Annotated in this window: 117 protein-coding genes, 1 other RNA gene and 1 pseudogene; 23 read left to right on the top strand and 96 right to left on the bottom strand. The window is 44.1% G+C overall.

Going from position 1 to position 115343, the window contains the following annotated elements; translation table 11 throughout:
• Positions 1-82: 82 nt before the first annotated feature.
• On the bottom strand, positions 83-1357 hold the full coding sequence (locus AC6RGY_RS01570) for an NCS2 family permease (protein ID WP_499859167.1): 1275 nt from the start codon (positions 1355-1357) through the stop codon (positions 83-85).
• 215 nt (positions 1358-1572) lie between these two features.
• Between AC6RGY_RS01570 and AC6RGY_RS01565 the strand changes: the two genes are divergently transcribed.
• Positions 1573-2394 carry a sulfotransferase family 2 domain-containing protein gene (locus tag AC6RGY_RS01565; RefSeq protein WP_499859165.1) on the top strand — a complete coding sequence of 274 codons (822 nt, stop codon included), beginning with the start codon at positions 1573-1575 and terminating at the stop codon, positions 2392-2394.
• Positions 2395-2591: 197 nt separating this feature from the next.
• Positions 2592-4058: an amidase domain-containing protein gene (locus tag AC6RGY_RS01560; protein ID WP_499859163.1), complete on the top strand. Its 1467-nt coding sequence runs from the start codon at positions 2592-2594 to the stop codon at positions 4056-4058.
• Between the two features lie 59 nt (positions 4059-4117).
• On the opposite strand, the gene mltG is transcribed toward AC6RGY_RS01560, so the two are convergent.
• The 13 genes from mltG to cymR all read right to left on the bottom strand — a co-directional run bounded on the left by mltG (position 4118) and on the right by cymR (position 16046).
• A complete protein-coding gene (mltG, locus tag AC6RGY_RS01555; protein ID WP_499859159.1) occupies positions 4118-5155 on the bottom strand; it encodes an endolytic transglycosylase MltG in 1038 nt (345 codons plus the stop codon).
• A 105-nt stretch (positions 5156-5260) separates the two neighbouring features.
• Positions 5261-5563 carry a DUF1292 domain-containing protein gene (locus AC6RGY_RS01550; RefSeq protein WP_499859157.1) on the bottom strand — a complete coding sequence of 101 codons (303 nt, stop codon included), beginning with the start codon at positions 5561-5563 and terminating at the stop codon, positions 5261-5263.
• Positions 5556-5849 carry a DUF1292 domain-containing protein gene (locus tag AC6RGY_RS01545; protein ID WP_499859156.1) on the bottom strand — a complete coding sequence of 98 codons (294 nt, stop codon included), beginning with the start codon at positions 5847-5849 and terminating at the stop codon, positions 5556-5558. Before AC6RGY_RS01545 ends, AC6RGY_RS01550 begins: the two co-directional genes overlap by 8 nt.
• Position 5850: 1 nt before the next feature.
• Positions 5851-6267: a Holliday junction resolvase RuvX gene (ruvX, locus tag AC6RGY_RS01540; RefSeq protein WP_499861406.1), complete on the bottom strand. Its 417-nt coding sequence runs from the start codon at positions 6265-6267 to the stop codon at positions 5851-5853.
• 62 nt (positions 6268-6329) lie between these two features.
• Positions 6330-6581, bottom strand: a complete 252-nt coding sequence (locus tag AC6RGY_RS01535; protein WP_499859154.1) for an IreB family regulatory phosphoprotein — start codon at positions 6579-6581, stop codon at positions 6330-6332.
• A gap of 62 nt (positions 6582-6643) precedes the next feature.
• Positions 6644-9271 carry an alanine--tRNA ligase gene (gene alaS / locus AC6RGY_RS01530; RefSeq protein ID WP_499859152.1) on the bottom strand — a complete coding sequence of 876 codons (2628 nt, stop codon included), beginning with the start codon at positions 9269-9271 and terminating at the stop codon, positions 6644-6646.
• Positions 9272-9631: 360 nt separating this feature from the next.
• The gene (locus AC6RGY_RS01525; RefSeq protein WP_499859150.1) at positions 9632-10699 is read right to left on the bottom strand and encodes an AI-2E family transporter; all 1068 of its coding nucleotides are present in this window, start codon (positions 10697-10699) and stop codon (positions 9632-9634) included.
• A gap of 133 nt (positions 10700-10832) precedes the next feature.
• Positions 10833-11015, bottom strand: coding sequence for a hypothetical protein (locus AC6RGY_RS01520; protein ID WP_499859147.1), 183 nt, complete (start codon positions 11013-11015; stop codon positions 10833-10835).
• A 42-nt stretch (positions 11016-11057) separates the two neighbouring features.
• Positions 11058-11228: a YrzR-like zinc ribbon domain gene (locus AC6RGY_RS01515; RefSeq protein WP_499859146.1), complete on the bottom strand. Its 171-nt coding sequence runs from the start codon at positions 11226-11228 to the stop codon at positions 11058-11060.
• A gap of 10 nt (positions 11229-11238) precedes the next feature.
• Positions 11239-11748 carry a PRC-barrel domain-containing protein gene (locus tag AC6RGY_RS01510; RefSeq protein WP_499859144.1) on the bottom strand — a complete coding sequence of 170 codons (510 nt, stop codon included), beginning with the start codon at positions 11746-11748 and terminating at the stop codon, positions 11239-11241.
• A gap of 63 nt (positions 11749-11811) precedes the next feature.
• The gene (gene recD2, locus AC6RGY_RS01505; protein WP_499859143.1) at positions 11812-14055 is read right to left on the bottom strand and encodes an SF1B family DNA helicase RecD2; all 2244 of its coding nucleotides are present in this window, start codon (positions 14053-14055) and stop codon (positions 11812-11814) included.
• Between the two features lie 409 nt (positions 14056-14464).
• A complete protein-coding gene (locus AC6RGY_RS01500) occupies positions 14465-15610 on the bottom strand; it encodes a cysteine desulfurase family protein (protein WP_499859140.1) in 1146 nt (381 codons plus the stop codon).
• A 16-nt stretch (positions 15611-15626) separates the two neighbouring features.
• Positions 15627-16046 carry a cysteine metabolism transcriptional regulator CymR gene (cymR, locus tag AC6RGY_RS01495; RefSeq protein ID WP_499859137.1) on the bottom strand — a complete coding sequence of 140 codons (420 nt, stop codon included), beginning with the start codon at positions 16044-16046 and terminating at the stop codon, positions 15627-15629.
• A gap of 91 nt (positions 16047-16137) precedes the next feature.
• Between cymR and AC6RGY_RS01490 the strand changes: the two genes are divergently transcribed.
• On the top strand, positions 16138-17475 hold the full coding sequence (locus AC6RGY_RS01490) for an AAA family ATPase (RefSeq protein WP_499859135.1): 1338 nt from the start codon (positions 16138-16140) through the stop codon (positions 17473-17475).
• 77 nt (positions 17476-17552) lie between these two features.
• Here AC6RGY_RS01490 and AC6RGY_RS01485 read toward each other — a convergent pair whose 3' ends face one another.
• Entirely contained in the window at positions 17553-17810 is a 258-nt protein-coding gene (locus AC6RGY_RS01485) for a hypothetical protein (RefSeq protein WP_499859133.1), read from the bottom strand.
• Between the two features lie 122 nt (positions 17811-17932).
• Entirely contained in the window at positions 17933-18187 is a 255-nt protein-coding gene (locus AC6RGY_RS01480; RefSeq protein ID WP_499859132.1) for a hypothetical protein, read from the bottom strand.
• Between the two features lie 304 nt (positions 18188-18491).
• Here AC6RGY_RS01480 and AC6RGY_RS01475 point away from each other — a divergent pair, with 304 nt between their 5' ends.
• Positions 18492-18803: a hypothetical protein gene (locus tag AC6RGY_RS01475; RefSeq protein WP_499859131.1), complete on the top strand. Its 312-nt coding sequence runs from the start codon at positions 18492-18494 to the stop codon at positions 18801-18803.
• A 92-nt stretch (positions 18804-18895) separates the two neighbouring features.
• On the opposite strand, the gene AC6RGY_RS01470 is transcribed toward AC6RGY_RS01475, so the two are convergent.
• From AC6RGY_RS01470 to hisS, 4 genes are all read right to left on the bottom strand, one after another.
• Entirely contained in the window at positions 18896-19486 is a 591-nt protein-coding gene (locus tag AC6RGY_RS01470; protein WP_499859129.1) for a 5' nucleotidase, NT5C type, read from the bottom strand.
• A gap of 71 nt (positions 19487-19557) precedes the next feature.
• Positions 19558-19737: non-coding RNA, 6S RNA (ssrS, locus tag AC6RGY_RS01465), on the bottom strand.
• Positions 19738-19831: 94 nt separating this feature from the next.
• Positions 19832-21610 carry an aspartate--tRNA ligase gene (aspS, locus tag AC6RGY_RS01460; RefSeq protein WP_499859127.1) on the bottom strand — a complete coding sequence of 593 codons (1779 nt, stop codon included), beginning with the start codon at positions 21608-21610 and terminating at the stop codon, positions 19832-19834.
• 11 nt (positions 21611-21621) lie between these two features.
• On the bottom strand, positions 21622-22896 hold the full coding sequence (gene hisS / locus AC6RGY_RS01455) for a histidine--tRNA ligase (RefSeq protein ID WP_499859125.1): 1275 nt from the start codon (positions 22894-22896) through the stop codon (positions 21622-21624).
• A gap of 557 nt (positions 22897-23453) precedes the next feature.
• On the opposite strand from hisS, the gene AC6RGY_RS01450 reads away from it, so the two are divergent.
• Complete coding sequence (locus tag AC6RGY_RS01450; RefSeq protein WP_499859124.1) at positions 23454-24965, top strand: carboxypeptidase M32; 1512 nt, start codon at positions 23454-23456, stop codon at positions 24963-24965.
• Positions 24966-25101: 136 nt separating this feature from the next.
• Here the strand turns inward: AC6RGY_RS01450 and tkt are convergent, their stop codons facing one another.
• The 10 genes from tkt to AC6RGY_RS01400 form a co-directional block, all read right to left on the bottom strand.
• Entirely contained in the window at positions 25102-27114 is a 2013-nt protein-coding gene (gene tkt, locus AC6RGY_RS01445) for a transketolase (protein ID WP_499859123.1), read from the bottom strand.
• Positions 27115-27225: 111 nt separating this feature from the next.
• Positions 27226-27681, bottom strand: a complete 456-nt coding sequence (gene dtd / locus AC6RGY_RS01440; RefSeq protein WP_499861404.1) for a D-aminoacyl-tRNA deacylase — start codon at positions 27679-27681, stop codon at positions 27226-27228.
• 121 nt (positions 27682-27802) lie between these two features.
• Entirely contained in the window at positions 27803-29956 is a 2154-nt protein-coding gene (locus tag AC6RGY_RS01435) for a RelA/SpoT family protein (RefSeq protein ID WP_499859121.1), read from the bottom strand.
• A gap of 145 nt (positions 29957-30101) precedes the next feature.
• Complete coding sequence (locus AC6RGY_RS01430; protein WP_499859120.1) at positions 30102-30626, bottom strand: cysteine hydrolase family protein; 525 nt, start codon at positions 30624-30626, stop codon at positions 30102-30104.
• Positions 30627-30640: 14 nt separating this feature from the next.
• Complete coding sequence (locus AC6RGY_RS01425) at positions 30641-31888, bottom strand: M20/M25/M40 family metallo-hydrolase (RefSeq protein WP_499859118.1); 1248 nt, start codon at positions 31886-31888, stop codon at positions 30641-30643.
• A gap of 76 nt (positions 31889-31964) precedes the next feature.
• Complete coding sequence (locus AC6RGY_RS01420; protein ID WP_499859115.1) at positions 31965-33884, bottom strand: GNAT family N-acetyltransferase; 1920 nt, start codon at positions 33882-33884, stop codon at positions 31965-31967.
• Between the two features lie 344 nt (positions 33885-34228).
• Positions 34229-34570, bottom strand: coding sequence for a hypothetical protein (locus AC6RGY_RS01415; protein ID WP_499859113.1), 342 nt, complete (start codon positions 34568-34570; stop codon positions 34229-34231).
• Between the two features lie 47 nt (positions 34571-34617).
• Positions 34618-36678 carry a transglycosylase domain-containing protein gene (locus AC6RGY_RS01410; protein ID WP_499859112.1) on the bottom strand — a complete coding sequence of 687 codons (2061 nt, stop codon included), beginning with the start codon at positions 36676-36678 and terminating at the stop codon, positions 34618-34620.
• 127 nt (positions 36679-36805) lie between these two features.
• The gene (locus tag AC6RGY_RS01405; protein ID WP_499859110.1) at positions 36806-40504 is read right to left on the bottom strand and encodes a UvrD-helicase domain-containing protein; all 3699 of its coding nucleotides are present in this window, start codon (positions 40502-40504) and stop codon (positions 36806-36808) included.
• Positions 40497-43790 (bottom strand): PD-(D/E)XK nuclease family protein, encoded by a 3294-nt coding sequence (locus tag AC6RGY_RS01400; protein ID WP_499859108.1) that lies wholly within the window; start codon positions 43788-43790, stop codon positions 40497-40499. Before AC6RGY_RS01400 ends, AC6RGY_RS01405 begins: the two co-directional genes overlap by 8 nt.
• Before the next feature lie 112 nt (positions 43791-43902).
• Here AC6RGY_RS01400 and AC6RGY_RS01395 point away from each other — a divergent pair, with 112 nt between their 5' ends.
• Positions 43903-44067: a hypothetical protein gene (locus AC6RGY_RS01395; protein WP_499859106.1), complete on the top strand. Its 165-nt coding sequence runs from the start codon at positions 43903-43905 to the stop codon at positions 44065-44067.
• Between the two features lie 591 nt (positions 44068-44658).
• Here AC6RGY_RS01395 and AC6RGY_RS01390 read toward each other — a convergent pair.
• The 12 genes from AC6RGY_RS01390 to AC6RGY_RS01335 all read right to left on the bottom strand — a co-directional run bounded on the left by AC6RGY_RS01390 (position 44659) and on the right by AC6RGY_RS01335 (position 54818).
• Positions 44659-45402, bottom strand: coding sequence for an N-acetylglucosaminidase (locus tag AC6RGY_RS01390; protein ID WP_499859103.1), 744 nt, complete (start codon positions 45400-45402; stop codon positions 44659-44661).
• A gap of 193 nt (positions 45403-45595) precedes the next feature.
• Positions 45596-46453, bottom strand: a complete 858-nt coding sequence (locus tag AC6RGY_RS01385; RefSeq protein ID WP_499859098.1) for a DUF6612 family protein — start codon at positions 46451-46453, stop codon at positions 45596-45598.
• Positions 46454-46859: 406 nt separating this feature from the next.
• Positions 46860-47027 (bottom strand): hypothetical protein, encoded by a 168-nt coding sequence (locus tag AC6RGY_RS01380; RefSeq protein ID WP_499859095.1) that lies wholly within the window; start codon positions 47025-47027, stop codon positions 46860-46862.
• A 681-nt stretch (positions 47028-47708) separates the two neighbouring features.
• On the bottom strand, positions 47709-48209 hold the full coding sequence (gene comJ, locus AC6RGY_RS01375) for a competence protein ComJ (RefSeq protein WP_499859093.1): 501 nt from the start codon (positions 48207-48209) through the stop codon (positions 47709-47711).
• Positions 48210-48483: 274 nt separating this feature from the next.
• Positions 48484-49053, bottom strand: a complete 570-nt coding sequence (locus AC6RGY_RS01370; RefSeq protein WP_499859091.1) for a suppressor of fused domain protein — start codon at positions 49051-49053, stop codon at positions 48484-48486.
• A 138-nt stretch (positions 49054-49191) separates the two neighbouring features.
• Positions 49192-49794 carry a suppressor of fused domain protein gene (locus AC6RGY_RS01365; RefSeq protein WP_499859090.1) on the bottom strand — a complete coding sequence of 201 codons (603 nt, stop codon included), beginning with the start codon at positions 49792-49794 and terminating at the stop codon, positions 49192-49194.
• Between the two features lie 553 nt (positions 49795-50347).
• Positions 50348-50860 carry a hypothetical protein gene (locus AC6RGY_RS01360; protein ID WP_499859087.1) on the bottom strand — a complete coding sequence of 171 codons (513 nt, stop codon included), beginning with the start codon at positions 50858-50860 and terminating at the stop codon, positions 50348-50350.
• 418 nt (positions 50861-51278) lie between these two features.
• Positions 51279-52004 carry a DUF4261 domain-containing protein gene (locus tag AC6RGY_RS01355; protein WP_499859085.1) on the bottom strand — a complete coding sequence of 242 codons (726 nt, stop codon included), beginning with the start codon at positions 52002-52004 and terminating at the stop codon, positions 51279-51281.
• A 60-nt stretch (positions 52005-52064) separates the two neighbouring features.
• Positions 52065-52508, bottom strand: a complete 444-nt coding sequence (locus tag AC6RGY_RS01350) for an SMI1/KNR4 family protein (protein ID WP_499859081.1) — start codon at positions 52506-52508, stop codon at positions 52065-52067.
• Positions 52509-52536: 28 nt separating this feature from the next.
• Positions 52537-53007, bottom strand: a complete 471-nt coding sequence (locus AC6RGY_RS01345; protein WP_499859078.1) for a hypothetical protein — start codon at positions 53005-53007, stop codon at positions 52537-52539.
• A 512-nt stretch (positions 53008-53519) separates the two neighbouring features.
• Positions 53520-53993 (bottom strand): hypothetical protein, encoded by a 474-nt coding sequence (locus tag AC6RGY_RS01340; protein WP_499859077.1) that lies wholly within the window; start codon positions 53991-53993, stop codon positions 53520-53522.
• Between the two features lie 420 nt (positions 53994-54413).
• On the bottom strand, positions 54414-54818 hold the full coding sequence (locus AC6RGY_RS01335; protein WP_499859076.1) for a CDI toxin immunity protein: 405 nt from the start codon (positions 54816-54818) through the stop codon (positions 54414-54416).
• A gap of 147 nt (positions 54819-54965) precedes the next feature.
• On the opposite strand from AC6RGY_RS01335, the gene AC6RGY_RS01330 reads away from it, so the two are divergent.
• On the top strand, positions 54966-55256 hold the full coding sequence (locus AC6RGY_RS01330) for a transposase (RefSeq protein ID WP_499859073.1): 291 nt from the start codon (positions 54966-54968) through the stop codon (positions 55254-55256).
• Here AC6RGY_RS01330 and AC6RGY_RS01325 read toward each other — a convergent pair.
• From AC6RGY_RS01325 to nagZ, 17 genes are all read right to left on the bottom strand, one after another.
• Complete coding sequence (locus AC6RGY_RS01325) at positions 55253-55582, bottom strand: hypothetical protein (protein WP_499859070.1); 330 nt, start codon at positions 55580-55582, stop codon at positions 55253-55255. The genes AC6RGY_RS01330 and AC6RGY_RS01325 overlap by 4 nt on opposite strands.
• Before the next feature lie 211 nt (positions 55583-55793).
• Positions 55794-56177 carry a DUF2750 domain-containing protein gene (locus tag AC6RGY_RS01320; RefSeq protein WP_499859068.1) on the bottom strand — a complete coding sequence of 128 codons (384 nt, stop codon included), beginning with the start codon at positions 56175-56177 and terminating at the stop codon, positions 55794-55796.
• A 654-nt stretch (positions 56178-56831) separates the two neighbouring features.
• Complete coding sequence (locus AC6RGY_RS01315; protein ID WP_499859066.1) at positions 56832-57215, bottom strand: hypothetical protein; 384 nt, start codon at positions 57213-57215, stop codon at positions 56832-56834.
• 1103 nt (positions 57216-58318) lie between these two features.
• The gene (locus AC6RGY_RS01310) at positions 58319-58690 is read right to left on the bottom strand and encodes an Imm50 family immunity protein (protein ID WP_499859065.1); all 372 of its coding nucleotides are present in this window, start codon (positions 58688-58690) and stop codon (positions 58319-58321) included.
• A 126-nt stretch (positions 58691-58816) separates the two neighbouring features.
• Positions 58817-59176, bottom strand: coding sequence for an Imm50 family immunity protein (locus tag AC6RGY_RS01305; RefSeq protein WP_499861402.1), 360 nt, complete (start codon positions 59174-59176; stop codon positions 58817-58819).
• 367 nt (positions 59177-59543) lie between these two features.
• On the bottom strand, positions 59544-59906 hold the full coding sequence (locus AC6RGY_RS01300) for a DUF7674 family protein (RefSeq protein ID WP_499859064.1): 363 nt from the start codon (positions 59904-59906) through the stop codon (positions 59544-59546).
• A 414-nt stretch (positions 59907-60320) separates the two neighbouring features.
• Positions 60321-60722, bottom strand: a complete 402-nt coding sequence (locus AC6RGY_RS01295; protein WP_499859063.1) for a PIM8 family immunity protein — start codon at positions 60720-60722, stop codon at positions 60321-60323.
• A 71-nt stretch (positions 60723-60793) separates the two neighbouring features.
• The gene (locus AC6RGY_RS01290) at positions 60794-61228 is read right to left on the bottom strand and encodes a hypothetical protein (RefSeq protein WP_499859061.1); all 435 of its coding nucleotides are present in this window, start codon (positions 61226-61228) and stop codon (positions 60794-60796) included.
• Between the two features lie 322 nt (positions 61229-61550).
• Entirely contained in the window at positions 61551-62657 is a 1107-nt protein-coding gene (locus AC6RGY_RS01285; RefSeq protein ID WP_499859060.1) for an acyltransferase, read from the bottom strand.
• A 403-nt stretch (positions 62658-63060) separates the two neighbouring features.
• Positions 63061-63327: a metal-sensitive transcriptional regulator gene (locus tag AC6RGY_RS01280; protein WP_499859058.1), complete on the bottom strand. Its 267-nt coding sequence runs from the start codon at positions 63325-63327 to the stop codon at positions 63061-63063.
• A 357-nt stretch (positions 63328-63684) separates the two neighbouring features.
• Complete coding sequence (locus tag AC6RGY_RS01275; protein WP_499859056.1) at positions 63685-65094, bottom strand: DHA2 family efflux MFS transporter permease subunit; 1410 nt, start codon at positions 65092-65094, stop codon at positions 63685-63687.
• A 112-nt stretch (positions 65095-65206) separates the two neighbouring features.
• Entirely contained in the window at positions 65207-65983 is a 777-nt protein-coding gene (locus tag AC6RGY_RS01270) for a sulfite exporter TauE/SafE family protein (protein WP_499859054.1), read from the bottom strand.
• 17 nt (positions 65984-66000) lie between these two features.
• Positions 66001-66477, bottom strand: coding sequence for a DsrE/DsrF/DrsH-like family protein (locus AC6RGY_RS01265; protein ID WP_499859053.1), 477 nt, complete (start codon positions 66475-66477; stop codon positions 66001-66003).
• Positions 66477-66710 (bottom strand): sulfurtransferase TusA family protein, encoded by a 234-nt coding sequence (locus tag AC6RGY_RS01260; RefSeq protein ID WP_499859051.1) that lies wholly within the window; start codon positions 66708-66710, stop codon positions 66477-66479. The genes AC6RGY_RS01265 and AC6RGY_RS01260 overlap by 1 nt, the downstream gene beginning before the upstream one ends.
• A 24-nt stretch (positions 66711-66734) precedes the next feature.
• Positions 66735-67862 carry an MBL fold metallo-hydrolase gene (locus AC6RGY_RS01255; RefSeq protein ID WP_499859050.1) on the bottom strand — a complete coding sequence of 376 codons (1128 nt, stop codon included), beginning with the start codon at positions 67860-67862 and terminating at the stop codon, positions 66735-66737.
• Positions 67863-67889: 27 nt separating this feature from the next.
• The gene (locus tag AC6RGY_RS01250) at positions 67890-68468 is read right to left on the bottom strand and encodes a sulfurtransferase TusA family protein (protein ID WP_499859047.1); all 579 of its coding nucleotides are present in this window, start codon (positions 68466-68468) and stop codon (positions 67890-67892) included.
• A 223-nt stretch (positions 68469-68691) separates the two neighbouring features.
• The gene (nagZ, locus tag AC6RGY_RS01245; protein ID WP_499859045.1) at positions 68692-70428 is read right to left on the bottom strand and encodes a beta-N-acetylhexosaminidase; all 1737 of its coding nucleotides are present in this window, start codon (positions 70426-70428) and stop codon (positions 68692-68694) included.
• Between the two features lie 224 nt (positions 70429-70652).
• Between nagZ and AC6RGY_RS01240 the strand changes: the two genes are divergently transcribed.
• Positions 70653-72635 carry a poly-gamma-glutamate hydrolase family protein gene (locus AC6RGY_RS01240; protein ID WP_499859044.1) on the top strand — a complete coding sequence of 661 codons (1983 nt, stop codon included), beginning with the start codon at positions 70653-70655 and terminating at the stop codon, positions 72633-72635.
• A 193-nt stretch (positions 72636-72828) separates the two neighbouring features.
• Positions 72829-74868 (top strand): golvesin C-terminal-like domain-containing protein, encoded by a 2040-nt coding sequence (locus AC6RGY_RS01235; RefSeq protein WP_499859042.1) that lies wholly within the window; start codon positions 72829-72831, stop codon positions 74866-74868.
• 333 nt (positions 74869-75201) lie between these two features.
• Here AC6RGY_RS01235 and AC6RGY_RS01230 read toward each other — a convergent pair whose 3' ends face one another.
• The 7 genes from AC6RGY_RS01230 to greA form a co-directional block, all read right to left on the bottom strand.
• Positions 75202-75639 (bottom strand): DUF350 domain-containing protein, encoded by a 438-nt coding sequence (locus AC6RGY_RS01230; protein ID WP_499859040.1) that lies wholly within the window; start codon positions 75637-75639, stop codon positions 75202-75204.
• Positions 75640-75726: 87 nt separating this feature from the next.
• Positions 75727-76974 carry a glutathionylspermidine synthase family protein gene (locus AC6RGY_RS01225; RefSeq protein ID WP_499859039.1) on the bottom strand — a complete coding sequence of 416 codons (1248 nt, stop codon included), beginning with the start codon at positions 76972-76974 and terminating at the stop codon, positions 75727-75729.
• Positions 76974-77318, bottom strand: a complete 345-nt coding sequence (locus AC6RGY_RS01220) for a hypothetical protein (RefSeq protein WP_499859037.1) — start codon at positions 77316-77318, stop codon at positions 76974-76976. The genes AC6RGY_RS01225 and AC6RGY_RS01220 overlap by 1 nt, the downstream gene beginning before the upstream one ends.
• Positions 77296-77781: a hypothetical protein gene (locus tag AC6RGY_RS01215; RefSeq protein ID WP_499859035.1), complete on the bottom strand. Its 486-nt coding sequence runs from the start codon at positions 77779-77781 to the stop codon at positions 77296-77298. Before AC6RGY_RS01215 ends, AC6RGY_RS01220 begins: the two co-directional genes overlap by 23 nt.
• Before the next feature lie 6 nt (positions 77782-77787).
• A complete protein-coding gene (locus tag AC6RGY_RS01210) occupies positions 77788-78564 on the bottom strand; it encodes a nucleotidyltransferase domain-containing protein (protein WP_499859033.1) in 777 nt (258 codons plus the stop codon).
• A 19-nt stretch (positions 78565-78583) separates the two neighbouring features.
• Positions 78584-78979: a hypothetical protein gene (locus AC6RGY_RS01205; protein WP_499859032.1), complete on the bottom strand. Its 396-nt coding sequence runs from the start codon at positions 78977-78979 to the stop codon at positions 78584-78586.
• Between the two features lie 120 nt (positions 78980-79099).
• Positions 79100-79576, bottom strand: a complete 477-nt coding sequence (gene greA / locus AC6RGY_RS01200) for a transcription elongation factor GreA (protein WP_499859031.1) — start codon at positions 79574-79576, stop codon at positions 79100-79102.
• 259 nt (positions 79577-79835) lie between these two features.
• On the opposite strand from greA, the gene AC6RGY_RS01195 reads away from it, so the two are divergent.
• Entirely contained in the window at positions 79836-80648 is an 813-nt protein-coding gene (locus AC6RGY_RS01195; RefSeq protein WP_499859029.1) for a CPBP family intramembrane glutamic endopeptidase, read from the top strand.
• Here AC6RGY_RS01195 and AC6RGY_RS01190 read toward each other — a convergent pair.
• On the bottom strand, positions 80629-81600 hold the full coding sequence (locus AC6RGY_RS01190; protein WP_499859028.1) for a 2-hydroxyacid dehydrogenase: 972 nt from the start codon (positions 81598-81600) through the stop codon (positions 80629-80631). The two genes, AC6RGY_RS01195 and AC6RGY_RS01190, sit on opposite strands and share 20 nt — an antisense overlap.
• A gap of 451 nt (positions 81601-82051) precedes the next feature.
• On the opposite strand from AC6RGY_RS01190, the pseudogene AC6RGY_RS01185 reads away from it, so the two are divergent.
• The 5 genes and pseudogenes from AC6RGY_RS01185 to AC6RGY_RS01165 all read left to right on the top strand — a co-directional run.
• Positions 82052-82720, top strand: a pseudogene (locus AC6RGY_RS01185) (ABC transporter ATP-binding protein); the annotation flags it as partial.
• 230 nt (positions 82721-82950) lie between these two features.
• Positions 82951-83778 (top strand): DUF2705 family protein, encoded by an 828-nt coding sequence (locus AC6RGY_RS01180; protein WP_499859026.1) that lies wholly within the window; start codon positions 82951-82953, stop codon positions 83776-83778.
• 16 nt (positions 83779-83794) lie between these two features.
• Positions 83795-84565, top strand: coding sequence for an ABC transporter permease (locus tag AC6RGY_RS01175; protein ID WP_499859025.1), 771 nt, complete (start codon positions 83795-83797; stop codon positions 84563-84565).
• A gap of 57 nt (positions 84566-84622) precedes the next feature.
• Positions 84623-84784 carry a hypothetical protein gene (locus tag AC6RGY_RS01170; RefSeq protein ID WP_499859024.1) on the top strand — a complete coding sequence of 54 codons (162 nt, stop codon included), beginning with the start codon at positions 84623-84625 and terminating at the stop codon, positions 84782-84784.
• A gap of 289 nt (positions 84785-85073) precedes the next feature.
• Positions 85074-85340 (top strand): serine hydrolase, encoded by a 267-nt coding sequence (locus tag AC6RGY_RS01165; protein WP_499861400.1) that lies wholly within the window; start codon positions 85074-85076, stop codon positions 85338-85340.
• On the opposite strand, the gene AC6RGY_RS01160 is transcribed toward AC6RGY_RS01165, so the two are convergent.
• From AC6RGY_RS01160 to asd, 4 genes are all read right to left on the bottom strand, one after another.
• Positions 85265-85753, bottom strand: coding sequence for a gamma-glutamylcyclotransferase family protein (locus AC6RGY_RS01160; protein ID WP_499859022.1), 489 nt, complete (start codon positions 85751-85753; stop codon positions 85265-85267). The two genes, AC6RGY_RS01165 and AC6RGY_RS01160, sit on opposite strands and share 76 nt — an antisense overlap.
• 273 nt (positions 85754-86026) lie before the next feature.
• Entirely contained in the window at positions 86027-87262 is a 1236-nt protein-coding gene (locus AC6RGY_RS01155; protein WP_499859020.1) for an MFS transporter, read from the bottom strand.
• Positions 87263-87328: 66 nt separating this feature from the next.
• A complete protein-coding gene (locus AC6RGY_RS01150) occupies positions 87329-87919 on the bottom strand; it encodes a rhomboid family intramembrane serine protease (RefSeq protein ID WP_499859019.1) in 591 nt (196 codons plus the stop codon).
• 30 nt (positions 87920-87949) lie between these two features.
• Entirely contained in the window at positions 87950-88756 is an 807-nt protein-coding gene (asd, locus tag AC6RGY_RS01145) for an archaetidylserine decarboxylase (RefSeq protein ID WP_499859017.1), read from the bottom strand.
• 92 nt (positions 88757-88848) lie between these two features.
• Between asd and AC6RGY_RS01140 the strand changes: the two genes are divergently transcribed.
• Together AC6RGY_RS01140 and AC6RGY_RS01135 are read left to right on the top strand one after the other, a co-directional pair.
• Complete coding sequence (locus tag AC6RGY_RS01140) at positions 88849-89055, top strand: gamma-type small acid-soluble spore protein (protein WP_499859016.1); 207 nt, start codon at positions 88849-88851, stop codon at positions 89053-89055.
• A 207-nt stretch (positions 89056-89262) separates the two neighbouring features.
• Complete coding sequence (locus AC6RGY_RS01135) at positions 89263-90573, top strand: S8 family peptidase (protein WP_499859015.1); 1311 nt, start codon at positions 89263-89265, stop codon at positions 90571-90573.
• Here AC6RGY_RS01135 and AC6RGY_RS01130 read toward each other — a convergent pair.
• Positions 90570-91721: a S8 family peptidase gene (locus AC6RGY_RS01130; RefSeq protein ID WP_499859013.1), complete on the bottom strand. Its 1152-nt coding sequence runs from the start codon at positions 91719-91721 to the stop codon at positions 90570-90572. The two genes, AC6RGY_RS01135 and AC6RGY_RS01130, sit on opposite strands and share 4 nt — an antisense overlap.
• Before the next feature lie 92 nt (positions 91722-91813).
• Here AC6RGY_RS01130 and AC6RGY_RS01125 point away from each other — a divergent pair, with 92 nt between their 5' ends.
• The gene (locus AC6RGY_RS01125) at positions 91814-92191 is read left to right on the top strand and encodes a hypothetical protein (RefSeq protein ID WP_499859012.1); all 378 of its coding nucleotides are present in this window, start codon (positions 91814-91816) and stop codon (positions 92189-92191) included.
• Positions 92192-92198: 7 nt separating this feature from the next.
• On the opposite strand, the gene AC6RGY_RS01120 is transcribed toward AC6RGY_RS01125, so the two are convergent.
• The 3 genes from AC6RGY_RS01120 to AC6RGY_RS01110 all read right to left on the bottom strand — a co-directional run bounded on the left by AC6RGY_RS01120 (position 92199) and on the right by AC6RGY_RS01110 (position 93556).
• On the bottom strand, positions 92199-92507 hold the full coding sequence (locus AC6RGY_RS01120) for a hypothetical protein (RefSeq protein WP_499859011.1): 309 nt from the start codon (positions 92505-92507) through the stop codon (positions 92199-92201).
• A 127-nt stretch (positions 92508-92634) separates the two neighbouring features.
• A complete protein-coding gene (locus AC6RGY_RS01115; protein WP_499859009.1) occupies positions 92635-93156 on the bottom strand; it encodes a hypothetical protein in 522 nt (173 codons plus the stop codon).
• A 178-nt stretch (positions 93157-93334) separates the two neighbouring features.
• Positions 93335-93556 (bottom strand): alpha/beta-type small acid-soluble spore protein, encoded by a 222-nt coding sequence (locus tag AC6RGY_RS01110; RefSeq protein WP_499859008.1) that lies wholly within the window; start codon positions 93554-93556, stop codon positions 93335-93337.
• Positions 93557-93708: 152 nt separating this feature from the next.
• Between AC6RGY_RS01110 and AC6RGY_RS01105 the strand changes: the two genes are divergently transcribed.
• The 4 genes from AC6RGY_RS01105 (at position 93709) to AC6RGY_RS01090 (ending at position 95164) form a co-directional block, all read left to right on the top strand.
• The gene (locus tag AC6RGY_RS01105) at positions 93709-93972 is read left to right on the top strand and encodes a spore coat associated protein CotJA (protein ID WP_499859007.1); all 264 of its coding nucleotides are present in this window, start codon (positions 93709-93711) and stop codon (positions 93970-93972) included.
• The gene (locus tag AC6RGY_RS01100; protein ID WP_499859005.1) at positions 93959-94243 is read left to right on the top strand and encodes a spore coat protein CotJB; all 285 of its coding nucleotides are present in this window, start codon (positions 93959-93961) and stop codon (positions 94241-94243) included. The genes AC6RGY_RS01105 and AC6RGY_RS01100 overlap by 14 nt, the downstream gene beginning before the upstream one ends.
• A gap of 21 nt (positions 94244-94264) precedes the next feature.
• Positions 94265-94834 (top strand): manganese catalase family protein, encoded by a 570-nt coding sequence (locus tag AC6RGY_RS01095; protein ID WP_499859003.1) that lies wholly within the window; start codon positions 94265-94267, stop codon positions 94832-94834.
• Positions 94835-94972: 138 nt separating this feature from the next.
• Positions 94973-95164, top strand: coding sequence for a hypothetical protein (locus tag AC6RGY_RS01090; RefSeq protein WP_499859001.1), 192 nt, complete (start codon positions 94973-94975; stop codon positions 95162-95164).
• Here AC6RGY_RS01090 and AC6RGY_RS01085 read toward each other — a convergent pair.
• The 14 genes from AC6RGY_RS01085 to AC6RGY_RS01020 all read right to left on the bottom strand — a co-directional run bounded on the left by AC6RGY_RS01085 (position 95159) and on the right by AC6RGY_RS01020 (position 108258).
• Positions 95159-95386, bottom strand: a complete 228-nt coding sequence (locus tag AC6RGY_RS01085; protein WP_499859000.1) for a hypothetical protein — start codon at positions 95384-95386, stop codon at positions 95159-95161. The genes AC6RGY_RS01090 and AC6RGY_RS01085 overlap by 6 nt on opposite strands.
• A gap of 319 nt (positions 95387-95705) precedes the next feature.
• Complete coding sequence (locus AC6RGY_RS01080) at positions 95706-95972, bottom strand: hypothetical protein (protein ID WP_499858998.1); 267 nt, start codon at positions 95970-95972, stop codon at positions 95706-95708.
• Between the two features lie 44 nt (positions 95973-96016).
• Positions 96017-96184 (bottom strand): BC1881 family protein, encoded by a 168-nt coding sequence (locus AC6RGY_RS01075; RefSeq protein ID WP_499858996.1) that lies wholly within the window; start codon positions 96182-96184, stop codon positions 96017-96019.
• A gap of 99 nt (positions 96185-96283) precedes the next feature.
• Positions 96284-96463 carry a hypothetical protein gene (locus tag AC6RGY_RS01070; RefSeq protein WP_499858995.1) on the bottom strand — a complete coding sequence of 60 codons (180 nt, stop codon included), beginning with the start codon at positions 96461-96463 and terminating at the stop codon, positions 96284-96286.
• A 499-nt stretch (positions 96464-96962) separates the two neighbouring features.
• Positions 96963-97688, bottom strand: coding sequence for a membrane lipoprotein lipid attachment site-containing protein (locus AC6RGY_RS01065; RefSeq protein ID WP_499858993.1), 726 nt, complete (start codon positions 97686-97688; stop codon positions 96963-96965).
• Entirely contained in the window at positions 97688-98344 is a 657-nt protein-coding gene (locus AC6RGY_RS01060) for a hypothetical protein (protein ID WP_499858992.1), read from the bottom strand. The genes AC6RGY_RS01065 and AC6RGY_RS01060 overlap by 1 nt, the downstream gene beginning before the upstream one ends.
• A 723-nt stretch (positions 98345-99067) precedes the next feature.
• Positions 99068-99361, bottom strand: coding sequence for a hypothetical protein (locus tag AC6RGY_RS01055; RefSeq protein ID WP_499858990.1), 294 nt, complete (start codon positions 99359-99361; stop codon positions 99068-99070).
• Positions 99362-100321: 960 nt separating this feature from the next.
• On the bottom strand, positions 100322-100501 hold the full coding sequence (locus AC6RGY_RS01050) for a hypothetical protein (RefSeq protein ID WP_499858988.1): 180 nt from the start codon (positions 100499-100501) through the stop codon (positions 100322-100324).
• A gap of 374 nt (positions 100502-100875) precedes the next feature.
• Complete coding sequence (locus tag AC6RGY_RS01045) at positions 100876-101175, bottom strand: hypothetical protein (protein ID WP_499858986.1); 300 nt, start codon at positions 101173-101175, stop codon at positions 100876-100878.
• Positions 101176-101340: 165 nt separating this feature from the next.
• Positions 101341-101565, bottom strand: coding sequence for a hypothetical protein (locus tag AC6RGY_RS01040; RefSeq protein WP_499858983.1), 225 nt, complete (start codon positions 101563-101565; stop codon positions 101341-101343).
• A gap of 157 nt (positions 101566-101722) precedes the next feature.
• Positions 101723-103783, bottom strand: a complete 2061-nt coding sequence (locus tag AC6RGY_RS01035) for an SBBP repeat-containing protein (protein ID WP_499858982.1) — start codon at positions 103781-103783, stop codon at positions 101723-101725.
• 440 nt (positions 103784-104223) lie between these two features.
• On the bottom strand, positions 104224-104646 hold the full coding sequence (locus AC6RGY_RS01030) for a VOC family protein (RefSeq protein ID WP_499858981.1): 423 nt from the start codon (positions 104644-104646) through the stop codon (positions 104224-104226).
• Between the two features lie 906 nt (positions 104647-105552).
• A complete protein-coding gene (locus AC6RGY_RS01025; RefSeq protein ID WP_499858980.1) occupies positions 105553-107613 on the bottom strand; it encodes an SBBP repeat-containing protein in 2061 nt (686 codons plus the stop codon).
• Positions 107614-107862: 249 nt separating this feature from the next.
• Entirely contained in the window at positions 107863-108258 is a 396-nt protein-coding gene (locus tag AC6RGY_RS01020) for a hypothetical protein (RefSeq protein WP_499858979.1), read from the bottom strand.
• Positions 108259-108606: 348 nt separating this feature from the next.
• Here AC6RGY_RS01020 and AC6RGY_RS01015 point away from each other — a divergent pair, with 348 nt between their 5' ends.
• On the top strand, positions 108607-109401 hold the full coding sequence (locus AC6RGY_RS01015; protein ID WP_499858977.1) for a hypothetical protein: 795 nt from the start codon (positions 108607-108609) through the stop codon (positions 109399-109401).
• Positions 109402-109733: 332 nt separating this feature from the next.
• Here the strand turns inward: AC6RGY_RS01015 and AC6RGY_RS01010 are convergent, their stop codons facing one another.
• The 7 genes from AC6RGY_RS01010 to AC6RGY_RS00980 form a co-directional block, all read right to left on the bottom strand.
• Positions 109734-110009: a cell division topological specificity factor MinE gene (locus AC6RGY_RS01010; protein WP_499858975.1), complete on the bottom strand. Its 276-nt coding sequence runs from the start codon at positions 110007-110009 to the stop codon at positions 109734-109736.
• Positions 110010-110033: 24 nt separating this feature from the next.
• Positions 110034-110834: a septum site-determining protein MinD gene (gene minD / locus AC6RGY_RS01005; protein WP_499858973.1), complete on the bottom strand. Its 801-nt coding sequence runs from the start codon at positions 110832-110834 to the stop codon at positions 110034-110036.
• 128 nt (positions 110835-110962) lie between these two features.
• The gene (locus AC6RGY_RS01000) at positions 110963-111331 is read right to left on the bottom strand and encodes a YkvA family protein (protein WP_499858971.1); all 369 of its coding nucleotides are present in this window, start codon (positions 111329-111331) and stop codon (positions 110963-110965) included.
• A gap of 25 nt (positions 111332-111356) precedes the next feature.
• On the bottom strand, positions 111357-112151 hold the full coding sequence (locus tag AC6RGY_RS00995; RefSeq protein ID WP_499858969.1) for a hypothetical protein: 795 nt from the start codon (positions 112149-112151) through the stop codon (positions 111357-111359).
• Between the two features lie 459 nt (positions 112152-112610).
• Positions 112611-113519, bottom strand: a complete 909-nt coding sequence (locus AC6RGY_RS00990) for a hypothetical protein (RefSeq protein WP_499858967.1) — start codon at positions 113517-113519, stop codon at positions 112611-112613.
• 134 nt (positions 113520-113653) lie between these two features.
• On the bottom strand, positions 113654-114880 hold the full coding sequence (locus AC6RGY_RS00985) for an MFS transporter (RefSeq protein ID WP_499858965.1): 1227 nt from the start codon (positions 114878-114880) through the stop codon (positions 113654-113656).
• 81 nt (positions 114881-114961) lie between these two features.
• Positions 114962-115216, bottom strand: coding sequence for a YlbG family protein (locus tag AC6RGY_RS00980; protein ID WP_499858964.1), 255 nt, complete (start codon positions 115214-115216; stop codon positions 114962-114964).
• Positions 115217-115343 lie beyond the last annotated feature (127 nt).

Below are 115343 nucleotides of genomic sequence, written 5' to 3'. Positions count from 1 at the left end.
ATAAATTGAAATACATTATCATCCTGCTACTTTTGTCTGGGAGTGAAGTTTAAAAGAAAGAAGAGAGGGATTCCCCTCTCTTCTAGATGACATGCATAAGGAAATATGCCATGAACAGCCCCGCGATGATATATAGTGCAAGAGACACTTCTTTCGCCTTCCCCATTGCTACTTTTATCAATGGGTACGCGATAAAGCCAAATGCGAGCCCATCCGTAATGCTATACGTAAATGGAATCAACACAATGATGAGAAACGCAGGGAATCCTTCCGAAAGATCATCAAACTTAATATGGCGCACGTTTTGCATCATAAGTCCACCAATGATAATTAAAATAGGCGCGATGGCCGCATTGGGAATCAAGTGCATATAGGAGACAAAAGGAAACACCAATAGAAACAGCAAAGCCGTCGTCAGTGCCGTTAGCCCGGTCCGTCCACCCGATGCAATCCCTGCAGCGCTTTCCACTGTCGAAACGGTTGGACTCGTACCAAAGAATCCTGACGTCATAGCGGAAATGGCATTGGCTTGATAGGCTCTTTCAAACTTTTCTCCTTGGTCTCCTAGCAAACCATGAATCAAGCCCATATTTTCAAATACCAGCACCATGGTTAATGAAAATGTCGCGACCCAAAAAGGGACGGTCTGGATCGCAGAAAATGAAAACCCTGCAAAAACCTCCCCATAATCGCTCCAAGAAAGAGTAGCCACATTGGCTTCTTCTCCCGATTGAATACCAAACAACAGCGCGACCACCGTCGTAATCAGCATCGCGATCAAGAAATGCCCCGTAATGCCACGTACAAATAGAAAGAGCGTCAACACGAGACTAAATACTGTTAGCAGAGTCGCCGGTGTGCTTAAATCACCCAACATCACAAAAGTGGATGAACTCGGTGCAATGAGCCCTCCCTTTTGCAAGCCAATAAAGGTGAGGAATAACCCAATCCCTACCGTGATTCCATCTTTTAGTGACAGGGGAACCGCATCCGACAGGATCTTCCCTAGCCTAGTAAAAGCGGCCACCATAAATAAGAGTCCAGATAAGAAGACTGCCCCTAGTGCCGATTGCCAAGAGAGGCCTAGCGAATGCACAATGGTATACGTAAAGAGGGCATTCACCCCCATTCCCGGGACCAAAATAATGGGTGCATTGGCCCAAAGTGCCATTAAGAGGCAACCAACAAACGAAGTGATGATGGTTGCGATTACTCCCGCAGTAAGTGGAATCCCTGCATCAGCCAAGATAGCCGCATTAACTACCACAATATATACAATCGTAAAGTAAGAGGTAACCCCAGCCAACACTTCTGTTTTCGCTGTCGTCTGATGATTTCCTAACTGAAAAAACTTCACATTCTTCCCTTCTTTACTTTTTATCCCTCGCCCGCCCGTGTACTTAGCGTACACCAAATAGGCATTATATCATAAGTAGGACCTTGATTCCTCTCCTATTATTCCCTCGAAGGCGGAGACTAGCAAAAATTAATAACCGTCCATTTTCTGTTTGGAAGGAACCCCATGAGGGTCGTACCATACACTATTAACAAAATGCTCTTCAGGAGGAAAAAATGAAGACAAATCTAAAACCCTTGTTGATTTTTTCCCACATCCCCAAAACGGGTGGGTCCACACTAACCAACATCTTAAAGAAAAGGTTTAAACCTTCTCACATGCTCCATTATCCTGCTCATGAAAAAGCTCATCTCTTAAAGAAGATATCCCCTTCTCGAAAGCGCCAGATTCATCTGGTTTATGGCCATTGCCGCTATGGCTGTCATCGCTACTTTCGCACCCCCTTCATCTATATCACACTCCTACGCGATCCCATTGAACGTGTTCTTTCTACCTACTACTTCATTCGTAATCAGCCACAAAATCCACATTACTCTGTTGTCAAAAAGATGAGTCTAGAGGAATACATTTATTGTAAGAACCCCAATATTAATCTTCAGTTAATTAATCATCAAACGAGGTTTCTCAGTGGACAGCCAGACCCCGACCTCAAGTTAGCCATGAAGCATATGAAGCAGAAATATCTGTTGGTTGGTCTGATGGAGCAGTACCCTGAATCCGTTTTTCTTTTACACAGGAAGCTAGGCTGGAAGCTTCCCCTTTATCAAAAAGAAAATGTTAACCAAAATCGTCCGAAAAAAGAAAGCATCCCATCTACGCTTATCCATAAAATCATCTCCATGAATCGTTTGGATCTCCAACTGTACGAATACGGAAAGAGACAATTCCAAGAACAGATCGATCAGCTCAGCCCGTACTTCGCCGAGCGCTTGCAACGTTATAAAAACAAGTTACAAGTACCCAAATCGATAGAGTCCCTCTCATGCCCTCCCCAACAGACTTCTTTACGTCAACCACAAGAAGATCATATTTTGTAGTATGGAGAGGCTCGTTCACCTTTCTTCTTCGGATGAAATCACTCCCTTTTCACAGGATGGATATATGTAAAAGATAAACATTAATTTCAATCCCTTTATATATATACCTGCCGCTATCTTCTATGTTGACGAAATTCCTGCACCGAATGTATGATAGGGAAGAGTAATTATATCATCCTTATAGGGGAGGCAATCGAGTGAATAAGAAAATTCTGCTATATGCTCTTGCAGGAATTTTGGTACTTAGTGCAGGCTTTTTCGGCACTTCTCAAATGCTTGCAGGAAAGAGCTCTGATAAAGAGCAGGTGGAAGCGGAATCTAAAAAATCAGAAGTAGCTTCTACCTCGTCTGATGAGTCACTGGATCTCGTAGAGCTTAATGAGACTCCGGACGAACTCGTCAATGAGATTGATACGTATCAAGAGATGAAGCAGAGTAAGGAAGAAGTTCAAACCAAGCACGAAACAGCTATCGAAACGGTAAAGAACATTGCAAAAGATCAATCTGTTAATGTAAAAGCCGATATCGACGATGAAAAGTTTCGTGACTTTATCTATGGTCAAGCAACGAACCCAGAACTACCCGAGAAAGACAAGAAATTGGTTCATAAGCTAGCCGTTGCAATGGATCTGTATGAGAATAAGTTCAAAAACGAAAAGATTCTGGAGTTTAAAAAGAAACTAGAATCTGGAAAAAAATTGACAAAAGAAGAGTTAGACGAACTTACCGCTCTCCTTCCGAATCACATCGGATTGGAAACGAAGAAAGATGGTATCCCAACCGGTGATCCAAAAGATTATGCAGAAGAAAACACCGATCCCGTTAAAGGTGAGCAAGGCAAGAAAGGCGATACCGATCCTGTTAAAGGCGACCTAGATGGTAACGACGATGTCGATCCAGGCAACCAAGACGGTAACAGCGACGCCGATCCAGGCAACCAAGACGGTAACAGCGACGCCGATCCAGGCAACCAAGACGGTAACAGCGATACCGATCCGGGCAACCAAGACGGTAACAGCGATACCGATCCGGGCAACCAAGACGGTAACGACAATGCCGATCCGGGCAACCAAGACGGTAACGACAATGCCGACCCAGGCGATCAAGACGGTAACGACAGTGGAACAAACTCACCTAATTCTCCTGATGAAGACAATTATGATGAGATCGCTGCCCGTGACTATGCCTACGAATGGTGGAATAAACGTAATAACGAAGATTATGGATACCTCAACCGACTTTATGGTTGTACTCCAGATGATCCGAAGTGCTGGTATGATTGCACCAACTTCGTCTCGCAAGTAATCCATGAAGGTGGCATTTCGTTTGTTCAAAACGATGCCAACATTCCAGATTGGTACTATGCCGATAATGGTCCATCTACATCATGGTATTACGTGGATCATCTCTATCGCCACCTTATCAAACGAGCAGAAGCAAAAGATTATCAAGACCTGAAAGTGGGAGATGTTGTCATCGGTGACTTGTCTGACGATGGCGACTATGAACACGCTGCCTTTGTTTCCAAGGTAAATAAATCCTGGGGACAAAAGTGGGTCTATGTCACTCAACATACGACTGACAAAAAAGATGCACCTCTCTGGTATTGGAATAGCTGGGGATATGAAATGCACGGCTTTGATGTTCACTCCATGGCAGACTAACAACAAAAGAAGCCCTCGCGCCAATCCACATTGGCGGGGGCTTCTTTTGTTACCTTGCTTTAATTGCTACTTGTATTGGTTGCGTTCTTCTCACTTTTGTGTTTGTATTCCACGTGTTCCTCATGCGTACGAGCAAAGTAATGTTCACCTGTTCCGTCTTTTTTTGTCACATAGTAAAAGTATTCATGGTCTTCTGGATGGGCGGCCGCTTGTAAAGCCACCTTTCCAGGATTAGAAATCGGTCCTGGTGGCAATCCTTCGATTAAGTAAGTATTATAAGCATTTTTCACTTCAGTATCCTCTATGCTTAAATGTTCTTTCGTATTATTCAAGGCATACTGAACCGTAGCGTCTACTTGCAACTTCTGCTTCCTCTCAATACGATTAAAGATGACTCCAGTTACAATAGGGAATTCTTTCTCCACTCTTGTTTCCTTCTCAGCAAGTGATGCAATTCGTACCCACTCATCCACCGTAATTCCTTGTTTCGTCACAGTGGCTTCATATTCCAATAAGTGTTTATCAAATTGTTCCAGCATCATGTTGATTAATTCTCTCGCTGTCGTCTCTTTTTGTGGGAGGTAATACGTACTCGGATAGAGGTATCCTTCCAGTAAGTAATCTCTTTCTTTCGAAGCGGGGATTGCTTTCACAAACTCATAATCATAATCCTGTTTGTTTGCCTCCAGTAAGAATTCCTCACGATCAATCCCAAGACTTTCTACTTCCTTCGCAATGTCCTCTACTGTAAAACCTTCAGGCACAGTAAATTTCTGTGTACTCTCTTTTCCTAAGGTTATAATCTTTAGCACATCGTCTAAAGTTGCCTCTGGAGGAATTTTATATGTTCCTGCTTTGAGGCTTTTCGCTTCTCCGTCTTTCCAAACATAGAAACGAAAAAACCAGTCCTCGCGAATCAGCTGATGCTCTTCTAAGATCTGACCAATATCTTTGACAGAAGAACCTGCTGGTATTTCCAGTGAGAGAGTTTCACTGCGCGGTGGAGCCCCCAAAGTATGATCCATATAGTAGTAGAGCAAAACAGACCAGGATGCCAGTAATACTAGTGTCAATAGAAGTCGGATCACCCACTTCATACCCTTACTCCCTTCGTACTGTTTAAAACAAATAGAAAGACTATTCAAGTCTATGTTATCATATGTGAGAAAAAAAATAACGGGGAAATTCCCCGTTATTTTTCATCAGATTTGCTCATCCAAGTAAAGCATCTCATCAACCGCATCCGCGACAATTTCCCACTCCACTATATCTTTAATATGATTCAACCGCGGACCAGACATTTGATGATCGAGACGAAAAATATAACCGTCCGCTTCTTCGGCAGGCTGAAGAAGCGCATAATGGTGTCCTCTCACCTCGATTTCATCCAGTAGGTGCATTTCTTGATCTTGCTCCTTCCCCTGATCATCCGTTAACCAAAAAGGAGAGTCGACCATTTCTCTAAACCGATTGCACCTTTTTCCTAAGCGTTCGCCTTTATCCATCCAATTCTTCTTCTTCTTCTTCTTCCATTAAGGTAGTAAAAACTTCTTCTACCATGTCCCACTCTTTGTCATCCTCAATCAAAAACAGCTCCAGGTTGTCTCCCTCTTCCTCATAGCGAAACGCAAATACATCCTGGGTATCTTCTTCGCTCTCTTCTGCAGGTGCCACGACCATATAGGAATTTCCATTTTCTTCATGATCGAAGGTGACTAAAATCTCAAAGCGTTCTTCTTCTCCATCCTCTTTTGGGATGACTACATACTCTTTCTCTTGTTGATTATCCATGTTAACTCCCCCTCTGAGCATCTAAGTATCCTTGTAATATCCAAGAAGCGGCTAGCTGATCCACAACCTTTTTGCGCTTCTTTCGACTCATATCCGCCGAAATCAAGGTGCGTTCCACTGCCATCGTAGAGAGCCGTTCGTCCCACATCTTAATAGGCAGTTCAAAGCGAGCACCGATAACATCCGCTAGTTCCATACAAGCTTCTCCACGTGGACCAAGCGTACCATTCATATTCCGCGGAAGTCCAATCACGATTCGTTCTACCTGATATTCTTCGATCAGCTCTTGTAATCGATTCATCCACTGATCATTCGATCCACGATGGATCACTTCTAATCCTTGTGCTGTCCAGCCCATCGGGTCACTAACGGCAACACCGATCCGCTTCTCTCCTACATCCAAGGCCAATATTCTCACTTGTTCCATTCGCTTTAAATCCTTTCCCTCATCGTGCCTTTCTCCTGTGATGATGTTATCACCTATGAAGAGCGATGGAGGTAATGCTTCACTATTTCTTCGATCAGTTCATCCCGTTCCAATTGACGAATGGTTGCACGTGCATTGTTATGACGCGGAATGTAGGCCGGATCTCCCGATAATAAGTAACCAACAATCTGATCGATGGGATCGTATCCTTTTTCAATCAGTGCTTCATAAACAGTGAATAAGACATCTTTTGGACTTCCTGCGGGCTCTTCGCCACGGAAATGAAATTTCATGGTCTTATCCATGGATTTATGCACCTCTTTCGTAAAATGACCTATTCGCCGTTAAAACATTCGCCCTACATCCCTTAACTTCCTTGTTGGCGTACCAAATCAGGCACTATATCTAAGGCAGCATTCAACTTAGCAGGATCTTTCCCACCTGCTTGCGCCATATCAGGGCGACCGCCTCCGCCTCCGCCACAGAACGAAGCAACCTCTTTAATCATCTTGCCAGCGTGATATCCTTTCTTCACATATTCTGGCGAGACCGTAGCCACAAGCTGAACTTTCCCTTCACTTTCACTTCCGAGAACAAGAATGCCTGCTTTCATTTCGGATTTCAACTGATCACTCAAAGAACGCAAATCCTCCATGTTGGAAGCCGCCACTTTGGTTGCTAAAACAGGAACCCCATCTACAACTTGTATATGGCTGATCAAGTCTTTTGATTCCAGTCGATGCAGACGCGTCGCCAAAGATTCGTTTTCTCGCTCTAGTTGTTTGATTTGAGTCTGCAATCCTGTCACCCGTTCGACTGTTTCTTCCGGGCGCGTTTTTAATAATTGGGCTATCTCTTGTAAACGTTCTTGTTGCTCTTCGAAATAAGCCACAGCCTGTCTCCCTGTCGCTGCTTCCACCCGACGAATACCCGAGCCAATTCCTGCTTCACTGATGATTTTAAACAACCCAATCTCCGCAGTGCTTTTCACATGGGTTCCACCGCATAGCTCCAAACTGTAATCTCCTACTTGTACAACACGCACTTTCTCACCATACTTCTCCCCAAACAAGGCCATCGCGCCCATGGCTTTTGCTTCCGTTATCGACTTTATAAAGGTTTCTACCGGCGTATTTAGCCACACCTGTTCATTCACACGGTTTTCTACGGCCTGCAATTCTTCCTGTGTCATTGCCCCAAAGTGTGAGAAGTCAAAGCGTAACCGCCCTGGTGCGACCAACGAACCTGCCTGATTCACATGCTCGCCCAGTACTTCTTTCAGTGCTTGGTGTAATAAATGCGTGGCAGTGTGATTTTTCACCGTATCTAGACGGGCTGGCGTATCCACACGCACTTGAACCCGGTCTCCTTGACGAATCACTCCTGACTCTACCACAACGGTATGAACATGTTCGCCACGCGGGCCTTTTTGTACATCTTCCACCCGTAAGCGAGCATCGGACGTCTGGATGATTCCTTGATCCGCCACTTGACCACCACTCTCTGCATAGAAAGGGGTTTCGCGCAAGAGGAGGAGACAACGATTGGGACTACCGATCAACTCTACCTTTTGTTCATCACTGATCAAGAGTACCACTTCGGTGTCTACTTCTAGATTATCATAACCGATGAAGGAAGTCTCAACACTTGTTTCTGCCAAGACGCCACCTTGCACTTGCATACTCCCTCCATCCTGTCGTGCCTGACGAGCACGTTCTCGCTGCACTTCCATCTCTTGTTCAAATCCCTTGCGATCGACTGTCATCTCAACCTCGCGCGCAAAGTCTTCCGTCAAATCAACAGGGAAGCCATACGTATCATACAGTTTAAACGCTTCTTCTCCCGTAATTTCCGTCCGATTCTCTTCTTTGGCAAGGGCAATCCATTGTTCCAAAATAGCCGTTCCTTCACTTAAAGTTTCAAGGAAGCGCTCCTCTTCCTGTTTGATCACACGACTGATAAATGCTTTTTTCTCCTGTGGTTCAGGATAAAACTCTTTGGTGATCTCTGCTGTGATGTCAGTCAGTTGATACAAAAACGGACGACCAATTCCGATCTTGCGCCCATACCGCACCGCACGCCGCAACAAGCGCCGCAAGACATAGCCACGTCCTTCATTGGAAGGAAGCACGCCATCACTAATGGCAAACACAATTGTGCGAACGTGATCGGCAATCACTTTAAGCGCGACATCCGTCTCTCCCTGCTTCCCATAGGAAACGCCTGCCTCCTTTGCAGTCGCTTGAATAATGGGTTGGAAGGCATCTGTATCGTAATTAGATGGCACATCTTGCATAACGGATGCCATCCGTTCTAAACCCATTCCAGTATCAATGTTCTTCTTGGGTAGCGGGGTATAACTCCCATCTGGATTATGGTTAAACTGAGAGAACACCAAATTCCAGACCTCTAGGTAGCGTTCATTCTCTCCACCTGGATAACATTCCGGGTCGGATTCGTCACCAAACTCTTTCCCACGATCATAGAAGATTTCCGTATTGGGTCCACTGGGTCCCTCTCCGATATCCCAGAAGTTCTCTTCTAAACGAATGATTCGCTCCTTAGGCACTCCTACTTGCTCATGCCAAATCTTTTCTGCTTCATCATCCTCAGGATGAATGGTAACCGATAACCGTGCAGGGTCCATCCCCATCCACTTCTTATCCGTAAGAAATTCCCACGCCCACAAGATCGCTTCTTCCTTAAAATAATCCCCGATCGAAAAATTGCCCAACATCTCAAAGAAGGTGTGATGACGTTTGGTATAACCCACATTCTCAATATCATTGGTACGAATCGATTTCTGTGCATTAACGATCCGTGGATTCTCCGGTGTAACTCGTCCATCAAAATATTTTTTGAGTGTCGCCACCCCACTATTGATCCATAATAGCGTAGGATCATCTACAGGAACGAGGGAAGCACTTCGTTCGATTTGATGTCCTTTTTCCTGAAAAAAGTCAAGGTATTTTTTCCTAATCTCCTGCGTTTTCATGATTGGTCACCATCCTTTTTTTCTGTGCAAATAAAAAAAACCCTTCATCCTAGTAGGGACGAGAGGTTCCCGCGGTACCACCCTGCTTATCACCTGCTACATCGTAGTAGCGGATGATCGCTTGATTTCATAACGACATCACTGCCGGCAGGGATTAACCTGCACTCGAAGACTGGCTTTCAATGGGCTTCACCAAAAGGTCTTCCAGCCATGTTTCTTCCACGTTCGCGGGAAAAGGAAACAAGGACCTTTCTCTCTGAAGGTAGCTAGCATCTACTTCGGTCTCGTCAACGCATTATTTATGGATTGTAAGGGTATTATACCATGCTTTCCGCTAGCGTCAAACTCCTCACTCTTCGATTATCTCTCATTTAACGAGTGGGTAATCAAATGATCCACTACCACTTTACAGGAAGCAAAGAAAGGAACCGCTAGAATTAAGCCAATGATTCCAGCTACTTCCCCTCCCACCAACAGAGCAAATATAATCAACAGAGGGTGCATGCGAAGCGTTCGCCCCACAATCTGGGGAGAAAGTACATTTCCCTCCAAGACTTGAACGATCAAATTTATCGTGATCACAAATAAAACCATTTTAAAGGAAATGGTCAGCCCAACGAGTACAGCGGGAATTGCTCCAATAAAGGGGCCAAGGAACGGAATCACATTAAAGGTTCCCACAACAAGAGCTAACAACAAGGCATAAGGCAAACCAATCACTAAGTACCCGATATAGGAAAGAAGACCGACGACAAAACAGACAAGCAATTGACCACGGACATAATTACCAAGTGCATGATCGATCTCCTTCACGACCTGGATAATTTCACGACGCCGTGTCCCTGGTAGTAAAGCTACCAACGACTTTTCAAAAATCGCTACATCCTTCAGCATATAGAACGCCAGAAACGGAATGATAAAAGCGATAAATAGCTGGTTGAGGGTACTACCAATACCATTTGTCGTCTGCCCGATGGAATCGGTGATCATTCCTTCAATCTGATCGAATGACTTCTCAATTCCCTTACGAACGCTTTCAGGGAGAAGTTCTTTATTATGATTGAATTGGTCCATCCACTGGTGCATCTCCTCATGCCAATGCGGTAGATGTTCCATCAGTTCAGCCATCTGACGATTTAAAAGCGGAGCCGTATTCATAAAGACCACGGTCAGCGAACCGATAAAAATCGCATAGATTAAAAGCACCGCCATCGACCGTGGAACGGCCCGATTGCTTAGCAATGTAACCACAGGATTAAGTAAATACGAAATAATCATGGCGAACAGAAAGGGTGTAAAAATGGTTTTAATAAATGCCCAAATTCCAGCCAGAAAGGAGCCTAATTGCACAATAAGAAAGAGAATCGCAATCATCAGTAGCACAAAGAGCGCTACCTGAATATGCGATTCTTTCGGAAGCCACTTCATCCATCCACTCCCCCCTGCTTGTCAATCCATACCCTAGTATATGTACAACCCTTTCAGATTAAGCCAAAAAAAAATCCGGGCAGTCTAAGCCCGGAAAAAATAAGTTCGCAGGAAGGATTGGTTCCTTTATTGGTTAGCGCGCGAAACGGCGCATCATGCCTCGTTTCATGATCCAAGACAACATCACATTGCGGATGGGCCGACGTTTAAAGTTCCCCTTAAACTGCTCCCAGCGGCTACGACGCGCCATCATTCGGCGCACCATCCACGTTGCCAATGAGCCGATTACCAGGGTGGAGAGCCATTTGTTTTTCACGAATGCATTTCCCCCTTCGTGGATGTGGATGCTAAGTCCAGTTTACAAGAACAAATCATCAAGGGAAGACAGGCTTCCATCTTCCTCAACTTGAAACACCGCAGATATTTGTTCATCTTTCACTGCGAGCTCGATAAAACAGCTCCAGCAATAATACTGATGGGAACCCACTTTTCCCAGATCGTGTGAATTGCAGTTGGGACAGCGTAGCATGGTCTTCCCCCTACTTTTTCATCTTCTCCATGAGCTCTGTCCCGACGGTGGGTGCAATCAGAACATCTTCTCCCCAGGTCAAGGGCTGTTCAGAACGCAAAACTTTCCTTCCCTCTCTTAAGTCGCTTATCAATCCGTCGGAAAGCTCATACCCTACTAGCGTCCCCACTTCTTCCAAAAAATAGACGTTTTCGAGTATGCCTAATTCTTGACCTGTCGCTTGCACGACGGTCTGCCCTTTAAGCTGTTTGTCACCGGAGAAAAGGCCCATGCACTTTTCTGTTTTTTCATCGAGTGGAAGAACCGCCTGCTGGCTACTCACCATCACCGCATCGCTACCCATCACTTCGATCTGGGAAGCCGGGACAAATTGACCCCGCTTCACCCATCGACCACTTTCCAACAAGAGTCCATGAAATTGTTGTTGATCACTAAACAACACGTCACGAACGACGCCTAACTTTTTTCCATCTTTCAGATGGATCACGGGTAAACCGATGATGTCTTGGGATCGGCGCAAGGATCTCCCCCTCCTCCCGCTCCCATTAGTATGGGTTGCCGGTCGAGGTTTGATGTTGGAAGATCATAGCCACTCCCGAATCAAGTCGGCTAGATGACTATTTCGCTCCTGCCCATCATCGTGCTTGATACCGGACTCCATAGCTTCCACCTCTCCACACAAAATGAGGTACGACTGACTTCGTGTCACACCTGTATAAATAAGGTTGCGCTTTAGCATCCGCCGATACGCTTTCAGTATAGGCATAATGACAATAGCAAACTCAGAGCCCTGTGCTTTATGAATAGAACACGCATAAGCTAAGCTAAGTTGATTCAGTTGATTGCGCTTGTAGGGAACTTCTCGCCCATCAAAATTCACCCATAATACAGGATCCTCTTGTGGCGCATCCTCATCCAATGACATCACTTGTCCCATATCACCGTTAAACACAGGGTGTTCAGGGTGGTTCTTCAATTGCAGGACCTTATCATGTAAGCGGAAAAACGTCTCTCCCCAATGCACCTCTTTTTTTCCTGGATGAGGGGGATTGATCGCTTCTTGAATAGCGGCGTTCATCCGATTGACACCTGCGTCTCCTTTGTACATAGGAGCTAGTACCTGTACGTCAAACAAAGTATATCCCCGATTTAAAGCTTCACGAACCGTTTTCAAAACAACCTCTACCGTTTGTTCACGAGACGTAGGAAAAAAGCGCCGATCGGGTAGAGGCAATCGTAGATCTTTCGGCAACTCTCCTCCCTTAATGGCATGTGCCAACTGAATGATGGAAGATCCTTCTTTCTGTCGAAAAATATCCGTCAATTGTACCCGCGGAATTTGCTCCACATCCAACAAATGATGAAGGACTTTCCCCGGCCCCACAGAAGGCAGTTGATCCGCATCCCCTACTAATAGCACCTGCATTCCTTTGGGAATCGCACGGAACAATTGGTTGGCAAGCCAGATATCCATCATGGAGACTTCATCCACAATCAAGAGCGATCCCTCAATAGGATGATTGCTGTCTCGCTCAAAAAACTCTCCCTTCCAACCCAGTAGCCGGTGAATGGTTGTGGCTGGTAGGCCCGTTGTCTCCGACATTCGTTTGGCCGCACGTCCTGTCGGTGCGGCCAAACGAATCGGATACGGATCTTCAATGCCTTCGTAATCACTCGGCTCGAGCGAGCATTCGTGCAATTGAGCAAACATCTGACAGATTCCACGGATAACAGTCGTTTTCCCGGTCCCAGGTCCTCCCGTTAAAATCATGAGTGGAGATTGAAGAGCGGCCATCATGGCTTCTCGTTGCTTCTCTGCATAAGCAACGCCTAACCCCTCTTCTACTTCTCCCATTGCTTGATAAAGTTCCTGTACAGGGAACTCAACTGCCTCTTCCGCGAGTAATTGCTTCACTCGTGATGCCATTCCATACTCCGCATAGTACAGTGAAGGGAGATAAATCCTTTCTTGGTCATCCAACAACTTTTCTTCCGCAATCAGATCCATAAGAAGACGCTCTCGCTCTTCCGATGAGAAGGCCCGATCAAAGTCCGCCTCCAATAATAATCTCACTCTTTCTTCCACTTGCGATTGCGTTAAAAAAACATGTCCTTCGGAGAGCGATGCCTCAGAGACAGCATACAGTAATGCTGCTTGATACCGCTTAGGCGAGTCACTTGCAACGCCAATGCTAAGCGCTACCTCATCCGCTTTATGAAAACCAATTCCCTCAATATCCTCGATTAATTTATAGGGCTCCTTTTCAACAAAATCGACTGTATGTTCCTTGTATTCTTGGACAATTTTCATCGCCAAGATCGGACCGATGCCATGACGATACAGAAAGACCATGGCCCGCTCTAAGGAGCGGTGTCCTTTTAATCCATCAGCAATGCTTTTGGCCCGTTCTGAGGTGATACCTGGAATATCGGAGAGAACCTCAGGTTCGGTTGCAATCCGATCGAGTGCTTCGCTTCCAAGATGCTCTACGATTTTTTCCGCTGTTTTCGTTCCCACGCCATGGAAAATGTCACTGGATAAATATTTAATAATCGCTTGGTGTGAGGTTGGCATCTCTTTTTGTAGGCTAAGCACCTCAAACTGTTCACCAAAACGCGGGTGCTCTTTCCACTGTCCATAACAGACCAGGGATTCGTCAGGATGTGGTCGGATAAAATGACCGACGATGGTAACGGCTTTCTTCTGTATCTTTTCCGACGCTTCTTTTACATGTAGCACAAAAACACCAAAACCGTTCTCTTCGTTGTAAAAGATTTCGCGTTCCAGTGTCCCTTTGAGAAAGGGACGGTTTTCTGTTGTATCCAATGAGGGATCTCCCATTGTCCATCACCTCATCATTCTTTTCCTTCTGCCTGATCAGGGTAAGCAGTGATTTTTTTATATAAAACAATCATGGTTGGTGACTCACGCCTCCAGATAAAGTAGGCTGCGTGGGAGTTTTGGGTTCTCTCGTGGCGTGGTTGATGGGCGGGCGGCATCTCCCTTCGTTCCATGATCCACGGCTCAGAGTCTCTCAGTGAGAAACCGCTCGCCCATCTTCCAATCATTCTTAGGGTGAGCTTTCACCCTTTTTAAGAAGGTCGGTCGCTCCATATATAACGAAAGCTATATTCACTGGGTGGAGACTTTTCATTTTAAACCGTCATGGTCTGTACCCCACGCCCCCGGATGAAAGCAGGCTGCGTGGGAGCATCAGGTTCTCTCGTGGCGTGGGCTATCCCTCTGTACGCAATCGATTGACAATGTCCGCTGTTTTGCGTGCGGCGATTCTCACTTGTTCTTCGTCGTTACCTAGGCCAAAGCTAAAGCGTACGGCAGAGCGAGCCCGTTCATCGGGTAAGTGCATCGCACGCAGGACATGAGAGGTCTCCAGTGTGCCTGATGTACAGGCAGAGCCGCTTGCGCATGCAATGCCTTCTAAGTCCAGGTTCATGAGCAGTGTTTCCGTATCGACCCCTGCAAAACTCACATTTAAAATATGGGGAAGGTGGTCCATGGGATGCCCATTCACTGTATAGGAGAATGAGAGATCCTCCCATTCCTGTAGCATGGATCGCCTTAGGTTTGTTAACTGCTGAGGATATTCTCGTAAGGAGGAACTCGCTAAGCGAGTGGCCGTGCCAAATCCAACAATCCCAGGCACATTTTCTGTCCCTCCTCGTCGCTTCCGCTCCTGGCTCCCACCGTGTAGGAGAGGAAGAAAAGGCGTGCCTTTCCGTATATAAAGTGCGCCAACTCCTTTGGGACCGTTCACTTTATGGCTGGAGAGGGAGAGAAAATCCACCGGTAGAGTAGAAACATCTACATCCGCCACTCCCAAGGCTTGTACCGCATCGGTATGAAAAGAAAGGTTATGCCGTCTGGATATTTCACCAATAGACGAAATTGGATTCAGGGTTCCGACTTCATTGTTGCCATAAATGATACTGATGAGCGCTGTTTTTTCATCAATGGCTTCTTCCACCGCTTGCGGATTTACCTGTCCCCTTTTATCTACCGGTACATAAGTTATACGAAAACCGAGCGATTCCAGGAACTGGCAGGTATCCATGACGGCTTTGTGTTCCACGGTAGAAGTGATGATATGATCTTTCCCCTCTGCTTTCCTTGCCATCAATCCCCCAATGAGAGCGGTGTTATCGCTCTCTGTTCCCCCACTCGTAAATACGATCTCAGACGGATCTGCGTGAACCGCATTCGCTATCTGACTTCGTGCCTCGTCAATCGCATGCCGCACCGTTCTCCCATACGTATGTAAACTAGAAGGGTTGCCAAAGTGGGTCTCAAGAAAAGGCAACATAGCCGTACGCACCTCAGGGTGAATAGGGGTCGTGGCTGCGTGATCCAAATAGATGGACATCTTTTTCACCTACATTTCAGATATAAAACATATAGGAGCCTTTGCCTCCATTGGTGGTATCTTGGATTAGATCTGCTAGTGTTGTCTCATCCAATTCTTTTTCAATTGCTGTTTGTACTCGCTTCCATAGCGCACGCTGTGCCTCATTCTCCTCTTCTTCCAGTTCAACGGGGGAGATGGGACCTTCCAGTACACGAATGATGTCTCCTGCTGTAATCTTTTCTGGAGTACTCGCTAAGACATACCCTCCGTAAGCTCCACGCACACTGCGAACCAGTCCTCGATTTCTAAGAGGGGCAATCAACTGCTCTAAATAATGCTCGGATAAGCGATGCCGCTTGGCAACACTTTTTAAAGGAATGGGTTTCCCGTCATATTGTTTGGCCAGATCCATCATAATGGTCAGGCCGTAGCGTCCTTTGGTTGACACTTTCATGTTCTACACCTCTTCCCATCGGCTTCAATATCTTTTATCCTTTAATTGTATCGAAAACAAGGGAGCGATCCAATAGGGAGGCTTTTCTTCCATGAATTTATTTGAGTACGGACAAGAACAACATGGACAAAATTCACAACCACTGGCGGCGCGCATGCGTCCACGCACATTGGATGAAATCATCGGACAAGCCCATATTCTCGGCAAAGGGAAGTTACTGCGACGCGCTATTGAAGCAGATCAACTCTCTTCGCTCATCTTTTATGGCCCCCCTGGCACAGGAAAAACCACGATTGCCAAAGTGATCGCCAATACGACATCCTCTCACTTCGCACAGCTAAACGCTGTTACTGCAGGGGTGGCCAATATACGTGAAATCGTAAAAGAAGCAAAAGAGCGACTGAGTATGCACCAAGTTCGAACCATTCTATTCATCGATGAGATTCACCGCTTCAATAAATCTCAACAAGATGCGCTTCTTCCCTATGTAGAAGAAGGAACGATCATTCTCATTGGAGCAACGACAGAAAACCCTTCCTTCGAAGTAAACAATGCGCTCCTTTCTCGTTCACGGGTATTTGCGCTAAGGCCACTGGAATCAGAGGAGATGTTTCAGCTGGTCACGCGCTTGATCGAAGACGAAGAACGGGGATTGGGATCTTATCAAGTGATCATCGACGATGATGCGTTGGATCATCTCATTCGTGTAGCAGGTGGAGATGCACGAAACCTGATCAATGCCTTAGAACTGGCTGTGCTCACCACACACCCTAATGAAGAAGGAAAGAGGCAGATTACGCTGCCCATAGCAGAAGAATCCATTCAACAAAAGCGCATCCACTATGATAAGAATGGCGATATTCACTATGACACGATTTCTGCCTTCATCAAGAGCATGCGTGGCTCCGATGCGGATGCTGCCCTCTATTACTTAGCTAAAATGCTGCACGCAGGCGAAGATCCACGCTTTATTGTGCGCAGACTCTTGGTTCATGCCGCCGAAGATGTCGGGATAGCAGATCCGCGCGCATTGCTGATTACTCATGCGGCTGCACATGCGGTCGAACATGTCGGTATGCCCGAAGCACGTATCCCTCTAGCAGAGGCTGTCGTCTACATCGCAACCGCTCCCAAGAGCAATGCCATCATCAATGGAATCAACGAAGCGATGGCGGTAGTGGAAAAGGAAGAACGTGGCGATGTTCCACCTCATCTGTGGGATAGCCATGGAAAAAAAGGGCGACCAGGGGATCAGACGCACCGCTACCTGTATCCGCACAACCATCCTCACGGCTATGTAGAACAACAATACCTCCCCGATGAACATCACGGCAAAAAAATATATCAGCCTACCACCATTGGATATGAGGGGAAAGTAAAGACCTATTGGGAGGAAGTGAAGAAGGGGAAAGGAGAGCAGACGATTTAGGTGAAAATCTATATAAAATGGTACGGCGCTAGATAACATCTAGCGCCGGCTCCTTCATCTCTCCATCCTGGCTACGACTAGGGAGTGACATTTCCAAGGACTACGCGATCAACAGGAAGCTCCGCAACATCCTCTGCCACACCATTGTCTCCGATATTCGGTAGATCAGGCACCGTCGGTAACGTGACTCTTCTTACTTCTACGCCGAAACGGCGATTTAGAATACCAGCATATACTAAGCTGATTCCAATAACACTCGCCCTTCCTTGAGGATCATTGAGTACCAAGAAAGCTCTTCTATTGACAACAACGATTACTGTATTAGCACTAATCATAATCACTCCTTTTCATTTTTACTCAATATAATATGAATGATTCTATTATTCTGTCTATATTATTGGTACGGCGCTAGGTGTTATCTAGCGCCGATTCTTGCAACTCTCCATCCTGCCTACGACTAGGCAATGACACTTCCAAGGGCTGCGCGAAGGTCAGCAGGAAGATCCGCAACATCCTCTGCCAAACCATTATCTCCGAAATTCGGTAGATCAGGCACCGTCGGCAACGTGACTCTTCTTACTTCTACGCCAAAACGGCGATTTAGAATAGCAGCATATACTAAGCTGATTCCAATAACACTCGCCCTTCCTTGAGGATCATTGAGTACCAAGAAAGCTCTTCTATTAACAACAACGATTACTGTATTAATCATAATCACTCCTTTTTCAATAATACACAATATACTATGAATGATTCTATTATTCCGTCTGTATTATTGGGAAGTTTTTAAGCCCAAATCTACTTTAGGAAAAAGATAGCTTAGAGTAACATTAATCCCCTTAAAGAAGAGTATTAATAGAATAGTGAAAATAAAGAGGCGGAATAAAGGATGGCTGTTCGGTATATCGCAACTGAAGGATAAATCCATATTTTCTCTACTCTAGACACTTCGCTAAAAAAGAAAGCCAATGAATGAATAGTCCTCCTTTTCATTCATACAATCATATTAAGAAAGGGTGATTCACATAGGTACTCATGAGGATAAGGATAAGAAGAAAAATAAGAACATCTTCAGAGAAGCAAGTCACGGCGCAAACCGTTTATTTCATCAGTCCGTGGATACTTCCAATGAGATCATCAAAAAAATATCAGGTAAGGATGGGCTCGTTGGGAAAGCAACAGATTATTCTTCAGACACACTAAAAAATGCATCCGACACAGGTGAAAAAATCGTCGATAAAACCATAGATAGTTCCTCCAATATTTATAAAGGAATAAAGAACAGAACGACCCATCGGAAAAAGAAAGGCGATAAAGATGAACAATAAACGAAAAGCTTCCTCATGATGAGGAAGCTTTTCGTTTAAATAAAAAAAGAGGCGAACCTGTCCACGTTCACATCTACCCGCTTCTTCTTTTTCTAATCGTTTCTCACAAATCCTGTTTCCTTCTCCATTGCTTCTACAATGGGATAGGCCTCTTGCCACGAATGAATACGAGGCAGATCATGTGCATAGTCCTCATTATAGGCAGCATGAACAATCACCGTCGGTATACCATTTTCCACAAGGCAATCCAAATGGTAAGGAGCATCTTCAAAGAAGAGTTGGACTCCCAATTCGGCAGCAATCTTTCCTTTGTTTTGTGAGCCCATCCGTAGATTTTCGCCATCATAGGGAAAGCCTTTTTCAGTCAACCACTTTTTCGTAATCTCCGTAATCTTTTTCATCCCAGGTCGTGCAGTAATGAAGATAATCTCATGTCCACGCTCGCGCAATTCGTTTAATATAGGAGCGGCATCAACCAACGGCTCACCAATAGAGTAAATGATATGCTCCATACGACGCCACATCGCTTTTCCTTCCTGGGGCGACAAACCATATGCTTTATCGAGGTGAAATTCTTTAATGTCTTCCACACGTACTTCCTTATTCAACTCTTTGTTATATACTTGCACGGCCGCCTGCTGGGTATGTTTGATGGTTCCATCAATATCTATTCCTATTTTCAACCGACCTCATCCTTTTTCACGTCATCACTCTCTAGATTTTAACACGAAACCGATAATTATGTACAAAAAAAAGAGGCCCCGGGAGTGCCGTAAGATCCCTAGTTTTGAACCTGCCTAAGCAGGTGGGTGCCCTGCACCGATGTTTACGGGTCCACACGAATGGAGGCATCCGCTCTCATCGATGACACCAAGCTCCCTTTGTGGAAGTGTTGGCTCAAAACTGTAGGATTATACGAGCATCTCAGAGCGTCTCTTTCTTTGTTGTTTTTATCTTACCACTGATTCCTTCCCTTTTCAAGCAGCAGATTGTGGACAAACCTTTCCAAGATCCACTTCATCTCTTCCTTACTTCTCTTCGTCTTCTAATAAAGAGATCTGTAGCGCCGCCAATTGCGTTTCATCCACTGGTGTGGGAGCGTCAGTGAGGAGGCAACGAGCTTGATTGGTCTTCGGAAAGGCAATACAGTCACGCAAGTTATCCCGCCCGGCGAGCAACATAACAATCCGGTCAAACCCAAGTGCAATCCCGCCATGTGGAGGTGCCCCATATTCAAATGCTTCGAGGAAAAAGCCGAATTGCTCATAAGCTTCCTCCATCGTAAATCCAAGCGCTGTGAACATTGCTTCTTGAACTTCGCGACGATAAATCCGTTGACTGCCTCCCCCGATTTCGTAACCGTTTAAGACCAAATCGTATGCTTGTGCACGCACATTTCCAGGATCTGTTGTCAATTTCTCTATGTCTTCAGCAACAGGCATCGTAAAGGGGTGGTGTTCAGCAAAATACCGATCTGCCTCTTCGTCGTACGCCAACAGCGGAAAGTCGGTCACCCAGAGGAAGCGATAGATCCCTTCCTCGATCAAACCCAGTTCACGCGCCAGTCGGGTGCGCAACTCACCTAATACGTGAGCGACAACAGATGGTTTATCCGCCACAAAGAGGATCATATCGCCCGTTTCTGCCTCTACTTTGTCCGCAATCGCCTGCCACTCTTCATCAGAGAGGAACTTGGCCACTGGACCTTTGTTTCCTTCTTCACGCACAGCTAGCCACGCTAATCCTTTAGCACCCAAATCTTGTGCTACCTTCCCCCAACCATCAACAATCTTACGACTCCAGTCTCCGCATCCTTTTACATTCAGTGCTTTGACGTGACCCCCATTGGCCACCGTAGAAGCAAAAACCTTAAAGCCACTTTCTTGAACGATCTCCGATAGGTCTTTGAGCTCCATATCAAAACGTAGATCCGGCTTGTCGGAACCAAAGCGAGCCATCGCTTCCTGATAGCTGAGACGGAGGAAAGGTCGTTCAACGGTGACTCCCAATGCCTCTTCAAATAGCTCCGTCATCATCTGTTCCATCATATCCATTAATTCATCCTGAGGAAGAAAGGAGGCTTCAATATCTACTTGTGTAAATTCAGGTTGCCGATCCGCACGTAGATCTTCATCGCGGAAGCAACGAGTAATTTGAAAGTACTTCTCCAATCCACCTACCATCAGTAGCTGCTTAAACATCTGTGGCGATTGGGGCAAAGCAAAGAAGTTTCCCGACTGAACACGACTCGGAACCAAATAATCTCGTGCACCTTCCGGCGTACTCCGTGTTAAAATCGGGGTTTCCACTTCCAAAAAGTCGCGCTGATCCAAATAGCCACGAATCAATTGCATCGCACGGTGGCGTAATTTGAGTGTCTGCTGCATCTGTGGACGACGTAGGTCGAGATAACGGTATTTCAACCGTACGGTTTCATCTACATCGATGTTATCTTCAATGGCAAGAGGAGGAGTTTTCGCCTCATTCAGTACCTGAATGCTTGTACATTCCAATTCAATTTGTCCTGTCTTCATGCTGGAATTGACCGTCTCTTCGGAACGCGCAGCCACTCTCCCTTGTACAGTCAGGACAAACTCACGTCGTACATCTTCTGCTATACTAACTGCTTCCTGAGATACTTCAGGGTGACATACCACCTGTACAATACCCGAACGGTCACGCAAATCAATAAAGATTAATCCACCTAGATCCCGCCGTTTTTGTACCCAACCACTCACCGTTACGAGTTCTCCAATGCTTTCACGATTCAGGTCACCACAATGGTGGGTTCTTCTCTTCTGGTCCATGTTTGCTCCTCCTAAGAATTCCTTTTCGCTTGCAGATAGACGACAACTTCATTTAAAGGAACTGCTTCTTGCTCCCCTGTGCTGAGCTCTTTCACTTGTACTTGATTTTTCTCGAGCTCTTCTTCCCCCAAGAAAATCACTCTGCTTGCTCCCGCACGATCCGCTGCTTTCATCTGTCCCTTTACTTTACGTTTTAATAGATCGCGCTCTGCTGTGAGTCCTGCTTGCCGCAGTTGATGTAAGAGCTTGGTCGCTTCCGCTTGCGCCTTCTCACCCAATACCACGAGATAGGCATCCAGTTCGGCTCTACTTGGGATATTCACTTGATTCGATTCCAGCGCGAGCAGAACGCGTTCGACACCGATGCCAAATCCGATGCCAGGCATTTCTGGACCTCCGAGCTCCGATACCATGCCATTATAGCGGCCACCTCCACCCAGCGTGGCTGCCGGTCCACCCGCTTCGCTTCCTTCCAATAGGTACTCAAAGGCTGTCCGTGTATAGTAGTCCAAACCTCGGACCAAGCGTGGATTGAGGTGATAAGGAACTTGCATCAAATCCAGCTCCTGCTTCACCTGTGCAAAATGGGTTTCACATTCCCCACACAACACATCCGTGATGTTGGGGGCATCCTTGAGAACCGACTGACAACTTTCCTTTTTGCAATCAAGAATCCGTAACGGATTACGTGTCAATCTTGATTGGCAATCGGCACAGAGCTCCTCTCGATGAGGCGTTAAATAGGCAACGAGCTTTTCCCGGTGGACAGGGCGACACGTGCTACAGCCCACGCTATTTAATTCCACTGATACCCTATTTAGTCCGAGCGAATGAAACCAATCGATACCCAGCGCGACCACTTCCGCATCACTTTCAGGCTCATAGGTTCCAAACAACTCCACACCAAACTGATGAAATTGTCGTTGACGTCCCGCTTGTGGACGTTCATAACGATACATCGGACCCATATAGTACCACTTTGTAGGTTGCGGATCTCCGAAAGCCTTATGTTCGACAAAAGCACGAACCACGGAGGCCGTCCCTTCTGGGCGTAAGGTTAAACTACGCCCCCCGCGATCTTCAAACGTATACATCTCTTTCTCTACGATATCTGTCGTCTCACCCACTCCGCGTTGAAATAGCTCGGTACTTTCAAACATGGGCGTACGGATCTCCGTGAAGCGATACTGCCGGCACACCTCACGTATTTTTTCTTCCACCCAATGCCATTTCGACACCTGACTGGGTAGAATATCTTGCGTTCCACGAGGCACTTTATATTTCATCCTAAATCCCTCCTTCATAAAAATAAACAATCTCCCGCCTCTGACTTGTCACTCATGTCAGGGACGAGAGATTGTTTTTACCGTTCAATCCACCCGCGGTGCCACCCTTGTTGAAGGAATCAATCCCTTCCGCTCGAAGGAACCTGGATATCGGTCGGTTAACCGTCTGACTCTACTAACCTTGTAGGTGTTCGCTCCAGAACCTCCGGGTGTCTTTCCTCAATTCGTATCAGAGAGACGTTTCCAGCCAATGACGTCTCCTCTCTGGCTGTACGGACAATCAAGTACTTTTCCCATCGCAGGTAAATTTATTGAGATGATTGTGTAGAAATTTTACTGCAAGCAAGCCCCCTTGTCAAGGTAAAGAGAAGATGATCATTGTAGATCGGTGATTTAAGATCAATAAAAATTACATTCATTAATAGATATACTGCTAAAAACACTTTTCGCGTCAGCGAAAAATAGGTGTACTCTCAGAGATAAAAAAGATAGAATAAATAGAGAGGGGCCATCATAAATAATACAAATAGATGAATACATAGATTAGGAGGCGTAACATGGAAAAGAAATTTCAAGAACTGAAACAGCTTCTTCAAGAAGTAAATGATTTAGAAAACGCTGCTGCCGTCCTCAGTTGGGATCAATCCACCTACATGCCAAGCAAGGGAGCCACTGCTCGCGGTCGTCAACTGGCTACGATTGGTAAGCTGGCACACGAGAAGTTTGTCGATCCCGCAATCGGACATCTCTTGGAAGCCCTGCTACCTTATGAAGAAAACGCTCCTTATGACAGTTTTGAAGCAAGTTTACTGCGCATTACACGTAAAAAGTATGAGAAAGCACTTCGTGTTCCCTCATCCTTCGTCTCGAAGTTTTACAATCATAGCTCAGAAGCCTATCAAGCTTGGACAAAAGCGCGTCCGGAGAACAATTTTAAAGCCGTTTTGCCTTATTTAGAGAAAACGCTTGAATACAGCCGTGAATTAGCCAATTTTCATCCCGGATACGAGCATATTGCCGATCCACTCATCGATGAAACAGATCCAGATATGAAAGCCTCCACCATCCGTCAACTATTTGCTCAGCTACGCGAAGAGCTCGTTCCCTTGGTACAAGCCATTACTGCACAAGAGGAAGTGGATCAATCTAGCATTCTGCAATCATTCCCGATTCACGAGCAGGAAGCGGTTTGTAAAGATATCGTGGGAAGACTGGGCTATGACTTTGAACGGGGTCGACTAGACACCACTCATCATCCCTTCATGACCAACTTTTCTATCGATGATGTCCGTATCACCACACGCTATCAAGAGAAGGACCTCAGTGACTCCATCTTCAGTACCATCCATGAAGCAGGGCACGCACTGTATGAATTGGGCATTGATAAACAGTTCGAGGGAACACCACTGGCCGGCGGAACTTCTTCCGGTGTACATGAAAGCCAATCGCGCTTATGGGAGAACCTCGTGGGTAGAAGCCGTCCGTTTTGGGAGTACTACTATCCATACCTTCAAGAAGCATTCCCACAACAATTAAAAGACATCTCTCTGGATACCTTTTATCGTGCCATCAACAAGGTCCAGCGCTCCTTGGTCCGAACCGATGCCGATGAAGTGACGTATAACTTGCACGTTATCATTCGCTTTGACTTGGAGATGGCCATGTTAGAAGGAAAACTGGCTGTACGGGATCTGCCCGAAGCATGGCATGCTCGCTATCAATCCGACCTTGGTATGAAAGCGCCAGATGACCGTAATGGAGCTTTGCAAGACATCCATTGGTATATGGATACGATCGGCGGTGCATTCCAAGGTTATACCCTGGGTAATATCATGAGTGCCCAATTCTTTGATGCAGCGGTAAGTAGTCACCCGGATATTCCAAAACAAATCTCCCAAGGAAACTTCACGGTCTTACATCAGTGGCTCAAAGAGAACATCTACCAACATGGGAGCAAGTACACTGCCGATGAAATCATGAAGAAAGCAACGGGGAGCGAACTCTCTATCGATCCTTATATCCGTTACCTGAAGAACAAGTTTGGAGAGCTTTACGGCCTATCACTGTAATACCCCCCCCTCTTGATGGAGAACGGTTAATCATCAGTTACACTATAGCCCGCCCAACATTGTGAGAGAATTGGCGCCTGGCTAGATACGAAAAAGCCACCTGGCTCAAATGAGCAGGTGGCTTTTTTCCTATAGATTATTTCCCGAGCACATTCTTCACTTTCTCCATCACATTCTCAACCGTAAAACCGAACTTCTCCATAACCATTCCACCAGGAGCAGAAGCGCCAAAATGATCGATACCGATAATGGTACCTTGATCGCCCACATATTTCTCCCATCCCGTGGGATGAGCCGCTTCCACTGCCACACGTGCTGTCCATTCTTTTGGCAAGACCGCTTCTCTATACTCAGCTGGTTGCTGTTCAAATAGTTCACGGCAAGGCATACTCACCACGCGCACATGGATATCCTGCTTCGCCAATTGCTCCTGGGCTTCCATCGCAAGGCTGGTTTCTGAACCCGTCGCAATCACGATGGCCTCTGCTTGGCCTCCTTTGGCTTCGGAGAGGACATAGCCACCTTTCATCGTTCCCTCTAACCCTTGCTCCGCTGTTCCCTCCAGGATCGGGAGGTTTTGACGGCTTAAGGCAAACGCTACAGGAGCTTTTGTCTGTTCGAGAGCAAAGCGGTACGCCGCCACTGTCTCGTTCCCATCTGCTGGACGGAAGGTGTAAAGACCAGGGATTAGACGCATCGAGGGAATCTGTTCCACCGGTTCATGCGTAGGCCCATCTTCGCCAACGGCAATGCTATCGTGTGTAAATACAAACAGAACCGGGAGGTGCGACAGCCCTGCTAGACGCATCGTCGGGCGCATGTAATCGGAGAAGACGAGGAAAGTGGCTCCAAAAACACGGAGACCGCCATGGTACATCATCCCGTTCAGCGCAGCCCCCATGGCATGTTCACGTACGCCGAACCAGATATTACGCCCACTGCGATCTTCCGCATGGAAAATCCCAGCTTCCTTCATGGTTGTTTTATTTGAAGAGGCGAGGTCAGCCGATCCTCCAAATAAAGTAGGGAAGGAATTCACCAAGGCATTCAGGACTTCACCAGAAGCCGAGCGAGTTGCTATCGCTTTGTCGGTCGGTTGGTAGGTAGGAAGCGATTTCTCCCATCCTTCCGGCAGTTTCCCTTCTAGTGAACGTTCCAGCTGCCGAGCCAAAGCAGCATGATCCTCGCGGTAGCGAGCCATCATATTTTGCCACTTGATTTCTGCCTGCGAACCCTTCTCCTTCAACTGAGCAAAGTGCGTACGGACCTCTTCCGGAACCGTGAACGGCTCACTGAACGACCAGCCGTATGCTTTTTTTACTTCCTCTACTTCATCGCCACCTAGTGGGGCACCATGCACCTTGTTGGTACCAGCCATATTGGGGCTACCATAGCCAATGACCGTACGTACTTCAATCATCGTTGGTTTTGTCTGTTCCGCTTGACCTTGGCGAATCGCTTCCTCAATCGCTTCCAGATCATTTCCATCTTCTACACGCAACACTTGCCAACCGTAAGCTTCAAAGCGCTTTTTCACATCTTCGGTAAAGGCGTGTGAGGTTTCCCCATCCAACGAGATGTCATTGGAGTCATACAGAGCAATCAATTTGCCCAGTCGTTGATGACCGGCAAGCGAGGCCGCTTCGGAGGCGACACCTTCCATTAGATCGCCATCACTACACAGGGTATACGTATAGTGATCCACAACGGTGTAACTGCTTTGGTTATACATCGCCGCTAAGTGCTCTTCTGCCATGGCCATCCCAACAGCATTAGCCAGCCCTTGTCCCAATGGACCTGTCGTCGCTTCCACTCCAGCCGTATAGCCAAATTCGGGGTGTCCAGGGGTTTTACTCTCCCATTGGCGGAAAGATTGAAGTTCATCCATAGACAGAGCGTAGCCACTGAGATGAAGCAAGCTATAAAGTAACGCCGAGCCATGCCCAGCAGACAAGACAAAGCGATCGCGATCAAACCAATCCGGATTAGACGGATTATGTTTTAGAAAGCGAGACCATAAAACATACGCCATCGGGGCCGCTCCCATCGGGAGGCCGGGGTGACCAGAGTTGGCTTTTTCGATAGCATCAATAGAAAGCATGCGTAGGGTATTTACTGAAAGATCGTCAATCGACTGGCGTGGTGTCATTCGATCGTTTCCTCCTTATATTTAGAACCAAAAAGTACGTATTCGCTCGCTATTATAGCATAGCCTTCATCCATTTTATACTACATAGATTTCTTCCGTTTCTTAATCTATCTATGAGCGCTCCCCCTGATGACTTTCCAATAATAGGGTGACAGGTCCGTCATTGGTCAGCGATACCTCCATCATCGCACCAAAACGACCGGTTTCTACTTGGATGTCATACGAGCGTAAGCGCTCGTTAAATTGCTCATACCAGCGTTTTGCTTCCTCAGGAGCCGCCGCCGCCATAAAATTGGGACGTCGTCCTTTACGGCAATCGCCATACAGGGTAAATTGCGAAACAGAAAGAATGGAGCCCCCCTTCTCCAGCAAAGAACGGTTCATTTTCCCTTCTTCATCCGTAAATACCCGTAGGTTGACCACCTTATCAGCAAGGAAGTGCCAATCTTGTTCTTCATCACCTGTAGTAAAGCCCACCAGAAGGACCAGCCCTTCTCCTATTTGTCCTACCACTTCTCCGCCTACCGTAACGCTTGCCTTTTTTGCTCGTTGCAATAAAACACGCATAAGGTCATCCTTTCTACTCATGCCAACGGCTCTCACTTCGACCTGTCTATTCAGATAAGTGACAAAGGAGAAGCAAACACTTCTCCTTCGCCCCTACTCTATGCTCTCATTCATGGCTTGTCTACTGCATGAGTCGACGCACACTATAGATATCTTTCACCTTTTTGATTCGCTCTACTACCGCTTGCAAGTGTTTGATGTTTTCAATGGAGATCGAGAGATGAACCCGTGCCATGCCACGTCGATCCGCTTTCCCACTGACAGCCGTCAAGGTTACATCCTTCTCGGAGATCGCTTGTAATAAATCGTTGAGTAAACCACTGCGATCGAGGCCACTCACTTCAATATCCACATTGTACGATTTACTTGCCTCGCCGCCTTCCCACTGCACAGGAACCAATCGCTTATCTTCTACTGACTGGAGATTGGGGCAATCCGCACGATGAACGGACACTCCTCTTCCTTGCGTAACAAAACCGGCTATCTCATCACCTGGAACGGGATTGCAGCAACGCGACAAACGTACCAAGAGATTGCTTACCCCAATCACCTGAACACCATGCGACAACTTGTCTCGCCTTTGTGGCATGGCCTTCACATCCGGAAGGGTGATACTCTGTTTATTTTCTTCTGGGTTCAAACCTTGTGTTAGGCGGGTCACCACTTGTGCTGTCGAAATGCCACCATAACCGACGGCTGCATACATATCACTTTCATCTGCGAAATTAAACTTATCTGCTACCTTTTTGATCCGCTCATGGATCAATACTTCACCAGGTTGAAAATCGTGTTTTTTAAGCAGGGCTTCAATCATCTCTCGCCCTTTAGAAATGCTTTCTTCTCGTTGTTGTTTCTTAAACCAGTTACGAATCTTGGTTCGTGCGTGCGAGGACTTAACAATTTTGAGCCAATCCCGACTTGGACCATAACTATGCTTAGAAGTAAGGATTTCAATAATATCCCCCGTACGTAGCTTATGGTCTAAAGGAACCAACTTGCCATTCACTTTGGCACCAATACACTGGTTACCGATTTCAGTATGAATACGGTAGGCAAAATCGAGTGGGATGGAGCCCGCCGGCAGTTCAATGACATCTCCCTTTGGAGTGAAGACAAACACCGCATCGGAAAACCAGTCCACCTTCAGATTCTCCACAAATTCTTGTGCGTCTTTGGTCTCCTGTTGCGACTCCATAATTTCCCGAAACCACTGCAGTTTCTCTTCAAAGTTCCCACTATCCACTTCGGACCCTTCTTTATAAGCCCAGTGGGCCGCGATCCCGTATTCCGCCGTGCGGTGCATATCCTGCGTACGAATCTGTACCTCAATCGGCTCGCCGCGAAGTCCTAGTACGGTTGTATGCAAACTTTGATACATATTCACCTTAGGCATGGCAATATAGTCTTTAAAGCGTCCAGGCATTGGCTTCCAAATGGTATGAATCGTCCCCAGCGCCGCGTAACAGTCTCGTACTGAATCCACCAGCACACGAATCGCTAACAAATCATAAATCTCATTAAACTGCTTATTACGCTTCACCATCTTGCGATAAATGCTGTAAATATGCTTGGGCCTTCCAGATACCTCAGCAAGAAGCCCCATCTGAGCAAAGCGATCCTTTAACTGTTGAATCACCTCTTCTACATATTGCTCTCTTTCGGCTCGCTTTTGCTTCATCAGGTTGACGATGCGGTAGTACTGATAAGGGTTGAGATAACGCAGAGCCGTATCTTCCAACTCCCACTTCACCCGCGAGATCCCTAAGCGATGAGCAATCGGGGCAAAAATCTCCAACGTTTCATTGGCGATCCGCCTTCGCTTGGCTTCTGGTAGGTATTTTAACGTGCGCATATTGTGTAAACGGTCCGCTAATTTAATCATAATGACACGAATATCTTCAGACATCGCTAAAAACATCTTGCGGTGATTTTCCGCTTGATGCTCTTCACTCGATTTATATTTTAGCTTTTTCAATTTGGTGACACCATCTACCAGTTGAGCAGCTGTCTCCCCAAATTGTGTTTCAATCTCCTCTAATGTCGTTCCTGTATCTTCCACAACATCATGAAGCAGGGCTGCAACCAGTGTCGTCGCATCCATCCTCAGTTCCGCCAAAATTTCCGTAACAGCGAGCGGATGTAAAATGTACGGTTCTCCCGATTTTCTTGTTTGATCTCGATGCGCCATTTGTGCATACTCATATGCAGAATAGAGGCGATCCAAATCTTCCTCATTTAGATAGGAAGCTTTCTCTAGTAGCGATTCGATCGACATGGCTCATTCCACCTAGCAAAATAATCTGTCTCTGTTTTCCTATTATTATCGATCATGTTTCTATGAAAGTAAACCTTCATCTCTATATTTTATCTTCCATTTAAAAAGACGCCTGACCCAAAAGGTTAGGCGCCCCACCATTCACTTATTTTTTTAGCTCACTCGTGGTTGCTATCTGTGCAAAAGGGGTGAGTTGATCCACCGCATGTAAATGGCGCGTCACCTCATCATACTGCTCGGAACGCTTTGAATGCGAGGCATCATGTAGAAAGGTAAAGCGATAACCACGATGGTAGCCATCTACGATGGTCGCCAAGCAACACATGGTCGATCCGTATCCTGCAATATAGATCTCATAATCGCGTATGGACTCCAAAAACTGACGAAATTCTTCGCTGGAAAAGCATGAATAATCGCCTTTGGTAAAGCTATGTTCATCCGGAAGAGGAGCAAAGCCATCTATAAACTGACTATACTCCGAATCAGGATTAAAAATCTCACCTTCTTGTAGATGCCGTACATGTAGCACGACCCATTCGTGGGACCGTGCATAATCCAATGCTTCTTTGGCTTTGGTCAGTGAAGGACCGATCGAATCAATATAAAACGGGCGCCCCGAAGCAGCATATTCCTGCTGAATATCAATCAAGAGCAAAGCTTTCTTTTCCATAGGATTTCCTCCTTCTAATCGAGGGCTTTTTTGATCAGTGCCAGGTTGAGAGCTAAGCGTGCACGATACGAATCGAGTAGCATATACTCTTCGTCGGTGTGCATCCCACCACCGTAGGGACCGAGACCCACCAATAAGGCTATCCCAGTTTCAGCCAAATGATTGGCATCACTTCCGTAGCCCACTGCCTCTCCTGACAATTCCTGACCAAGTTCACGGCTCGCCTCTTGTGCTAAGCGATACAATTCATCCGTCGAACTGGCCGGCATAGCCGGTAGGGCAGCCAACTGTGTTAGCTCTGAGGCAGTGCCTTGCTTCAGGACAGGGTTATAGACATAACTACGGTCCGTAATTCTTTCCATTTTCCTCATGACGCGCTGGAGGTCTTTCTCTTCGACATAACGTACATCCACCTTAATGGACGCTTCTTCGCAAATGACATTGGGTTTGGTTCCCCCTGCGATCACTCCAGGATTCACATAGGGACCACCGTCATAGTTCGTCATCTTCACCATTTTGGAGACCTTACGCGCTGCTTCCGTACATGCATCAATTCCCTGTTGAGGCTCCATCCCCGCATGCGCCGCTTTACCCGTAATATCAATCTGCAGCCAGCGAACGCCCATATGAGCAGTAACAACGGATCCATCTGGCAATCCAGGTTCCAACACAAGTGCATAAGATAAATCCTCAGTCAGCTCTTTTAACAACGATTTCGAATGAACCGAGCCGGTCTCTTCATCGTCATTGATAATGATGCGAATCTTGCTTGCCAACTCGGGGTCGGTTTGATTTAACTGATCCACAAGATTGAGCATCATCACCAATCCCCCTTTCATATCAATGACTCCGGGACCGATCAGGCGGTCTTCCTCTACACGAAATTCTTGAAAAGAACTGCTCGCTTCAAACACCGTATCCAAATGCCCCACCAATGCCAACTCCGGCTCTGCTCCCTCCTTTTCAAACGAGAGCACTTTATGCCCCTCTCCTGCATCATGTACCGTCCCTTCAAATCCGATGGAAGAGAAAGCTTCTAGGAGAATCAATCGATTCTGCTCCAGCCCTTCAACATTTCCCGAGCCAGAATTCGTCTCCACCAACTGTTGCAATACTTCCACCCAGCGACCATCAATTCCTTCCAATGGATAGGGATTTTTTGTAGACTCCTGAGCCGAAGCTGCCGCTTGCATCATACTCATCCCTACTAATATCAAAATGAGCAGCCACCGCCATCCATGTGTAACACCCTGTCTCTTCATAACGAGCCTCATCCTTTCTGTCTGCCTAATGAACATTCTTCTTATTCGATAAAGGGAGGAAGCTCCTCCCTTTTGGCTAACTTCGCACTTCGCCTGGCTCTGGAATGGGTGTTTCCATACGAGTCAATGATTCTTCCAAGGGGCCTGGTTGTCCCAAACTTCCCTCCGGACGATTTAAAAGGAGAGGCTGACTACCAATGTAAGAAAGCGGATCAATTTCTTCCTCACCCAGATTCATATTCGATCGCTCTGCCACCATCTCCACATATTCGTAATCCGAAAAACCAAATGGTTTTCCTACCATACGAAATCCATACTTTTCATAGAAAGATTTGAGCCGTGCTTGAGAATGAAGATAAAAGCGGGTATATCCTTTTTGATAGCAAAATTGCAGGAGGTAAAGAAGCAAGTCATGACCATACCCCCGCCCCCGATACTCCGGTCGTATCGAGAGTCGCTCCAACTTCGCCACTTCAGGTAAATAGCGGATACGCGCGGTAAGAACCGGCTCTCCTTTGATTAAACCGATGACCTGCGTAGCAGAGAAATCATTTAGGTCAAATTCCTCCTGATAGGGGCAATGTTGTTCATGCATATAAACAATCGCCCGGACCATAAAAGCCTTTTGCCTCTCCTCTTCATTTTCTACTACCTTGATCACAAGCTCCCCTTGCTCTCTGAAACCCTTCTTTTCTTGCATGACGATCTGTTCAGATGAGGCGACAGCCGTTTCTTCTTGTGCTTCTACCACGGAATCTTCCAGTAATTCTCCTTCCGATAACCGATAAGTCCGCCCTTTCACTTGTACCGTCGGTGCCACCTCTCGAAAAGAACGCAAGATCTCTTCGATCACAACGGGAGCCATTCCAACCGCTCCATTACGAATCGCGGTAGCGGATACCTTGTCCACTCTTCGCACCGAGTAAGGATAAATCCAGCCAGACTCATCGTAAATCCGTCGGACCCACATTCCACCTAAATCACTGCCATGGATTCCATGTAAGCTTTTCTTCGGAAACATGGCTTTCACTTTACGAATGATGCCATAAAACCCTTCATGCAAATAGGTATCTGGATAAGAAAGCACTTCGATCTTCCCGGTGAGTCCTGCTTCCTCAATCGCCCATTCCATCATCCGTTTCCTTGTTTCAAATTCATAGAAGCGATTCCCCGTGGGGAAGTAATTGACATGGACATCCGCTTTGGGTGTCCGACCATAGACCCGCATCCCCGCGTGACGCTGAGCGATAACAATCTCGCCTCGATCCAAGGCATCTGCGTGAAGTTTCGGAATGACCGTAGAATGAATCAACACTTTCTCCAAGTTACGCTCTTCCATCGCTTGTTGGATAATCGCCAAATGGGTATTATGGAACGGATTAAACGTTCCGAAGAAGATCCCTACTCCCCCTTTGCGCGGGTAGAGGGAGCGCAAATCCGATAAGAGCCCCACACCAAACACCCAGCTACCAAACAACAATCCCGAGAGCAGAAAGACCGGCCGCATCCAGCCAATCCCAACCGCAGCTGCCGCTGTAACCACAATATTAAACGCCAGCCCCCATGCCACATTGCGGTTGATATTCCCAATTTCTCGATTGGCTAAGGTAATCGCAAAGTATTGAATTCCTTGAGATGCCGCTGTCGTCAATAGCGAAATCCCCCATACTCCCCCTAGAGCATCCGCATTGCTTGAGGTAATGACCCCACTGTAAAGGAAAGTATAAAAAACAGCCAAATTAAAGAGCCATTGTGAAAAAAAGCGTCCCACTCTTCCAGGGGTAACAAAGGCCGTTTTAAAACACAGCCACTCATCGATTTTATTGCTGATACGTGAATAGAAGGGAAGAAAGACGGCGACAAACAAGGAAACTCCCAGCAATCCAGCGTTCAACCAATCTTGACTTGGGTAAGCATACGCAAGGTACATGAGAACACCTACAAAGTAGCCCATTAACGTCGAAGTGCTCCTCGCATATGCCCAGAAACGAGTCATTTCTCTTCATCCTCTCTACAGCTTCCACCAGTAATTACTACTCTAGCGGGCTTTTATATTCTCTCTTCAAAACTTATTATATTTGTATAAAGAAAAGTGGCAACAGATTATTTTATCTTTATTTGTCGAATAGTAAAACTTTAATAATAGCTAATATTTTCTTATCCTTTTTACCCAATCCATACCCATTCCCATGAAATTTTCATCCCACTCGCTAGTTAATTGCTTTCTCCTGAGGAAACCTTATCGCATGGGGCTCGTCCTATGTAAAAGAAGAGCAGGCACCTGTCTCATGTAAGACAAGATGCCTGCTCTTTCGCTTCCTTGGTCCTATTGTGGTTAGGCTACTTAGAGAAAAGCGATTTTCCTCTTTTCTTCCGCACCGATACAGTAATCGCAGTAAAGGTGATGGCCGCCACAAAGATCATGATGTTTAAATATAAGCCTTCTGTCGTGAACATCAAGATAGGGGCAATCACGATCCCACCATATCCAGTGATCTCAAACGAGAACAATAGTTGTTTCCAAACTTTATACATATATTCTTTAAAATATAAATCCCCTGGAGTAAAAAGTTCGCGAAATAACAGGACAAATAAAGAGATCATCCAAACAATAAACACGAATATACCTAGCCAAGCGAACCCTGCAACCAATTTAGAAAAAAACTCTTGAATAATTTCCACAGTATCTTCTCTCCCTCTAATGTCTACAGATCATCATGGAGCCAGGACTACTCACCTACGGAGAAGTCCTCCCACCATCGATTCATCTCTTCTTCTAATTCTTGCTTCCGTTTTTCCAACTCTTCCTTCAGCTCTTCTTTCGCATCATCAAAGCGATCTTTCCACTCTTCAGTTGGTTGCTCACGCACTTCTCCCTGCTCCTCGACTGGTTTTTCTGCTTCTACCAGCGACTGATCAAATTCTTGTGCTGATTCGCCCACAAGCGAACGCTCCATGATTTCGCGAAACAGGACGGCCGCTGTCTGACTACTGGAGGAAGAAAGAGTGTGTTCGGCATCTGTTCGATCATACCCCAGCCAGACAGCTCCTACAAGAGTGGGCGTGTAACCGACAAACCAATGATCCCTATCTCCCGTAACACCTGCTGGACCCTCTGTCGTTCCTGTCTTACCGGCTACAGCATGCCCGGAAATAGTGGCCTTTCTCCCCGTACCTTCTTGTACTACCCCTTGTAGAAGGTAGGTCATCTCTTGCGCCACCTTTTCCGAAGTGACACGGATCGATTTATCCACCCATTGTGCCAATACGCGCCCTTCGCCATCTTCGATATGCCCGATGGCATGCCCCTCTCCGCGAACACCTTGATTAGCAAAAGCACTATAGGCTTCCGCCATCTGCAACGGAGAGGTTCCTTTCTCCATTCCTCCAAGAGCCAACCTTAGCCGATGTTCCTCTTCCTCCAAAGGGATGCCAAATCGCTGGACTGCATTCACACCTTGGCTCACACCCATCTCGTCCAGTAGCCATACCGCTGGTACATTGTATGAATGAACAACGGCATCCCACATCGTTACCTCTCCCCGATAGTGACCATCTGCGTTTTGTGGACGGTACCCTCCAATGTTTAGCGGTTCATCTGGCAGCGTTCCATAGATCGTATACCCCTGCTCCAATGCAGGCGTATAAACCGCAAGTGGTTTCATCGTGGAACTGGGTTGCCGTTGCAATTGAGAAGCGCGGTTAAAGCCACGAAAAACATGTTCTCCTCTACCACCCACAAGCGCGCGAATCCCCCCAGTAGCCGGATCGAGAAGGACCGAACTACTCTGCACCTGCTCCTCCGTCTTGCTATCCGGAAAAAAATCGTTATTGGCATAAACCTTCTCCATCGCTGTCTGCATTTGTGGATCCAACTCTGTGTAAATCGACAATCCACCTGCTAGAATTTCATTTTCTGTTAAGCCATACTCTTTTATGGCCTCATCAATAATGTAGTCCACATAGTAGGGATACTTGCCTTCGTAGGCATCGAGACGTTTGCCTTGTAGAACCAACTTTTGTTGTTGTGCTTGCCTGGCCTGCTCACTGCTCAGAAAATCTTGCTCCTCCATCAGTTGAAGCACTAGATTTCGGCGTTCAACCGCTGCTTGATCATCCTTAAAGGGGGACAAGCGCGAAGGAGCACGTAAGAGACCCACCAATAAGGCGGATTCACTTTCATCGAGCTCTGCCACTTCTTTGCCAAAGTAAATCTCAGACGCACGGCCAATTCCCCAAGCTCCTTCTCCAAAGTAGGTTGAGTTTAGATAAAGTTCGAGGATTTCTTCTTTCTCATAATGACGCTCTACTTTAAAAGCGTAGAGAGCCTCTTTAACCTTCCGTTCCATCGTTTGTTCATTACTAAGAAATACATTTTTAACGAGCTGTTGGGTAACCGTGCTTCCTCCCTGCTCGACTCCACCTGCAAAGAGGTTGCTCCAACTCGCCCGCACCAGTCCTACATAGTCGATACCCGAATGATAAAAGAAGCGCTGATCTTCTGTTGCTACAACCGCTTGCACCAAGTGAGTGGGAAACGTCTCATAAGATGCCCACTCCACTTTCGTCGCCGAAATTTCAGCCACTTGTTTGCCATTTTTATCGTAGATGGTGGTGGGCTTTGCATCCAGCTCTTCTAAGGCATCCAGTGGTAGAAAGAGCAGTAGGACTTGCAATGTAAGAAAAAGCAAAAAGAATAGGCCAGTTAATAATAAGGAAAGCTTCCCCCACCAAGCGCGTTTCCACAGCCACGTTATCCATTTTTTCGGCGATAGTGAAGAAGATTTCATGAGCAACCACACCTCCTTTCCATGGTCCGACTCCACCATACGTATGTTTTACACGCTCCCATTATTGCTATCATTTTGGGGACAAGAAGATTTTCCGCCACTCTGCTTAAAAGAGGAACTTAGTTTGCTATTCTATCATATTTCCCATTTGCGTACCTTCGGCACACCATGAAACATAGGAACAATACTGACAGCTTCTTCCTGGATGGGGTGGATAAGAAATAGCTTCATCTTCTTCCTGGAGATGCTTCGCCTTCGCTTGCCATTCCTCCTTCGCCTGCCGTACCCACTCCTCATCAATCACAAAAGTAACCTCTTCATTGGGCGTCAAGAAATAGAGGGTCGCTTTGGAAATTGAGATTCCCCATACTTCCTGAGCAGCTAACACATAGAGCTGAAGCTGTGCGAAGTAATCGTTTGCGGTAGCGTTTACTTCACTCTCTCTAATCGCATTCGTCTTGTAATCGACCAATTCCCATTCGCCCGAAGGCAATCGTTGCAAATGATCAATCACTCCTTCTACTTCAAGAGCACCGATGCGATAGAAAAAACGCTTCTCCACTTGCACTTCCATCCCTTCATCTTCCCGGTAAAAACGGCTTTGCAGAAAGGGACTTACCAATGGTTGAAGCTGCTTTTCCACCTGCGCCTGCTTTGCCTCGTAAGCAAATTCAGAGATCACATGAGCAATCATTTCGCGCCCCTCATCCATCGTTTTCTCTTGATCTATGGTGAGTAACTCCAGCACACGGTGGACCATCGTCCCTTTGACACTGGCTGGCAGAAGGGAAGGGTCGCTTGTTTCTAGCGCACGGCTTCTCTCTTCTTCCGGCCACTGCAAGAGGGAACGAAAATAATAGTGACGAGGGCACTTCTGGTAATTCATCAGCTCCGTCACACTAACCGGAATGGTATCAGCAATGGTAAATCCACGTGGCATCATCGCTAATGGCAACTCAGGTTGCTGAGGCAAGGCGGAAGCCTCGGAGAACGAAGAGGAATTGTCTTTTACAGGAATCGGGTCATCTGACGGCTGAACCTGCTCTTCTTTCTGCGATATGGAGGCTTTGCTTTGCAGAAGATTGGCTCCTGACCGATCAAGAGATTGCCCTTCTATGATCCGATCCAACCAAGAACGAGAGGCCGGCTCACCCTCACTTTCGCTTGCTTCCCCCTCTGTCGGCACACAGATACGTACGGGTATTCCCTCCTGGAACGGCCACTTTCTCTGTTCCCAATCCATGTGTTCATACCCGATGATCGCATCCAACCACTGACTCCATGTTCCCGCCGAGAGCAGTGGTTGCCCCGCTTTTTTCTTATACGGCTTGGGCACACCACTTAGTACCAACCTTTTCTCGGCACGGGTTAGTGCCACATAAAGGAGGCGGACATTTTCTTCCTGTTCCCGTCGCTCATGAACTTCTTTTACTTTCCGATAGCGATAAGAAGGCACCACCTCACCCTCCACATCTCGCAAACAAAGTGCCACTCCCCTCGTTGGGTCCAAGATAACCTCTGCGCTCGCGTGATGCAGCTTTTGCGACAAGTCAGGAACGATAACAAGAGGGAACTCTAATCCCTTCGATTGGTGAATGGTCATGACTTGCACACTGTTTTGGGATTCCATCGCGACCGGGGCCTCTGTCTCCTCCGCAAAGAAGCGCCGCTGTTCGATAAATTGCAGAAAAGCATACAGCGAATATTGATCTGTGGATGGTCGTGCACGGGCGAGCTGAAGCAACTTATCCAAATTGGCCTGCGCACGATTCGCACCTGGCATCGACCACAAAACATGGCGATAACCGCTTTCATCCAGTAACCAGTCCAGCCACTCCGCTAAGGGAACACGCCCTAAGCGATGCTTCGCCTCCTCACACAAGGAGGCGAAGCGACGTAGTTTCTCTTTCTCTTCCGTCGCTAGACTCATTGCTGTCAGCATCTCGTCTGTCCACTTATACCGCCTGTCCGTTCGCGCAGCTAGTTCGATCAACGTAGAATCAGACACCGCACAAAAAGGAGAGCGCAGTATTCCTACGAAAGCGAGCACATCGCTTTCATCCATCAGATAGTGAAGAAAATGAAGGACATCCCAAATCTCCTGTCGATCGAAAAAGCCACGCCCTCCCACCACTTGATAAGGAATTCCTCTCTTCTGTAGCGCTTGTTCATAGGTTTTGATATGGGTCATCTTCCGTAGGAGAATCCCTACTTGGCCGGGATTTCCTCCTTCTTGCATAAAGGTGGCCACGCGAAGCGCAATCCGCTCTGCTTCTTCTTCCTGGTCGGATCGTGCTTTCTCCCTCTCCTCCGCTGGAGGAATCGGTAGGTATTCGATTCGCATCCCGTTCTCTTCCTCAATAGGATGCTTTCTGGTGGGTGCTTCCACCGGCTCGTACGCCATGGTCGATGACAACTCTCCCGCCATTAAAGGCGGAAAAAAATCGTTGATGAATTGAATCAAAGTAGGATGTGAGCGGAAATTGGTCGCTAGCTTGATCTCTCTCCCGCCACGCGCTTCGATTTGTTGTTTCTCTTGCTGAAAAAGGGAAACATCTGCCCCACGAAAACGATAGATCGATTGCTTAGGGTCCCCCACCACAAACCATTTACCCGCTATCCCCTCTTCTTCTCCAGCGGATCGAATACGATCGAGTAGAAGTTTTTGTTGTCGATTGGTATCCTGATATTCATCTACCATCAAATACTGGACTTGATTGGCAATCGAACGACAAATAGACGGGTACTCTTGTAACAAGGTAGCGAAGCGCCCCTGCAATTCATCAAAATCAAGGACGTTCTGCTCTTCTTTCTTCTGTTGGTAGTGTGCACCCGCCTCTTCCATCAAGTGCAGCCACACTTTGAGGGCAGCCGTCTCTTCTGCTAACGTTTCCTGTTCGCGCAACAGAGGGAGTAGCTCGGCTACTTCCTGTTTCAGCCTTTCATGAGGTGTGGCAATTTCCACCTTCTTGCCCCAATTTCCTTTGAGGTAGTTGGCTAGTTCTTCTATCAAGGAGAGCCATTCAGGAGAGGTTTGGGCCTGTTGGAACGACTGCTCTACTTCTGACCACCACTGCTGAAAAGCCGAAACTCTCTTCCCACCCTCTATCTCGCACAAAGCATGGGCGAGGGGAAAAAGAGCAGAAGTACGTCGCTGTTGCTCCTCTTGTATTTGCTCTTGAACCTCTTCCAAATCCGTCAACGTACGCTCTCTCCACTGCGTCAAGGTCCAGCCACTGCTCGACCAGGCTTGTACACTCTCACAGAGGGTAGCCATCGCCTTCTGTTTTCCCCAAGCAATCACCGTACGCTGTAGAAAAGCCTTCCCGATATCAAAAGGAGAGGGGGCAGACTGAAACAACATCGAGAGAGCTAACTCTGCCGCACGTTCGCGTAACTGCCGTGCTTCCGCTTCCTCAAGCACAGAAAATTGCGGGTCTACTCCGGCTTCCAGTGGATACTGTAGAAGCCAATAACGACAGAAAGCATGAATGGTCGTCACGCGCGCCCGCTCAAACTGACCCAGTAACTGCGCCCATTCCTGTACACCCTCTTCCTCTCCTCTGGTCTGACACTCTTCCATCCGAGCCCGTATGCCATCACGAATCCGTTTTTTCATTTCGGTTGCTGCTTTTTCAGTAAACGTGATGGCCACCACACGATCCAAGATGGCGATATCCTGACGATAACGCTCCAATAGATTAAGGTAGCGCTCCACCAATACCCGCGTCTTGCCTGAGCCCGCTCCCGCCGAAACAATGCAGTCGCGATCCAAGGTAGAGACCGCTTCCCATTGAGCCACTGTTAATTGGGGCTTCTCACTCATCTCCCCCTCCCCCTTTCTCCTGCAATTGCACGCGACAAATCCGGCGATGGGGACAATGCGCCGGACACTCCCATGTCGGTTGAACGTAAAAGTCTCCCTCTTCAATCCGTTCCAATTGCTTACTCAAGTGGTTCCCTATCCCTTGCAAGATGGCGTCACGTTCTTTCTCTTCGACGAGGCTCCCCACTCGTGGATGAATCCCAAAGCGAGAGGCCGCCTCCTTGCGCCAAATTCCTTTATTGCGATTGTTGGTTGGTGGTTTCCCATCCTTCATGCGCCCGCCTTCAAAATAGGCAACCCCAATCGCTTTTTCTTTGTCCAGATTTAACCCCCTTTGTATCGCCCACAAATAGAGGGGCAATTGCACATCCATTCCGATAAATATGTGCTCACGACTCGGCGCAGTGCCTGATTTATAGTCCAGCAGGGTATAAAAGCCCTCTTCATCCTGGTCCACTCGATCCACCTTGCCCCGCAAACGAATGGATTGCGTCGGCGTCAACGGAATTTCAAGCGGTGCCGATTGCGAAGCGGGATCCACTTCGCCACGCTTCCTCTTCTCCTCATCCACCGCTTGTCCAAAAGACCACTCCAAGTAGCGTGGTCGCACGGACACCGCTGGCTTGCGCCACGCCAAATCATGCTCCACCATCGACCGGAGCCGTTGACGCAAGCGACCCACTTCCACCTGTCCTTCGAAACTCTGAGGAGGAATATCATGGGTATGAGTCACCTCTTCCCAGGTAGACATCAGCAGTGCTTCCAATCGCTCCAGTGCACGTTCACGGTCTTCTGCTGTTAACACTTCTTCACGGTAACCGTCCCAGAAGCGACACAAGATGCGATGCAATATTTCTCCACGCTCTAGGGGAGAGAGTCCAGCAGTAGACTGCGCCGATTCGAACAGCCCCAGCTTTCGGGTCGCCAAAAAATGAAAACGGCAACGAGAGAGCTCCCCTAGCATGGAAGCGCTCCAGATGCGTTCGTGCCATCCAGTAAGGGAGAGCTGACCGCTCTTCTCCGGTTCCAAAACGCCACTATAGGGAGAGGCCATCGCCTGCGCACGTTTGCGCTCGATGTGAATCCGCTCGAAGAGACTTGGCAACCATGGTGGGTCGGAAACACCTAGCTGCTCCAAGAGCATGATCGATGTCCTTAGTTCAGAGGGCACTGGGGCATCAACCGTCCTCTGTGCACACAGGGCGAGAGAACGCTCGGCCCCTCGTCGAAGCGACAAGCATTCCTCGCTGGTGGGAGGAAGCAAGTGAGACAAACCCGCATCGTTCGTGGTCATACGGGTGCCACTTATGACTCGCTCTACCTCTTCTAAATAAAGAGAGGGCAATTGCTCTCTCCCCTCAGCCGTTCGATTGGGGTAAGAAAGCAGGACAACCTCCCTCCCAGCCACCACACTGGAGAAGAACGGATAGCGCTGCCGTTGGCGTAACTCCTCTGCAGTGGATAGATGAATTCCTTCGTTACGCAGTCGCAAGCGTTCCTGATCCGGGACAAGCCAATCATCCCGATACGGACGGGGCCAACTCCCTTCCACACATCCGAGCAAGCAAACCATGCGAAACGATTCACTCCGCACCTGGTTAGGGGATAGGAGACGAATGCCACCCCGTCTACCTGGCCTCGTCTGCACTTCAACACGCTCTGTCAAGCTCTCCAATCGCCGCTGCACTTGGATCAACGTCACACCCTCATCCGCTGAGTCGCTTTCCACAAACGCTTCCCACTCCACCATCACTTGGCGCAACGCCTGCCACGCTCGTACCTCTTCCAAATAAAAAAGCGTGCGTGCTGGATCGTTTAATGCCTGTGGATCTGGCTGAGGTTTTAACGGTGCCAACCACTCATGCATCGTAGCCAGCCAATCATCCCACCCCTGCCGTTCCGGTAGGAAAAAAAGCCAATCGCTCACCTTCGTGAGCCGGTCCAGTGCTTCCTGTTCCCTCTCTATCTCTCCTTGTCCTTCTGCATCTCCTGGAGCATTTTCCTCGGCGACAGCAGTTAAATGGATGTCCATCCGTAGAGAGGCAATCGCATCTGTTAGCTCTGTTCGTGTTCGCACTTCTTTGAGTTGCGGAACCCACTTTTTCCACACCGCTGCAATTACAGGATTGCTCCAAGGAAGAGAGGGATTCTCTAATAGACGCTCCAGAAACCCTCCCGTCCCTTGCCTGAAGCGCATAGCGTGAAGAATCATCTGCATAAAAGGATGAAAGCGTAGGGTCACCTTTTGTGCCTCCGCCATCGGTAAGTCCGCTTTAGTTAAATAATGAAATAGATGAGGTTCATACTTTTCTCTGTCTGCTACAACCAACGCTACATCGCTTAGAGAAGCTCCCGTTCGGATGAGCCACTTTTTTACACGTGCAACCACTTGTTCTACTTCCTGTTGCCTCCCCGAAGATGCAACCACTTCAACAACTTCTTGCCCTTCCATTGGCTCTGGGCTTGCTTTAAATAAGGAGTCATCTAAGTGAATGAGCGACTTTTCTTTCTTTATCCTCTGTTGCGTGTCCATCTCAATCTGTTGTAGAAAAAAGCCACGCTCCCGCAAATGATGGACCGTTCGTGTGGTTTCAGCAAAAAGTTGGGGTCTTTTCTCATCCCACAACAAATGCACATCCACCTGTACGCCAGCGGTCACCAGTTGGATGAGTAGTTGCTCCTGCAGTGGCGATAAATCATGAAAATGCTCTAACACGACACATTGTGGTAACATCAACTGATCGGTTCGAATGGCCTCAATCACCAATCGATACGGCTCTTCATGATCCCAGCGATTGGATTGTGTCAATTCCGCTTGATAAGCGTGATAAACCGCCACCAGCTCAGGGTACTTCGTCTCCTGTTGGTTCCACAATTGTTGTAACCGCTCCGGTGTCACACCCGCCCGTTTCAACTCACCAATAAGGTGTTCCATACGTTTTAACCAGCTGGAGCTCTCCTTCACCTGCGCAAAATAATGAAGCGGTTGAGTGGAATCACTCGCTGCCTTTTCGACTGCTCGTTGCAATACGAGCTCTTGTTCGATCACCGTCATCAATCTACCTACAGTAGGAGAGAGAAGGCGCACCCACTGATCAAACGTTTGCACGTGTACTTCCCGATCTTCCGCTAGCGGTTGCGACGATAAGCGATGCTCCAACTCTCGCATCATGCGTGCTACTGGAACAATATAGTCGACTCTTCCCTCTGTACGCCCCCAAAGGCTCATCCAACCCATACCGACACTTCGATCTTGTACGGGATGAAGATAAATCGTACCCGCCACGCTTCATCCACCCTTTCTGTATCCATTCGTCCCGTTCGCCTTACATAATATCCATGTCCGCCGTTCATCTTAGTAGTGTCTTTCATTTTATCATAGGAAGGAGGGAACCTACATGAACAAGAAAAAAGCCCTACACAAGGGCGACTTACAAGACGGACGCATCACGCATGATGCCCTAGCAGAAGAAGCAAAAGCGAGCGACAATGCAGAAATCGCTTCCATTCAAGAATCGATGGAGTCAGGACCGGAGAAAAAGGCTGAGAAGAGAGAAAGATAGGTAGGACAGAAGAGCCAAAACAAAGATCATCTCTATCTAAAAAAGGGAGGCCTTTCCTTCAGATGAGATGATCTTGTTTTTTGTTCATCCACGATGAGGGGCACAAAGAGGATTGCAGGAAGGATACCTTTACAATAAAGGAACTGGAAAGAGTAACAGAGAAATTTTATACAACGATAACGAAATGTCTATTTCCAGGATGGGGCTGATCAGATTATATGAAGAAAGGGACGATCATTGGGTTAGTAGCTGGAGGAGGCTGTTTACTTTTCCTGCTGCTTTTTGGAGGGGCTTTTTTCTTATTTAATCTCTTGATTGGGTTTTGATCTGTGTTGGAAGAAAGAGAGGGTAGTCCTCAGCTCGGGCGCTTCATAGCGATAAAGACATCTTTGAACAGGAGGGAACAATCGGGGAGATTGTGGTGAACTTGCCCTGAAAAAAAGAGAAGCCCTCCACGTTCATATTCACCGCATAATAAAGACGAGACCAGACAGGTACTCTCTCCTGTCCGGTCTCTTGCATTTGGATGATTTGGCCTGATTTAAATATTTGCTTATTGATTCTCACAATAACGAAGAGGGGCAACCTTCTTTAGCGATAAAAGGAGAGTTCCCAACTGACTTCGACTTCTTCAAAAAAATCCAGGTAGGTGGTTGCGATGCGAAGCGCTTGTTTTTTCGCCCATTCAATATCCGTCGCATATTGGTGAATCCCTGGTTCAATGGGATTCCAACGCATTTTGTATAACGTATTCTGCCCAACATGAATATACGTATCTGCAATATATTGAACTCCACCCATAATGGCTCGCGGAACCGAATTCCAACCTTGTTCCATGGCGTAACGGGCTCCATTCTCCTCAGGATTGGAATCGTAAGCTTTTATCCCATAAACATTGTGATACCCTTCGTACCCTTCCACGGTACCCCGGGCCAAGTTGCTGGTCCCATTACCTGATTCTAAGCTAGCATGAATAACCAGATAGATAGGGTCTACTTGATAAACCATACCGGCCACAAGAAAGACCATACCCATACCTTCTAATACACCTTTACCTGCGAGGAAAGAATCCAGTTGTTGGGTCGTCACATTGGGGACCGAACCTAGGTTAAGATGCTGGAGCACATTATTTCCTTCAAGTGAATTCAGCGGATTCATCTCCACTTTGATTTCCTCCAATGAGGCCGGGACAAATCCTTCTCCATCCACATATTTAACAGGCGTATAAGGCAGGTTATACTGAATATTCGCCGCTTCCTCCAACGTCACCGACGCACAGGTCGCACCGACCTTTTTCAAACTGCCACTGATTGCCTCCGGAATCGTAATTCCCATTCGTCTACCTCCTTTCGTTTATACGACTCTATTATTCTATGAGAAGGAGTAGTAAGGGGAACGGCGGGAAAGAGGGAATTTAGTATGATAAAAGGAAACGTACATAAAGGGCAACTATAGAGAGCAATTATCTTATATAAAGAGCAATCCCCCTCATGAAGGATTGCTCTTTGATCACTACGAATTCTCGAAATTACTCTGCTTTCTCGGCAGAGGTAACAATTTCCTCTGGAATAACGATTTCTTCTGTATCTTTCTTAAACTCAGATGTTGCATCCGAGGTAGTTTTAATGGAAACACCTTCTTCTTCACTCTCCACAGCCAGTTCTATCACTTGCTCTACCTTCGTTATTTGATACGTACTTTTATCCACCCACACGGTTTGTTCAAAGTTACTGACCTCTAGCTGACCCGTTTCCCAGAGAATCCTATATTGCGAATTTAAACGCCCTTCTATTAAATCTTTGATTTGATCTGGTTCAGCCGATTTCAACTGCAAAATATACGATCCATCCTCTTCTTTCATGTTGAGATCTGGAATCTTCTTCACTGAAGAGATGATATTCTCTACAAAATCAACTGTATTATTACCAAGGATTTCAACCAAATACTCCTCTTTGTATGGGAGGGCAACCCATTCCATATCATTTACATAGATTGTTTCTTGATTGTCCACATACACCTCTACCTTAATTTCTTCTTCTAACTGACCGATCCTAATTTGTGAATTCGTATATAAGTCTTCATTATGTATTTTCATCATAGAATTCGCTTTTATATTGGAGTCAGACAGTTCCTCGATCTTTTCTCCTGTTGTGATATCTGTTGCAATAGCCGTCGATTCGAATTCGGAATCAACCCTATAGGTTTTTAGCTTATGCATAGTAGCCGATGTTTTTGAGACCACTTCTTCTGCGGTCAATTCTTTCTCTTTCTCTTGATTCTCAGTTACTCTTTCTTCCTTCTTTATTTCCTCACTCTTTTCATCCATTGTTGTGCAACCAGATAAGATCAATGTTACTGCAAATAATGATAAAAATAATTTCTTCATTATGTAGCTCTCCTCACTAGTCCATTTCAAAATCAACTTTAATATCGTATTTGTTTAATTAGAAAAGGTCAAGAAAGATTAGAGTTATAAATAATGCCAATTACATGTCGGTGTGTCTGCATAGAGTATTAACAAATCATTCTGTCAATTATTCGTACGATTGAAATCGGGGCTACACTCACCGGACCTAATACCCCATCTCGCCACAAATCAAATAGGGAGTAGCCACCATCTTGCTGACCACCTCCTATTTAAAACTGATATTTCCGACTTCAGTCTGGATTTGTAATTTTATAAACGTCATCTTCCCTTCCTCTTTTTCTAAAACCAAGGGATAAGAGATAGATGCGATCCTCCCTGACCGCATAAATTAACCGTAGGTCTGGTCTTTGTCCTGCCTGCGTTCTCAATACTGAATGGAATTTTTTCTTTCTGTAGCCTCTTCGACAATCTTCTCCAAATTGTCTTCCACCTTTTCTCCTTCTGATGAATAGATCCACTCCGGATTTTCGAGGAGAGGAGCGAGTTTCTTAGCTAACTGCTTATCTTCCAATTCATCTTCTAGCTCTTCCAAGCTCTTCTCATGAAGAGAAGCTAGTAGCTAGTGCGCCCAGTCTACCTTCTCGTTATCTAAACGATCAATAAGACGGTACAAGTCTTCTTTTCTTTTTGCCATTTGAACCACCTCTTATCTTCATTTTAACCAAAGTAAAAGAGTTAGTTCCACCCGTGCGCACTTATTCTCTCTCCTTCAAATAATGAATTGATCGTTCCTAGAACGGTAGCCTCTGGTTCTTCGCTTGGCATTTTGAATAAATCCATTTATTTCCTATAAAATGCTATTTCTCACGCGGTTTTTAAACCATCGTAAAATACCTTTTTAATGTTTATGTATCTACTTGGCTACAGTCACCATATTAGAGGTTGTGAAAGTGAATCCCAAGAAAGCCATTCTTGCATTCACCTATAGAACGCACCCCTACCGAGCACACTAAAAGAGATGCCAGCCTCTCACCAATAGAGACTGGCATCTTAAATTTAACTGTTTCACGAGAATTACTCCGTAGCTTGTACAGCTGACTGTACCTTTTCAGGAATCGTAATCTCTTCGCTTTCTTCCTTCAATTCCATCACCGTATGGGCCATAGTTTGTAGAGTGACTCCCGCTTCTCCAGGAGACCCTCGAGGACAGATTAGTATTCTCAAACTATCACCATAGAAACCCTATTAATCTAACAGGCCATTATCATAACTATTATTCAGCTGGCTTGGCATCCATATTTAGTTCTTCAGGTGGAGATATTTCGTCATCTGCTTTCAGTATTCGCGGATAAGGATTCCTTGATTCTATAAAAGTAACTTCATAACGTACCGAAGAGAGTCCTTCACCTTCTGCATCACGTGATGCCAATGGAATCGCCTCAAATAGAATTTCATATTCACCTGCCGAAATGTTAATAACAAATTCTTGTTCCATAATACTTGTTATGGTAACTCCCTTGTTTCCCACACTAAATGGTACGACAATCGAGCGAATTGATTTGTCATTAAGGTTGATATCAACATCCCTACTTATGGCAACTGTGCACTCCCAATTTGACAAAGCTCCGAAAGAAACACTACCCTTTCTCCATGAGAAACCCTGTTCAACATGACTATCCTCCCAATCATTAAAGGGAGAGTTCATGTCTGAATTAAATATACAAAGTTGTGAATACGAAATCAGAAGTTCTATTTCAGTCCATTTTTTAGCCATTTATCCATACTCCTCTTTAAAAATGATACTCACTCGCACAAAAGAGCAATGGTTATGTCTCTTACTCCAATCTACCATACCAAAAAGCCATCTGTATCAGCCCGTCGTTCATCTATTTCCACAAGCGGTGTATCGGGGTTTCTATAATTAAATTACTAAGGACAAACAGCAAAGAGCAAAAAAACAAGCTATCGAGACATTTTCGACAGCCTGACAATCTAGATACCGATTTTCCTTTTCTCCCAATATCTTGTCCTTACTCCTCCCGCGATGGTTAGTCAATAATACTTAATCGGTTAAAATCTACTAAATTCGGATCTATATCCTCGAGTTTATCCTCAAATTTGTTCCATCCATTTCTCATCACAAACTCCGCCTCACCCCGCGATATGGGAAACAACCAAGCTTGAACAATGGCTATACCTTCACCATCATTGAACAAATGAAATGTATCTGGAAAATAAACAGGTGCGGACACATACAGTGCTTCCAACTCTGAACCAGCAAACAGCTGTCCTCTGGGACCAATGACTTCCCCAGCCAAAAGAGCGGAATGGCTACTTAATACCTCTAGCCCAATTTGTTGAAGGATCCCAACAATGTCTACTTCCCAGAAGTCAGACTCAGATATAAAGAAAAGCTCCTGCCTAATCTGCTTTTGTGAGCGGGGACATTCTAGACAATGGTGACTTAAACCTAAAGTAGAATATGTCGTTGTCCCTGAAAATGGTCCACTTTCATATTTTACGATATCAAACGAGTTCCCAGTATCATCCTTTTCCACTCTCCATCCTTTTTCTACCCTACCTAGATGACCTTCTAAAAAATCAACATAACTGCTCATTTAGTATTACATTCCTCCTGGACTCTATTTCTATTGCAAGGGGCTGACTTGGAAATGAACTGAACCCCATGTTCACGATGTAAAATCAGTCCTTTTATTAGGGAATGTTGAACGAGTGCTTGTTGCAGGACTTAGATATTAAATAACAGACTGTCGATTTAGATTAAAAAGATCAATTTGCTCTCCCACAAATCGATCTTCCATAGCATCAAATCCATTCTCTCTAACATATAACCGTTCCTTCTCTGAGATTGGAACCGCCAATAGCCAGGTTATTTTTTTATCTGGGAATTGAATTGTCTCTAATGTGCTCCACAAAAATGGTGCTACAAATAAGATATGATCCATATCCCCTGACATCGAGTACATTTTCACAGCGTCACGAAATATCGCACCTGGAAAACAAGATACTTTGTCATTTATTACATAGAAGCTACATGTAGATAATATATTGGGGTAAATGCTGAACTCTGATGAGCATGCCCCCACCAATTCTATCCGTAAAGGGGCTCCATCTACTTGGAAACCAATAGAATGTTGAGACAATCCTATCGTGGAATAGGATGTAACATTCTGTTCAGGGCGATTGGGAACAGATAAGAGATCCACACAGCTTTTTTCATCTTCATCCCAATACCTAGAAACATTCGGATTACCCTCTGAAGTATAAGTACCCGATTTGCTTTCAAATGCAGTTAATGCTTCTCTAGCAATGATTTTTAGCTCTTTTGTTACATCCATATTAGCTCCCCTTTATAGTCCTGTCTACAACCAGCAAACGTCCACATTCCGTTTCAAAGAGATCGCCTGCAACGAGTTCTTTTGTTTTCACCCATCCGACATCCACTTCCTAGAAAGACTATTCATCGTTCATCGGTCGTCTCGATCACTTCTTCCTCGACATGGACTTCGTCACTTCCTCAACTTCCCATTCATAAAGAGCCATTCGACTTCTTTGTAAGCGACCTCGCCCGTATACTACCCTCACGTGTTGTTGAAGATAAGAGCTTACCCATACTAATCTGCGATTGGCCTCATTTAATATATTAATCATGCGAATCTTCCTCTACGATTCACCAGTTGCGATAATATTCTATGGATAAAAGATTTTCAAATAGTATAATTAGTAGAGTCATCAAATTTGAAAGAAATATGAAGAAAAACTAAATTAATCTTCTAAAAGAAAATTACACAGTGAAACCTAAGAAGATATTCTATATATTTACATTTAGGTTTCCTTATTCCTCAGACCTGTTATTAATAATTCAATAGAGAGTCATTGCACTTATTTCTCTTATTTTGATAACTCACCTTTAAAAAAGCTTTCGCCTACTTCATTCCCCCAGCCATCATTTTCGGTTACTTTCGATTTCAAGAAAGGAGTTAAATCGGGTAATTCGATATTATTTTCAAGGAGAATTTTTATCACTTCTAATGTCGGCTCCAGAGTAAGATAGCTCTGAAAACCACAATAGTGATTACCATTACCTGTTAACACAGTTTGATCAATTATTTCAGTGATATCTTTTTGCTGAGAATTTGAGAGGTGACTAAAGCCAAAATACTTTCCATAAGCTAATGCGTCCCCATAATCAGGTATTAAATCCTCTGGCAAAAATTCATCCGTCATCTCATCCCAATAGTTCCAATCATCTATACCTAATACTCCTTTCCATAATGCTCTAACAAATTCATTCAATCTTGGATTTTTAATTTGCCAAACTTCAAGAACCCTCTCTAGACAAACAAGATCTAGTGCCAATCGTCCACGGATTGAGACTGTGCATAAAACTTTTTCAAAATTCACTTGCACTTCCTCTTTTCATCCCAATACTTAGAAACATTCGGATTACCCTCTGAAGTATAAGTACCCGATTTGCTTTCAAATGTAGTTAATGCTTTTCTAGTAACGATTTTCAGGTCTTTTGTTTTCACCCATCCGACACCACTTCCTAGTAAGGCTATTCATCGGTCGTCTCGATCACTTCTTCCGCAACATGAACTTCGTCACTTCCTCAACTTCCCCTTCATAGAGCCATTCGACCTCTTTGTAAGCGACCTCGCCCGTATACTACCCTCACGTGTTGTTGAAGATAAGAGCTTACCCATACTAATCTGCGATTAGCCACCCATAAACACTATGCACTAAAAATCAATAATTTAACAGAGTAAATCCTGACTGCCTAAGTGATACACCATTCTGCTCCGCTATAATATAAACTATTTCAGCTCAGCTCCCAAAGACCCAAAGAGTTATAAAATGCACTACTTTCATCATATCTATAGTCAGCTACGCGAGAAAGTCGATATACATTGGAATCACTATCTACACTAAATTTATTCCCATCTTCAAGGATAGGATTTTCTTTTATGTTATATATATTAAAATTATTCAATAAGAAGGCAATGTCTTCTTCATTCGAGGTATTTTGCTTACTAATAATAACATCGGGATATCCAAAAGATTGCATCCCACAAGAGTAGTAGTTGTAGTCATCTGAAACTAGTGTCACAAAGTAACGATATATCGAAAATAAGTCTTTATGGAGAAAAATGTATTTCCACATTTCACTTGAATATGCCACACCTGTCGATTCAATTTTCACAGCAATTCCACCTGAATCTAGTATATTCATGGTTAAATCAATATAGTCCTTAATATCTTCTAAATATCCTGAATCAACAATCAAGTAGACAGTGAAGGTATGCTCATTTATTTCTTTAAGATCATCCTCCCCTATCGCTCCCTGGCTAGCGTACTTGAAAGCCTTCATTAAATTAGGATCAAATCCATAGATTTCAATTTTATAGCTTTTGCTTGTATGGGAATTTACTATCGTATCACCATTTAACATATAAAGACCTTGACTTTTGGAAGTTAGTTCAAGAGTAAAATCTGTGATACTTCCCCATTTCCCTGGCACTCCAATTACCACTTTAGTTCCCTTCAAATTCATCTTCACCTTTTCATTTTAAAATGATTCATAAATGTATGTTACATTTATTTAAGTCTAATTACGATTATACAGCTTAGTAACAAATGCAGTAAATGAATCGCAAATATAAAAGATAGAGGAATCGATATCATCAATTGCCTCCTCATGATCCCAAAAAACAACAGAAGGCTTCAATCTTTCTCTGTAATCAAAGCAAATATAATTACCAAATTCATCACAAGCAAAAGGAAATATTTTTGAGGGCAAGGAGTTTTTTATATTTTCGAACACGTTAATAATACCATATTCTTCAACAGAGTTAATACTTAACAAACAAAACAGAGCATTATAACCATGTCCTTCTACATCAAAGTTATCTGGATCAGGTGTCGCCCCGTCTTTATCCTTAATAAACAAAACATAGTCAAATGGAAATTTAATTCCAAATGCGCTTTCTATATTGCTAATTTGACGATATGACACTTCCTCTCCTTCTTCCCAACGAATAGTTTTGTTCATAACTCTACACAACCTTCCCTTTTTAATCCTAATCGTATATTAGTGTACCGGACTCCCAGTCATAATATCCTTTTTCAAATACAGTCACAAATTTTACTGGCGAAGCCACCGAATAGTTCATATCAGGTATATCTAAGCAGATTCCCAGTTCCCTTGAAATAATAGCTTCCTCATAGTACTTCAAGGATTGGTCATTAATTTTTTCGAAGTTCTTTTTGGCCCTGCGGAATGATATGTTCAAGAAATTAATTCCATTAAAAGTAAGTTTAGAAGGATCAGACAGCTGTATTGCTTTCAAGGTACCATCTATATGATAAAACGCAGATAACTCACTGTTAAAAAAATCCTGACACACATAAGAGACACCTTGTTTTGATTTTGTAGTAAATTGGATTAGCTCATCATCGGTAAAATCACCAAGCAATGTCCTTACTTGTTCTTGGCTCATTCGAAATCGAATAGGACCAGCCCCAATATAAGGAAATAGTTCGAATTCCATTTTTCGTCCTCCTAAAATAACCTTTATCCCTCGAATATTGAACCATTTGTTCTATGATAGAACCGCATTTTCCAGGAATCGGAGTTAAACAAGCTAAGAAGTAAAAGCCGAATTCTTCTTAATTAAGAACGATATTTCAAAGCAAGCCGCACTGATCATGGGACGAAAGTATATTCGATCCGAAATCACCCGTACAAATACTCGATACCAGCAATGTTCTTTCACTTACAAACCCCAAGAAGTTCATACTACTTCGAGAGGAAAAGTTTGTGGCAACCATCATCGAGATCTTTCATAAATGCCTTCAAATTTTTGGTACAGGAAAAATCAAAAGGAAAGAGAGCTGGACGATACTAGAATGCGAATTAGACGAATTGTGAGAGACCAAAGCGTTGTATCCATGTATACCGTTATTCCATTTCGACCGAGTAAAAGCATGTGAAATGAGTGCAATCTAGCCAATCAGCTCCATGGTGAGCCTCATCAAGATCAAGAGCTGAAACTAACTCTCCTTAAAAAAACTCGGTTTTGCAGGATTTCCCGCCACCATCCTCATCTACACTTGACTTCTCAAAATAGAAAGATGATGGAATCGCAACCTGATTATCTTCCAGTATTTTCATTGCTTTAAGGGTAGGGATTAATGTAATTTCACTCTCAAATGCAGCATACAAATTCCCTATCCCTATTTCAAGTACATTCTCTATCATTTCAAACATTGCTTTCTTTTTATGATTTGCAAGACCAGCATAGCCAAAATGCAAAGCATATACTTCACAGTCTTCAAAATCAGGAAAATTATTTAATGCCTCTCTTTCCCACAAATCTAGACGCTGAGACTTTGTAAATTTCCACATATCATCTATCAAATGATTCAGCTCTGTACTAGATACATCCCAACTTGTACATAACTTTTCTAAACAGGTAACGCCATATGCAACTCGAGCTCTGATTGACATTTCGGCTATAACCTTATTGTACTTCATAACATCCCCCCCACTACTCTTAAACTTGTATAATGGTGAACAACTGCTACGTCAATCTAACCGCTCAACATACGCACCACGTGTTGTATTTGATAATCATCATTACAGCTTTTCACCGGTCCGGATCGGCTACAGTAGATTGGACAGAAAAATTAAGGTCAGGTAGACTTCGTTCAATCACTAAAGAGAGGCGAACCAATCATGACGAAAAGAAAACGACGCACGTTTTCACACGGTTTAAAATAGAAAATGGTGCAATTACACGAGAATGGAAGACTGAGAAGAGAAATCATTGAAGAATATGAGTCGACAGCATCCATCTTTGACAAGTGGGTAATATAAAGCTAGGAAAGCAGTTCATTTGAAGAAAAGGATAATCGCACTAACAATTTCTCTAATAGGGCTAAAAATGAATTGGAGTCATTTTTTAAGTACTGCTAATTTAATCATTCCTTCATGATGGAATTCGATCACAAAATTTCCTTTCACACCATATATCCAAGTATCAAAACTAACTGCTAATACATCATCGATCGCCTTAATTACATTAGTTATACTCGTCTTAACAACAGGAACATCTCCACTATCCCATATTATAAAGATATCCCCCTTTTCATCTATTCCGTTTTCACTCAAAGTGTTTAAGATTAAATTGTAATCCGTTATGGATAACTTTTCTTTAACCTCATCCCAATTAATTCTGTAGACTAAGTTATCTAAAGGAACCGCCAATTGAAAGTCTAAAACTACTTCATCTGACTCAATTTGAGATAGAACTTCTTTCTCTTCTCCCAAAGCCATGATACATTCTTCAAACAAAGTCACAATGCATCTCCCCCCAGGCATGTTGAATAACTTTAATATGTAAATTCGCAGATAGTAATGTACGATTTATTCGATATTTGAAAAAGGATCGATCTTCCCATAGAATGATTTGTGACGAACCAACCTCTAAAGGAGAGAGCAACCGAATTGGCGGACGCTCGTCCCTTTTCTCAGCCAGACTCCTCTTCGATTAAGAAAAACATCACTTGCCGATTGGGAACCGAACCGTGTCGATCGAAAAAGAGGCATCGGGTCGTTATCTTTGATGACGATCACGGAAACAAAATTCGCGTTGTCACCCACATGTTCCATGTTCCCGCAGAAGAGATCGCACAATTGTACCACGCACGATGGGGTGTGGAGTCCTTTTTCCGTGCTGATGAAGTTCATCAGCTTCGGCATCAAAATAAATACGAATACTCATATTGTAAACTTTAGTAAACTCTAGTAAGCTCTTTTAATTTCTTGATTACCATATCCCACTCTTCAATCAATCTTTTTAGTTCGAGAGTCTCAATTTCACATTCTTCCATATCACCTTCAAGTGCAAAGTGAAAATATACTTTTGTCATATCTTTTTTAATTTCTGCTGTACATGATGTTGAACCATACTCTATTAACTCTTCTTTACCTGCTAATACCCTGTCCAATAGGTCAAGCAATATTTCTGCATTTCCTGTTACCTCGTCGTCAAGGAAATTTGCAACAATTTTAATCTCTAAGGGTACGATTGGATAGACCTTATACCAAATTGGATACTTCATTTCAAAACACCTTTCAATCCATTCACGGGTTAATACTTTGGAAATGCTGTAGTTATGTTACCATTTCTATCAACATAACCTTCAATAGGCATACCTGAAGAGGTAGAGACCGACCATTTATTTCCTCGGAATGTAGGTTCGAGTAGGCTCCTTTAACACCGTTTAGTACATCTTGTCTGTTCCAATTTTCAGGGAAATGGGTTAACGAAGATCAATACATATTCAATTCATCTTCCAAATCTTTTAGTAAATGTTTTACTGTAGGAGTTACGCCTCTATCATATGGAGTCATGAATATTGCAGGCAAAATACCGTCATCATCCAATTTAGGTAGTAATTCTCCCATCAGCTCTTCTAAAGTTATTACCTCTGGTTGATAATCACTCCATTCAGACACCGAACACAACAGTGCATACTCTTTTGCAGGCCATAAAGGAAAAACCACTCGACCTTCATCAGTTGAAGCAAGCGCCCAACCATCATCCCATAGTCCCCAAACTTGATCAAAACCAACTATCTGACTAATAAAATGCATATATCGTTTTGGTCCAGATAGAGACAAAACAGCCTTTATCTGTTGTTCATTGATATTCACAATAACATCCTTTCTAATCGACTAGTCCGTTCAGCTTCTCCTCTTAAGGAATGTTACCTTGTGTACATAGCTTCCCAAGTAAGAACGCATTCTTCCCCTCCATCTACCCGCCTCGTTTACGCTTCCTTCCCTTCAGTAGTATGGTCTTTGCCTTGTTATGCAGGCTCATTCAGGCAAGAACGTATTTCTATGAGTTTCTTAATCCCTCTAGTCGGAGGTTTACCGCTGACTTCCTTCAGAATTCAAGTCACGGGAAACACCCTTGTCTTAAGCTATCGACACATGCTACTTTCATCGTTCGAGACTTCTCCCTATAGAACACGCCCGTGCCGGGGTAAACTAAAAAATACTGCAAGAATTATTGATTTCCTGTAGCATTTGAATCGTATCACCTGATACCTGGGAAAAATACAATGCGCAACTAAATATGTCTCAACAAAAGGAGCACCCATTTGTCTAGACTTCCATTCCCGAGACGATACTCCCTCGTCAAACTACTCATGGTTTGTCCGTCTTCCAAGTGCAAGACCCATTTTTCTTTAAAGAATTCTCGTGATGTCTTCTCCACATTTTGCAATACCACTTTCTTTGATTCTAGTATATCGTTTTTATTCTACATGGTGTTACAACTTCACTGCATCACGTCATTTCTTTTTAGATTTGAACCTCATAAAGGATCAGACAATCTGTTTTGATTTCCAAAAAACCTTCCTGTATCTTGATATCTCCAGCAACTTCAACAAGCAATATACTCTCTCCCATTCTCAGAGCCATGCATCCATCTCGATCAACGGACTCTATTTCACATATAATACGACATTTTCCTTCATCCATTCTGATTAAATACTTTCCAAGATCACTTTTATTTAAATCTCTTCCCCACTTCATTACATTCGAGGCTTCTAGTTCAACTTCATGAAATTCACCAATAGCGGGGTACATACCCTTCCAAAAAGCTATTGCAGAGCCATATTCTGAAGTGAAATTCACCATTAGACCTTTAATTGTATCTTCGACTGAATTTATACATACCCTCATACTCCAGCGCTTCCTTCCTAGAGGAACCCGAACTACGGTATTATCCACATTCATGACATGATTGATTGGATCATTCGTCCATATCTCCTCATATGTTTGGTAGGCTTGCTATTCATTACGTGAATACCTTACCAGAGCCATTTGACTCTTCGTAAGCGATCTCGCTCGTATTTTCATCCTTGGCAATGACTTTATCTCCTAAATCGATGTCTTCAAATTCCTTTATCACATGATGATTTTTCCTTTTTCATGATGATAGAACAGTTATTGAGCACAACTGAAGTGACTATCCGATATTTTTAGATTTTTATATGCTGACCTGATCTTTTCATCTGGAGTTCTTGAAGATAGACCAGAAATCTTGTAAAATATCATAGAAACCTTGGTATTTGTAACCTCCAGCAGAAAATAAGAAAATAAAAATGATTATTGCTACGGTGCCTATAATGACCATGTATCCCCATTCATAAGTATTATTATAATATTCTAAGAAAATTTTACTAAAACAAAAGATATTATCGCAGTGAGCACAATTGGGGAATCTATGCGCTCCCCAGTTAAGTGAAAAGTTAAACAAAAGACAGTGGTAAAGATTATAAGTTGTAAAAAACCCGAAATATACAGCAAAATAGATAAATATCTGGAAATTTTCTTCGTTAGTAGTCTCATCTGATCCTCCATCACTTCAACTGTTTATCGATTCGCTACTCCATTGTTCGCTTTTTCATTTGTAAGCTCTCCATTTTCCTCCCTTCGGAAGCTGAAATGACTTCGTCTCCTCCGTAAGAAACCTCCTATTACTTGGAAGATTCTCTAAATCCGAATGACCGATTCTATCCTATCGCACCAATTCCATTACGGGACCTCTTTACTATTACAAATAACTTCCCCCCCTGCGCCTAGCTTTATGATACTTTTTATGCTTTTGTATATCTCTTGACGGCAGTTTCTCATGTCACGCATAAAAGCCTGTGACAATTCACACCATCTTTGTGCCAGATCATACTGGACAGTATACAGACTCCCTCCAACTTCGTCCCAAAATTCCAGTGCTTCCTTATGATTTCAACTCCATCTGTGTCCGATAATATCCGATAGAAACACTATGTTATATAAGCACTTATACCAGAGATACGAGCATTATTGCATATTATTTTAAGTTCAACATCATCTGAATACCCTTGTATCTCAATATCATCGCCTCTCCCCCTCCAAAAAAAGGACATAAAGATATTGTATGACCAGCCCTCTAAAGCTAGACTCTTTATATTCTTTAAATGTAAAGTCATTGCTACTGTATTACATCCACTCCATTCATAGGGTACATTCTCAGGAAAATCATTCAACTTTAAAACGATTTTAATGGACTTATCCTCCAATAGGTTTAAGGAATTTATAAATACTTCTTCCAATTTAGGGATTTTTGAATAGATATCAGAAATAGCATTTTTATTTTCTATAAAATCAATCCACATCTCTTCTTCCTCCTAAATTCTTAATACAAACATACGCTCTATTATAAAAAGGCAGGGTATTAGTAGACCATTACTTTACCAATACTCCCTCTAACAAAGTCCTAGCTACAGAGCAATCTACAATATCTAAATTGCTGATATTCTTGGCATTGTCAACCATCGAAACAAGCATTCTATCTTAGACCTAGATGACACCCCTATGAAGCGAATCATTTGGTTCTCCTCACGAGTAAATGCTATTTCATAGATCTCGTCAGGAGACCAATCAATTAGGTTAAGCTCCTCGATATCAGCAAGATGGAAGTGAAATTGTACCATGCTACACCCCCGTTGCCTCCATTTCATTGGAGGCGGATCTGGAAATTCATGTGAAAGAACTCTTAATTCCAGTACTAAATCTTTTAGAATAACTGCATTTATATATCCATCCTTCAATTCAGGGATACTAGAATATATCGCATGAATAGCTCTGGAATCAGTAACCATATCTATCCACATAATGCTCACTTCCTAAAATTATAGTGTGCTTGCATACCCACAAAGAGAGTGATACCTATGAAAAATACTACTACAATTCACTACTATCCTACAAACCTGGTTCACAGAAGGGGAAGTGATGGAAGTACAAGGTGTGCGAAGCATATTAGAATAAAACATGAGAATTCACTGTTGTGCGCTGTTCCAATACTTAACGTACGTATCATTTGTAGCGGGGGCGGGTATCGAGAGAAAGCCAATTGCGCCACTTCCTGTGATCTTCCTTCTGTCAACTACTCTACTTTTCCAAATAATCCAATGTCTCTCCATAGTTCATAGATACTACTATAAAAATTGGTAATAATTTGTTATTTATCTACTCTTTTCTCCCCAACTGCCTCTCGATAAGATCTGACGATTGTCTAGAACCACTACCCATGTAGTCATATGCGGTTAACAAAACAAAAGGATTATCACCCACATATTCAAGAATTGCGGTGGAAAGTACATTTTTAACAAATCGATCTCCTTCTGTCTCCATTCTCTCCAAAAATGAGAACACCTTTCTCAGCCACTCCTTATCATCTACCTTTATTTTTTCAACAATTTTTACAGCTAATGAGTCACCAAAAAATACATGAGCTATAAAGTCATTATTAAACTCGACATGCTCCTCATATTCATCGGTGAACTCAGGAAAGACTTTGAGAAACTCCTCTGCTACATTCCCTTTATTCAACATAAAAACCACCTCATTTCCCATTTAGAGATCTCTATAGATCAACATATAAATCTGTTGCTAACTTGTAATCATAGCATCCAGATTTCCCTCTCCCATTATAGACTGTTATCTGTTTATCCTTATTTGCACTCTTGTCAACAACCTGCTCACATCCACCGTCCGTTTCAGAGAGAACGCCTGTGACGAGGTCTTTTCATCGAATCAACATCCTTTACCCAAAAAGGGTCTTCATCGGTCGTCCCGATCACTTTGTCCTCAACCTGAACTTCGCAGACTTCTTAACCTCTCTTTTATAGATCTTCCGACTTTTTTACTAAATAAATTCCATCTTATAGTATATAGCCGTACCAGACGTACGAGGACCGATTTTACATAGTGAACAAGGGGTTCGGTTCCTTCCAAATCCTTTATTCATTTATTGTTATCCAAAAACATTATCTCTTCAATCCCTAAAATCTCTATCTCTTTACAATAGAAGTCAATATGATTCATTTCAAAGTCATAAATATGGTATCTGATATCTTCCCATCCATAACTTTTAATGTTTAATACTTCAAATCCACCTAATTGAATAAGAGAATCTCCACCCACTAGTTTAAAATTTCTTACTCTGAAGAAGCGGATCTTCACTTCAAAAAGACCATCTTTTTTATCTGAGCTCATTATAAATGTGATCTCTAAATTGGCTGTATTGTTTGCCGTTATAAGGATCACATCTTGTAGCTCTGTATAGTATTTCAGATCTCTTATATACTCCATATTTATGAATGAAAAATCAGGAAATATTTTTGTGATTTTATGTAATCCTTTCATTTACATACAACTCCTTCTGTATAAGATTAAAAGTAAAATTAATGAGCCAGCTACCTAAATAGCTGACCCAATTAGCGACATACATCGAAACGAATTCCTATTTCTTCGAAAGATACCTCACTTTCCTGTAGCCCCTCTTGCCCTTCAAATTCAAGCAACGCAACATCTCGTTTGGATAGAATAATTTCTCTTTTAGGATTCTCTGATTTTCTTTTATAGATATCCTTCAGTAAAATCATCTCATTTTTACTCAGCTCATATTCTTCTTCTACTGTCTCGAGAGCTTTCTCCAAAGGTAATAAGCTTTTTGCAAGAATATGGCCTCCATGCTGGACTAGCCCCTCATATGTATCACACGAAACAAGCTCATTTCCAACACTCCATAAAGCGGAAGTGATAACAGGAATACTCTCTGGGTTACCATCAACCTCAACTAACATATATTGAAGCGCTTCTTCTTGAGCAATACGAAGAATTTCAGATCCCGCTCCTGCAAAATACTCCATCGGATTGCGAAGGTATTCTAGTGAACATCGTTCGCTTTTTTCATCTCTACATACAGCAATGCAACACTGCTCATGAAACGTAATGGTACCTCTTGTCCCTTGACTGTCATTCACACTATAATTTATTCCGTCCCATGAGTTCTCATAAGAAAACTCGGGATACTTAGCAGTCGAAATAGCATGAGCAATGGAAACAAGGATACAACTTTTCCAGAGTTGACTTGAATTTATACCCAATTTATAGACTCTGCTTTTGATTATAATACCCCCTATGGCTATGGCCTTCTATCCTCAAAACATACATATACTTTAGCGCAGTCTCTCAAGAAGACTGACTTTCTTTTACTGGATGTTTCGGCAAATGTGGCACAATATTTTTGGCCATCTTGTTTCTCTGAGGAATAGTTACAATATACGTGTGATACGGTAAGCGTTCAATTACTTTTATAAAGAGATAGGAAGATACTAAAACTAGGGCAAATAATAAAATAAACCATTCAATAGACCAAAAAAAATTAGGGATAACCTCGAGAGCAATATTTAATATAAGTGGGTGAACAAGATAGATTCCAAAGCCATATGTTCCAATGGTAAGAATACTATCTCTCAATCTCCCCCATTTTTCCACTATAGGATAGATACCGATTAGAGCGAGCGAGAACACTGGAATACTTATTAAGTGTTGCCAACGCAAAGAAGCGAAATTCTCCAATAAAATGCACTCCACTGTCCCTTCAATTAGAATGAGGGTCATTGCTATCCAAAGCCAACGTCGATACGTAACTGCCCATTCACGTACCAGCGACCAATGATAGGAAAAAAAACCTCCCAACATGAAGTAAAAAAGCCAAATAGGTAAAAGAAAATGACGATCACCTAAGATAGACATCCCATTAGGAACGGGTATGTACAAAATTAGCATGCATCCTACAGTCACTAGGAATGAAAGAACGAGAGCAATCTGCCACGCACGATTGGACCGAATCCTTTGTAATAATGGAAAAACACAATAGAATTGCACAACCAAAAAGACAAAGTACAGATGATAATGAGCATCGCCTTTAAATATAGTCCAAACAAATTGGAGTAAAGAGCTATAGACATCTTCTCCAAGCAAAACATATTTTAAAAAGAGTAGATAGACCAAACTCCAAAATAAAAATGGAAATACAATTTTTTTGATCCGGGTCTCTAAAAAGTGTACTAATTCAAAATCTCTCTTGCGCACTTGATAGAACAACAAAAATCCACTAATAACAGCAAATACTGGTGTTCCAATTCGCAAAAGCTGATTAGTTATGTATAATACTATGTCCCAATTTTGTTCCTGTGCATAATAGATACCACCCGTTACATGTACAGCAACGACAAGAAGACAGGCAACTCCTCTCATAAAATTTATCTCATGCAAGTAGGACTTGGTAGACATCGTCTTCCCTCCACTCTACTCACTGTAAAAGCAATGCCGTATTCATTCATTTCCACACCATGTAGCATAGTGGATTCCTTCTTACCTGTCAATAAACGGAGAATAAGAGCAATATATAACCTTCTTCAAATCATGATATTAACTTAATATACTTCACCTTGATTATAAAGAAATTTCAATCTCATTCCCATTGAAGTTATGTTCTCCATACTGGGAACGCTATCTGATACATACCTTATCTATCGGAGATCTGACCCGTTCCCAGTAGAAAAAGAACGGTATTTTTGCACTAGCTCGAACCGTCCACCGTTTATCCATTCGCTCTCTTGTACCGATGGTAATTCTTATATCCCTGCTAAATGTATAGAGGAGCACTCCTTATCTTGCAGGAATGCTCCTCTCATTAGCGACTACGTACCATCAAACTCATGGCTTCCTCCAAGAGTTTTTCTGTCTGGGCATCGTCTCCTTTTGCCAGCTCTTCGCGCAGGCATTTTTCCAGATTATGCGTAACGACGTAGGTAAGGGAGCGATCGACAGCCGAGCGAATAGCTGACAATTGAGAGACCACGTCTTTGCAGTCTTTCTCTTCTTCCATCATGCGTAGGACTCCTCGCACCTGTCCCTCTATGCGCCTTAGTCGTTTCTTCACATCATCGTTATAATCCATGCCTCACCCCACCTTTCTTTAAGAAACCTTTATATAAAACTCTTCATGTGTACTACACATTATACAGGAAGTTCTCTCCCAATGCTTTGAAGTGACTATGCTATTCGGTCGCTTCCTCCTTTGCATCTGTGCCTAACTACAATACACTACAATACTTCTGCTTCATTATTCCCGATTACCTACTCTATTATAGTAGATTCCCGGATAGTATAATGGTCTATTATATAAAGAATGACCATCTACATAATAAAACAATCATAGTTTGTATCACACCCCAGGATGTAAGCAGACTGCGTGGGAGTGTCTGTTCTCTTTAGTGCATGGTTGATGGACGGTAACCCAACATACGTTCCTCTGTCAACTTCCATCGTTCTCACCCTCTGCTTGGCGATGATACTTAATGAGAAAGGAGAGAATTAGTCCTAATAAGGAAAGAATGGAAAGGACCATAAAAGCAACATTTGCTCCATGTATATCCGGATAGGCAATGTTCGGGCTTTGTTTTGCTGATTCCGCCGTACTGGTCATAACTGTAACGAGGATAGCAGTTCCTACCGAAGCTGCAACCATTTTCAGCGTATTATCCATGGCTGTCCCGTGGGGAATTAGTCTTTTTGGTAACTGATTCAAAGCAGCTGTTGCGACAGGCATCATAACCATGGAAATACCAAACATTCGAATCCCATAGAGGACAGTAAGATAAGTCAGCGTTGTCGATGGACTTAAAGTTGTAAACGCAAATGATGAAGCTGTCATGATGATGAAGCCAATCAATACGAGCCACCTTGCACCGAATTTATCAAATACACTACCCACAATGGGTGACATTAACCCATTAATCAATGCACCAGGTAATAAGACAAGACCTGCCTCGAAGGCGGAAAATTCTCTCATATTCTGCATATAGAGTGGGATGATTGTCTCTGCTCCAAATAAGGCTATAAAGCTGATCATTCCAATTGCTATAGCATATGGGAAGATTGAAAACGTAAAAACACGGAATTCGAGCATAGGATGTTTCAGTTTTAATTGACGGAAAATAAATAAAAGCAAGGATAGAACGCCTATCGTGAGTGAAAGTAACGTTGCTGAATGGGACCAGCTGTAGTTTCCAGCACTTGTAAAACCATAAAGTAACCCTCCAAAACCAAATGAAGACAATACGATTGAAAGTACATCCAATTTTGGATTAGAAACCTCAGTGACATTTTTCAAGAAAATAAATGCAACCAGAATATCGATAAGAGCAATAGGCAAAGTAATAAAAAACAAGACTCTCCATGAAAATTGCGATATCACCCAACCTGATAATGCTGGACCAATGGCTGGAGCAAAGGATATCACAAGGCCGACAAGACCCATTGCTGCACCACGCTTATTGACAGGGAAGATGAGCAAAAATACGGTAGTCATTAATGGAAGCAAGACTCCTGCTCCAACAGACTGAATGACTCTTCCTAAAAGGAGGATTTCAAAATTAGGTGCAATCCCAGTGACAACCGTTCCCACTGAAAATATACTCATAGCAGAGATAAACAACTGCCTTGTCGTAAATTTTTCTAATAAAAAGGCACTGATTGGAATCATGATGCCACTCACTAACATAAAGACAGTGGTCAGCCACTGTGCGCTATTTGCAGTAACATTCATTTCATCCATAATGGGAGGGATTGCAGTAATCATTAATGTTTGATTCAATATCGCAATAAAAACCCCTGCAAGCAACAGACCCACATTGATTGATTGATTTTTTTCTGTTTTTCTCAATTTTATAGGCTCCCTATTCTTGATCTGAAAATACTCTGTTGTAGTCTTACCTAGTTTCCCTTATAAATACAAAGCAAGATGATGCGATCATTATGCCATTAGTTATCTAATATCAAAGGATTTCATACCAAATTTTAATAGACGTAGCGACAATAAGGATGGCTAAAATCCACTGCAATACTTTCGTATTGGTCTTCTTTCCCACCATTGCCCCCAAAGGAGCCGCAAGAATGCTTGCCACGACCATCACCAATGCCGGTAGAAAGAGGACTTGTCCGGTTACCATCTTGCCCCCTGTGGAACCAATGGAAGATAAGAACGTAATCGCAAGGGACGAAGCAATCGTCATTCGTGTGGGGATCTTTAAAATGACTAGCATGATCGGAACCAAGAGAAACGCACCTGCCGCTCCCACAACACCAGACGCAACCCCCACGATTAAGGCTGAAATTACCGCTATCAAGGGGGGAAAGGTCACTTGATCATGCGGAATGTCTTCTTTTCCTTTTTTCGGTATGAACATCATGACCGCCGCTACCGTCGCTAAGATCGCATATACTACATTAATTTGACCCTCACTTAGAAACTTGGACCCGTATCCTCCAATAAAACTACCGATAAGAATACTGATTCCCATGTAAAGGATTAGTGACTTATTTAGGTAGCCCCCTTTACGATAGGCAAAGACACCCGTTAGCGTTGCAAAAAAGACTTGGACTGCACTAATACCTGCAACCTCATGTGTGCTAAAAGCGGCAAACCCCAAGAGAGGAGGGATATAAAGGAGCATAGGATACTTAATGATTGAGCCCCCGATCCCTACCATTCCCGAGATAAAGGAACCGCTAAAGCCGATGAGAAATAGTAAAAGGATAAATGAAATATCCATCACGGTCCCCTTCTTTCTTATACAAATAGGTTGTGGTTGGCATCATTCGCCTCTGCAAGGTAGGAAGCAACGCCTGCATATTCGATACCATCAATCAGCTCTTCTTTCGTGATTCCCAATACATCCATCGACATGGTACACGCAACCATCTTAATATCCAGCTCTTGTGCCAACTCAATCAGCTCTTGTAAAGTAACGATGTTTTTCTTTTTCATGGTGTATTTCATCATTTTGGCACCCAATCCACCAAAATTCATCTTAGAAGTTCCTAATTTCTCTGGTCCACGGGGAAGCATCTTGCCAAACATTTTATCCAACAAGGATTTTTTCACTGGTACAGCCTGTTCTTTACGCAGGATGTTTAATCCCCAAAAGGTAAAGAACATCGTCACTTCGTTTCCCATCGAAGCTGATCCAGTCGCTATGATATAACTAGCAATCGCTTTATCCAATTCGCCACTAAAGACAACCATGGTTGATTTCTTGTTTTCCATTACAATCTTCCTTTCTTTATCCGAAATACATGGACGCCGTTCTCTTGCTCTTGCTCCATGACTTCATGTCCAGTTGCCTTAGCCCATGCAGGGATATCTTGCTCCGCTCCGGAGTCGGTAGCATGAATTTCGAGCACCTGTCCCTTCTGTAATTTATCCATCGCTTTTTTAGCACGGACAACGGGCAGTGGGCAGGATAGGCCAGTGGCATCGAGTACGTGGTCAATTTTCATTTGTTCTTCCTCCTTGATGTTTCATTAGTCGTTTACCGCACAGCGGTTAGGTCCGATTTCCATCTCACGTTGCTCTTCCGAACTAGGGGTCATTTTCCCCATGTTGGTCAACCGAATTTCTTGATAAGCATTGGGTTGAGGAGGCAGATCATCCGTTACCATGTGCCGGAACTTTTCTTCATCTTCTACTTGCAATCCGGTATTATTTCCGTACAAATCTCCCAATCTAGCAAACACCCGTCCCTCTTCATCCATCTCACTCATTTTGCCAAAGTGAGCAGGGAGAACGATCAGCTCTGAAGAAAGCGCTCTATACCTTTCGTAAAGGGTCTCACGTAAATCCCCTACCCAGTCCTCCGCTTTCCCCGCTAAATCCGGGCGTCCAATGGAGTCGACAAACAAGATATCTCCTGATAAAAGGTACTGTTCATCTACAATGAGGGAGGTACTCCCGATGGTATGACCAGGAGAGTAGAGCGGTTGGATTTGGATGCGCGTCTTACCTATTTGAAGCTCTTTCCCTTCTTGCAAAGGCTCAAAAGAGAAAATCACCTCTTCCGCATCGGCTGGTGGAAGGTAGTAGGTCGCTCCTAACTTATCTGCTAAAGCTCGCCCACCAGAGATATGATCAGCATGTAAGTGGGTATCCAACAAGTAGTTGATGGTTAACCCCATCTTCTGCGCAAATTGTTCATATACATCCGTCATGCGCACCGCATCGATGATGGTGGCTTCTCCTTTAGACTCAATAAGATAAGAAAGACACCCTTTTCCGATACGGTTAAACTGATAGATACTGCCTCCGTCTTTTAGATCACCAATTTTTACGGGATAAAGGGTTTCACTCCACGTCCTCATACCACCTTCCAGGTAGTACACATCATCGACACCCGCTTCCACCAATTGCTCTGCTACAAATTGAGAGGAGCCCTCTTTGGCACAAACAACCAGAATATCACGTTCATCCTGGGGGAGTTTTTCTAATGCATGCTCTACCCCATCTAATAGGTCAAAGTAAGGAATGTTGACCGACTCTACTTTTTTTCCTTCGATTCGCCAATTGTGATAATCTTCTTCATTGCGTACATCAAGCACAAATAGTTCACCTTGAATCACTTTTTCTGCCGCTTCTTGAGCCGTCATCTTTTGCATGTCTTTCTCCCTCCTCTATATGGATGATCATTCGTTGCTTTCTGTCTTAATGGCTCCATTCCACTGGGACATACCTGGAATGACATTAACCACATCGTGATAACCGTGTTCCGTTAACTGTTTTGCTGCCATGTCGCTACGGTTCCCAGTACGACAGATCACATAGATACGCTTCTCTTTTGGAAGCTCGTGTAGACGCTCACCTAATTGCGCAAACGGAATGGATATCGCCTCTGGAATGTGCCCAAAAGCGTATTCCGCTGGCTCACGCACATCAATTAATAATGGCGCTTTAGATTGCTCCAACTCTCGAACAAGCTCTTCATTTTTCATCACAAGCGAATGTTGGTGTTCTTCTTTTAATTCACTCGGCTTGGATTTACGTAGATAATGCTTCAAAACTTCCCCCTCCTGTCTCGTCCCGAGGTATTGGTGCCCAGTATTCTTCGCCCAGCCTTGGATATCTGCATGTGAGCCCGGGTCGGTCGCTTGTAATTCGAGTACTTGGCCTGGCTCCATTTGGTCTATCGCCTTTTTGGTTCGTACAATCGGCATCGGACAGGATAGCCCTTGGCAATCGAGTTGTACATCTACTTTGATGGACATGGTTGATGCCTCCTTATTATTCGTTTTTACATATACCTGTATGGGTATATTGAGAAAGGTAAAAAAATACAGACCGGATTATAGTCTGTGTTTAATATGCTGTTACCCCTATGGGTATATAGTATGCGACGACAAAGAATTTGTCAACAGTAATTAAAAAAGAAATCCCGCTCGCACATACGTGAGAGAAGGATTTCTTTCTTCCTATATGATTCCTCCTAGATTAATGGCCTGGCACACTTACGGGCAGGGACCCTGTTGCCTCTACACTCCCTGTAATTACATCTACAGCCGCTTGTAAAGAGGCTTCCGTCGTACCGTATGTGCTAAGAATGGTACTCGCTTCTGGGAAAGCCATTACATCATATGGGGTATCGGTTGCTAGGACAATCACTTCCTTCCCCTCCTCAGAGAGCGATTTTACCAGCATGGCTTGTCCCTCATAGCGATTCGCCTGGTAAGTTCCAATAATCACTGTATCCACTTGTTTCGCTTGATCCAAAATAGATGATCGATCTGCTGATGTTGGTTCCAACTCCAATTCCTGTGTTGCTACTTGAAACCCTCGCTCCCGAAACAACGCTGCTAATTGATCCGTTTGTTGTACTCCTACGAGTAACAACGATCTCTTCTGTTCAACATCCAAGGGGATCGTCCTCTTCTCATCCTGTATTAATGTTATGGATTCCTCAGCAATCTTATCTGCTAATTTAGAGGCATCTTCCAATATCGGCTTTCTTTTATCCAAATCACTAGCAAAAGGCGCTTCTACTATTGAAGCATCTCCCACTTTTTTAGCCTTCAACGCTAAAATACGAGCGACAGATTGATCCACCCGCTCTTCAGTAATTTCTCCTTCTTCTACTGCCTCTTGCACAGCAGCTATCGCCTCTTGTTGGGTAGATAAGGTATGACCGATCAGAACAATATCCGCCCCGGCTTGTATGGACTGAACCGCAGCCTCAGCCGAACCGAAATTGTTTGCAATCGCTCCCATCTCCATATCATCCGTCATGATCACGCCTTGATATCCAGCCTTCTCACGCAAATACCCCGTCATAATCGGCTTTGATAAGGTGGCTGGTATCCCAGGTGTTGAATCTAGTGTAGGGAACGTAATATGAGCAACCATCATCGCCTCCACTTCCTCATCGACCGCACGCTGGAATGGAAGGAGTTCGATTTGTTCTAGTGCTTCCACTTCCTTGTCTACTGTAGGTAGATCAATATGCGAATCCACTCCAGTATCCCCATGGCCAGGAAAATGCTTCACCACACTGAGAACACCACCTTCCTGCTGTCCACGAACTGCCTCCAGACCCATTTCAGCCACCATTTCAGGATCATCACTATAAGACCGGACACCAATGATCGGATTTTCAGGGTTGCTATTCACATCCAAGGAGGGAGCTAGATTCATGTTGATCCCCAGTGTCCGCAGTTCTTCGGCCATAGCGAGAGAAGCCTGATAAGAAAGTGTTGGATCTTTGGTTGCACCTAACGCCATATTTCCCGGGAAAACCGTCGCCCCTTCTGTTAGGCGTACCACCTTTCCACCTTCCTGGTCGGTCGAAATCAACAACGGAATCTCTTTTCCCGCTGCTGTTGCTTGTTCCTGCAGTTTTGTATTTAAAGCCGCTACTTGCTCCGGACTCTCGATATTTCGGCCAAAGAGGATCACTCCTCCTACATGTTGCTGAGCAATCAGTTCTTTGGCTTGTGTTTCGCTTTCAAACCCCACCATAAACATCTGTCCTATTTTTTCTTGTAGACTCATCTCAGACATCTTTTCTTCTATCCATTGCTCCAAGCCTTCTTTTGTAGAAGGCAGTTCGGTTCGGTGTTGCTCCTCTTTTGTCTCAGGTTCGCCAGATTGATTGAAAACAAAAAACAACGCACATAGACTAGCCAGCAGTATAGCAAGCACCCCAAACATCTTACCCTTAGTAACTCCTCGCATCTAACCCCGCCCTTATTTCAAATGTAACTAAACAGTATACAAAAATCATTTTTCACTTCTACAAAGTGTAGCATAGTGAAAGCTTGTATTGCTATTTGATCAAATAAGAAAATAGTAGTCGCCGCCGTTAACCTAGTTATTACAATTAATAACAATCTATTGGACAAAAGCTACTGATCCCCTTATACTAGCAATCGTGGGATGAGCAAATAAGGAGGAACAGGATGAAAAAGAGCTTACTTATCAGTGGTTTTATACTTTCTTTCGTACTAGGTTCTAGTATTAGCTATGCGACCGATAAGTACGAAGACTATTTTGACTTAGTCGATCAAAATGAGGAAAATGTAGACTATTCACGTACCATCATCGATCGATCAGTTGCTGTGCTCGCTATTCATGGCGGAGGAATTGAGCCAGGAACTTCCGAAGTCGCCGAAGGGATTGCTGGTGAAAACTACTCTCTCTATAAATTTGAAGGAGTCCGTTCCAGTGGCAATAGTGAGCTACACGTCACATCAACCAACTTTAGTGATCCGGAAGCACTTCAGTTAGTCTCTTCAGCGCAAAATGTACTTTCTGTACACGGTACTTCAGGAGAAGAAAAAGCCATCTATGTCGGTGGACTCGATACAGCTTTACGAGATCGCATGATTGCCCAGTTAACTGCATCTGGATTTGATGCGCGTATAGCCACAGGTTCAATCGCTGGTACTAATAAAGAAAATATCGTCAACAAAGGAGCAACAGAAAAAGGAGTTCAATTAGAACTAACGAAAGCCCTTCGCGAAAGTCTATTTGATGACCACACAGGTTCCGATGATCGAGCAAGAACAAAGAATGAACAATACGATCGCTTGGTTCAGGCCATACGAAATAGCTTTGACGAAAATGAAGACACCCCGTTCTTAGCTGCAGAAGAAATGGCATTTTCCGATGCTCACCTTCCAGTCTATTCTAAAACGAACGATGTCCTAAGATCCGCAGAGAAATATATTGGGACGCCATATCAATGGGGAGCAGATTCCTATAGCGAATCCAATCAATTGTTTGACTGCTCTTCCTTTACACAGCAGGTATTTCGTGAAAATGGGATCTATCTCATGCGCAACTCGCGAGAGCAATCCACTCAAGGCAAAACGATTGTTTCAGTTTCTGCACCAGAAACATTCATCGGAGAAGGAACCGAAAAAGAAAAAGGCGATCGCTTAATTTTTGACGAAATAAAACCTCAACTAAAAAAAGGCGATCTTATCTTTTTTGATAATAAAGAAGAATCACCCAATGTAGAGAAAATACACCATGTAGCAATCTATATCAATGAACATACCTTGTTACATGCAACAGATACTTACGGTGTCAATTACACATACTTTACGGACAACCGCAAAAACAATATCGTTTCAGTTAAACGAATGATCGATGAAGCCTTGCCTACAGTAACCCAAGCCGATATCGTCGAAATCGGTGAGAAATATTTAGGAACTCCTCATTCCATTGATGGAGAACCTGGCACCACGTATGCTTCCAAATTTGTGCGGGATGTTTGGGGAGAAAAGGGGATTTCTCTTCCTGATACAGCACACGACATGTCACAAGTAGGACTCGATATTCCGCGGGAAGAATGGCAACAAGGGGATTTACTCTTCTTCGACAGTGATCATGATGATATCATCACGCATGTCGCCATTTATATCGATGAAAACACTCTACTCCACTCGACGGTTTCACAAGGTGTTCGCTATACCTCTTTCTCTTCCTATTGGCAAGATGCCTTAGTAGGAAGTAAACGTCTATTAGATCTTGAAGGAGTCATCCCTCTAAATAGTGAGCTCTTTCAAACAGCTACAGAGCTGGTGGATCAGGAGGAAGTAAGGGATATTGCCCCCAACGATGAGGATGGTAATACCCCCCTAATTACTCCTGACTCATCTAGGTTCGTACAAATCGTTTTCCAAAAACATCACATGGGAATGCCCCGTTACTCGGATCAGCAACGTCAGCTCGGAAAAGAAGTTTCCTTTGAACAGGCTGAACCTGGGGACCTCATCTTTTTCGACCAAGATCAAGATGGTGACTCTGACTATGTTGCTTTCTATGTGGATTCTAACACCATTTTACGTAGCTATTCCTCTTCTGGTACCCAATACCAAACATTAGCTGACTGGCGTAAAGCAGATATTATAGAAATGAAACGAATAGGAAGATAGGTTGGCAGAAAACCGTTGTGAGAGCTCTATCTCGCGATGGTTTTTTCTAGTATATAGTAGTTATTTATTGTATAATCCTTCTTTTTTGTGATTCTCACTTCGGTGGTTTTCTCTTTCCTCCTTTTTCATTATAATGGAAAGGTAGATTAAATAGTTTTATAGAAAGTCACTACCAGAATAGGAGAGAGGGACAATGAAAAAGGGGATTACCCTAATCACACTTTTTGCCATGCTATTGACATGCTTCGTTACAGTGGCAACGGCCAACCCTGATACTTACCAGCCACCTGAATATATTACACTGGATAACTCAGATCCCGAACACATAGTAAACGGAGACTGGTCCTCTTCCACAAAAGGGGAGAGATTTTATCGCTTTAACCATTTAGAAAGTAAGGGAAATCCACAGGAGTCTTCCGCTCGATTCCAATGGAACTTTGACATCCCCAAAGAAGGAAAGTACCGTCTGTGGGTGACTTTTACTCCTCAGGCAGACCGAGCTACTAAAGCTCCCTATGCAATCTATGAGAAAAACGGAAAAATCACTGAAAAGATCAATCAGCAAGAAAAGGAACAGGAATGGGTAGAGGTAGGTACATACACCTTTACGAAAGGAAGCAACAAAATCATTCAAACCAATAAGGCCAAGGGCACGGTTGATGTGGATGCGATTCGCCTGGAGCGGTTAAGTGCTCCTACTGAAGAGTCTCACAATCACTTTAACTATGAACAAGTCCAGCCCCCTGTAGAATCGAAAAAAGATCAGCCGAATCACGCACCTACTCCTGACGGGCCACAACCAGCCACACATTACAATGGTCCTCGTGATTCCAATAAAGTGGCTCTTACCTTTGATGATGGTCCACACCGCGAATATACTGCCCGTATTTTAGATATTCTGAAAGAAGAAAATGTTCCAGCTACATTCTTTGTCCTAGGAGAAAACACTGATCGCTATCCCCACCTTGTAAAGAGAGCCTATGAGGAAGGACATACCATCGCCAGCCATACGTGGGACCATCCACTGTTAACCAATCTATCCACTGAAGAAATTGAAAATCAATTGGATCGTACCCTCACCGAAGTCGAAAGTAACATTGGGGTATCAGTCGGATTAATGCGTCCTCCTTATGGTGCCGTTAGTGGAATTGAGAATAAAATTGAAAGCAAGGGGTACGAAATTATCAATTGGGATGTCGATACAGTCGACTGGGAGTCTGGTCGAACGGCGGATCAAATTTTACAATCTGTCAAGGATCAGGCTCGCTCTGGAAGCATTTTACTCCAACATGATGGAGGCGGAAATAGAGAAGCTACCGTTGAAGCCTTACCCGAGATCATCTCTTATCTCAGAGGAGAAGGGTATGAGCTCGTCACCGTAAATGAATTACTTGACATATCTGCTTATGGGAATACAGATGAAAATACTTTCATTCTTGATAACCAAGATGATGCTCATGCAACCACTGGGAACTGGATTCAATCCACCAATATATCCGGCTATTACAGTACGAACTACCAAGCCAATTCCGGTGGATCTGGAGAAGACACTTTTACTTGGAACTTTGATTTACCCTCTGAGGGATCCTATAACGTATCCGCCTATTACACTGCCGCCTTTGATCGTGCAACCGATTCTCCTTACACCATTCACTCCACAGAGGGAGAGACCACTCTTGAAGTAAACCAACAACAGAATGGAGGAAAATGGGTTGACCTCGGCACCTATAACTTCAACAGTGGTGCGAATAAGATTGTGCAAACGGATGACGCCAATGGCTATGTTATTGCTGATGCCATTCGTATCGAAAAAATGCAACCGACATTGGACACTCTCACATTAGATAATATGGATCCAGACCATCATCAAGAGGGAACATGGGGAACCTCTACAAATGTCTCTGGGTATTACAACTCCAACTATCAATACCATTCCACCGGCGAAGGAAACAACACCTTTACCTGGAACTTCAATTTAGAAACAGCAGGTACGTATCGCGTCTCCGTTGCCTATACGGCCGCATTTGATCGCGCTACCAGTGCGCCCTATACCGTTCATTCAACAGAGGGAACCACCACCCGAAAGGTAGACCAAACCAAAAACGGTTCAACATGGATAGATATCGGTACCTACAACTTTAATAGCGGGACCAACAAAGTTGTGCAAACCGATAATGCTGATGGCTATGTCATCGCGGATGCCATTCGCATAGAAAAAGTAGGCGACAAATAGGGTAATTATGCATGACTCTTAGTAGCATGAATATAAAAAGCCTTCCTTCTCCAGTGAGTCTGGTGATGGAAGGCTTCTGTATAGCTGATCCCTATTCTTTCTATGTCTATCCTTTATTTAACAGATACGCACTATCTCAAAAAAGAGCACCATAGGAATACTTTCAACCTCTTCATTCCTTAAGCACGGATTACGTTTATCTTTCTGAATGGGATTACATCTCTACTTCCGGGCCATATCAATCAAGTAGAATCAACATTCCATCTGTTTTCTCGCAAGTCAGCATAAGCTGAAACCAGGTGATCATCGTCACTATCTTTCAAGTTCCTCCCCTTAATAACTAATCAACGCCGCCATCAACAAGCCGGTGGTTACGCTCAGAAAACAAGCAAAAATCCCGACGGCTACATTTCCTTTAGGAATTTCAGATACCACACGGAAGGGCGTCACCAACTCAAACAAATAAAAGACGAGGACTTGAAAGACCGCTCCGATGACACCCCAGATGACGAGGTCTACCAGACTAACTGCATGAATGGCCGTCGACGCCAATACCAGTCCCAAGCCAAGAATCTTTCCTCCTAAATCGTAAGAAGCTGCCTTGGCAGCGTGAATCTTCTGCGGATCATCCGTCTCTGCTCCCGCTTTAATCAGTTCATACTCTTTGTATGGGGTAGTAATCAAGAAAAGTAGGATACCAAATGCCAATACGGGCAAGGTCACACCCAAATAGGTCAAAAAGCTCAGGATATAAGGCAACTGCTCCATCATAATAAATTTTCTCCTCTCTGTATTGGAAATGCTCTTCTTCCTTCGTTAACATTACTCGCATGCTTCTCAGCTAACTTCGAAATCAGTTCAATCGCGTAGTGCAACGGGCAGAAAATACGACAGGTTGCCTGTAATGGGCCCGTCCACTCGGGATAGAATCGCCGATGCCCGGCCACCAATTAGGAAAGATCCCCACAACTGCTGTCCACGAAATAGCCCTTTCTGCGTCATCGTCTCCACTTCTTCCATTTCCACGCGCGCCTGATACACTTTCATCTGTTGCCAGTAGTTCTCCTCTACATCCTGCGCGTCAATATTGCCTTCTGCATCATACAAGACCACCGCTCCCCCTTCTCGACCAAATATCGGCTTTTCCACATAAGGCTGTTGGTGGAGAAAACGGTTCTCAAGATAAGTAGGGAGCATATAGGTGGCAATCACCTCGTGTTCCTCTTCGGTAAAAAACTGACCTTCTTCATGTAGGCTCCATATTAAAGCTTGCAATGCCTTACTCTGCCCGATAAACGCCGCCGGAGGGTTAATCAAGGCTAGCTTTTCGCGTGCGACCAAATCGAGGACATGTTCCCCTGTTGGGTAATCATCCTCATCGCGATCTTCCACCAGAATTTCCAACGGATGAAGGCGGTACCACATATCGATAGGAATGGACTCTTCTCCTCGTAGTGCAAATAGGTGCTCATCCTGGACACGTAGATCGGCTAAAGGAATAAACTCCCCCGCCAGGCCCGATTGATTCAGCAGATAACGAACCGTGCCCGCATCTTCTTCATGCCAGCCCAAGGAACTAAAAACGATCTGCTCTGCTTTACGTCCCTGCTTGCGATAGCTCTCTATGATTTGATGGAAAGCGGTCTGAATGTCTGCACTCTTTCCGTGATTGGGATCTTCTTCACCAAAAGCCGCGCACACCCGTCCATTCACATAGAAAGCTTCCACAATACCGGTCGGCGTATCCGCGTTCAACTCTAACATCTTCAATCCTTGTGCGGTCTGGGCAAAGTCAAAGCGGCCAATTGTGGTTGGAATCTTCGGGTCGACCACCGTACGTACAGCGTCAAAAGTAGCAGACGGAATTCCGAGGGATGCCAACAATTCATCCTCTCCTGCTTGCACCACTTCAATCACACGGGCAAAAATGCGGCCCAATGCTTCGGTCGCCACCATCATTTCACGATAAAAGGAACGAGAAATTGGATTCACACTGGCAAGGGCATACTCTTCACCGTAGAGCCAGTCCCATGTAAACACGCCTTCCTCTCGCAAAGGAGTGTAGATCGCTTGCCGCCTGGTTTCATAAGATGAAGGCACGTGCATCACCCCCCATAGCTTGAAGAACGAGAATTACTTCCCAGTCCCCCACTGCTTGAGCTACTACCAGAAGAACCGGAGCTAATACCCGACACTTTTTTAAATACTTTCTTCCCATTCTTCATAATATAGCTGCTACTTATTTTGCCATCTCCATCATCACAATAGCCATCTTCATCCTCGTCGTAACAGACTTCTTCCTCAGCAAACTCCTCTTCATAAGCAGCGTCTTCAAACTCCTCTTCTTCTTGTACTTCTTCTGTACAGCCGGTCGAGATAAGCGCCGCAGTAGCAAATAGACTGACCACTTTAGCCGTCTTACTCCACTCAACCCCATTTTTCACGTCCATTTTCCCTCTCCTTCCGTTCACTCGGCTGCAAATAAAGGACATAGGTCTTGCGATTTTCATCTACTTCCGCCGAAGTTTTTAACCATACTTGTCCATCCAAACGGAGCTCATCACTCATCAACCGCAAAGCGATTTCTTCGTAGCTAGAGAGATACCAGGTATGGCGCACGGGATAATAAGTAGCCTCTTCGAGAAAATGACGTACCTCCAGCTTCATCCCTTGCCACTGTGGTGCTTCGATCTGCTCTTCACTAATCACTTCTTCTTCCGCTGCTTCCTGCACAAAGAGGATCACTTTCTCTCCGTCAAGTGCGACTGACTCCAGTTCGTATACTTTCGTTCCTTTGACGAAATAATCGCAGAGTGCACGCGTAGTAATCTCGCCTTCTGTCACTTCCGGATAGCGAGCAATTAAAGGAAACCCTCGTTCTTCCTCCTTCAGGCGATATTCCAACGACTTCATGACCCTTTACCTCTCTTCTTCTGTTTGCATGAGCTGCTTCCAAACGAGCTCGTCCAATGCAGATGCCTCTATGCGTGCATCAGGTAAGGTGGATACGATTCCTTCCAACCGATGGAGCTCATCCCGGATAAAATCATTGACGAAAGGATCGGCCATGATTCGCCCCTTCTCCTCCGCCCGCTTCTTCACTTCCAACCATTCCTCGATCTTCTTCACTAAGGTAGGCGATAAATCTAAACCTGCTACTGTATCGTTAAAAGAGGTAGGTGGAATGCTTTCACCACTCTCCAACCAACGCATCGCCAAAACCGCACGGAGCGTATAGAGGTACTTCTTGAGAATGACGTGTGTTTCTCCTTCAATAAACTCCTCGTAATGGCGACGACCCATATGTAAGTAATGATAAGTAAGGCGTTTAAAAGAAACCCTCTCTTTTACCCAGGTTCGTAGTAGGGAGGCAAAACTTCCTCTCTCCACATATACAATCGGAGAATCGAGCCATTCTGCCATGGAGGGATTGGATTTCTGAAAGAGACGAAGGCTTTTATACAAATCCCACCCCACGATGTCCAAATCTTGATCAATTGGACGCTCGATCACGTCACGTGGAGGAGACAGCCGTAAATATTCTTTAAGAGGGCGCACGTAAATAAAACGCACATCGTAGTCGCTGTTGGGGGAAGCAAATCCCCATGCGCGCGATCCGGATTCCACTGCGTACAAAACGGTCACGTTTTCTTCCTCTTCTATTTCTCGCAACTTTGCTTGAATCACTTCTTGCACAGACGATAGCAACCTTTCTCTACAAAATTTTGATGTGTTTCTTGGCAATCCGGTAATAGGGATCGAGCTGGAATTCCCCCTCTAAGGAGAGCAATAACAAGACATGGTCGGTTTGTCGATAGCACTCAAGAAAAATGCGCCACATTTCATCCTTGAATACCTTTTCTTCTATCGAGGGATCTTGGTCCTTTGTGGTCACAACCGAAAAACAAAGCACATCGGTCTCCACCGGCTCCACTTTAATAGAGATCTGCTCCAATAGGCCACTAGACGCATGAACGTAACTTTCGAGCCATTGTCGAATACGTTTCACTTGATCGACATCTGAACATTCGAACGAAATAAAAGGTTCCGGTTGTTGTTCTTCAATCTCGTATCCACCCACCAACAAATCATCGACTGCTAAGTTAGACATATGATCCCTCTCCCTTGTTTGAGGTTTTCTCAGTCGAAGCCATCTCTTATCCACCGATCCGCAAAACACCTTCGCCAGAGGCGAAGGTGCCGAATCTGGTTCACTACAACCCTTTTGTAGCTAGTCTATGGACACAATTTTAAATTGGATCGTTCCACCCGGAGTAGGAACATTAACGGTTTCTCCTTCACGCTTGCCAATCAGTTCAGCCCCGATGGGCGACTCATTGGAGATCTTTCCTTCGGAAGGGTTAGACTCTGCGCTTCCCACAATCTTGTACACTTCTTCTTCGCCATCAGGCACTTCCTGAATCGTCACTTGGGCACCAATGCTTACGTAGTTCTTATTTTGCGTGTCTTGATCAATAATCTTCGCATTACGGATCATATTTTCTAAGGTCACAATACGTGATTCTACGAAAGCTTGCTCTTCTTTTGCAGCATCGTACTCGGCGTTCTCACTTAAGTCACCCTGTGAAATCGCTTCTTTCAAGCGCTGCGCTACTTCATGGCGTTTCTTCGTTTTTAATTGCTCTAACTCATCTTTTACTTTCTCTAAACCTTCTTCAGTTAATAAAACCTCTTTATTCGTCGACATAACCGTTCTTCCTCCCTTTATCAAAAAAAGCCCTCCTCCGAATGAAGTTAACCTATTTCTATTCCAAGGGTGCGGGAACATTCCTGCAACCTGGCATTCGGACCGAGAGAGACTTATCCAGATTCAAATACTTAATATGGATTTTATCAAAATGTGAGCGATGATGCGAGGGGGTATTCCATTTTTTCTCCACACTGCCCCTTTTTTCGTTATACTGAAAAGGGAATGAGCCTCTGTTTGCGAAAGGAGAAAAGTGTTCATGAACGCGTTGAAAACGATGTTAAAAGTAATATTAATCGTGGTTCTCGCTGGGTTAGCCCCTTTGCTCGTTGTTCCCTTCCTCGGTGGGTCGCCTCCGTATTCTCCGACCATGTTTGCGGGTTATCTTTTCTTGCAAAATACCCTATTCGTCCTATTTTCCCTTACTCTGTGGAAGTTATGGGAGAAACGCCCCTTCATGGACATGGGCCTTCGTGATTCAACGGGCCTCTCTCACTTCTTCTATGGTAGTGGTATAGGCATGATGGTGATCTTCTTCTCCTTTGTCTTGCTATGGATTTCCCCTTTCCTCACGATTGCACAATTTGGCACCACAAATCTACTCTTCCCAGCCTTCGTAACCACTTTCAGCTTCCTCTTCGTCTCTATAGGTGAGGAAGTATTGAGCAGGGGATATATTCAATCCCTGTTGATCAATCAGCTAGGAAAAACCGGAGGGATTTTTATCACCTCGCTTCTCTTTGCCGCATTTCACCTGCAAAACCCGCATTTTACCTGGCTCTCCTTTACAAATATTATGTTAGCAGGAATCTTATTGGGCCTGGCTAAAGAGTGGTCCGGTAGCCTCTGGCTTCCTATCGGTTTGCATTGGATGTGGAACTGGACACAGGCGATGCTGGGCATTCCTGTTTCGGGCATGAAAATAATGCCTGAATCGTACTTTCAACTAGAAATAACAGGCCCTCACTGGCTAACAGGGGGTGCTTTCGGGTTTGAAGGAGGGTTAATTGGCTCATTCGCCATTGGTGTTGGTATTCTCCTTCTCTTTCTTATCACCCGCGGTCGGCATTAACCAAGTGCTTCGGAGTTCTCCCTTGTATTACAGCAATTAGATTCTCGACTGCTAACAGCGCCATCTTTTCTCTGGTCGCCAAAGTAGAGCTTCCTAAATGAGGAGCCAACACCACATTTTCTAATTGCTTTAGTTCAACAGGCACCGTTGGTTCCTCTTCATACACATCCAAACCCGCTCCAGCGATCGTACCCTGCTGTAGCGCAGCCACCAGTGCTTCTTCGTCTACTAGCGCTCCGCGTGCGGTGTTGATGAGAATAGCACTCTTTTTCATTTGTTGTAACTCCTGTTGCCCGATCATGTGGGTTGTTGCTGTTGTTAACGGGGCATGAAGGGATACAAAGTCGGAAACGGTCAAAAGTTCGTCGAGCAATACAGCCTGAACTCCCCATTGTTCTTTGATCTGTGTAGACAGCGGGGTGCGTGTATAGACACACACCTTCATACCAAAACCTTGAGCACGTCGAGCTACGGCGCGTCCAATTCTTCCAAAACCAATAATCCCGAGTGTAGAGCCATACACTTCTTGTCCCAACATAAACAAGGGAGACCAGCCTGTCCATGCGCCGCGTCGTACACACCGATCCCCTTCACTTACTCGCCGCGCGCTATTTAACATCAGTGCCCATGCCAAATCCGCTGTCGCCTCCGTCAGCACATCGGGGGTATTGGTCACCACGATTCCACACTCTGCCGCCACTTCCAGATCAATATTATTGTAACCGACTCCATGGTTGCTAATCACTCGCAACCGTTTCGCCGCACGAATCACTTCGCCATCGATCGGATCGGTTACCATACTCAGGACGCCTTCTTTATCTTCAAGGGACCGGATAAACTCTTCCTTCGTCATCGATCGATCCACCTCGTTTCGCTCCACTTCACACACTTCTTGGAGCCTCTTAAGCCCACTCTCCACGATCGCTCGCGTGACCAACACTTTTGGCTTCATTCTATACAAATCCTTTCTTATTCAAGTCCTTTTTCTGTGAACGAAAGAATAAACCACAGAATATCAAAACAAACATTCCATTGGTAAATACCCCGCTCATACATTAAGCGTACATTTTGTTTCTATATTTGGATGAGCTCATCTAATTGCCCTTCCTGAGCTTGCACAAATTTCATTTTCAGCAAAAGAAAGCGAGAAGCCATCGACAACTTCCCCCAGTTGTTTGTTGATGACCGGAACGTCATCAACAAAATGAAAACTATTTTATACTATATTTATCTAAATATTCTATCGCTAGATTTTCCATCACTATTAAATTATACTAATTAAGTATGAAAAGAAAGAAGCTTTGAACCGCTGGTATGATTGCACTCCTATTATTGAACAAACCTTGTTTTTATAATAAAGATAGTTGACAAAATAAATGATTAATCGAATCAGGGGGCGTAATATGACTGTATTAGAAGCAAAAAATGTTTCTAAAAAAGTAGGATCTCGAAAAATCATCGATCATATGACTTTTCATGTGAATAAAGGTACCATCTGTGGCTTCCTTGGCCCAAATGGTGCTGGTAAAACAACATTAATACGTTTATTTACTGGGTTAATCCGTCCTGACGAAGGTGATTTATTTATTAATGGTATTAGTGTCACAGCAAATCGCACTGATGCATTACGCAACATTGGCGCAATTGTAGAATCTCCTATCTTTTTTCCTTATCTAACTGGAAGAAAAGCTTTATTAAACCTGGCTCGTCTGCATCCTACACTTCCTAGTAAAGAGCGTAAATCTAAAGTAGAGGAAGTACTAAAGCGTGTTGGACTCACATCTGCTGCTGATCAAAAAGTAGGCTCCTATTCTTTAGGGATGAAACAACGTCTAGGAATTGCCCAAGCATTACTTGGAAATCCAGAAATCATTATATTAGATGAGCCTGCCAACGGATTAGATCCTATGGGTATGAAAGAATTACGTAAACTCATTCTCGATTTACGAAACGAGTTAAACATTAGCTTTTTTATTTCTAGCCATTTATTGGACGAACTACAACAGATGTGTGATCATCTAGTCGTAATCAAAGAAGGAAAATTTATTCATGAAGGTCCTATTTCCGAAATCGCTGGTGAAACCTTGTATCATTATCATGTACAGCCTACTAAAAAAGCAATATCGCTTATTCAAAAACATTTCCCCGTAAAAGAATTAGAATCAGATATACTACAAGTGAAAATAAGTGATGAAGAAGTTGCAGATTTAAATACAAATCTTATTCATCATGGTATACAAATTCTGAGTATCGAAAAAAGGCAAAAGCGTCTTGAAGATGTCTTTATTGAGATGGTGAACACATGATTTCTTTAATGATAAGTGAATGGGAGCGTTTGTGGAGTCGTAAAATAACTTGGATTATATTTGCTTCTATCCCTATCATACTGCTATTGACCGGAAAATATTATTTAAGCCTGAATTCACAACTGTCACCGGATAGTCCACAATTTGCTGTTCGAGATAACTTCCCAATTTTAGCACTGTCTGAGCAATTAGTATTAGTATACAACTTAATTTTATTGTTGCTACTTGTTTACTCCATTACCGAAGAGTACACCACAGGACAAATTAGAATGATTATGATTCGATCTTACTCTTTTGCACAACTCCTTTTTGCTAAATGGTTTACCATCATGGGGATCGTATTGCTTTTTCATACCGTCTACTTTGGACTTAGTTATCTTTTTGGAGCATGGTTGTTTCCCAGTACTGAGGAAGTCCATTTATTTTATTATAGCGATCCTGTTGGTAGTGGCCCAGCATTTTCATATAACTTACGTTACTATTTTATAGCTATCTTTACCTTAATGGCGATGTCTGCTGTTATCTCATTTATAGCAGTAATCAGCCAGTCAACAACAACAGCAATTGGCATTACGATTGCCTTTTTGCTCGCGTCTTTTAGCTATCCCATTATACTAACGGTATTTACTGCAGGACTCGAGCCACCACTAGCATCAGAATGGTTTTTTCTATCTCTCACACAGATCCAATATCAAGGCATAGCACTTGCTCTCGGAGAGACCCCTAAATTCTTTTATTTTAACAGTGTAATCACACTCGTATATATGGTTGTATTTTCATTATTTTCATATCTCGTATTTACAAAACGCGATCGATTCATATAGAAGGAGGCCACCTCTATTGAAAAATTTGTTTTACAGTGAATGGGAGAGAATTTGGGCACGCAAAAAAACACGTTACACTTTTATGATGTATGTGATTTTACTCACTTTTTTTACACTCTGGTTAGGAAGAAGTGGTATTGGTTTCTATACTCCTGAGCTAACAACAGATCTAAACGCCCTTAATTTTGCACCCTTTCTATTAAAAGAAGTTGGTTTTCTTCTCACTTTTGTTCTATTACCTATGCTGATCGTTGACAGTTTTAATGGCGAGAACAGCTCCGGTGCTTTGCGACTCATTTTAATTCGACCACAAAAAAGGAGATCACTCCTCTTTGCTAAGTGGTTATCTATGGGAGTACTGATTGCTTCTCTACTCGGCATTGTTTTTGTTTTTGCACAAGTCGCTGGTTGGGTTTTCTTTCCTCATGTAGACGAAGTAATCCTTTATCCCGGATCAGATCCCGTATCATTTCTAGGTTCACTTGGGTTTAGTTTACGATTTTACTTTACAATTCTTCTCATCTATTTCGCTTTATTAGGAATTAGTAGTCTACTTAGCACAATACTACCCAATGCCATCTTATCCTTCTTTGCCATATTAGGTAGTCTAGTTGCAACCCTTTACTTGTCAGATCATCTTAAGTTTTTGCTTCTGAACGGGGAAACAGCTTTTAAAATCTTAAATGGCGAAAATATATTTTCTTTTTTGATCAGCCTATCTATGATATGCATTACAAGTTATGGATTAACGTATTGGATCTGGAGTAGACGTAATTGGACAAGGTAATTGAGAGTTCTTCACTCTCAATTACCTACTCAAAAACGAATTATGGGGTGGACCAACATGAGTCAAGTGATTATATTGGCAGAAGATATTCGTGACATTCCTTTCATTGAAGAGATGAGTAAAAAAGCAGGAATCCATCCGATACTTATTCAATCAAGAGAAAACATATCATTATTTTATGAACTCAGATCTACATTAACCGAAAAACAAAAAGCCTAGCCACTATCTAACGCAACTAGGTTTGACTTTTCACATGATAACAATGCTACTGAGCACGTAGCGTTGTATTTTTTTCGAATTGTGTAGTTATGATATTAAGAACTTGTTCAGGTGATGGTAACAGAAGGTTGGTTCGTATACTACGAGATGCAACTTCGTAAGCCTCTAACCGAATCATTCAATTATTCAAAGAAAATCAAAGCCCTTTGCCCTTCTTCGGTTCTGTCTATGTAAAGGGAAAAGAGCCCCTTGTAGCAGAGCCTTTTGGGGATGAAAATCGAAGTGAAAAATTTACAATCAAACAGATTTACGCTTTGGGATGGCTTCAGGATGTAAGCTATTTACCGCTGTGGCAATTTGTCAGCTCATCGAACAAGGTTTATTTAAGTATGATACGCCCGTGCAAGATTTACTTCATCTCTCTTTGCCATTCTTACTTGATCTCTCTGTCGGGCATCATACTCCGGAAAGACTGCTCACTTATTTTCGTTTCTGCGTCATTTGTTCCCAGTCTATATCGAAGCGCTCCTTCCATTCTTGCACGAGCCGTGCATAGTAAGCCTCACTTAAGAAACGCTTCACTCCACTCATGATTAACTGAACATATTGAATACTAGGCACCTGTTCATATGCTTCTTTCTCCACTACCGTATAGGTCATAGCCCCTACTTGTTTTCCCTCCCACCATAGACGGATGTTTTCTCGCTGGTAAATGCCATATGGGACCCCTTCCCGTTCATCCAGCTGCTCCAAAGCAGCTGGATTGATAAAATATAAGACGCCCTCCACTTCATCACCTGGAGCCACAATCACATCCGCTACGCCACCCCTCCGCTGTTCCCCGTAACGAGTAAAGGCCAAGCGATATCCGATCAGTTTCGCTCTTCCCCACACTTCATAATTGCCCTCTCCCATGGTCTCCCGAAAGCTGTCCTCATCCATGCAAGATCCGTACGCAAAGTATAGCAATGTTCTCTCTCCTTTTATCTATTCATTCTTAATTAAAAGAATTATGAAACGAAAAATAACACTTGTCGAAGTCGAAAAGCCTGCCCAATAAAAATATCTAACTCCATGTTCTCTCATTGCGCGATAAACGATGGACGAATGGAAGCTTTTTGCATAACCTTGATACCCTATCGTGCCATTCCTTACATAACGGCCACCGTCCATCGCTTTTCTCCGATTACGTTATCTACCATGATGATCTTCTTAAAAGTGATTTCGCATCTAGCATCCATCTTACTTCAAAGTAGCAGCCCGATCTTTGTCATCAAAGAGTGGCAAATGGCGAATAAACACCCACACCAAAATCTGAACAAACCCGGTCAAAAACAAAAACAAGCTAACCGATGCCAGCGAGACCGACCATTGAATCCAGACGAGAAAGAGGCCGATGCTAGAAACACGCCCCACATTGAGAGCGATTTCTCTTGCCACCACATACTCTACACGTAAGGCTGCTGTCTGCTCATTTTGACCAATGACATCAAAAACCGTCGAGGTGAGTGGCACGTAATAAAGGGGATAGAAGAAGGCGATCCCGATTCCGAACAACAACAGTGTCCATGTCTTTAAGTAAATAATAAAAGGAATGCCCATCAACCCAAGCATCAAACCACCAAATAAGATGGCCTCATCGCGCCACTGTGGCTTGATCACCCTTCCCACTATGAAAAAACCGATCAACGAAACTGCCGAGGAAAAGGTAAGAAAGCTCCCTAATACCAACTCATTTTTCGTGGACACAAACACCAATATGCCAAGTAGAAACAGAAATACCCCTTCGCGCGCGCCTTGTGCAATCATCGCTAAATTAACCCAAAACCAATGTTTTTTAGGATTCCTTGTGAGGCGCGCTACCTCCTTCAAACGGTACTGACCATGTGCACTTCGACGTGCCAACAAAAATGTCAGCCCCAAGGCACACAAAAAAATTGCCAGCGATAATCCAAAAATGATGCGATATCCTGTAAAATGATTGATTCTCGTGATCACCAAACCGGAAATAAAAGGAGCAATCATCCCTGCTGTAGAGGAAAACAAACCATTGAAACCATTATAGATATCTCGGTTTTCTCTTTCTGTGATCTCAAAGTAAAGAATATTATTTGCTAGCCAATAAAAACCCGAACCCAGCCCGAGGAAAATTCCTAACAGGATCACATGGTGTCCAGATTGCTTTCCTAACACGAGAACAATCGTATAGAACAATGCTTGCAGGGAAACCCCCAAGCGTACAGCGATCACTCGATCCACTTTCTTAACAAACTTGCCTGCAAAATAGATGGTAATCCCCATCGAGATATAACTCACCAGATTAAACAGACCAATTGTCGCATAATCCTGCTCTAACTTCCACAGATAAACATTCACAAACGTATTGGACAAAGCCGTTGCAACAGCAAACAATCCATTGATGCCCAATAAAAGCCAAGCCGGTCGATCTAACCGGTCTGAATGTGCAAGAAGCCGCATGGTAACCTCACCCGTCTTAGCTTAACCAACTCCACGCTTCTTTACAGACGGGTGAAAGAGATTCCCTTATCTTTTTCTCATATTTAGTAAAAACGCAGTGAAAAAGAAGCCTGTGAGCAAACCAAAGAGGTGAGCCACCCAATTAATGCCCGGGGAGATACTCAAAACCAGGTTAATTCCTATCAAGACCATAATCCCTTTCCCTGTACTGCGATCCATAATATCTTTACGGAAGAAGTAAATAAATACATACACACCCAACAGCCCATACACGGACCCAGAGGCGCCTGCACTAATCCCGAAATTACTGATCGCAAGGGTTGCCGCATTTCCGATGAAACCACAGAAAATATACAGGGTGATAAACCAACCTCTCCCTAGTGCCCACTCCAACTGCGGTCCAAATAAATACAACGCAAAGCTATTTAACAATAGGTGCATAAAGCCGATATGCAGAAAAATAGAGGCAAACATACGCCACCATTCGTCTGGTGCTCCAATATAAAGCGCTCCGAAATTTACTAGCACTTCATTATTTGTTGTTCCACCCGCCAGTGTCATCCAAAGAAACAGTGTCACTTGTACAGCCAGAATCGCTGTTATAACAGGGAAGTGTTTTGGAAATTGCTTCAGAGGTATTTGTGTATGTTGAAACATGCCTTTCCTCCTCATTTACCGATAAATTCGTTACGAAAGCTTTGCGATTCGTTCTCCCATTCGAACAGCTTGACCAGATGTGATCCCATCTTCCCATTTCAGTGGACCTGGTGGGATCAACAAAATAATGGTGGAACCAAATTCAAACCTGCCTAATTCCTCCCCTTTAGCAAGAGGTATGGGCGTCTCATATACTTTATGCTTTAATTCCCTCTTTTGTTTCTTTTGAATCCCTGGATCAAAAACCACTTGAATGCTCCCCACATTGGTAGCTCCAACTTTTACTAAAGCCATGGGACCGATCGAAGTAGTCAAGTGGGTGATTAATCGTTCATTTTTGGCGAATAAGCCTGGAATCCGTTTTACCCCCCATTGATTAACTGGATAAAAAAACCCCGGTATATAGGTAATATTTGTAACACTCGCGTCCATCGGTGTATGGATACGGTGATAATCACGTGGGCTCAGGTAAACCGTAACGAAGTGCCCTCCTTCATATGTCTTTGCTTCTTGAGCATCGGCTAATAGTGCCTCTAAGGTGTACGTCACACCCTTGGCTTGTACCAAAGAGCCCCTTTCAATTTGACCACACTGCGCAACTACACCGTCCACTGGGCTTATGATACTGCGGGGATCAGCATCGATCGGTCTGGCTTCTGGCTTCAGAGCACGCACAAAAAAGTCGAGTAGCGAATCGTATTCTTTTACGGGTTTTTCGATGGGTTCTAATTCAATGTCAAAGTAGCGAATGTAAAGAGGAATAAGCTTTTTGCTTAAGCGTGTTCGCGCCAAACGACCCGTCAGAGCCGATACCCCTTGTAATAGTTTCCCTTTCAACAGAACAATGCCTCCTAGAAATAAATAGTTGATAAATATCATGAGTGAAACAAAAAAAACAGGACAAAATACGGTTAGTGGAGGTGATATCAATGGCTTACCAGCCGAAAAATCAAGCGGCGAAAACCAATGCACAAAAGGTGCGCCAACAAAATCAACAAGCAGCTCAAGGTGCTCAAAATGCGCAAGGTGCCTACCAGAATGAATTCGCCCAAGAAACAAACGCACAGCAAGTGCGCCAGCAAAATCAACAATCCCAGCAAAAGAAGCAACAAAACCCAAACCCAAAACAATACTAACCAACAATGGATGACGAAGGCCACCCCGAAAATTGGGGTGGCTTTTTTCTATTATATTAACATAAAGTTTTCTTCTCCTCTAAAGAGAGATCTCACCCTACTCAAATTTTCTTTCTTATTTTAGAAGGCATTCACACTTCCTCACTTCTTCTAAGAGGCATAATCTATTAATAGAATGAAAATATTCTCAAAGAAAGGAAGAAAATAATGTTATCCCAATCCCCTTATTATTGGGTACGTTCTCACGGGAATCGCATGGATTCAGCTTTACGCTCCTTTTTACTAGATAAAACACAGTGGATTCGTTATTTTCCCCGTACCTTACACCATAAAGCTTTTCAAGCGATGCAAACCATTAGTCAAGTCTCCGTTTTGGTTCAATTTGACTCCACACAACAAGCAGCTAGTTGGAAAAAAGCCAGCCAGGGCCAGCAGATCGCAGGTTTAAAAGTTCAACCACAGAGATATTTTGATAGCATTCAAACATGCGCCCTCAAGTGTTCCATGTCCCAGTTAGAACACATTGTCAAACAGCCAGGTGTCCTCAAGGTTTATTTAGACCGCAAGGTACACACCATGCTAGATACCGCCACTCCCACTTCACGCTCGCCACAAGTTTGGTCAGAAGGGGTACGTGGACAAGGCGTAACTGTCGCTATCATTGACACCGGAATCGCTCCGCATCCCGATCTAACAGAAAAACAAAACCGCATTATTGCTTTCAAAGATTTCGTACAAAACAAAAAAGACCCCTATGACGATAACGGCCACGGTACTCATTGCGCCGGAATTGTCGCTGGTAACGGTGGGCAATCGGACGGAAAATACCGTGGTGTAGCCCCTGCCGCTTCCGTCATCGGTGTCAAAGTATTGGATAGAATAGGGTCTGGACAACTATCTGATGTCATCGCTGGCATCCAATGGTGTATGGATCACCAGCGTCAGTATCAAATCAAGGTACTCTCCCTCTCTCTCGGTAGCCGCGCCATTCAATCCCATCGAGATGATCCTGTCTGCCAAATTGTTAAAGAAGCCGTGCAATGCGGCATGACGGTTGTTGTGGCAGCGGGAAATGAAGGGCCTAGTCCGCAAACCATTGCCAGCCCAGGAATCGAACCTAGTGTGATTACTGTGGGGGCCACCGATGATCACAGCACAGTCGCCCGCTCTGACGATACGATGGCTTCCTTTTCTAGCCGCGGACCAACCATTGATCGGCTGACGAAACCGGATGTGGTCGCTCCAGGGACCAATATTACATCGCTTCGTTCAGCGAGTTCTTATATTGATAAAGTCTCGAGTGACCAGCGAGTCGGACGCTTTTATACCAGCATGTCTGGAACATCCATGGCAACCCCGATGGTAGCTGGGATTGCCGCGCTTCTCTACTCCAAGAATCCCAACTGGACTCCCCAGCAGGTGAAAAAAGCACTGATGGAGACTGCAACCGATATGAACCTTTCTTCCAATGAGCAAGGGGCAGGGCAGGTACATGCCAAGTCCGCTTCTCGTTATTAGAAAGCAGAGCGTAATTCTTCCTGTTGTTTCTTATGAGCATGTAGCATGCCTACCGAACGGTGGGCATGCACCCCACCAATACCCGACATTCCTGAAATCGGCTCAGCCGTCCGTCTCATAATATCTCGGATTTGATCAGGTGCGAGCTCAGGTTCCATTCTCAGTAGCAGCGCAGCGGTACCCGCTACATGAGGAACCGCCATCGAAGTCCCACTCATCTCTTTCATGCCTCCATTGAGCCAAGCAGAAGGGATTTTCGCACCAGGAGCGGCTAAATCGACGGTTTCCCCCATGTTACTAAACGAAGCAAGCGAGCCTTTTTCGCTTATGGCCGTTACCCCGATAGTCTCCGGATAATTTGCCGGAAAGTCTACTTTGTGAGGATTCCCTTTATTTCCTGCAGCTGCGACCATGACAATCCCATTTGCATGTGCCGTTTGAATAGCATGACGAAGGGATTCACTCATGTTATCCATACCAAAGCTCATGTTGACCACTTGCATTCTCTTCTCAATGCACCAATTGATCGCGGTAAGGAGATCAGACAAATTTGCACTTCCTTTGCGATTAAAAGCCTTTACACCATATAGGTGTGCCCGTGGGGCAACTCCTACAATGCCCTTTTCTTGAGCACGACCCGCGATAATTCCCGCTACGTGGGTTCCATGCCCATTGTAATCATAGGGTGAAAAGATGGGGGAAAGAATGTTGACGCCACCGCGATAATTCTCACTGATTGCCGGGTGGTCAGATGCAATCCCTGTATCAATTACGGCGACACGCACTCCACGTCCACTGCTATATTCCCAACAAGGAGGAGCGTCAATTTTTTTTATGCCCCACGGAAGATTGGTGTATTCTGCGGAAATAGAACTGACATAAGGTTCTGATATATTTACTTGAATGTCTGATTCGCAATACTCCACATAAGGATGTACTTCGATTTGGTAGTCAAACGGATCTTGATAAAAATCCCCAATCACCATACATAGGTGAGGCAATACGCGTACAGGCTTTCCCCCATAACGCCGAATTTCCTCTATATATCCCTGCGGGTCACAGTACGGTTTTAAGTAAAATATTTTCCTTATTTTCCTGGGAGCAAACATCCCCCGCTGGGAATAGAAAGAGGGGTCGAAAGGACTCATACACTTTCACTCCTTCACATCACAATTGCCTAGCGCCAAACATATAGTAAAGAACAACCCACTACTTGCTGACAAAAACGGAGGTTGGTCACATGCCATTTAAAAAGGAAGATCCCTTGCTCATTGATCAGATGGAAGAGATGCGCATCTTATCACAAGAGATATCCAAAGCCACAACCGAAGTAGAACGTATGATGAAAGCGATGACCAACATCTCTTATGCCATCAAAGACCCTAAAGTGAGGAAAAATCTCTTCTCCCACTTATCTGACATGCCCCTGAATCCAGATCAAGTCCAAGCCGCGTCCCGCCCTGCGAAAGAGAAAAAGCAAGCGACAGCATCCTCTAATCCGGCAGACTTTGAGCTACCAGAAGAACTACAAGACGATGAGTCCTTCTTTCATATTCTCAATTCGCCTTCGTTCGCCAATTTTGTTAATGGCGTTCTGGCTAACAAACGAAAAAAGTAAGGCACTGTTATTGACTTTTATTTCCCTTTTCTTGTTTCTCTCTTGTCATCAGGCTCGCCCATATTCCCTGGAACTGTTGAATGGCTTTCTCTTCATTAGCCAAAGTACGAAAAAGGGATTGGAGCTGTTCATTTGAGACAGGTGCTCCAGTAAGTGCACGGAGATAAGAAAAAACCCCGACCATTCCCTCTTCGGCATAGGATGCTTTCGCTTCTTCCAAAAGAACATCCATCTTTTGTTCATCCATGATTTGTTTTCCCATCACCACATTCATCAGATCAGCAAACGCTTTTTTTGTCGGTCGTGAGGGATTCATATTCATACCTCCCCATCATCAAATCTCCATCCTCTTTTTACATGTATGTCAACTTGGGATTTTTGGCACGTTATTCACCTACAAGTAGACATAAAAAAAAGCCGTCATGTTGACGACTCTTGCGTTTCTATTCGACTGTCGATTGAGGACGGAACATATTGGTTGAACAACAAGCTCCTGCATCAAACTCATCCCCAAAATGGTGAACTTGTTGCCAAAACTCCACGACACAATCCATTGGATTTTGCACCTGCTTTGAATCCACCAAGAAACAGGTTTGCTCCCTACCATCAAGAGCGAAAGTGAGGTAAAGCACTTTCACTCGCACCAACCCGTCTTCAGGATCTTTGATATCAAAGGTGGCCTCGTAACTCTTCTCCAGTCGTTCCAGTGGTTGTTCCCAATCACGGATACCTTGACCGTCTTCAGCATCGAACTGGAGCTTCGCTTGACGGAGTTCTTCATTCAATGTGAGCGCCTTGGCATAACCAAACACCGTCAGTTCTTGCTCTGCCAAGTCGATCGTCCCAGTCAGAATAGCGGTGTGGTTTCCAAAATAGGTAGCTAGCAACTCGCTTAATTTTCCTTCGTTCATCTCACGAATTGCAGCATCAAAATTTACCACGTAGGCATGTGGAAAAATCCTCATTGTCATAGCCCCTTCTCATTCGCTCATCCTATTATAACGAAGGCTTTGGCCCGGGATCAAGGCACGAGTCCGTGAACAATTTGCGACCGTATGCAAATATACAGGAAAAATATGCAGAAGAAGGCAGTGGCACAAGTGCCACTGCCGCTACCAAAATATTTAGTTCGCCTTTAAGTCACTACTGTGCACCACCGCCAAGCTGTTGCTCAGCTAGAGCAACCAGACGCTTGGTGATTTCTCCTCCTACGGAACCATTCGCGCGAGAAGTCGTATCAGGACCGAGCTGGACACCAAACTCACTGGCAATTTCGTACTTCAACTGATCCAGCGCTTGGGCAGCACCCGGCACTAACAGGTAGTTCGTGTTACGTTCCCGCTGTTGTTGGGGTTGTTGTTGCATCTTTTTCTCACCTCCTTGCTGGTGGTACTCTTATAATGTGATTTTTGTCTTTCTTAATGCGTGTGAATTATTGGGAGCTGAATGTCTTGTCTACAGACATATGTCCATTTCCCCATCATATAGTTACAAAGAAGCAAGAAAGGAGGTACCCTATGCTACGTCGAACCAAAGCACCAAACCCTTATAAAAACCAGTATCGCTACTGGAAACCGTTTGTTTCACCGTATCAATGTTGCCCTCCGATTCAAGTAAAAGAGTACATGTGTCCACCCAATTTATACCTCGGTTTCCAACCATGTAATATGCCACAGTACCCTCCAGAAAAAGCTCTTCAAGTGGGTACTCTATGGCCCGTCCTCTACAGTCCATACAAAAAACAGGGACGCGAGGAGGCATCAAACAATGAAACGCCGTGAGACAAGCGAGCGTAAGCTAGATGAAGAGTATTATAAGTTGCTCTATCAATTGCAAGTAGTGGAATTTACCATTCTCGAGCTTAATTTGTATTTGGATACCCACCCTTGCGATCAACAAGCTATTTACCAATATAATCAATGTAGCTACCAGCTTCACCAATTAAAACAAGATTTCGAATGCAAATATGGACCTCTTACCAATTTTGGCTATAGTTACATGGAGCCGGGAGCGAAGGAATGGTCGCAAGGCCCTTGGCCATGGGAAGTTTGAAGGAGGAGGGACAAATCCCCAATGTGGTTTTATGAAAAAAAGTTACAGTACCCTGTGCGCGTTAGTACATGTAACCCTAAAATGGCCAAATACCTCATTGAACAATACGGTGGGGCCGATGGTGAGCTCGCTGCAGCTTTACGCTACTTAAATCAACGATACACCATTCCAGATAAGGTGAAGGGGTTATTAACCGATATCGGAACAGAAGAATTCGCCCACTTGGAAATGATTGCCACGATGGTTTATAAACTGACCAAAGATGCTTCTCCTGAAGAAATGGAAAAAGCGGGTCTAGGAGCGCATTATGCCAATCATGATGGCGCGTTGTTTTATGAAAATGCCGCTGGCGATGCTTTTACTGCTACCTATATTCAAGCAAAAGGGGACCCAATCGCCGACTTATACGAAGATATTGCCGCAGAAGAAAAAGCACGCGCTACGTATCAATGGCTAATCAATTTATCGGATGACCCCGACATCATCGATAGCCTCAAGTTTTTACGTGAGCGGGAGGTTGTTCACTCGCAGCGATTCCGAGAAGCCGTGGAGATCTTAAAAGACCAGCGAGACAGCAAAAAGTATTATTAAAAGTAAACAAAAATTAGCTACATCTTCACCTTTGTGACCTCCCCGATCACCATGATCTGAAAAAGGGTTAATCGGTCACTGGTTGAGAATGTAGCTTTTCTATGTCGATTTCTCCATATTAAATCATGGTTGCGATTAGTGGCAGAACGAGTTGCACCAACGGGAACGCATTCGCTTCGTAAGACTTTCGCCTGCCATCGATTCAAATCTGGAGTTGATTTAACTTATATCACAAAAGCGCTGAACCATTCTAGTCAGTACGAGACAATGCGATTTATCGGTATTGAACAAAGCGATATGGACGGAATTTACGCCGGAATCGAGTTATGAAATTTCTTCTTTCGAAATTATTCTTAGTTCTTCTAACGCCATTGTCTCTGCGCTTCTCATTGTATCGATTAACGAAAAGGTTGATCTTCTCTCGCTCCAATACACGTACCCAAGATCCTCCATTATTTCGTACACTTCAAATGTATACGAACCATCCTTCCGTTTAATTATCTCAACTTTAAATTGTCCGCTTGGCGAGAATATCAATTTTACGATTTCCATTCGAACACTTCCTACGTAAAAATTTATTACATAATAACACAACATCCTTAAACAAAGCCTTTTAGAAAACAGCTAATTAAAACGATTGTAAAGACGGTTCACTTTCGTTTAATACAAATCCCACACCTATTCGCAATTTTCATTTGACAGGGGCGGTATAGATTTCGTCAATGGACATAATAACTCACTTACTTAGTATATCTGCTCTCCGTCACACTGAATCCATTCTAGTCCCACAACGAAATCAATCTTCGATTTGAGTAAATACTAGCGTTTTCGCAAGTATAAGCCCAATCGTCTGAAAAGGTTTTAAAGTGCCCTATAACCGCATTTCCTCATCCGTAACAATGACGTAGTATATCTCGTCATCAATTTCTGCAACGTCTCCTGTTTGGAATATCTCCTCGGAATCGTCTTCGTCGTCGTAGTCGTCCTCGCAACATACGTCCACCGATTCCAGTGATGCCATCGCTTTCCCCGCTAGCTCCGCCGTTCTCTTTGATACATATCCAAGTTCCGCGAGATTCTTCGTGGCTTCGTCAGTGTCAAGTTTGACCTTAATTTCGATTTCGTTTAGTTTACTCATTACGCATCATCTCCCCATAAAAACAGCACCGCTATGGGTGCCTCTTAATCTTGGTTAATCAGTATGACCGCTGGACCTTCGACTTTACGCTGCTCCGTTCCAATCCGCATCTCAATCGAATCCTCCGGATCAAGTCGCAACACGGACACGCCTCCCCTGCGCTCCAATTCATCCGAAATACCCTTCGTGGCAACGCTGTTTAGTTCGCTCAATCCGTACGCCTCCCCTCCAAATTAAAGAATTTCTTTCTCTGCCATCCCAAAATCAATTTCAGTATGGCGGTTTATAGCATTATCATTCATATGACGCTTTTACCGCCTCCTCGCCTTCTCCATTCGCTTCAAATTCCTAAGCGAAGCCTCTTCGTTATACCTGTCGATTGCCTTGTGATACTGATTACGCAACTCCCTACCCTTCGCGCCTACCAAACGTAGGCGTTTCGTTTCGAGGTCGGAGTGATGTGGGGCAGTCGGATCGGTTACGTTATTCATTTGACGCCTCCTTTTCGTAATCGCCGCTATATTCCAAGGGATGTCCTTTCTTAAAAACCATATGAGTAATACAGGTCATTGGATCAACGGTACTTTTACACCTCGTACATACGACGGTGAAATCTTCGAATTCATGACCAAAGAAGAAACATTGTAAATCCGCCATTTGTATTAGTAATCATTTCTTGATGTTCTTGTACCAATCCCCATCTCTATGTGTAGACTCCAGTTCTTTTCGACCAGTAGTATAAATTTCCTTCGCAAATTCTATCTCTTCTGGAGTTGCTTCGCTTGATGCTTCAATCCAGTAATAACCGCAATTCCAGCACATATGTTTATCCACTCGACCACGAATGTCGACGGTACCCATGTAATGACCGAAGATAAGACATTTTAGTTTTCGTAAAATATTCGTCTTGAACTCCTCGCTTTCGTTTTGATTTAGGCAAAAGAAAAAAGCATCCGCTATGGGATGCTATACTGTAAAAATATATACATCTTACTCAATATCTAGATCTATCGGGAAATCAGATGACGAGGTACTTGGCAAATCTTTTGCTAATTCTATAATTTCGGACTCAGAAATATTTCCACTGATCCAAATTAAATAGTCAGAATCGAAATAGTACAGAAAAGACTGATCCGAAGCAATGTTACCTACCGAAATACCACGACCCTCTATCATTTTCGACTTCATTCCATCGAAGCCTGAAAATGGCTGGCTCGGTAGTACCCCAACAGATATTGCCCTCTTTTTATCCCCAAAAAACCAGAGAGTTTGTCCCTCTCCTAGCCCAATTGTATGGTCAATATTGAATTCACTTAAATCCAAAGACCTTAGGGTATTGTCAGTTGGATAATCAAGAATATCCGTTATTACCCACTTTTCATCTTGATACTGCAAATTTATTAGGCTGTACCAAACAGTTGTCGTTTTTGGTACCTTAACCGCAACTGCACCTTGGTCCCCTATCGTGACACTCCATACTACGTCCTTTTCCCTAGGAGTTACGCTCCTACCATCAGATAATTTCCATTCAATCTCGTGAATAACAGTCTGAGCAGGAGTTTGCCTTTTGTCGCTAGGGGCTTCAGTAGCAATCATTTCTTTTACACTAATCTCTTTGTTAGAAGTACTGTCTACTGGGTCCACTTTCTTCTCTTCGGTTAAATTACAACCTGACACTATAGCTACAGAAGCCAATATCAGTATTATTTTTTTCATCAGAATTTCACAGTTTTCGCTACGACAACTTTCCCTTTCGGTTTTTTAACTTTTACGGTTCGTTTACTGGATTCACCGCACTCGCGATTTACATAGACAAGCGGACCCGTCCAAGTCGTTCTGTGAGTTCCGTATTCATTCCAACCTTTATAACCTGGACGCACAATTACGGTAACAGACTCTCCCTTTTTCCAAGTAACACTTCCAGTTACTTTCCCACCTACTTTCGCCTCTACTGCTTTGATGCCACCCGACACTTCTCCACTCAGCTCCGCTCCAACAGTTGCGGTTGTCTCTGCAACTGATTTATACGTCATTTTATCTTGCGTTTTATTATAGTAGGTCGTTCCCTTGGTCATATTGTAAAACTTCGTTGACTTCGAAGGTCTATATACCCAGCCAGCATTACAATCTCCAATAGGTCTTTTCTCTGGAGCAAGGTCGACCCTTTCATCACTTTCATCCTTTTCACCATCTAGTGAAGTCTCTTCTAGGCTGCCATCTTCATTAAAAATATAAACTCCTTGTATTTCGCCATCCGAAAGATCTTCCCCTTCTGGATCTACAAGGATTTGACTGTTATCGGCCCATGCAACAGAACTAACCATTGAAACCGAAATCAATAGCGAAACGGACGATGCAAAGAATTTCTTCATAGACTTTCCTCATCTCATTCTGGTATGATTTTCTGTAAACTAGCTCATTATATTATGATAGAATAAAGATAGTCAATAGAAATAAAATAAGGAATTTTGTTAAAGGTTTCTAATATATGAGAAGATACATTGTTAGTCTCGCTTTCTAGCTCATCCTTCCGTGTGGTAACGATTCCCTCCGAACATTTTTTTATTACGCGGATTCTACTTACGCCAGACACCACCTCTTCGCTACCCCCGTGCCTCGTTAATCGCGTGCTACGACTACACTAACGTATACCTATGACGTACGCATCAGTATGCACGGCGTAGCCATGCGTACATATACGTAGTGCATATTAACTATAAGCTTTGGTACTACTGACACACGGTCAGTACGATATACCTCACATCCTATGCAATATACCCCCATGTCCCGATAATAGATAGCGCTTCCGTAATGAATGAAATAGCGTATAGTAAATGTAAATATACGGAAGGTATTCGGAGGAATACGGAAAGTTTCGGTGGAAGTCCATAAAAGGCGTGTAGCGGGTGTATCGACAATCCAACGTTACACATGTAACCTCTCCATAACGCTATATCCCACGCAATCAACCGTATCCCTACTTAATTTATTTGTCACCCCCGAAATGAAAAGCGTAACGTCCATCGTTATTTCAACGCCCTCTCCCGTTATTAAAAATGCTATCCATCATCTTATTTCGAGTTATCTGAATATATTTACGTTCTTACCCAAACACCATTCTGCTTTTCAAGGAGTGAATGACAGTTGCAGTGGTATTTTTCTACATCAACTTCTACATTTAACCTGGTGTTACAAATTGGACAGGTTACTTTAATGACCGGATAACTTAACTGTTTAATCATAGAAAATACAAATAACGGGAATAATATCATGGCTATTGGTAGTCCAATAATAGAAGCAGCACTTAGCATGAAGAATGCTCCAGTACCATAAGCCATCTTCCACCATTTAGCTCGCCTAGGCATCCGCTCAGAAAGGTATTTTAACATTAAAGACATTCTCCTCATTGTGTGTCTGCTTTAAATCCGCCTTGAGAATACATGTATATTAATTTTATCAACAGAAGGAATTATATGTCTAGCTCTTTCATTACTCCCATTCTCCGTCCTCGAAATCATCGATATCAATGTCTTTATCCTGAATATATCCTGTTGATTTCGTAATAGACTGCGACACTGACAGAGTTTATTCCCCTACGTATTAAATGCCAGCTTTCTGTATGATCCATATTGTTCGCGGTGGCCTCTAGTCTTCTTCGTTTCATAACAACTACAAAGAAAAGAACAAATCCGGACTTTTTCGCATGAAAATCGGCTGTACCCTTTGGTGTGATTGTGATACAGCCGTTTACTTAACGCGCAAAAAAGGAAATAATTAATTTTTATTAGTATTAAATGGTTTTTGTTCACAAAAGATAAACCCCCGTTCCCCCTAACCCAAGTGATACTAAGACGTCAAAGAAACAGTGCTTACCCTAGTCGATTACTTTTTAATTGAATGCAATATTTTACGATATACATGTTCGGTCATCCAAAATAAAAGTAGATATGTTAACAAAAATATATAACTAAATACGGCTAGATCCGGATCATAAAAGAAAATGTTTAGAACTAAAGTCGTTACAAATCCACTACCCATATACCAAGAGAAAGGATGGGAATGGTATTTATCCGCTAAAATAGAGATGAATATAGTTAAAAATAGAATTGCGAAAAGTATAAAGGTCAGTAAAACTGCACCTACAGCACCTCCCGGATCATCAGGAGTCGTTTCAATTAATGTCATAGTAAATAAACAATAGGGATAAAAAGTAATAAGCGAGAAGATTAGATACAATAAGATTCTACTTTTTCGCGACATAACATATTATATCCTCCTTAACCTGATCCTCGTAATCCATCATACCATTATTGTCTAATTTTTTTAGAGTCTGCCACTTCTATGTCAATTCACTGCTTACCCTTCTTCTTAATCGCAAACCCCGTCAGACGAAGATACCGCGACATCTCCACATTTGACAGATCACATAGCTCCGCGATTTGCTCTCCCGTTAGCTGTTCAATCATCGCAGGATCAAGTTCAAACGGATTAGCACAAATCGTATTCGTATTCTGATGGATATACGGCACTCCATGTAACATTGTAGATGAAGTAAGTAACTACAATGTGCTGTGAATAACGTAGCAATTACCTCATGAATATTCTCCATGTCGGTAAACGAAAAATGACGACGGTCCTTGCCGATGTTAAAAAACTTCTTTGCAACTTCGATTTGCTGGTGTGACTTTACTTGAAATGGACGGCCAGAATGGTCAGCGTAGTTTACCTCCCCCTATCGGGTATAACGGTCCATCAAGTTTATCCAATCGAATACGACGCACCCTCTCTCGTAGCTCTTCGATTAGCCATCGCCTCCTTGTTTTGTGTGCAGAAATTTGGGTATAAAAAAAGCACCGATAATGGCACTTTTTGAAGCACTACTTACACAGGAGAGTTAGTATAGTTATATTTCTGTCCAAACATTATTCTTCTTTTCAAGATAGGCAAGACAATTGCAGTGGAACTTTTCTACATCAAGCTCTACCTTCAACTTCATTTTACAAGCAGGACAAGTAACTTTCTCTACACGGTAACTCATTTGCTTTATGATAGAAAATATAAGAAAAGGAAGAAGAGAGATGGAAATTGGGATTCCGATTAAAGTGATAAAACTAAGCACAAATAAAAAACCTATCCAAGTAAATATGTTGAACCACTTAGCTCTATTTGGCATTCTTTCTCTAAGATACTCACGATATAACATTACTATTATTCTCCTTCTAAACATACATTCTTGTTGGTGCGAATTATAACAATGTTTTTTCATTGTACACAGCAATAAGAAATTACTCAAATACATCTTATCTGCTCCAAATCTATACTTTCGCACATCCGTATGATTTCTTCTACATCCGTATCGATTCTGATCTTAAAGGTTTAAGTTAGACCGATTCCCTGATTGTGCGTAAGAGACGTTACCCAGACGTTGTTCTACAAAAGGAGCAGAGAAGTTACGGTCGGCTTCGTATGCTTTCGGATAAAGGCTTCGGCTCTGCTTTGCGATGCCTGCGCCCATTTTGCCGTAGCAATTACATTGATGAGCGATAATTGAGAAATCGGATTCAAGTAAATTGCCTTCGATAATATGGATCATATAATGTTTCCTCCTTTCGTTATCTTCGATTATAGCAAAGCTAAACGAAGTATATAGAAGAAACTCCTTCTATAACGTATAGCCTTCTGAGGGAGTGAAACATAAGTGTGATGCGGAACTTAATATATTTTTTCTTACGTAGAAGAATAAAGTACTACTAAAAGCCAAATTCCCCTCCACCTGTGCCACGCGGTCCTCTTGGTCCCCTTGGACCACGCCGTCCTCTCGGTCCCCTTGAACCTTGCGGTCCAGTCGCTCCGGCTGGTCCGTTTGCGCCCGTTGGGCCTGTAGCACCTACAGAGGTTAGTTGCCCTACTTTGGTGACGAATGCATCCTGACTTCCTCCAAATTGACTCTGAAAAGCAGCGAAGGTGACGGGGAAATCACTTGATAAAGTGCTACCCGTAAAATAAGCCGATCCACTGGAGTCCACAGCAACATCATTTCCAGAGTCTTCTAACCCTCCTCCCAGAAACGAAGAAAACAACAGCCCCTGCCCGGAAAAGCTCACCTGTGTCATGAAGGCATCAAATAACCCCGCTAAGTGAGCCTGGAAAGCATCCGAGGTGATCGGAAAATTAGTCGAAACCGTTCGCCCCGTCACCCAAGCCGCTCCAAAGGTATCGACTGCAATCCCATTTCCTAGGTCAAGCAAATCCCCTCCTAAATAAGTGGAGTAAATCAGAGCGCTTCCTCCCGCATTCAATTTGGTAACGAAAGAATCCCCAGATCCTGAAGACACTGTCTGAAAGGCATTATTGGTTACAGGAAAATCCGTAGATAATGTGGAACCTGTGACATAGGCATTATTCGCCCCATCCAAGTCAACCGCATTCCCCTGGTCATCATCGCCTCCACCCAAGAAGGTCGAATACACCAGAGATGACCCGGAGACATTCAATTTTGTTATAAAGGCATCTGTGCCGCCAGCAAATACGGTTTGAAATGCTCCAGAAGTAATGGGGAAATCTAAGGAGTCGGTGGTCCCTGCCACATAAGCACTTCCTAGACTATCTACCACAATGCCATTTCCTCTATCCTGAGCACTCCCGCCCAAGAAGGTCGAATACACCAGCGAGGTTCCTAGGGCATTGAATTTTGTTACGAAAGCGTCAACTCCTCCAGATATAGTGGTTTGGAAGGCACCCGACGTTGTCGGAAAGGTAGCATTTGTTTGTCCAGTTACATACGCGTTCAGACTTCCGTCTACTGTAATACTAATCCCAAAGGAAGATCCAGACAATCCACCCAGAAATGTCGAATACACCAATGAGGAACCTGCGGGATTCAACTTGGTAACGAAGACATCTCTTGTTCCGAGTAACATCGTTTGAAACGCTCCAGATGTCACAGGGTAATTTGTAGAATTAGTAGATCCCGTTACATAGGCACTGTTCGAGAGGTCCACAACAATTCCAAGTCCTCCATCATTCTGTCTCCCACCAATATACGTAGAATAGACAAGGGAGCTTCCCCCCTCATTGAACTTACTGACAAATACAGACCCACTTCCCATGTTCATCGTCTGAAACGCACCCGATGTGACGGGGAAATTCGGTGATGAAGTACTCCCCATTACGTAGGCATTCCGCTCAGAATCCACTGCTATTCCGTCTCCTATGTCACTCTCCACTCCACCTAAGAAGGTAGAGTAGAAGACGATGGGATCAATAACCAGCACTTTCTTTGGATCATATGCTAGCCTATCCACTGCAAATCCGATGGATTCATCAGGGTATATACGGAACTGCGTCAAAACTGTTTGCTTTCCTTGCGATGTTTCTTGATAACTAATCGGTTTGCCTTCGCGAAGGACGCCTTGTGATGTAGAAACAAACAAGTCTCCTTGCTCATTCTCTCTCACTTCGTCTCCACCTTCGTATTGCAACCGGATATCCTCGATACAGGCTTCCGGTTGGACAATAACGTCATACTTTAATTGATCTTCGTCTCCGGAGAAAACGAGGTCGATCCCCTCCCACACTTTTCGGTAAACTACTTTGTTTGCCGTCTGGTCTAACTCCATCTCCGTTTGCGGATGAGCGTTTACTAGCCTCAAGGTAAGATTCGCATCCTCATCAGCAACGTCAAACCGGAATTCCACGCGATCACGATAAAAGGTGAACCGGCAACCTACTCCTTCTGCTCGATAATGATATTCCGTATCCTTCCTTTTGCGAGGCGCAAACACCAATGAACGCAACACGTTTTGCTCCATGTTGCATATCCCCTTTCGGATGGTTAGATGAACTCCGTACGTGATACCTCATCCTAGTTATACGTCGTCATCCTAAAGAAGGTGTAGGCGCTACCCCCATGCTTTATACGTGCTGATCATCCTTCTCCAAGACGCGGAATCTTGTACTTAAGGAAGTATGATGCACCCCATGAACAACCATATTTCCCCTTTCTACCTTAATGGTTTACTGCTCGTAATTCATGCCTGAATTTAAGTTAAATATCATTTCAACCTTTATTTACGTCACTTTAGCTAATAGCTACAACGTGAAAGCAGGGATCAGCAATAGATCCCTGTTAAATATACATATGATGGGATATTCAGCATAGAGCTCTGATATTTCATCCCCAAAAAGGGTGATGCAATGATATATTGTATCTAGGGGAGTAGATTAGACCTTTTTGGGAGCAACCCGAAGTTTATTGTTTACTCATCCATTCATCATTAGCATATGTTTGGTCTGATGGATCTACAAATTCTACAACTTGAATCGTAACACCATTTGGGTCAGTGACTTGAAAAAGACGTTCTCCCCAAGGATCTTCTTGTAATTCCGCAGTAATAGCTACACCTTCCTTTTTCAAACGCTTTTCTTCCGCTTCGATATCTTCAACAACAAAGGCGATGATAAGACCAGATACTAATTGATTGCGAATGCTTTCCGGTAGAATTTCAATACCGTGTTCTAAAAAAACGATGGGGATCGTATCCCCTTCATGAATTAGATAGGCAAATCCTTCTGCACTCCACTTCTGGGTAAAACCAAAATATTTCTTGAGAAACATGCTGGACGCTTGCACATCTCTGACCGTTACTGATATTGCTGATGAAGTAATCTTCACCTTTCCCACTCCTTTTATAATGAATTAATCTCGATCATTTTTTATTCTAGACCTTATCACGATGACAAGGTCAATATGCTTTAGAGATTTTTTTGACTGTTCCGTAAAAATATCCAGATACAAGAGTTTCTCTCTGACTCGTTGAACTAGAAAAGAGCCGTGAGGAATTGCATAACTCCCCTACGGCTCTTTTTAACGTGAGTCTATTACTAGCATACGCTCTCTCCTCTCTTCATATTCATCCTCTAAACAAGTCCAGTCTACTCCTTTATTCTCAAACATCGTATAGGTATCATCGTCCTCATAATGCTGTTTGGCAGGAAGTCAACCTTAGCTCCTTGTTCCTTAAAACTATGAGTCCTACCGCACAGACCGCACTTTACTAATCCAGAAAACGCTACCTTACCCATTCTCGCGCTAGGAAGTCTTCGCTTTCCCCCATTCCCGGGGAATGTCATAACCCGCTTAGTATATCGGCTCCCCGTCCTCATCCACACCGATGACGTAGGATATCTCGCCATCTATCTCGGCAAAGTCCCCTGTTTGAAAAGTCGCCTCGGTTTCGTCTTCATCGTCGTTGTCGTCCTCGCAATAAACGTCCCACGGTTTCAGCGATGCATCGCCTTTCCCGTTATCTCCCCCATTTTCTTCAGCTCATATCCATATTCCGCGAGATTTTTCATAGCTTCGTCTGTACCGAGGTTACCTTGATATCGATCTCTTTTAGTTGCTCATTACACCTCATCTCCTTTCGATTTCGAAAAGTTGCAGGGTTATTGGTGCTGTTTCGTTATTCATTTGACGCCTCCTTTTCGCTATAAATGGACAAAAGAAAAAGCATCCGCTAGAGAGTAGGATAACGAATGCTTGATTCCTTATGGTGAGTGCTAGAAGCTACTAAAGCCATCAAAGCCCCGTTTCTCCTCCACCTGTGCCACGTGGTCCTCTTGGTCCCCGTGGTCCACGTCTACCTCTCGGTCCTTGTGATCCCTGCGCTCCGGTAGCTCCAGCAGGTCCAGTGGCTCCGGTGGGTCCTGTAACTCCAACAGTACTCATTTGCCCTATTTTCGTTACAAAGGCATCGGTAAACCCGCCAAAGATGGATTGGAAAGCTGAGGAGGTAGTAGGAAAATTAGTCGAGACCGTGCGACCCACGATATAAGCGATCCCATCACTATCTAACGCTACAGCCGTCCCCGCGTCGCTATCTCTTCCTCCTAAATAAGACGAAAAGGAAATCCCTTGACCCGAAAAGCTTATCTGCGTCACAATAGCATCCGTTGATCCCGCCAAACTATCTTGGAAAGCATCCGAGGTAATGGGAAAGTCAGTAGATGTCGTTTGTCCTGTTACCCATGCCTCACCAAAAGCGCTGACCGCGATCCCACTACCAAAATCACTATTCCCTCGCCCACCCAGATAAGTAGAGTAGATCAAATTGCTGCCGGTGGGATTTAGCTTGGTCACAAAGGCATCTTGCAACCCTCTTAAGAGGGTTTGGAAAGCGTTGTTTGTAATTGGGAAATCCGTAGAGGTAGTTCGACCAGTTATATATGCATTGTTTCCACCATCTAAATCAATCGAATTACCTTCATCTGATGAAATTCCACCCAAGAAAGTGGAGTAGATTAAGGACGTTCCTGTAGCATTAAAGCGAGTTATAAATGCATCTATCGCTCCACTGAAAAGTGTTTGAAATGCTCCTGCCGTCGTGGGGAAATTGGTCGATAAGGTCCTACCAACTACATAAGCTTCATTACTCACATTCAGGGCAATCCCATTCCCTACATCGAATTGGTCTCCCCCTAAAAATGTTGAGTAGATTAACGAAGTCCCTGTTGGATTCAGCTTTGTAACATAGGCATCTCCAATTCCTACGTCATTCGCCAAGGTTTGAAAAGCACCTGATGTAACAGGAAAATTGGTCGAATCTGTATTCCCAGTCACATACGCATTGGTGTCATTATCCAAAATAATGCCAAAGCTAAAATCCGTATTATTTCCGCCCAAATAAGTAGAATACGTAAGTGAGCTACCCGTAGGATTCAATTTCGTCACAAAGGCATTTTGCATCCCTGCCAGGTTGGTTTGAAAAGCCCCTACTGTAATAGGATAGTTGGTCGAAGATGTATAGCCCGTCACATACGCATTTCCTAATAAATCGACAGCGATGGAGTTTCCTACTTCTTCGTTACTTCCACCGATGTACGTTGAGTAAAGCAACGCGCTACCGGCTTCATTAAATTTGGACACGATAACGTCACTCGTGCCGGCAAGAATCGTCTGAAAAGCACCTGTAGTAATTGGGAAATCAGTGGAGTTTGAATAACCCGTTACATACGCATTGAATGAAGCGTCAACGGCAATCCCTCTTCCCTCGTCGTCTCTACTTCCCCCTAGGAAAGTAGAGTAGAATACAATGGGATCGATAACAAGAACAGCCAATGGATCGTAGAACTCTTGTTCAATGTAAAAACAGAAGGAGCCATCTGAGTCCCTCTGAAATTCTGTCGGTACGACTCTCTTTCCTCCTTCTGACCATTGAAAGCTTACTGGCTTTCCTTCTCGGAGAATGCCATGGGTTGTGTGAACGAATAAGTCTCCCTGTCCATCGATGCTTGTGTCTCCACCTACATATTGTAGACGAATGTTCTCCATACACGCTCCAGGATACACCACAATGTCATACTTTAACTGCTCCTCATTTCCTGAGAAAATAAGGTCAACCCCATTCCAAACCCCTTGATAAATAACCTGATCATCATCAATCAATTTCATCGATACACTAGGAAGAGCCTCTACAAACCGCAAAACAAGATGGGACACCTCTTCTCCCTTTGTAAAGTGAAATTCCACGCGATCAGAGTAAAAGTAAAATTGGCACCCCTCTCTATCCGCACGATAATGATCTTCCTTCTTCCCTTCACAGGGCACGAAGACAAGCGACTTCAGAAGGTTTTTATTCAATTCACACTTCCTCCTCCGTTTTTCGAACAAATGGGTATCCTTCTAGTCACCCTATTCCGTTATTTATTAAGAGGTGCGGGCAAATGCCACTTTACTGTCAAACGACAAAAAAGCATCCACATAGGGGATGCCTTCTTTTACTGGTTATAATCGCTACAAGAGGACTTAAAACTCCTAGGCGGCAACTTTTTATCCATGGGAGATAGAACATAAGTAGTATCCATCTCTCCATTCTACGTATTTCTGGATCTATTTCTCCATCTTACGTAATAATTGAGACTCTCGAAATGGCCGGGACATCCTTGCTGCATCGATCGATGTCCATAACTTCGTCCCTGCTGTGACACTATCTTCAGAAGTATAGCGAATATAATCATAATTATTTAACTTATTTAGCATTTCCTTCCATTCATGCTCACTTCCAATGTACTCATGAAAGAGTCGATAGATCTTGTTCACAGGGATCGAAAAAGGTTTTCGTTTTTTCAATTCCGGGTCCAATTGCGGATAGACAAGCAATCCCCACAAAATCACCAACATCGCTCTTGACTCAGGTTCCCAGTCAGATTCTAATTTTTCATCAAAATGGTAAGAATGACGTAGAGTTAATAGAGAACTGATTTCGCTTACCGACAGTGGATTCATACCAAGCGACTTCCTTTCTCAAACAATCTATTTTGCATTTGCAAAAAACCAGAGAATGAAGAGTATCTCAAAGATTTTTTCTGATAAATGACTTCTTCTCATGAACACTTTATAGCCTGCTCTCTTCTACATCGAATAGTACGATTTCGATTTTCCTACGATAGAAATATGGAGAGTTCTTAATTAATACCCGTTGTTTCCATATGATCCTCTTTTTATACCCTTTTCCTTTTTCCTATCTATATAAAAGATATTTTTTACTTATATTCTATTTTTCCACTAGAAACCTTCCCTTCTTATCTGCTATAGTAATGAAGTAAAGAGCTACTGAGAACAAGGAGGGATAATATGATCGACACAAAAAAAGGTAGGTATAGTGAGGAAGAAGACAGAGAGATCATTGAAAAATTAAATAAAGGCTGGGAGGAGGGATTAAGTGAGCGAGAGATTTTACAAGAGATCGCTGCATCTTTAAACCGGGGATATACAGGTGTCGTCTCGCATGCTCGCAAACTACGTCTGGAGTATCCAGAGCAGTTTCCTCAATTGCCTTCATTATCCGATCCATCTGGAGAAGGAAGGCAGAATAGTTGGGATGAAGAAGAGGAACAACAAGTGATTACAACAGTTAATCACTTTTCCAAACAAGGACAACCCATTTCCATTGCTATTCGTCAATTGGAAGACCAGCTGAATCGAACACAGGGCGCGATTTATCAACGTGTCTACTACCTTCGCAAAAAATTTCCTGAACGTTTTTATAAAATTCCTGAGCTTCGATCCAAACGAATAGGCCCTTCTACCTATGATGCGAAAGAATCTCTTCCTATCACAAATCATTGGGAGGAAAATCGAGAAGTCGCTGCCTCTTTGGAAGAGTCAGTACAACGTGCGTATCAATCACCCAGTGAAAGACAGAAAATTTCGGATTATGAAGACGAACTACTCCTCAAGGCTTTTACCCACCGTTATGGTAAGCCGACACTGACTGTCGAAAAGGTACTCATCCAACTCATGCACCAATACGGTCACGCTCGCTTCTCTGTTGCCATGTTCACAATTTCAGAAGATAAGGAATTCACAGCAATGGTTGCTCGTCTGCTGGCTGATCGTCTTCATAAGATAGACAGTACATCCCCTTAGGGTTCCAATCACACTTGTTTCAGCTCAAGCTCAAACATCGGAGAAATCAGTGGTTCGACCCATCTGATCGAAAAACCCACTTATAGAAGTGAGGTCTAAGTTCATGCAGGAAGATTAGGCATATCCCTCTATCTACATACTAACCCCTTTAGGCATCCTTGATCTTCTTTTGCTACTAAGAAAGGCACCATCCTTCGGGGACAAAAAACCTGCCACTAACTTCCTGCCTCAACTGTACACTGATGGTTTCCTTATTAATACAAACCTTCGATCAAAGAAATCCAATTGTCTAGAAAGCATTAAAAAGAGCGCAGGCTCTAAATACCTGCGCTCTAGTTTGATTCAGCATCTGTATCGCGAAGACGAACAGGAATACTTGCCAAAAGCACGGTCGTTCGATTCCTCGATTGCGGACGAATTTCAATTTGTCCCACGACGTCATAACCAAAGTCATCACATAAGTCGACCAACTTCTTTTGAAATTCTTTTAGTTTCCGTTCATCAATATCGGATCGTTGATAACTGAGCACCAAGGACAACCGATCGTCCGCCGTTCCAGCTGTGGGTGCTTCTTTCTTTTCTTTCCCGAAAATATTGAGAAGTAGCACGTGCTTCCACCCCGATCCCAGACTTTACGCAATCGAAAAGATTCGTTTTATGCGGTGAATGAGGCCTGGTGCTTCCAATTCCATAAAGGGAACATCTTCCCCATTCATCCTTCGAGCAATGTTTGAAAACGATTTCCCCGCTACCGACTTGGCATCCAATATGACGGGTTCACCTGTATTAGAGGAGCGAATAATCCGCTTGTCCTCTGGAACAATTCCGAGAAGGTTGATAGCCAAATGATTTTGCACACGTTCCACACTTAACATATCTCCATCTCTTATCATTCCTGGCTGAACCCGGTTCACAATGAGATCGATTCCTTTTAAGTCAGCTGACTCCAACAGACCGATAACACGATCGGAGTCACGTACCGAGGGGATTTCTGGATTGACCACGAGAATCGCTCGATCAGCAGGCGCAATCGCATTACGAAATCCTCCTTCAATACCAGCAGGCGAATCAATAAGGATGTATTCAAACTCCTCTCGCAATTCATTCACCACATGCATAATTTCGCTCGACGTAATTTCCTCTTTATACCTCGTCTGGGCCGCTGGTAGCAGTGCCAATTCAGGATACTCTTTATGTCTAACGAGCGATTGACGCAATTGGCTAGTACCCTCTATCACATCGACGAGATCGTACACGATTCGATTCTCTAGGCCGAGCATCAAATCCAGCTTGCGTAAGCCAATATCCGTATCGACCAAGCACACTTTTTTCCCAAGTTGTGCAAGACCGAGACCGACAGATGCAACCGTCGTGGTTTTACCCACACCGCCTTTTCCGCTTGTTATGGTGATTGCCACGGATTCATGCTTCATGATACTTGCCCCTTTCCCTAACCCTATCAGCCATATTCATGAGAGTGGACATCTCTCTTTCGTTGAACACCAATAACAAGACTTGCTCACATTATATCACAGACCTTTCCATCATTTAAGTTTCAATTTTAGAAATCTGTCGACTTATTTGTCATCCCATCTGCCTGAAAACGATCCAATTCGCGTGAAAGTAGATTCCAAACAAATACAGCCGCTGCTGCATCATCCACATAGCCCATCAAAGGGAGAATATCAGGGAGTACATCTGCAGGAAGAATAAAGTAGAGAAGAGCCGCTCCCACTAGTGCCTTTTTCTTCTTGCTGGTTTGAGGATGGCGAAAATAGGCGTACATCACCTTCAATTTGTTTCTTAGCTCCGAAATTCCTCCCCTTTTCTTCATCTTACGATGAAATCCATCGACAATCTGTTCTTCTCCTTTGGTGGTTTCAGCTACCTTCACAAGCGACTTGACCTTCTTTATCACCTGTCTCTTCACTAGCACCCACCTCATTTCATCGAAATTAGAATGAATACGAACAGTGTGGACATTGTTCATCCTGCTCAGAAATCTGTCCTCCACAGTACGGACAAATCAACAGCTCCACCACAGGAGGGGTCACCTTATTCATGCGCACCTCTGCCTGCCCTTCTCCAGAGGAGGAAAGTTCGCTTTCTTTCGCAGAGCGTTGATCCTGATCTGAGCCGGTTTCATGATAAGAAGAAGCAGATGCATGCTCGCCCTCATCTAATGCTTGTTGCTTCTCCTGTAATGGCTCAGAGGGTGTGGATTGCTGTGATGGTGATGTTTGCTGTTGGATGGACACCGGGTCTTGAATCGATTTCCTGTCTTGCGTCACACCCCCTGCTGGAGAGGAATCAGATCCAAGTGAGATCGCCGCGGAGTTAGTAGAGTAGGACAACTCTTCTTTATCATCCAAAACGGGTTGGGAAATGGGGAGGAGTCGTCCACAGGTAGGACACGCATCCAAATCACGCTCTACCCACTCACTACAGCCCGAACACGGAATCTTATTTTGAAGGGAGAGTCGCTCCTGCTCTAATTTTTCTTTTTGTTGATGTAGCATCTCCAAAGATTTTATCGTTTCCGTAACACTCTCTTCTTCTTCTATCGGGGTCTCCTTCCCCCATGCTTGATAAACTGCTATTCCCAATCGATGATGATAACGTTTAATATCATCTTCTATCCCTTTAATCTTCATCGACAGCTTGCTTGTTTCCAACATCCTTTTCGATCGATGGCTCGTAGTTTCTACACTTTTCCCCACTTTATTCTTCAACTCATCAAAGAACCCCATCTGCCTCACTCCTTCAATACTATGCGCACCATTATATGTACCCGTGTTTATGATCGACAATGACTACCTACAAGCAATCCTCTTTCTATCAAGGATAATCCTTTTTCCCCTGCAATGAAAGACCCCTTTGCGAAGAAAACACTCTTGGGTTGTGCCACACGCCATCGGATGAAAGCAGATCGCATGGGAGCTTCAGGCTCTCTTGAAGTGGAGTAGACCGGTAGCGACATCTTCTAACGTCGCCTGATCCAAGGCTGATACACGGCGCATAGTCTCTCAAGGAGAAACCGCTCCCCACCTTCTAACCATTCTTGGGCTGAGCTCTCACCCTTGCCTTCCACGGTCATTCCCCATATATAAAACCATATTTTACTAAATAAAATCGTTCACTCTAGAATAAAAGAATAAGAGCCCCCATTCAGGAGCTCTAACCACTCATTCATTTGTATTCAACCCATGTTACCAGGCATCTGTACGGGGACCAAAACCTCCCATGCCGGGACCGCCAGGTCCTCTCATGCCGGGTCCGGGACCTCCCATTCCTGGACCGCCAGGTCCTCTCATGCCGGGACCAGGACCTCCCATTCCTGGACCGCCAGGTCCTCTCATGCCGGGACCAGGACCTCCCATTCCTGGACCGCCAGGTCCTCTCATGCCAGGTCCGGGACCTCCCATTCCTGGACCGCCAGGTCCTCTCATGCCGGGTCCGGGACCTCCCATTCCTGGACCGCCAGGTCCTCTCATGCCGGGTCCGGGACCTCCCATTCCTGGACCGCCAGGTCCTCTCATGCCGGGGCCTGGAAAGCCTCCCATTCCGGGGCCGCCTGGACCTCTCATACCAGGACCGGGTGCGCCTCCCATTCCGGGGCCACCAGGGCCTCTCATGCCGGGGCCTGGAAAGCCTCCCATTCCGGGGCCACCGGGTCCACTCATATCGGGACCTGGACCTCCCATTCCTGGACCGCCGGGTCCTCTCATACCGGGACCTCCCATTCCTGGACCGCCGGGCCCTCTCATACCGGGACCTCCCATTCCAGGACCACCGGGTCCTCTCATACCGGGACCTCCCATTCCTGGACTGCCAGGACCGGGAAAGCCTCCCATTCCGGGGCCACTGGGACCTCCCATTCCTGGACCACCAGGGCCGCTCATACCGGGGCCAGGAGGTCCGCCTTGGCCAGGACCGCCCATTCCAAATCCACCAGAGCCTTCATATCCAGGACCTGACGGACCGCCAGCACCAGGACTACCAGGTGGCCGACCCGCTCCTTGTGGAACGCGACCCGGTCCGAATATCCCTCCACCTGGACCTCCTCTCGATGCTCCGAGGTGTCTTCGTGCCATATTGGCAATCAATTGCTGAAGCAAAGTGGTCATCCTCTCATCACGCATATTTTTATTCTTCGATTCTCTATAACCTATGCGTGAGGAGCAGAGCTTGCACGGGACATCCATCCTAGATGATGGTTTGTTTTATCAGTCGATTGGGGGTTCGCATAACCTCAAGCAGAGTGAGCATGCTCATGCGTCCTAGCTTCTCTATTCATCCCCTCTTTTCGTAGCCCAAACCGCAACCACCAGGAGCCGAGAACTAAGAAAACTGCTGTCACCAGGAATAGGCCTCTGATCCCAATAATTCCTGACAAAAACCCTCCCGTAATGGGTCCCAACATATTTCCTAATGAAGCCGCGCTGGTATTATAACCAAAGGCCGTACTCTCTTTTCCTTTGGGAGCATACTGACGGATTAATGAGTGCAGAGAAGGCAATAAACCACCTAAACACATTCCCAAGAGAAAACGTGCGATGAGAAGCGTCCATATGGAGCTTACCAAAGCATGAGGAATATGAATCAACGCTGCACCCAACATGGCGAAAAACAAAATCCGCTCTGCACCATGTCGATCTGCTAACTTTCCTAAACGGGGGGAAGTAAGCATATTGGCCAACCCCGCAATCGAAGTCACCAATCCAGCAAAGAAAGCAATGTACCCTCCCGGGGCACCCAATTGATCAACAAAGAGTGGCATCTGTACCATCGGTGACATAATGGAAAACTGAATCATAAAACCAACCGAAAAGAGGAGAAGGAGCGAGCGATGGTGTAGGATCTCTGCCCCCTGTTGAAAAAAGCCAGGCCGCTGTGCATTCGGATCGGGCTTCACCTCTTCTTTGACGAATAACAAGACCACAACAGCGGCCAATCCAACAACCAAGCCGGTGACCAAGAAGATCATACGAAAGCCGATCCACTCTGCTAACAATCCCCCTATAAAAGGACCCATGATAGAGCCTGATACGCCTCCAGCTTGCAACATTCCAAGTGCGTAGCCCGAGTGCTTCGACGGTGTATTGGTAGCAACAAGGGAAATGGATGCCGGAATAAAGCCGGATACCGTTCCGTTTAATAAACGTAAAAATAATAGATGAATGGGAGAGGTTGCTAAACTCATCAAAAGAATAACAACCATCATCCCAAATCCGGAACGTAAAACCATAATCTTTCGTCCGATGCGGTCCGCTAGCGTTCCCCAAATCGGGGCAAAAATAAAGACGGTCAAAAAATTAACACCAAAGATCACACCTGCCCATATTTGTGCTTCTGATGCATCCTCTACCCCCAACTCACGTAAATAGAGAGGGAGAAAAGGAATAATCATTGTCATCGCTCCAAATACCAAGAACTGACAGACCATTAAAATATATAAATTCCGTCGCCATATCGGCAAATGAACCCCTCCCATCACTATTTCGGTTGTCGAAATATTTTTCTATAAAGAAACGCCTGATTTTTCTCAGGCGATCTATCATCAGTATTGTGGTGTATCAAACGAACGATCATATTCTGTCTTTAATTCTTGCCTCTTTGATCGTTCTACCTTTAGTACAAATGGCATTTTTCTAATGTTATCAATCGTTTTTTCTGGTTCATGTCCATCAATATAGAGACAAACATAATTTAATCGTTTAGATATATAGTGAATATTTCCTAGCCGACCAAGCGATCGTGCCGGTTTAACATCTTTTACCCAAATAGCCAATCCCAGTCGCTCTGTTGTTTTCATGCCAGTTGGCTCCTTTTATCGCGACTCATTCTCTCTTCATCTTACCTCATTCTAGGAGTGGGTTCAAGGAAGCAGGACTGTGCTCTAGTAAAGTAGAAGGGGGTCCTATTCGGGCTCTTCGCTTCAT

This window comes from Mechercharimyces mesophilus, assembly GCF_059818345.1.
Note: the sequence above shows the minus strand (reverse complement) of the source record. Positions and strands in the feature narration are given on the sequence as shown.

Coding starts and splice junctions, on each gene's coding strand:
- AC6RGY_RS01155 (WP_499859020.1), bottom strand. CDS start 87,262: ATGCGGCTTCTTGCACATTCAGACCGGTTAGATCGACCGGCTTGGCTT.
- alaS (WP_499859152.1), bottom strand. CDS start 9,271: ATGAAAACGCAGGAGATTAGGAAAAAATACCTTGACTTTTTTCAGGAA.
- AC6RGY_RS01305 (WP_499861402.1), bottom strand. CDS start 59,176: ATGGTTACTGATTCCAGAGCTATTCATGCGATATATTCTAGTATCCCT.
- AC6RGY_RS01035 (WP_499858982.1), bottom strand. CDS start 103,783: ATGGAGCAAAACGTGTTGCGTTCATTGGTGTTTGCGCCTCGCAAAAGG.
- AC6RGY_RS01350 (WP_499859081.1), bottom strand. CDS start 52,508: ATGAACAAAACTATTCGTTGGGAAGAAGGAGAGGAAGTGTCATATCGT.
- AC6RGY_RS01190 (WP_499859028.1), bottom strand. CDS start 81,600: ATGAAGCCAAAAGTGTTGGTCACGCGAGCGATCGTGGAGAGTGGGCTT.
- AC6RGY_RS01250 (WP_499859047.1), bottom strand. CDS start 68,468: ATGTCCATCAAAGTAGATGTACAACTCGATTGCCAAGGGCTATCCTGT.
- AC6RGY_RS01310 (WP_499859065.1), bottom strand. CDS start 58,690: ATGTGGATTGATTTTATAGAAAATAAAAATGCTATTTCTGATATCTAT.
- AC6RGY_RS01205 (WP_499859032.1), bottom strand. CDS start 78,979: ATGTCTAACTTAGCAGTCGATGATTTGTTGGTGGGTGGATACGAGATT.
- minD (WP_499858973.1), bottom strand. CDS start 110,834: ATGAAGCATGAATCCGTGGCAATCACCATAACAAGCGGAAAAGGCGGT.
- AC6RGY_RS01235 (WP_499859042.1), top strand. CDS start 72,829: ATGAAAAAGGGGATTACCCTAATCACACTTTTTGCCATGCTATTGACA.
- AC6RGY_RS01020 (WP_499858979.1), bottom strand. CDS start 108,258: ATGAATCCACTGTCGGTAAGCGAAATCAGTTCTCTATTAACTCTACGT.
- AC6RGY_RS01150 (WP_499859019.1), bottom strand. CDS start 87,919: ATGTTTCAACATACACAAATACCTCTGAAGCAATTTCCAAAACACTTC.
- AC6RGY_RS01545 (WP_499859156.1), bottom strand. CDS start 5,849: ATGGATAATCAACAAGAGAAAGAGTATGTAGTCATCCCAAAAGAGGAT.
- AC6RGY_RS01015 (WP_499858977.1), top strand. CDS start 108,607: ATGATCGACACAAAAAAAGGTAGGTATAGTGAGGAAGAAGACAGAGAG.
- AC6RGY_RS01135 (WP_499859015.1), top strand. CDS start 89,263: ATGTTATCCCAATCCCCTTATTATTGGGTACGTTCTCACGGGAATCGC.
- AC6RGY_RS01500 (WP_499859140.1), bottom strand. CDS start 15,610: ATGTCCATCTATTTGGATCACGCAGCCACGACCCCTATTCACCCTGAG.
- comJ (WP_499859093.1), bottom strand. CDS start 48,209: ATGGCTAAAAAATGGACTGAAATAGAACTTCTGATTTCGTATTCACAA.
- AC6RGY_RS01405 (WP_499859110.1), bottom strand. CDS start 40,504: ATGAGTGAGAAGCCCCAATTAACAGTGGCTCAATGGGAAGCGGTCTCT.
- AC6RGY_RS01105 (WP_499859007.1), top strand. CDS start 93,709: ATGCTACGTCGAACCAAAGCACCAAACCCTTATAAAAACCAGTATCGC.
- AC6RGY_RS01100 (WP_499859005.1), top strand. CDS start 93,959: ATGAAACGCCGTGAGACAAGCGAGCGTAAGCTAGATGAAGAGTATTAT.
- AC6RGY_RS01045 (WP_499858986.1), bottom strand. CDS start 101,175: ATGTTATATCGTGAGTATCTTAGAGAAAGAATGCCAAATAGAGCTAAG.
- AC6RGY_RS01365 (WP_499859090.1), bottom strand. CDS start 49,794: ATGGATGTAACAAAAGAGCTAAAAATCATTGCTAGAGAAGCATTAACT.
- AC6RGY_RS01120 (WP_499859011.1), bottom strand. CDS start 92,507: ATGAATCCCTCACGACCGACAAAAAAAGCGTTTGCTGATCTGATGAAT.
- AC6RGY_RS01345 (WP_499859078.1), bottom strand. CDS start 53,007: ATGGAATTCGAACTATTTCCTTATATTGGGGCTGGTCCTATTCGATTT.
- AC6RGY_RS00995 (WP_499858969.1), bottom strand. CDS start 112,151: ATGGGGTTCTTTGATGAGTTGAAGAATAAAGTGGGGAAAAGTGTAGAA.
- AC6RGY_RS01425 (WP_499859118.1), bottom strand. CDS start 31,888: ATGAAGAGACAGGGTGTTACACATGGATGGCGGTGGCTGCTCATTTTG.
- AC6RGY_RS01040 (WP_499858983.1), bottom strand. CDS start 101,565: ATGATCCATATTATCGAAGGCAATTTACTTGAATCCGATTTCTCAATT.
- AC6RGY_RS01215 (WP_499859035.1), bottom strand. CDS start 77,781: ATGAAGTCGTTGGAATATCGCCTGAAGGAGGAAGAACGAGGGTTTCCT.
- AC6RGY_RS01240 (WP_499859044.1), top strand. CDS start 70,653: ATGAAAAAGAGCTTACTTATCAGTGGTTTTATACTTTCTTTCGTACTA.
- cymR (WP_499859137.1), bottom strand. CDS start 16,046: ATGAAAGTGTCAACCAAAGGACGCTACGGCCTGACCATTATGATGGAT.
- hisS (WP_499859125.1), bottom strand. CDS start 22,896: ATGAAATATAAAGTGCCTCGTGGAACGCAAGATATTCTACCCAGTCAG.
- AC6RGY_RS01340 (WP_499859077.1), bottom strand. CDS start 53,993: ATGAAGTACAATAAGGTTATAGCCGAAATGTCAATCAGAGCTCGAGTT.
- AC6RGY_RS01490 (WP_499859135.1), top strand. CDS start 16,138: ATGAATTTATTTGAGTACGGACAAGAACAACATGGACAAAATTCACAA.
- AC6RGY_RS01270 (WP_499859054.1), bottom strand. CDS start 65,983: ATGGATATTTCATTTATCCTTTTACTATTTCTCATCGGCTTTAGCGGT.
- AC6RGY_RS01295 (WP_499859063.1), bottom strand. CDS start 60,722: ATGAAAGGATTACATAAAATCACAAAAATATTTCCTGATTTTTCATTC.
- dtd (WP_499861404.1), bottom strand. CDS start 27,681: ATGCGTGTTTTATTGCAACGAGCAAAAAAGGCAAGCGTTACGGTAGGC.
- AC6RGY_RS01535 (WP_499859154.1), bottom strand. CDS start 6,581: ATGGATAAGACCATGAAATTTCATTTCCGTGGCGAAGAGCCCGCAGGA.
- AC6RGY_RS01220 (WP_499859037.1), bottom strand. CDS start 77,318: ATGGACGTGAAAAATGGGGTTGAGTGGAGTAAGACGGCTAAAGTGGTC.
- AC6RGY_RS01325 (WP_499859070.1), bottom strand. CDS start 55,582: ATGAAGTATCCAATTTGGTATAAGGTCTATCCAATCGTACCCTTAGAG.
- AC6RGY_RS01115 (WP_499859009.1), bottom strand. CDS start 93,156: ATGAGGATTTTTCCACATGCCTACGTGGTAAATTTTGATGCTGCAATT.
- tkt (WP_499859123.1), bottom strand. CDS start 27,114: ATGACACCACGCCAGTCGATTGACGATCTTTCAGTAAATACCCTACGC.
- AC6RGY_RS01265 (WP_499859053.1), bottom strand. CDS start 66,477: ATGGAAAACAAGAAATCAACCATGGTTGTCTTTAGTGGCGAATTGGAT.
- AC6RGY_RS01525 (WP_499859150.1), bottom strand. CDS start 10,699: ATGAAGTGGCTTCCGAAAGAATCGCATATTCAGGTAGCGCTCTTTGTG.
- AC6RGY_RS01395 (WP_499859106.1), top strand. CDS start 43,903: ATGAACAAGAAAAAAGCCCTACACAAGGGCGACTTACAAGACGGACGC.
- AC6RGY_RS01195 (WP_499859029.1), top strand. CDS start 79,836: ATGAACGCGTTGAAAACGATGTTAAAAGTAATATTAATCGTGGTTCTC.
- aspS (WP_499859127.1), bottom strand. CDS start 21,610: ATGGACCAGAAGAGAAGAACCCACCATTGTGGTGACCTGAATCGTGAA.
- AC6RGY_RS01080 (WP_499858998.1), bottom strand. CDS start 95,972: ATGAGTAAACTAAACGAAATCGAAATTAAGGTCAAACTTGACACTGAC.
- AC6RGY_RS01125 (WP_499859012.1), top strand. CDS start 91,814: ATGCCATTTAAAAAGGAAGATCCCTTGCTCATTGATCAGATGGAAGAG.
- AC6RGY_RS01485 (WP_499859133.1), bottom strand. CDS start 17,810: ATGATTAGTGCTAATACAGTAATCGTTGTTGTCAATAGAAGAGCTTTC.
- AC6RGY_RS01430 (WP_499859120.1), bottom strand. CDS start 30,626: ATGGAAAAGAAAGCTTTGCTCTTGATTGATATTCAGCAGGAATATGCT.
- AC6RGY_RS01085 (WP_499859000.1), bottom strand. CDS start 95,386: ATGGAAATCGTAAAATTGATATTCTCGCCAAGCGGACAATTTAAAGTT.
- AC6RGY_RS01385 (WP_499859098.1), bottom strand. CDS start 46,453: ATGAAGAAATTATTTTTATCATTATTTGCAGTAACATTGATCTTATCT.
- AC6RGY_RS01420 (WP_499859115.1), bottom strand. CDS start 33,884: ATGACTCGTTTCTGGGCATATGCGAGGAGCACTTCGACGTTAATGGGC.
- AC6RGY_RS01315 (WP_499859066.1), bottom strand. CDS start 57,215: ATGAGGGTATGTATAAATTCAGTCGAAGATACAATTAAAGGTCTAATG.
- AC6RGY_RS01390 (WP_499859103.1), bottom strand. CDS start 45,402: ATGGGAATTACGATTCCGGAGGCAATCAGTGGCAGTTTGAAAAAGGTC.
- AC6RGY_RS01055 (WP_499858990.1), bottom strand. CDS start 99,361: ATGTTAAAATACCTTTCTGAGCGGATGCCTAGGCGAGCTAAATGGTGG.
- AC6RGY_RS01280 (WP_499859058.1), bottom strand. CDS start 63,327: ATGGATTATAACGATGATGTGAAGAAACGACTAAGGCGCATAGAGGGA.
- nagZ (WP_499859045.1), bottom strand. CDS start 70,428: ATGCGAGGAGTTACTAAGGGTAAGATGTTTGGGGTGCTTGCTATACTG.
- AC6RGY_RS01130 (WP_499859013.1), bottom strand. CDS start 91,721: ATGAGTCCTTTCGACCCCTCTTTCTATTCCCAGCGGGGGATGTTTGCT.
- AC6RGY_RS01110 (WP_499859008.1), bottom strand. CDS start 93,556: ATGCAACAACAACCCCAACAACAGCGGGAACGTAACACGAACTACCTG.
- AC6RGY_RS01140 (WP_499859016.1), top strand. CDS start 88,849: ATGGCTTACCAGCCGAAAAATCAAGCGGCGAAAACCAATGCACAAAAG.
- AC6RGY_RS01060 (WP_499858992.1), bottom strand. CDS start 98,344: ATGAAGAAATTCTTTGCATCGTCCGTTTCGCTATTGATTTCGGTTTCA.
- AC6RGY_RS01565 (WP_499859165.1), top strand. CDS start 1,573: ATGAAGACAAATCTAAAACCCTTGTTGATTTTTTCCCACATCCCCAAA.
- AC6RGY_RS01225 (WP_499859039.1), bottom strand. CDS start 76,974: ATGCACGTGCCTTCATCTTATGAAACCAGGCGGCAAGCGATCTACACT.
- AC6RGY_RS01550 (WP_499859157.1), bottom strand. CDS start 5,563: ATGGATAAAGGCGAACGCTTAGGAAAAAGGTGCAATCGGTTTAGAGAA.
- AC6RGY_RS01450 (WP_499859124.1), top strand. CDS start 23,454: ATGGAAAAGAAATTTCAAGAACTGAAACAGCTTCTTCAAGAAGTAAAT.
- AC6RGY_RS01070 (WP_499858995.1), bottom strand. CDS start 96,463: ATGAATAACGTAACCGATCCGACTGCCCCACATCACTCCGACCTCGAA.
- AC6RGY_RS01170 (WP_499859024.1), top strand. CDS start 84,623: ATGAGTCAAGTGATTATATTGGCAGAAGATATTCGTGACATTCCTTTC.
- AC6RGY_RS01095 (WP_499859003.1), top strand. CDS start 94,265: ATGTGGTTTTATGAAAAAAAGTTACAGTACCCTGTGCGCGTTAGTACA.
- AC6RGY_RS01410 (WP_499859112.1), bottom strand. CDS start 36,678: ATGAAATCTTCTTCACTATCGCCGAAAAAATGGATAACGTGGCTGTGG.
- AC6RGY_RS00980 (WP_499858964.1), bottom strand. CDS start 115,216: ATGAAAACAACAGAGCGACTGGGATTGGCTATTTGGGTAAAAGATGTT.
- AC6RGY_RS01285 (WP_499859060.1), bottom strand. CDS start 62,657: ATGTCTACCAAGTCCTACTTGCATGAGATAAATTTTATGAGAGGAGTT.
- AC6RGY_RS01065 (WP_499858993.1), bottom strand. CDS start 97,688: ATGAAAAAAATAATACTGATATTGGCTTCTGTAGCTATAGTGTCAGGT.
- AC6RGY_RS01370 (WP_499859091.1), bottom strand. CDS start 49,053: ATGAGCAGTTATGTTGATTTTTTAGAAGGTCATCTAGGTAGGGTAGAA.
- AC6RGY_RS01515 (WP_499859146.1), bottom strand. CDS start 11,228: ATGCTACGCTGTCCCAACTGCAATTCACACGATCTGGGAAAAGTGGGT.
- AC6RGY_RS01180 (WP_499859026.1), top strand. CDS start 82,951: ATGATTTCTTTAATGATAAGTGAATGGGAGCGTTTGTGGAGTCGTAAA.
- AC6RGY_RS01290 (WP_499859061.1), bottom strand. CDS start 61,228: ATGGAGTATTTTGCAGGAGCGGGATCTGAAATTCTTCGTATTGCTCAA.
- AC6RGY_RS01260 (WP_499859051.1), bottom strand. CDS start 66,710: ATGAAAATTGACCACGTACTCGATGCCACTGGCCTATCCTGCCCACTG.
- AC6RGY_RS01255 (WP_499859050.1), bottom strand. CDS start 67,862: ATGCAAAAGATGACGGCTCAAGAAGCGGCAGAAAAAGTGATTCAAGGT.
- AC6RGY_RS01480 (WP_499859132.1), bottom strand. CDS start 18,187: ATGATTAATACAGTAATCGTTGTTGTTAATAGAAGAGCTTTCTTGGTA.
- AC6RGY_RS01230 (WP_499859040.1), bottom strand. CDS start 75,639: ATGATGGAGCAGTTGCCTTATATCCTGAGCTTTTTGACCTATTTGGGT.
- greA (WP_499859031.1), bottom strand. CDS start 79,576: ATGTCGACGAATAAAGAGGTTTTATTAACTGAAGAAGGTTTAGAGAAA.
- AC6RGY_RS01435 (WP_499859121.1), bottom strand. CDS start 29,956: ATGTCGATCGAATCGCTACTAGAGAAAGCTTCCTATCTAAATGAGGAA.
- mltG (WP_499859159.1), bottom strand. CDS start 5,155: ATGAAGTGGGTGATCCGACTTCTATTGACACTAGTATTACTGGCATCC.